The following is a 113,591-nucleotide window of genomic DNA, read 5'->3' as shown; positions in this document are numbered from 1 at the left end:
TGCTGATGGACGCGTACAACACCGACGTGCGGCCGCTGCTTGCCGAGGTGCGGGAAGAGATGGGGTTGGACGCCAATCCGATTGCCGCGTACAAGCGGTCCGGGTGGGCCGAGAAGATCGTGGCCGAGCGGGTTGGCGGGGAGCAGGCCGGGTGGGGGGCGTAAGCGTCTGCCGGGTTCCATTCGTTGCGGGGTGCGGGCCGGTTCGTGGCCGGTCGCGCCCACGCGGCGGAGCCGCACATTGATGCAGCCCCGCACCCCTAGGGAAGTAATCTCACCCTCTTTTCAGTAAGGACTGGAAGTTCATGGCAATCCATCCCGAAGCCGCCGCTCTCCTCGCTCGGTCCCACCGGCTCGGCTCCGACGCCCGCAACACCAACTACGCCGGCGGCAACGCGTCCGCCAAGGGCACCGACACCGACCCCGTCACCGGGGGTGATGTGGAGCTGATGTGGGTCAAGGGGTCCGGGGGTGACCTCGGGACGCTCACCGAAGGTGGGCTCGCCGTGCTGCGGCTCGATCGGATGCGGGCGCTCGTCGACGTGTACCCGGGTGTCGAGCGCGAGGACGAGATGGTCGCCGCGTTCGACTACTGCCTGCACGGCAAGGGCGGCGCGGCTCCGTCCATCGACACCGCCATGCACGGGCTGGTCGAGGCCGCCCATGTCGATCATCTGCACCCGGACTCCGGTATCGCGCTGGCCTGTGCCGCCGACGGGGAGAAGCTGACCGCCGAGTGTTTCGGCGACACCGTCGCGTGGGTGCCGTGGCGGCGCCCAGGGTTCCAGCTGGGGCTGGACATCGCCGCCATCAAGGCCGCCAACCCGCAGGCGATCGGTGTCGTCCTCGGCGGGCACGGGATCACCGCCTGGGGTGACACCGCCGAGGAGTGCGAGCGGAACTCGCTGCACATCATCCGGACCGCCGAGAAGTTCCTGGAGGAGCGCGGCAAGGCCGAACCCTTCGGGCCCGTCATCGAGGGCTACGGCGCCCTTGGCGAGGCCGACCGGCGGGAGCGGGCGGCCGCCCTCGCGCCGTACGTCCGCGCCGTCGCCTCCCAGGACAAGCCGCAGGTCGGGCACTTCAACGACTCCGAGGCCGTTCTGGAGTTCCTGGCCCGTGCCGAGCACCCCCGGCTCGCCGCGCTCGGAACCTCCTGCCCCGACCACTTCCTGCGGACCAAGGTGCGGCCGCTCGTCCTGGACCTGCCGCCGACGGCTCCGCTGGAGGAGGCCATCGCGCGGCTCGACGTCCTGCACGCCGAGTACCGCGAGGAGTACGCCGCCTACTACCAGCGGCACGCGCTGCCCGACTCCCCCGCCATGCGCGGCGCCGACCCGGCGATCGTGCTCGTCCCGGGTGTCGGCATGTTCTCCTTCGGCAAGGACAAGCAGACCGCCCGCGTCGCGGGTGAGTTCTATGTCAACGCGATCAACGTGATGCGGGGCGCCGAGGCCGTCTCGGCGTACGCGCCCATCGAGGAGTCCGAGAAGTTCCGCATCGAGTACTGGGCCCTCGAGGAGGCCAAGCTCCAGCGGATGCCGAAGCCCAAGCCGCTCGCGACACGCGTGGCGCTGGTGACCGGCGCCGGCAGCGGTATCGGGAAGGCCATCGCGCAGCGCCTGGTCGCCGAGGGGGCGTGCGTCGTCGTCGCGGACCTCAACGCCGAGAACGCCTCCGCCGTCGCCGAGGAGCTCGGCGGGCCCGACAAGGCCGTCGCCGTGACCGTCGACGTCACGTCCGAGGAGCAGATCGCCGAGTCGTTCCGCGCCGCGGTACTGGCCTTCGGTGGGGTGGACCTCGTCGTGAACAACGCCGGCATCTCGATCTCCAAGCCGCTCCTGGAGACCTCTGCCAAGGACTGGGACCTCCAGCACGACATCATGGCGCGCGGTTCCTTCCTGGTGTCGCGGGAGGCGGCCCGGGTGATGATCGCGCAGAAGCTGGGTGGCGACATCGTCTACATCGCCTCCAAGAACGCCGTCTTCGCCGGGCCCAACAACATCGCCTACTCCGCCACCAAGGCCGACCAGGCCCACCAGGTGCGGCTGCTGGCCGCCGAACTGGGCGAGCACGGCATCCGCGTCAACGGTGTCAACCCGGACGGCGTGGTGCGTGGATCCGGGATCTTCGCCGGCGGCTGGGGTGCCAAGCGCGCGGCCGTGTACGGCGTGGAGGAGGAGAAGCTGGGCGAGTTCTACGCACAGCGGACCATCCTCAAGCGCGAGGTGCTCCCCGAGCACGTGGCCAACGCCGTGTTCGCACTGACCGGCGGGGAGCTGACGCACACCACCGGGCTGCACATCCCGGTCGACGCCGGCGTCGCGGCCGCCTTCCTGCGATGAGCGCATCCGTGAAGTCGTACGCCGCGGTCGACCTCGGCGCGTCCAGCGGACGTGTCATGGTCGGCCGCGTCGGCCCCGACAGCCTGGAGCTGTCCGAGGCACACCGGTTCGTGAACCGTCCGGTCCGGGTCCCGGAGGGCCTGCGCTGGGACATCCTCTCGCTGTACGGCGGTGTCCTGGACGGGCTGCGGGCCGCCGGGCAGGTCGACTCCGTCGGTATCGACAGCTGGGCCGTGGACTACGGGCTGCTGGACACCGGCGGGGCGCTGCTCGGCAACCCGGTGCACTACCGGGACTCCCGTACCGAAGGGGTCGCGCAGAAGGTGTGGGCGACCGTGCCCGCGCCGGAGCTCTATGCGGCGACCGGGCTCCAGTACGCGCCGTTCAACACGCTGTACCAGCTCGTGGCGGACCGGCTCGTGGGCGCTCAGCGGCTGTTGCTCATTCCCGACCTGCTCACCTACTGGCTGACCGGCGAGCAGGGCACCGAGCTGACCAACGCCTCGACCACCCAGCTCATCGATCCCCGGACGCGGGCGTGGTCGTACGACATCGCCGGGCGGGTCGGGATCGACCTGGAGCTGTTCGCGCCGCTGCGGCAGCCGGGTGATCCCGCGGGTCTGCTGCGGCCCGAGGTTCTGGAGGAGACCGGACTCCGCGGGCCCGTGCCCGTGACGGCCGTCGGATCGCACGACACCGCCTCCGCGGTGGCCGCCGTGCCCGCGTCCGGCGAGCGGTTCGCCTACATCTGCACCGGCACCTGGTCTCTCGCGGGCCTCGAGCTCGACGCTCCGGTGCTGACCGAGGAGAGCCGGGCCGCGAACTTCACCAACGAGCTGGGGCTCGACGGCACGGTCCGGTATCTGCGGAACATCATGGGGCTGTGGCTGCTCCAGGAGTGCGTACGGGCCTGGGGCGACCCGGACCTGGGCGAACTGCTGCTGGACGCGGCGAAGGTGCCGGCGCTGCGGTCGGTGGTGGACGCCGGGGACGCGATGTTCCTCGCGCCGGGCCGGATGCCGGAGCGGATCGCCGAGGCGTGCCGTGCTTCGGGGCAGCCGGTGCCCGTCTCCCCCGCCGAGGTCACGCGGTGCATCCTCGACTCCCTCGCTCTGGCCCACCGCAAGGCGGTCGACGAGGCGCAGCGGCTGGCCGGACATCCCGTCGACGTCGTGCACGTCGTCGGGGGCGGTACGCGCAACGCCCTGCTGTGCCAGCTGACCGCCGACGCCTGCGGGCTGCCGGTGGTGGCGGGGCCGACCGAGGCGGCCGCGCTCGGCAACGTCCTGGTCCAGGCGCGGGCCCATGGGCTCGTGCGCGACCTCGCGGGCGGGCGCGAGCTGCTCACCCGGACCCAGCCGCTCACGCGGTACGAGCCGCGGGGCGACCGCGCGCGCTGGCGCGAGGCGCAGGCCCGCCTCGCCGGAGACTGACCGGGGGTCTCCCCCGGACTTGCACCTCCGACTACGCTTCACTCATCCGATGACCGACCACAAGGAGCCGCGATGCGTGTCGCCCTGTTCCTGACCTGTGTCAATGACACGCTCTATCCGGACACCGGGCGCGCCGTGGTGAAACTGCTGACCAGGCTGGGCGTCGACGTCGACTTCCCGATGTCCCAGACCTGCTGCGGGCAGGCGCACTACAACACCGGCTACCGGCATGAGGCGGAACCGCTGGCCCGCCATTTCTCCGATGTATTCCGGGACTATGAGGCGATCGTGACGCCGTCCGGATCGTGCGGGGCGATGGTGCGGGAGCTGTATCCGCGGATGGGTGAGCGGGCCCGGGCCGAGGGGCGCGGGGAAAGCCTCGCGACCACTCTCGCGCCGGTGGTGCCGAAGACCTACGAGCTGACGGAGTTCCTGGTGGACGTGATGGGGGTGACGGACGTCGGGGCGTACTACCCGCACACGGTGACGTACCACCCGACCTGTCACGGACTGCGGGGCCTCGGACTCGGTGACCGGCCCCGGCGGCTGCTCCAGGCGGTCAAGGGGCTTGAGCTCAAGGAGCTTCCGGGCGCCGACGAGTGCTGCGGCTTCGGTGGCACCTTCGCGCTGAAGAACGCCGATGTCTCGGCGGCGATGGGCGCGGACAAGGTGCGCAACGCCGAGTCGACGGGCGCGGAGGTGCTGTGCGCCGCCGACAACTCGTGCCTCATGCACATCGGGGGCACGATGAGCCGGCTGGAGTCGGGCATGCGGCCGGTGCACATCGCGGAGATCCTGGCGAGCACGGAGGAGGAACCGGCCGTATGAGCGGAACGTTCGTAGGGATGCCGGCCTTCCCCGAGGCCGCGCACGAGGCGGTGGGCAACCGGACGCTGCGCGCCAATCTGCGCCACGCCACGCACACGATCCGCGCCAAGCGGGAGAAGGCCGTCGCCGAGGTCTCCGACTGGGCGGAGCTGCGCGAGGCGGGCAAGCAGATCAAGGACCACACGCTGCGTCATCTCGACCGCTATCTCGTGCAGTTGGAGGAGTCGGTCGTGGCGGCGGGCGGTACCGTCCACTGGGCCGCCGACGCCGACGAGGCCAACGAGATCGTGACCAAGCTCGTCAAGATGACCGGTGAGTCGGAGGTCGTCAAGGTCAAGTCGATGGCCACGCAGGAGATCGGCCTCAACGAGGCTCTGGAGGCCGAGGGCATCCGGGCCTACGAGACCGATCTCGCCGAGCTGATCGTGCAGTTGGGCAAGGACCGGCCCTCGCACATCCTCGTACCGGCCATCCACCGCAACCGGGGCGAGATCCGGGACATCTTCGCGCGCGAGATGAGCGAGTGGGGCCGCCCGGCCCCCGAGGGCCTCACCGACACACCCGCCGAACTCGCCGAGGCCGCACGGCTGCACCTGCGGGAGAAGTTCCTGCGCGCCAAGGTCGGTATCTCCGGCGCGAACTTCATGGTCGCCGACACCGGCACCCTGGTGGTCGTGGAGTCCGAGGGCAACGGCCGGATGTGTCTGACCCTGCCCGAGACGCTGATCTCGGTCGTCGGCATCGAGAAGATCGTGCCGACCTGGCAGGACCTGGAGGTCTTCCTCCAGACGCTCCCCCGCTCCTCGACCGCCGAGCGCATGAACCCGTACACGTCCATGTGGACCGGCACCAGGGACGGCCGCGCCGGGGAAGGGGACGGCCCGCAGAACTTCCATCTGGTGCTGCTCGACAACGGGCGCTCCGACACCCTCGCCGACGAGGTCGGCCGCCAGGCCCTGCGCTGCATCCGCTGCTCGGCGTGCCTGAACGTCTGCCCGGTGTACGAGCGGGCCGGCGGCCACGCCTACGGCTCGGTCTACCCGGGCCCGATCGGCGCGATCCTCAGCCCCCAGCTCCGGGGCACGGCAAGCGAGATCGACGCCTCACTGCCGTATGCGTCGAGCCTCTGCGGCGCCTGCTACGAGGTCTGCCCGGTCGCCATCGACATCCCCGAGGTGCTGGTGCATCTGCGGGAGCGGATCGTGGAGGGCGGGCCGGTGGTCCGCGAGGGCAACAAGGTGGTGCTGAAGCCCGCCAAGGGACACGCGGCCGAGCGGGCGGCGATGCGGGCGGCCCGCTGGGCGTTCTCCCACCCGGGCGCACTGCGCACCGGCCAGCGGCTGGCCTCGCGCACCCGGCGCCTGCATCCGCGCAGTCTGCCGGGTCCCGGCAAGGCGTGGAGCGGCACCCGGGATCTGCCTGCCGTGCCCGCGGAACCCTTCCGCGACTGGTGGCAGCGCACCAACGGTGGCAAGGAGGGCGGCAAGTGAGCAGCAGGGAACGGATCCTGGGCCGGGTGCGGCGCGCGCTGGCCGATGCCCCGAGCGAGGACACCCCGATCGAGCGCGCGTACCTGCGCGAGCACGGCGACCGGAGCGTCGAGGAGACGGTGGAACTGCTGGCCGAGAACCTCGCGGACTACCGGGCGATCGTGCACCGCTGCACAGCGGCCGACCTGCCGGCGACGCTCGCCGGGATGCTGGCGGCGCGAGGTTCGAAGACGGTCCTCGTACCGCCGGGGCTGGAGCGGTCATGGCTGGCGGAGGCCGATTCCGAGCAGGTCCCGGACCGGGTCGAGAGCACCCCGCACGAACTGGACCGGATCGACAGCGTGGTCACGGCGTGCGCGGTGGCTGTCGCCGAGACCGGCACCATCGTGCTGGACGGGGGCCCCGACCAGGGCCGCCGCCGCATCACCCTCGTCCCGGACCATCACATCTGTGTCGTACGGGTCCCGGACCAGGTCGTCTCCTCGGTGCCGCAGGCGCTCGAACGCCTGGACCCGGCACGCCCGTTGACATGGATCTCGGGTCCCTCGGCGACCAGTGACATCGAACTGGACCGGGTCGAGGGGGTGCACGGTCCGCGCACCCTTGAGGTGGTGCTGGTGGACACTCAGGCGAGCCTGGAGGTCAACTCGTAACGCCCTGAGGGGAGTTCGAAGGAGGCGGTGCCGTCCTCGAAGCCCAGGTACTCCACTCCCTTGACGCGTGACAGGGGTGTGCGGCTCTCGCGCACTGAGTCGGGGTCGCTCGTGGGGACGCGCAGGGTCGCGGTGCTGTTGGCGGGCACCGCGACCCGGTGGCTGAACTCGCTCTCCCGCACCGCCCATTCGCTGACGATCTCGCCGTAAGGCGACCGGTGCGAGCCGGAGACCTGGGTGATCCTGCCGGTCGGGTCGAGGTGGGGCCGCAGGGAGAAGTGCTTGAAGCCCGGGTGGGCCGGGTCCTTGGCGATGCCGGCCATGCTCTCGTACATCCACTCCATGATCGCGCCGTAGGAGTAGTGGTTGAACGAGTTCATCTCGACCGGTCCGAAGCCCTCCTCCTTCGCGTACGAGTTCCAGCGCTCCCAGACCGTCGTCGCGCCGTTCTTCACCGAGTACAGCCAGGACGGCATCGCGTCCTGGTGCAACAGCTTGTAGGCCAGCTCCGCCTGGCCCTCCTCGGTGAGGACGGGGGCCAGGACGTTCACGCCGAGGAAGCCGACGGAGAGGGTGTTCTCGGCGTGTCCGACACGGGTGCTGTCGGGGTGGGCGGCCTTGTGGGCGGCGTCGTTGCGGATGTTCTGGACGAGCAGCTCGAGGAGGGCGCGCCGCTGGACCTCGGTGTCGTACAGGCCGAGTTTGAGGACCCAGAGCAGCGCGGTCTGGCTGTCGTCCTCCGTCCGGGTGGGACTGCCTCCCGGGGTCCACGGCGGCGGGGAGCCGAGGCTGGAACGCACGGTGAGGCGGCCGCCCTCGGTACTGAGGTACTTGCTGATGAACGCCCGCTTGATGTGGGAGAAGAGCTCCTCGTAGACGTGGGCTTCGCTGGGACGGCCGGTGGCGCGTGCCATGTCCGCCATGAGCCGCGCGCTGTAGCCGTAGTAGACGTCGCTGATGAGCTGGGTGCTGGTCACCTGGAAGGCCAGCCAGTCGCCGAAGATCGCGCCCTGTCCGGCGTAGGTGTCCCCGGTACGCGCCCGTATCCAGTCCATGTAGGCCGTCATCGCCTCCCAGCTGCGGTCGACGATGGTGGTGTCACCGCTCATCTGCCACACGGTCCAGGGGACGACGACCCCGCAGTCCGCCCAACCGCTCGCCGGGACCGGCTCGTTGTAGCGGGCCCCGGGCGCGATCCAGGTGAACTGGGCGCCGTCCGCGCCATAGGTGCGCTGGGAATCGATCAGGATGTCCTGGAAGTGGCTCAGGAAGGCGACCGAATCGGTGTTGTAGAGGCCCGTGTGGGAGAAGAGCTGGGCGTCGCCGGTCCAGCCGCACCGTTCGTCGCGTTGCGGGCAGTCGGTGGGCACCCACAAGTAGTTGCCGCGCTGGCCCCAACGGACGTTGCTGATCAGCTGGTTGACGTCGGCGTCGTCCGTTTCGACGGTGCCGATGTCACGGAGGGCGGAAGTGGCGACCCTGCCGGTCAGTTCGGTGAGGGTGACGGTGGCGGTCGTGGTGACGGAGACGTAGCGGAAGCCGTAGAAGGTCAGGGAGTCCTGGTGCGTCTCGCCCTTCGGGTCGCCCTTGAGGATGTACGTGCTGGTGGCTTTGGCGGTACGGAGGTTGGCCCGGTAGACGGAACCCTCCGGGCCGTCCGCGCCCGCGCCGGCGTCGTTGAGCATCTCCCCCGGTGCGAAGGCCACTTCGGCGCCCGCGGGTCCCCGGAGGGTGTAGCGGGGGACGCCGACCAGGTTCTGGCCGAGGTCGATGACGGCGGTGTCGCCGGGGTGCAGGGTGATGGGGGTGGTGACGGCCCGGGTGGGGTCGGTGACCGTGCGGGCGGGGTCGGGGACGAAATCGCCGCCGCCGGTGTAGACGGTGATCGACCGCGGCCTGCGGTCCCATGCAGGCATCAGCCGGGCCGACTCGCCCGGGTAGGCGACCAGGCGGGACTCGGGGAACCGGGTGGTGAAGTCGTGCTCCTCGACGCCGGACCAGGCGGAGGCGTCGAAGCCGTTCGCGGTCCAGCCGGGCAGTTCCCTGCGGGCGTCGTAGGTCTGGCCGTCGTAGATGTCGTCGGCGCGGTAGGGGCCGGTGTCCGTGGCCCTCCAGTCGTCGCCGGGCGCGGTCACGACGGTCTGGGTCGAGCCGTCCTCGTAACGGATCAGGAGCTTGGCCTTGAGGGCGAGGCGGTTGCCGTCCTCGGAGCAATAGACGCTGTTGTCGGAGACGCGGCCGTTGAACCAGCCGTTGCCCAGCACCGCCGCGAGGGTGACCTGCGGCTTTCCCACCACCAGGCCCGTCACGTCGTAGGTGAAGTAGCTGACGGTGGTGTCGTAGTTGGTCCAGCCCGGGGTGAGGAGTTCGTGGGTGGTGGAGCCGTCCTGGGGCACGGTGACCCGGCGGCCGTTGACGTAGGCGTCGTACACGCCGAGCGCGGAGACGTAGAGCCGGGCCTCCCGCACACGGCCGGCTTTCAGGTCCGCCTGCCTTCTCAGGAGCGGCGAGCCCGCGCTGTTCGGCGCCTTGCCCGCCATGCTGATCCACTTCGCGCCGTCCCAGCCGGTCACGCCGTCGGTGCTGAGCAGGCCGGTCTCGAAGCGCGCGGTCGGGGCCTCGGGGAGCCTGCGGTCGTTCTCGTCCCACACCTGGACCGTCCAGTGGTAGCGGGTCGAGGCATGCAGCCCGGGGCCCGCGTACCGCACGGCCACCGAGTCCGCCGAGTCGACCCGGCCGCTGTCCCAGACGTCCGCGCGGCCGTCGGCCAGGCGGTCGGGGGTGGACGCGACCAGGAGACGGTACGCCGTCTGACGCCGGCCACGGACCCGGGACGCGGTGCGCCAGCCGAATCTCGGCCGGGCCGCGTCCACGCCCAGCGGATTGGTGCGGTGCTCCACCGTGAGGCCCTCTACGGCGGTACGGTCGGCGGCCGTGTTCGCGCTGTCGACTCCGTCGGTCATGCCGTTGTCCCTTCGGCTCGGAGTTGTATCGATTCAGCCCGGTCGCCGGTCGAAACTAGTGGCGAAGGCGGTGGGTGTCCACCGTCTGCCTCCCGTGTTGAAACCGTTCAAGACCGGAAGACCTCGGACCTCAGCTGTAGACGATCGGACACCCCCGCCGCAGTGAGTGCTGGGCGGCGCGCAGATACAGCGCCACATAGAACGCCGCGTCCAGGTCCTCGCCCCACGGTCCGGGCCGGGCGGCCGCCACCCGCTTCGCCTCGCCGTCGAGGAACCACGTGGTGAGGTCGAGGTTGTCGCAGGCTTCGGGTATCTCGTCGAGGGGCAGGCGCACGGCCTCGGCCAGCCGTCGCGCGAGGTCGAGGATCTGTGGGGCTCCGGCGATCACCGTGGTGTCCGAGTAGGAGGACTCGACGGGTAGTTCGACCTCCACGTCGAGCGACACCGGCACCAGCACCGACCAGTCGAGGAGAGCCTCCGGCTCGGAGGGCGCCAGATGGTCACGCGCCAGCCGCAGGAAGCCGTCCATGGACGGCACCAGCTTCTCCTCGAACCGCAGCCCCGACCCACGGACGAACTCCGTGTCTTCGGGCACGGACTCGTACGGCGGCAGCCCCCGGCGGCGCAGTTCCTCGTTCAGCCCCGCGGCGACGGCGCCCCGGCCCTCCTCCTCGTCCGCGTCGAACCACTCCCGCGCAGCCACGCTCACCAGATAGATCCCCATGCCCCGGAAACGTACAGCGCCCCACTGACAACGCCGACCGCCGCAGACGTTCGAGGGTCACGGTGCGGTCAGCAGGAGCGTCGGCAAGGTGTCCTCCAGGACCCGCTCGCGGGGCAGAGTGAGGCCGAAGTGCCGCTGGATGACCTCGAGGCAGGCCCGGTGCACGGCACGGCGGTCGAGGTCGTCGTCGGGCAGTCCGGCGGCGGTGAGCCGTTCCCGGACGGCGGCGACCACCTCGGCGTCACCCTCGGGACTGCCGTGCGCCCAGCTGCCGTCGAGGTGCAGGTTGAACGTGCACATCAGGTTCCCGTCGTGGCGGTAGGTGAAGCGCGGGGGCACCGGCTTGCCGTTCTCCTCCTCGTACTCCAGGTGGAAGACGTGCAGCCCGCCCCGGTCCACCGGTCGGCCGGCGGAGCCGAACTCGCCCTGCCAACCGCCGTACTTGATGACGTAGGACCATTCGTCGAGTTCGCCGTGGCGCAGGGCGATGCCCTCGCGGACTCCTCCGTAGAGGCCTTCCAGCAGGTCCTGCACCTGGCGGCTGGTCAGCTCCCCGATGGGGCGGGGCCGGTACGGTACCCGGGCGGTCTCGACGATCCTTCTCGCCAGCGATTCCGACTCGAGGTCGGGGGCGATCACCACGCTGTAGCCGCCGTAGGCGATGGACTGGGGCTCGGCGAGCCAGGCTGTTCCGTCGGTCATGGCGATCAACCCTGCCGTATCCGCGCGGGGGTGTCACTGAGTACACCCCGGAAGACGGGTTCTGCGCCCCATGTGCCCCGGCCCGCGGCTCCGTAGCTTCTTGAACGAGGCACACGGCGTGCCGGACGAAGGGGGACGACGATGTTTCGCACAGGCTCACGACGCAGGCACGACACGGGACCCGCCGCCGAGGCGCTGCGCCTGGTGAAGGTCAGCAGGACCTATGGCACCGACGACAGTGCCGTGACCGCCCTGGACGGAGTCACGCTGAGCCTCGACCGGGGCACCTTCACCGCGGTGATGGGGCCGTCGGGGTCCGGCAAGTCCACGCTGTTGCAGTGCGCGGCCGGTCTCGACCGGCCGGACAGCGGGATCGTGCGGGTGGACGGGACGGAGCTGACGGGCGGTGGCGAGGCGGAGCTGACGAGGTTCCGGCGCGGGCGGGTCGGGTTCGTGTTCCAGCAGTACAACCTGCTGGAGACGCTGACGGTCGCGCAGAACACGGTGCTGCCGCTGAAGCTCGCGGGCCGGAAGGTCGACCGGAGGAGGGCGGAGGAGGTCCTCACCTCTGTCGGGCTCGGCGACCGCCTCGGCCATCGCCCCGCCCAGCTCTCCGGCGGTCAGAAGCAGCGGGTCGCCATCGCCCGCGCGCTGGTCACGGACCCTCGGGTGATCTTCGCGGACGAGCCTACGGGTGCCCTGGACACCCGTAGTGCGCGGGATGTGCTGCGGCTGCTCCAAGAGGCGGTGCGGGTGCACGGCCGGACCGTGGTGATGGTGACCCACGACCCGGTCGCCGCCTCCTACGCCGATTCCGTGGTGTTCCTGGCGGACGGCCGGCTCGCGGGCCGGATGGACGCACCGACGCCGGACGCGGTGGCCGAGCGCCTCGCGCACCTGGGCGACGACGTGACGGCGGGGGTCTGAGCGATGTTCATGCTGGCAATGCGGTCGACAGGGCAACGGCCCGGACGGTTCTTCGCGACACTGCTGGCCGCCTTCCTGGGCGCGGGGATCATCATGACGTTCAACTCGTTGTACGACACGGCGGGTCAGCCGGGCGTGGACCCGGTGAGCTCGGAGACGCTGACGACGTCGGCGAGTGTCGTCGGCGGCTACGGCACCCTCCTGGTGTTCTTCGCCGTGGCCTCGACGCTGACGGTCAACGTCCGCCGGCGTGCGGGTGAGTTGGAGCTGTTGCGCTGCTCGGGGGCGACTCCGGGGCAGATCAGGCGGATGGTCGTGGGTGAGGCCGTGGCCGTCGCGCTGATCGGTGCGGTGCTGGCGATCGGTCCGGCGATGCTCGGGGGACAGGCCCTGCTGGACGTCTTCCAGGACAGCGGGCAGGTCGCCGGCTCGGTCGACCACTCCTTCGGCCCCGTCGCGCTGCTGTCGGGTGTCGACATCACGCTGGTCGCCGCGGCGGGCGCCGCCTTCCTCGCCGTACGGCGGGCGACGCGCACCCGTCGACGGCGCGGCCGGGCGCGGACGCTCCTCGCGTACGCGGCCCTCGGCGTCGGTGCCGTGTCGGCGACCTCCACCTTCGCCTTCTCGGCGACGGACGAGGCACTCATGGCGACACCGGCGTACGGGGCGATCCTGCTGTCCGTGGGGTTCGCACTGCTCTCGCCGCGGCTGCTGAAGGGTGTCCTGGACCGGTTGCCGCTGACCGGCTCGAGCGGCTGGCTGGCCGTGCGGAACCTGCGCCGGCAGGCGGACCACCTGTCCGGGATCCTGATGTCGCTGATCCTGTTCACGGCGGTGTCCGTCGCCACGCTGTACATGCAGGGTGTGGAGAGCGACGCCATGAGGGCCTCGGGCGCGGTCAGGACCGTCGACGCGAAGAACCTTCAGACACTGAACCTCACGGTCGTCGGCATCATCGTGGTGTTCGTCTGCGTGATGCTGGTCAACTCGCTGTACGCGGCGACGACTTACCGCGGACGGGAGTTCGGGCAGCAGCGCCTCGCCGGGGCGACCCCGGGACAGGTGCTGGGCACGGTGGGCGTGGAAGGGCTGGTCCTCACAGCCGTCGGACTGTGCTTCGGCACGGTGGCGGCGCTGGCCGGGATCATTCCGTTCACCGTCGTGCGCTCCGACTCGGTGCTGCCCCACCAGGGTCTCGGCATCTGGCTGGCGGTGGCGTCGATCGCGGCGGCCGCGACGATCGGGACGACTCTGGGCACGGCCCGCAGGGTGCTGCGCACTCCGGCGGTGGAGGCGGTGGGGCTCGCAGCGTGAGGCGCACCGGTCAGGGGGCGTCACTTCGGTGACGCCCCCTTCTCGCTGCTCCCCGGCGCGTCCACCTTCCCTCGGACCACGTGACAGAAGAGGTGAACAAGCGCTTAGATAGTTGGTGGAAACGAGTTCGCGCCGCGCAGGAGGCCCCGTTGCTGTTCACATCCGTCGACGACGTCTCCGCGCGCCTCGCCGAGACCGGCTACCTCGCCTCGCCCGCGGTCGCGACCACCGTCTTCCTCGCCGACCGCCTCGGCAAGCCGCTCCTGGTCGAGGGCCCCGCCGGGGTCGGCAAGACGGAGCTGGCCAAGGCGGTGGCGGAGGTCGCGCAGGCCCGGCTGGTCCGGTTGCAGTGCTACGAGGGTGTGGACGAGTCCCGGGCGTTGTACGAGTGGAACCACGCCAAGCAGCTCCTGCGGATCAGCGCGGGGCGCGACGAGACCTGGGACGAGGCGCGCACGGACATCTTCAGCGAGGAGTTCCTGCTCTCCCGGCCCCTGCTCACGGCGATCCGCGGCGACGAGCCCAAGGTGCTGCTGATCGACGAGACCGACAAGGCGGACGTCGAGGTCGAGGGCCTGCTCCTCGAGGTGCTCAGCGACTTCCAGGTCACGGTCCCGGAGCTGGGCACGATCACCGCGTCCCGGCGTCCCTTCGTCGTCCTCACCTCCAACGCCAGCCGCGAACTGTCGGAGGCCCTGCGCCGCCGCTGCCTGTTCCTGCACATCGGGTTCCCCGAGGAGGAGCTGGAGCGGCGGATCGTACGGCTGAGGGTGCCGGGCCTGGACGAGGCGCTGGCGAAGTCCGTGGTCCGGGTCGTGGGGGCGCTCAGGGCCATGGATCTGCGCAAGGTGCCCTCGGTCGCGGAGACCATCGACTGGGCGCGCACGCTGCTCGCGCTCGGCGCGGACCACCTCGACGAGACGGTCGTACGGGACAGTCTGGGCGTGCTGCTCAAGCACCAGGACGACATCCTCAAGGCGGGGGCCAAGCTCGACCTGGACGCGGTGTGAGCACCGCCGAGCGGCTGACCTCCCTGGTCGGCGCCCTGCGTGCGCACGGCGTCCGCATCGGGACCGGCGAGACCGTGGACGCGGCCCAGGCGGTCGAGGCGCTGGGGCTCGCGGACCGGGAGCGGCTGCGGGAGGGCCTGGCGGCGACCCTGCTGCACGGCACGGCCCAACGGCAGGTGTTCGACCCGGTCTTCGACCTGTACTTCCCACGGGGTGTCGGCGCGCCCGACGAGACCTCCGGGGACCGGGACGACTTGCGTGAGCGCCTCGCCAAGGCCCTCGCCGCGAACGACGAGACCCTGATGGCCCGGCTGGCGGTGGAGGCGGTCGACGGGTTCGGCGGATACGGCAACTCCCCCGGGTCGGACGGCTGGTCGTCGTACCAGACCCTCGACCGGCTGCGCCCGCAGACGCTGCTCGCGCGCGTCCGCGACGACGTCCGGGGTCAGCAGGGCATGTCCGGGTTCACGGACCGGCTGCTGGAGGACGAGCTCCGGCGGCGCATCGAGACGTTCCGCGCGCTGGTGGCGGCGGAAGCCCGGCGGCGGGTCGCCGAGCGACGGGGCAGGGACGAGATCGCACGGCGGGCGGTGGCCCCGACGACGGACCGGGTCGACTTCCTGTTCGCCGGTAAGGACCGGCTGGCCGAACTGCGGCGCACGGTGCAGCCGTTGGCCCGCAAGCTCGCCACCCGGCTCGCGGCCCGTCGTCGCCGTGCCGCGCGGGGCAGTATCGATCTACGGCGGACTCTGCGCGGTTCGTTGTCCACGGGCGGGGTGCCGATGAAACCGGTACTGCGGCGACGCAGGCCGGCCCGGCCCGAACTGGTGCTGCTGTGCGATGTGTCGGGCTCGGTGTCGGGGTTCTCGGACTTCACGATGCTGCTGGTGCAGGCGCTGCACGACCAGTTCAGCAAGGTGCGGGTGTTCGCCTTCGTCAACCGGCTCGACGAGATCACCCGGCTCCTCGAACACGGCGCGGCCGACCCTGAGGGGCTCGGCGCCCGCATCCGGGCCGAGGCCACGCTGACGGGGTGGCACGGCAGCAGCGACTACGGCGTGGCGCTCGGCGAGTTCGCGTCCCTGTACGGGGATGCGCTGAGCCCGCGCACGACGGTGTTCGTCCTCGGTGACGCCCGCACCAACATGAGCGATCCGAACCTGCCCGCCGTCCGGCAGATCGCCGAGCGGGCGCGCCGCGTCTACTGGTTGAACCCGGAGGCACGAGCGCAGTGGGGCACGGGCGACTCGGCCGCGTACGAGTACGCCGAGTCGGTGGAGATGCACGAGTGCCGTAATGTCCGGCAGCTCGGCGCGCTGGTGGGACGGCTGCTGCCGATCTGACCCGAGACCGTTACCGGCGAACTCAGACCCATGGCCGCCGCCCGCGACGCCCGCCTCAGGACCGCCGCGCTCCACGCACCGGGCAACATCTGCACGCCGGGCGCGGAAGCAGGTCCTGGCCCCCTGACCGGCGCCCCCGGCGCGAGTGATCGACGCCGGACTCCTCACAGGCTCGCCCACACCGAGGTCCATGCCGCGTCGAGGCGGTCGGTGCCCAGGTCAAAGGGCTGCATCCGGGCGACGAGGCGGACGGGACGTTCGCCGAGTTCGTGTGTGCCAAGGACAGCCGGACGGACCTCAAGCCCGTCGGCCTCTCCTTCGAGCAGGCCGCCGCGATGCCGCCGGCCGCGAACACCGCGCTCATCGGACTGCGGGACATGGCCGGGCTCCGGGCCGGGTGGTCCGTCCTGGTGAACGGTGCGTCGGGTGGCGTGGGCACCTTCGCCATACAGATCGCGAAGGCGTACGGCGCCGAGGTGACCGCTGTGCGCGGCGCGCGCAACGTCGAGCTCGTCGGGTCGCTCGGGGCGGACCAGGTCAACGTCGAGCTCGTCGGGTCGCTCGGGGCGGACCAGGTCAACGTCGAGCTCGTCGGGTCGCTCGGGGCGGACCAGGTCGTCGACTACACCAGGGGGACTTCGCCCGTGCCGGACGCCGCTACGACGTCGTAGCTGGATCTGGTGGGGCAATCTTCACTGGGCGATCTGCGGCGCGCGACGACTCCCGCCGGAACGGTCGTCCTGTCCGGCGGGGACGTCCATGGGGCGGCAGCGTCCTCGGTCCCGTGCACCTCACGCTGCGGGGACTGCTCCTCTCCCCCTTCGTCCGGTCACGGCTGCGCCAACTCATGGCGAAGGACCCCGCTGCCGGGCGGACGTGTCCACTCGACGAGGCGGCCGAGGCCATCCGGCATCCGGAGGTGGAGCACGCGCGCGCGAAGATCGTCGTCACGGTGTAAGAGGTGACGGTTGGGAACGGGTGTGCCTCACTTGCCCTTGGCGTAGTCCTTCGCCATGCCGCCCGCGAAGTCGTAGACCACGCACTGCTCGTCGCCGACGACCCAGGCGTCGTGCCCGGGTGACACCACGAAGATGTCGCCGGGGCCCACTTCGCCCTCGCCGCCTTCGTCCATGGTGATGTGCATGCGGCCCTGGACCACATAGCCGTTGTGGTGGACCTCGCAGCTCTTGGTGCCCGCGATGGGTGCCACGGACTCGGACCAGCGCCAGCCCGGTTCGAAGGTGCCCACGGCGAAGTCCAGTCCGCTCATGTGGACCGCTTCGAGGTGGCCACGCGGGAAATCGCGGCGCTCGTCCGGCTTGTCGAGCGTCTTCACCTCAAACATGACGGCTCTCCCTTCCGGCCGTATCGGTACGGCCGGGGCGGGTCTCCGTCTCCCGCCCTTCCTGGGCGGCACCGGCGGTGGCCCAGCCCCACCTCTCCATCGTCCGCCCGTCCAGTCCGGCCCGCCATTCGAGTGAGGGCGCCCCCCTCAGCCTCCCCGTCAGCCCCCTCTCAGACCCCCGCCCCCTCAGACCCCGCCCGCGCAGAGCCGCGCGAAGCGCTCCGCGTCGACATTGCCGCCGGAGACGATCACACCGATCCGGTCCGGGAGACCGCTCACCCGGCCGCTGAGCAGGGCGGCCAGCGGAGTCGCGCCGCTCGGCTCGACGACGATCTTCAGCCGCTCGAAGGCGAACCGCATGGCGTCGCGGATCTCGTCGTCGGAGACCAGCACGATCTCGTCGACCAGCCGCCGGTTCACCGAGAAGGTCAGCTCACCGGGCGTGTGCAGAGCCTGTCCGTCGGCGATGGTCTTCGGTACCGGGATACTGACGCGCCGCCCCGCCTCCAGGGACCGCTTGGTGTCATCGCCGGCCTCCGGTTCCACGCCGACCATGCGGATACCCGGGTGCAGCCCCTTGGCGGCGGTCGCGCTGCCCGCCATCAGACCGCCGCCACCGACCGGCGTGAGCAGTGCGCCCAACTCCCCCGTCTCCTCCAGGAGTTCGAGGGCGGCCGTGCCCTGCCCCGCCATCACGTGCGGGTGCTCGTACGGCGGAATGAGTGCCAGGCCCCGTTCGGCGGCCAGGGCCTCGGCGATGGCCTCACGGTCGCCGGTGTAGCGGTCGTACGTGACGATCTCGGCGCCGTAGCCCTCGGTGGCCGCCCGCTTGGAGGGTGGGGCGTCCTCGGGCATGACGATCACCGCGGTGGTGCCGAGCTCGCGGGCGGCCAGGGCGACGGCCTGGGCGTGGTTCCCCGAGGAGTAGGCGGCGATGCCGCGGGCCCGTTGCTCCGGGGTCAGCCGGGAGGCCGCGTTGTAGGCGCCGCGGAACTTGAAAGCGCCGACCCGCTGGAAGTTCTCGCACTTGAGGAAGACCTCGGCGCCGACCAGCGCGTCGAGGGTCCGTGAGCGCAGCACCGGTGTGCGGTGCGCGACGCCTTTGAGCCGGGTGGCCGCGTCCTGGACGTCGTCCAGGGTGACCGGCGGGGTGGTGGTCGTCACGAGTGCCCTCCAGTGTTCGCCTGTTTCCGGGACTGGGAGAGGTAGCTGTAGGCGGAGGCGCGCGAGATCCCGAGCCGTCCGGCCACCTGCTCGATCGCCCGCCGGACCGCGAACACGCCCCGTTCGTCCAGGCTGCGGAACAGGTCCAGGCGCCCGGCGCGGTCGAGCAGCGCCCACGACTGATGCCGGTGCGCGTCGAGCATGACGTCGACGACGGAGTCGATGTCGTCGCCGAAGGTGGTGACGGGCGGCTCCTCGGGAGCCGTGCCGGTCCCGGCCAGGGCGCCCAGCAAGGCGTGGACCTCGCTCGCCGCGGTGACGTCGACATTGACGCACAACGCGCCGAAGACCGCACTCGAGGAGTCCCGCAGCAGCATCGTCGACGACTTGACCAGCTTGCCGGCGTCGGTCCGGGTGACGTAGTTCAGCTCGTCGGCCGCCTCGTCGCCACGGGCGACCATCCGCATGCCGATCTCGCTCATCGCCCCGCCGACTCTGCGCCCTGTCACCGAGCCGGCGATGGCCACCACCGAGTTCTCCGGCCTGCGGTAGTCGTGCAGCACCACCTCGCACACCGGCCCGAAGGTCGCCGCGATCCCGTCGACGACCGATGTGAGCGCGGCGATGATCGCGTCCCGCTCGGCCTCCATCACGTCCTCCCATCTCCGGCAGTCCATCTAGACTAGCAGTCCAGACACTGGACTACCGGTCCAACCTTGCCTCCCCCTCCCTCTTTGTCCCGGGATCTTGACCGCCGGTATGTTACCGGTAACATCAACGTTCATGTCCTCCACACTGGCGCCCTCGCACACCCCGGTCTTCAGCCCGGCCGCCGTGGTCGCCTCCTGCGTCGGGTTCGTGCTCATCGGCGCGCTCCAGGCGCTGTACGGCCCGGCGATCCCCGCCTTCCGCGAGGACTTCGGGTTGTCTCCCTCGGGAGCCGGACTCGGTCTCAGCGCCCATTTCGTCGGCGGGGTCGCCGGGGTCCTGCTGTTCGACCGGCTCTTCGGCCGGATCGGCAACCGGCGGATCCTGGGCGCCTCGTACCTGCTGATGGCGCTCGGCGCGGCGGGCTTCGCACTCGCGCCGAACTGGCCCACCGCCCTGACCGCCGCGCTGCTCGCCGGTCTCGGCTTCGGCGGCATCGACTACGGCCTGAACCAGCTGTTCGCGGTCGGCTTCGGCCACCGTTCCACCGCGATGCTGAACATTCTCAACGCGCACTTCGGCGTGGGTGCGATCCTCGGCCCGGCGCTGATCGGCGTGGTGGGTGCCGGACACTATCCGGCGGTCTTCCTCGGTTTCGCGCTCGCCAACCTGCCGTTGCTGCTGTGCCTGAAGGGCGTACGGAACCGGGCGCCCCAGCCGTCCGGCACGGCTCCCGACTCCTCCGGCGCTCTCGGCCGCAGCCTGGCCTCGGTGCTCTGCGTGTTCGTCGCCCTCTACGTCCTGCACGTCGGCATCGAGGCGGGCGTCGGCGGCTGGGAACCCACCCATCTGGAGACCGTGGGATACGGCGCCGGGGTGGCCGCGACCGCCACCTCCGTCTACTGGCTGATGATGACGGTGGGCCGCTTCCTGGTCGCCCCGATCGCGCTGCGGTACTCGGCACAGGCCATCATCACCGTGTCCTGCGCGGGTATGACGGTCTGCCTTCTGCTGGCGTCCGTACGGGAGTTGGCGCCGTACGCGTATGCCGGTGTCGGTCTGTTCATCGCGCCGATCTTCCCCACCGGTCTGCCCTGGCTGCACCGGGCCGCCCCCGGCGCCCGACGCGCCGGCGCGCTGGTCATCGCCGCCTCGATGATCGGCGGTGTGGCGGCCGGCCCGGCGCTGGGCAAGGCCATCGAATGGTCCGGGATCCGGGCCGTTCCGCTGCTGCTGAGCGGTGTCTCCGCGCTGTGTCTCGGCGCCACGCTCTGGCTCGTCCGCCGTACCCGAACTCGCTGAATTCCCGCTGACTCGAAGGGATGCCCCGCATGCCCGCTCTGACGACGTCCTCCGACGGTTTCCTCCTGCACGGGAAGCCGTTCCGGATCATCTCCGGGGCCATGCACTACTTCCGGATCCATCCCGACCAGTGGACCGACCGGCTGCGCAAGGCCCGGCTGATGGGCCTCAACACGATCGAGACGTATCTGCCGTGGAACCTCCACGAGCCCGAACCCGGCACCCTGGTCCTGGACGGCTTCCTCGATCTGCCCCGCTGGCTGCGCCTCGCCCAGGAGGAGGGTCTGCATGTCCTGCTGCGCCCGGGGCCGTTCATCTGCGCCGAGTGGGACGACGGCGGTCTGCCCGCCTGGCTGCTCGCGGACCCCGACATCCGGCTGCGCAGCAGCGACCCGCGTTTCACGGCGGCGTTCGACGGCTACCTCGACCGACTCCTGCCCGCGCTGCGGCCGTTCATGGCCGCGCACGGCGGCCCGGTGATCGCCGTACAGGTGGAGAACGAGTACGGGGCGTACGGCGACGACACCGCGTATCTCAAGCACGTCCAGCAGGCGTTGCGGGACCGCGGCGTCGAGGAGCTGCTGTACACCTGCGATCAGGCCAACGCCGAGCACCTGGCGGCCGGCACCCTCCCGGGCACGCTCGCCACGGTCACCTTCGGCAGCCGGGTCGAGGAGAACCTCGCCGCGCTCCGCGCCCATCAGCCCCAAGGCCCGCTGATGTGCTCGGAGTTCTGGATCGGCTGGTTCGACCACTGGGGCGGCCCGCACCATGTACGGTCGGCCGCCGACGCCGCGGCCGACCTGGACCGGCTGCTGGCGGCCGGGGCCTCGGTCAACATCTACATGTTCCACGGCGGCACCAACTTCGGCTTCACCAACGGCGCCAACCACAAACACGCCTACGAGCCCACCGTCACGTCCTACGACTACGACGCCCCGCTCACCGAGAGCGGTGATCCCGGCCCCAAGTACCACGCGTTCCGCGAGGTGATCGCCCGCCACACCGCCACACCCGACGAACCCGCGCCCTCACCGGCCCCCAAACTCCCGCTCACCGACGTCGACCTGGATCACCGGGCGCCGCTGCTGCCGTACGTCCGCGGGCTGTCGTCGACGGACACCGAAGCCCCGGTGACGATGAACGAACTGGGCGTGCACACCGGTTACGTGCTCTACCGCACCACGCTTCCGGGCTCGGGCGACGGTCTGCTGCACTTCACGGGCGGGGTCGGCGACCGCGCGCAGGTCTTCGTGGACGGCGCCTCCGTCGGCGTACTGGAGCGGGAACGGCACGACGAGACCCTGTCCGTGCGGGTGCCGCACGCCGGTGCCGTCCTCGAAGTCCTCGTGGAGAACATGGGCGGCGTCAACTACGGGCCGCGCATCGGGGCACCCAAGGGGCTGCTCGGCCCGGTGTCCTTCCAGGGCGCCGAACTGCGCGGCTGGGAGTGCCGGGCCGTGCCCCTGGACCACCTGGCCGCCGTGCCGTTCGGCCCGTCCGAGGCGACCACGGACGCCGTACCCGCCTTCCACCGGGGCACCTTCGAGGTGGATGCCCCGGCCGACACCTTCCTCGCCCTGCCCGGCTGGACCAAGGGCCAGGCCTGGGTCAACGGTTTCCCTCTCGGCCGTTACTGGAACCGGGGTCCCCAGCACACCCTGTACGTCCCCGCGCCCGTCCTCCGCCCCGGCACCAACGAACTGGTCCTGCTGGAGCTGCACGCCACCACCGGCACGCGCGCCCAGCTCACCGACACGCCTGACCTCGGACCGGAGATCGACTGATGTCCCACCCGCACCACCTGCGCCTCCCCTCCCCCGCCGGGCCTCCGCTGACCGGGCACCTGCCCTTCGCGGACGCCCCGGGGGTGCCCGACCCGATCGGGGTGACCAGCCGTTGGCTCACCCGTGGCGGCCGGCCCTGGTTCCCGGTCTCCGGTGAGTTCCACTACTCCCGCTACCCCGCCGGGGAGTGGGAGGAGGAGCTGCTGAAGATGAAGGCGGGCGGTGTCACCGCCGTCGCCAGTTACCTCATCTGGATCCATCACGAGGAGATCGAGGGCCGCGTCCGCTTCGACGGCGACCGTGACCTGCGCCGCTTCGCCGAGCTGTGCGCCCGCCACGACCTGGACTTCATCCCCCGCGTCGGCCCCTGGTCGCACGCGGAGGTCCGGAACGGCGGCCTGCCCGACTGGGTCCTGGCCCGCGACTGCGCCCCCCGCACCGACGACCCGGTGTACCTGGACGCCGTACGCCCCTGGTTCGCGGCGATCGCCGAGCAGTTGAGCGGCCTCGACCGGGAACACGGCGGCCCGATCGTGGCGATCCAGATCGAGAACGAGCTCTACGACCAGCCCGGCCACCTGCTGACGCTGAAGCGGATGGCCCAGGAGGCCGGCCTGAGCGCGCCCCTGTGGACGTCGACCGCCTGGGGCGGTGTCCAACTACCGCCGGACGAACTGCTTCCGCTCTACGGCGGCTACACCGAGGCCTTCTGGACCGAGGCCGACGGCGGCTGGCCCGACACCTGCCGCAAGCACTTCTTCTTCACCCACCAGCGCGACGACGAAGGCATCGGATCCGACCTGCGCCCGGTCAGCGTGCGGGGCAGCGAGCCCGACGCCTTCGCGGACCGATTCCCCTGGGCCACCTGCGAGTTGGGCGGCGGCATGGCGGTGTCGTACCACCGTCGGCCCTATGTCGATCCCGACGACATCGGCGCGCTCGGCCTCACCAAGATCGGCTGCGGCTCGGTCTGGCAGGGCTTCTACATGTTCCACGGCGGCACCAACCCGGCGGGTGAGCTCAGCACCCTCCAGGAGTCGCACGCCACCGGCTATCCGAACGACCTGCCCGTCCTGACGTACGACTTCCAGGCACCGCTCGGCGAGTACGGCCAGTACCGGCGGACCTACCACGAACTCCGGCTCCAGCACCTGCTGTTGGCGGACTTCGGGCACCTGATCGCCCCCATGGAGTCGGCGCTGCCCGAGCGGCGGCCGGCCGGGCAGTTCGACCGGGACACCCTGCGCTGGGCGGTGCGCGGTGACGGTGCCTCGGGCTTCCTGTTCGTCAACAACCACCAGCCGCACGAACCGCTCCCGGAGCACCCGGAGACTTCGTTCACGGTCGAATTTCCTTTCAGTGGTGGCGAGTTGACCCTGCCCAGCGTTCCGGTCACGGTTCCGAGCGGCGCGTACTTCTGCTGGCCGCTGCGTCTCGAGGTGGCCGGTCTGCGGCTGGAGTGGGCCACCGCCCAGCCGGTGTGCACGGTCGACGTCGACGGCCGTACGGTCCTGGTGCTGGCCGCGACGGACGGCATCGCGCCCGAACTCGCCCTGGACACGGCCACGGTGTCGGCTCTGCACACGCCCACCGGCGACGTCACCCCGGTCGGCGGCCGGCTGCTGGTGACCGGGCTGCGTCCCGGCACCGACGCCCTGGTGGAGGTGGACACCGCCGACGGCGGGCGGGTGGGCCTGCTGGTGCTGGACGCGGCGACGGCCCGTACCGCCTACCGGGGCCATGCATGGGGTGCCGAGCGGCTGGTGCTGTGCGGTGACGGTGTGGTCTTCGACCGGGACGAGGTACGGCTGCACGGTTCGGGCACGGCCACGTCGTTCGCCGTGCTGCCCGCACCCGAGCGGGCGCCCGTGGTGGACGGGGTGACGGCGGAGGCGGTCGCCGACGGGGCGTTCACCCGTTACGCGGTCCCGAAGGCGCCGGCCGGCGAGGGCTCCACGGTGGAGGTGACCCTCGTGCGGGCCGCCGGGCCCGCCCCCGAGACCGTCACCGGCGTCCAGGGCCGGGCGAGCGCGCCGGCCGACAAGTACTTCGACACCGTGGCCGCCGAGTACCGCGTCGAGGTGCCGGACGCGCTGCCGCCCGGGACGCTGCTGCGGCTGCACTGGAACGGGGACGTGGGGCGGGCCTACGTGGGAGACACGCTCGTGGCCGACCAGTTCTGCTCCGGACGGGTCTGGGACATCGGACTGGACCGGCTGCCCGCCGACGCCCTGCAGGCCGGGGGTCTGCGGCTGCGGGTGCTGCCGCTGCACGCCGGTGCGCCGGTGCATCTGCCGGAGCAGGCGCGTGGCGAGCGGGAGACGGCCGCCGTCACCCACGCCGAGTGGATCACCAGGCACACCTGGTCGGTCCGGGCGGGCTGACCTGCCCCGGAGCCCGATGCCGCCCCCGGATCCCCGGGACCGGCCCGCCTATGCTGTGCTCCCGGGGCGGGCCGGGACCGCCGTACGACCGCCGCCACACGTCGAGGAAACCGCCACCATGACCCCAAGCGCCGCCGAGGGAGCCGTCCCGAAGGGGCGCAGCCGACGCAACTTCGCCGGCTCGCGCCCGGTGATGGACGACGTGGCCCGGCTGGCCGGTGTCTCCAAGCAGACCGTCTCCCGTGTGCTCAACGAGCATCCGTCCGTCCGCCCCGAGACCCGTGAGGCGGTCCTGACGGCCATGCGGACCCTCGGCTACCGGCCCAGCCGCAGCGCCCGGTCGCTGGCCAGCGGGCGGACCCGGATGCTCGGGGTCATCACCTTCGACGCGGCGCGCTACGGACCGTCCGCGATCCTGACCGCGATCAACACCGCCGCCCAGGAGGCCGGTTATCTGCTCAGCTCCATCTCCCTGGACACGGCCGAGCACGACACGGTCGTCGAGGCCGTCGACCGGCTCTCGGCCGAGGGCGCGGACGGGGTGATCGCCATCGCCCCGCAGCTGTGGGTGGGCCACGCCCTGGCGGACACCCGGTTCGACACCCCACTGGTGGTGCTGGAGAACGGCTTCGACCCGGAGACCGAGCGGCTCACCGGCGACTCCCGCAAGGGCGCCCGCAAGGCCACCGAGCATCTGCTGGAACTCGGCCACCCGACCGTCTGGCACATCGCGGGCCCGAGCGGCTGGACCTCCGCCGACCACCGGCTGGCGAGCTGGCGCGCCACGCTGGAGGCGGCCGGTGCGCGGATCCCCGAGCCGTTGTTCGGAGACTGGAGCGCCGACTCCGGCTATCACCTGGGGCGTCGGCTGGCCCGGCGTACGGACGTCACCGCGGTGTTCGTGTCCAACGACCAGATGGCCCTCGGCGTCCTGCACGCCTTCCACGAGGCGGGCCGCTCGGTACCGGGCGAGATCAGCGTGGTGGGCTACGACGACATCCCCGAGGCCGCGCATGTGCTGCCCCCGCTGACCACCGTGCGCACGGACTTCGCGGAGATCGGCACCCGGTCCCTGCGGCTCCTGCTGAGCCGGATCGACGACTCGGCGAAACCGCCGCACCCCGAGTCACTCGTCCCCGTCGACCTGGTGATCCGCGCGAGCAGCGGGGCGGCGCCAGGACACTGAGCCGCCGCGCCCTGTCGGTCCAGGTCGGCCTGCCCTATGGCCAATGGCGCAGGAACATGGCGACGGCATGGCGCGTGAGCCATGCGCCGGCCAGGCCGATGGCGGCACCTGCGGCGACATCGCTGGGGTAGTGGGCGCCCGACTGCACCCGTTCCACGGCCACCAGGGCGGTCGGCAGCGCGCACAGCGCGCCCACGGCCGGCCAGGTGGGGGCGACGGCGGTGGTGAAGGCGACCGCGGCCGCCGTGTGCCCGGAGGGGAAGGAGGACGAGTCGGGGCGGTCGGCGACCTCATCGTGCGGGATCCACTCCGCGGGCGGCCGGGGACGGTCGGCCAGTTGCTTGCACAGGCCGTTCGACACCAGCTGGGCCACGGCCAGGGCCGCCAGTCCGGCGGCCGCCGCCCTGCGGCCCCGCCACCCGCCCTTCCACGCCATCACGGCGGCGGCACCGCACCACAGCTTGGTGCTCTCCGCGGACTCCTCCACCGCCGACAGCGCCTTGGCCACGCCCGGCGGGATCCGGGAAGCCGCCCGCCGCGTCAGAGCCCCGTCGATCTCATACAAGTCCGTCAGCAACCTCATGACCTGCGGTTGTCCCAAGCTCTCCGAGATAAGCCGTCCGGATCCCGATCAATCCGTCACTCGTCGTGTGCTGTCCCTGAGTCGTCCAGCCTGCGAAGGTCCTGCTCGTCCCACGTCCTGGTGTCGCGCGGCTCCGTGTAGGGCTCCTTGTCGGGCGGCAGGCCGCCGGCGATGGCCCGCTGCCGGACGGTCTCGGCGTCGAACTCCAGGCCCAGAAGAATCGCCAGATTGCTGATCCACAGCCAGACCAGGAAGACGATGACACCGGCCATGGTGCCGTAGGTCTTGTTGTACGAGGCGAAGTGGGCGACGTAGAACGCGAAGCCCGCGGACGCCAGCAGCCAGATGACCAGGGCGAGGAAGCTGCCCGGTGTGATCCACCTGAACCCCTTCACCTTGGCGTTCGGCGTACCCCAGTACAGGAGCGCGATCATGATCGTGACCAGGACCACCAGGACGGGCCACTTGGCGATCGACCACACCGACAGGGCGGTGTCGCCGATCCCGATCGCCGTGCCCGCCTTGCGGGCCAGAGTGCCGGTGAAGACCACGATCAGGGCGCTGACGACGGCGAGCACCATCAGGACGACCGTCAGGCCGACCCGCACCGGAAGGATCTTCCAGATCGGGCGGCCCTCCGGCATGTCGTAGACCCGGTTGGCCGCGCGGATGAACGCGGCCACGTACCCGGATGCCGACCACACCGCCAGGACGATGCCGACGATCGCCATGAGCGATCCGACACCCGCGTTGTTCTGCAGCTGCTCGACGGCTCCGGTGATGATGTCGCGGGCGGAACCCGGAGTGAACTGCTTGAGATTGCGCAGCACGGTGTCCGTGGCGGACTTGCCGGTCAGGCCGAGCAGCGACACCAGGACCAGCAGGGCCGGGAAGAGCGACAACAGGCCGTAGTACGTGAGCGCGGCGGCCCGGTCGGTCAGCTCGTCGTCCTTGAACTCCCGCAGGCTGCCCCGCAGCACCGCCCCCCAGGCCGGCTTCGGCAGCTGCGTGGGCGTATCCGGAGCACGCCGCTCCACAGCCGGCCCGGGGCCCACCTCCTCAGCCCGCGGGACCTCGCGTTCCGGAGCCTCGTCGCTGTCGTGGTGCTCTTTGTGTCCAGGAAGATGCAGCTTCATGCCGGCCGAGTACCCCCGGACGGCCACCCATTCAACCGGCTTCCCTCAAACCTTACTTCATCTCTTGACGTAAGTGGTCCATACCTTTAGGTTCACGGGTCAGCCAGACACCTCGCGACACCCTCACCCCCCACGGAAGGGCTCTGCGCATGCACACCCTCACGCGCCTCCGCAGATCCGGCGCCGCCACCCTCGTCACGGTGGCCGCCGCGTCTGCCCTGACCTCCGTCTCCACACCCGCCGGTGCCGCCACCGCGCTGCCCACCGGCTTTTCTACTGTCATGAACGCGGCAAGTGGGCGGTGTCTGGACGCCAGGTCGGCCGGCACCGCCAACGGCACCGTCGTCCAGCAGTACGCGTGCAACAGCACCACGGCCCAGCAGTGGAGTTTCACCGCCACGAGTGACGGCTACGTCCGCATCGACAACCGCAACAGCACCGGCCAGGTCGTGGACGTGGCCGACGTCTCCACCTCCGACAACGCTCCTGTCCACCTCTGGGCCTACGGCGGTGGCGCCAACCAGCAGTGGCTGCCCGTGCACGAGGGCGGCGGCGCCTATCACTTCGTCAACCGCAACAGCGGCAAGTGCCTGGACGATCCGGGTGCCTCGACCGCCGACAGCGTGCAGTTCGTGCAGTACACGTGCAACGGCAGCGCGGCCCAGCGCTTCCAGGTGGTCCCCGTGGCCCAGTCGGCCACCAACCCGGACCTGGGGCCCAACGTGGTCGTCTTCGATCCGTCGATGTCGTCCTCGACGATCCAGTCGCGGCTGAACTCGATCTTCCAGCAGCAGGAGACCAACCAGTTCGGCACCCAGCACTACGCCGTCCTGTTCAAGCCGGGCTCCTACAGCGCGGACGCCAACGTCGGCTTCTACACGCAGGTCGCCGGGCTGGGCCTGACCCCGGACGCCGTCACGATCAACGGCGCGGTGCACGCCGAAGCGGACTGGTTCCAGGGCAACGCGACACAGAACTTCTGGCGCGGGGCCGAGAACCTGTCCGTCAACCCCACGACCGGCAGCGATCGTTGGGCGGTCTCGCAGGCGGCGGCGTACCGGCGGATGCACCTGCGCGGCGGCCTCGCCCTCGACGACAACGGCTGGTCCAGCGGCGGCCTGCTCGCCGACACGAAGGTCGACGGACAGGTCAACTCCGGTAGCCAGCAACAGTGGTTGACCCGCAACTCCCAGCTCGGCAGCTGGACCGGCGCCAACTGGAACATGGTCTTCGTCGGCAGCCAGGGCGTCCCCGGCACCAGCTTCCCCAACCCGCCCCACACCACCGTCGCGCAGTCCCCGGTGAGCCGGGAGAAGCCCTTCCTGTACGTCGACGGCGACGGCGCCTACAAGGTGTTCGTGCCGTCCGTACGGTCCAACTCCACCGGCACCAGCTGGGCGAACGGCTCCCCGTCCGGCAGCTCCCTGTCCCTGGACACCTTCTACGTCGTGAAGCCGGGCGCGAGTGCCGCGGACATCAACGCGGCGCTGGCGGCGGGGAAGAACCTCCTGGTCACCCCCGGCGTGTACCACCTGAACCAGACGCTCCAGGTGAACCGCGCCGACACCGTCGTACTCGGCCTCGGCCTCGCCACGTTCGTCCCGGACAACGGCGTCACCGCGATGAAGGTGGCCGACGTCGACGGCGTGAAGGTCGCGGGCGTCCTCTTCGACGCGGGCACCACCAACTCGCCGACTCTGATGGAGGTCGGGCCGGCCGGCTCCTCCGCCTCCCACGCCGCGAATCCGACCTCCCTGCACGACGTGTACTTCCGCGTCGGCGGCTCGGGCGTCGGCAAGGCGACCACCAGCCTCGTGATCAACAGCGACAACGTCGTCGGCGACCACATGTGGATCTGGCGCGCCGACCACGGCAGCGGTGTCGGCTGGACCACCAACACCGCGGACACGGGCCTGATCGTCAACGGCGACAACGTCACGGCGTACGGCCTGTTCGTCGAGCACTACCAGAAGTACCAGACGGTCTGGAACGGCAACGGCGGCCGCACGTACTTCTACCAGAACGAGATGCCGTACGACCCGCCCAACCAGGCGGCCTGGACGAACGGTTCCACCCAGGGCTACGCCGCCTACAAGGTCGCCGACTCGGTCACCAGCCACCAGGCCTACGGGCTCGGCAGCTACTGCTACTTCAACGTCAACCCGGGCGTGGCCGCGGAACGGGCCATCGAGGCGCCCAACACCGCGGGCGTGCGCTTCCAGAGCATGGTGACAGTCTCCCTCGGCGGCACCGGCACCATCCGGCACGTCGTCAACGGCACCGGTGGCCCGTCCAACTCCTCGACCAACGTGGCCAATCTGACCAGCTACCCGTAGAGAGCACGCAGGCATCGCCCCGGCCGCCCTGCTCGACGTCCTCGACGTGCTGCCGCCGGCCGGGGAAGCACCTCGATGTCAATGCCTGCGCCGTCCTCGTCCCGCGCGCGTCCCGTCTGCCTCGGGGGAGCAACTGATCCGTTCCCGTCAGCCGTTGTCACCCTGAGCAGCCTTGGAGAATCCGTCGTGCCAGGCGGCCTTCGCCCCGGAGTCCCCGATCCGGTACACGTCCACGACGGCACCCGCCGCCACCCCGACACACAGCACCGCCGCCGCGGCACGGACGGCCAGCGCGGACCCGGACGCGGCAGCCCGGGTGCGCTCCCCGGAAGCGGCCTCCGCCGCGGCCGACTTGCGGGTCGTCCACCAGATCGCCGTCGCCAGTAGCAGCAAGGCGCCAGTCCAGGGAAACAGTCCGTCGCCGAGTTCGGCGTGCCTGCGCACCAGGGCGTTACTGTCGACGTGCTCCTCCAGCCACTCGCCGGCCTGCGTGGCCACGGGCACGCTCGCCAGCGTCACCAATGCCGACAGTGGCAGGACAACGCCCATGCGCCGGGCGGCACTCGGCCATATCGCGCCGACCACGACCGCCAGTGCGCTCAGAGGAACGAGCACGACGACGAAGTGCACGATCAGAACGTGGGCGGGCAGGCCGTTGACAACGGTGAAGCTCATCAAGGGTTCCTCCGGATAACGACTGTGCGGGGTCGACGCGCACACGGTCTCCGCGTGCCGACCGATCGGGCGCGTCAGCCTGGCACAGGAAGTTCTCAGCTCCTTCTGAACCGGCGCTTTCGGAGACTGTTCGTCGTCGGCTCGCTCGACGCCCGGGAGCTGAGACTGAACCGGCCGGCCGCCGACTGGACGCACTCCGACCACAGGATCGCCGTGCTTGCACGGCGATCGTGACATCCACGGATCGGTGGTCGTCGCGTCGGACATCGGCCTCGCCTCCCGCCCGTCACCGCGCGACCGGACGGCGGCACGGTCCGGTCATGGGGCCGAAGGTCCTCCACGTCGGGCCCAAGGCGGGTCGCCTCCGCAGGCTCTGTCGCTCATGATGGAAAGAGAGTCACCCGGCTCTCCTGCCCCTACGACACCGGCTGCGAGGCCTGCTGGAGCGCGGGGCCTGCGAGACCGCCTGGCCGAGGGCGAACGACCCGGCCTCGAGCACGACGACAAGGCGCAGTCGCTCCGGGCGGAAGAGGGAGGAAGCCATGAAGGTCGCAGTGCTGACCGGTGGCGGTGACTGTCCCGGTCTCAACGCCGTGATCCGCAGCGCGGTCCGCAAGGGCATCCAGGAGTACGGCTTCGATTTCGTCGGACTGCGGGACGGCTGGCTCGGCGCGCTCCAGGGCCACGTGGTGCCGCTGGAGATCGCCGACGTGCGGGGGATCCTTCCGCGCGGCGGGACCATTCTCGGTTCCTCCCGCACCAACCCGTTCAAGCACGAGGACGGGGTGCGGCGCATCCGGGACACGCTTGCGGCGCACCAGGTGGACGCACTCGTCGTGATCGGCGGCGAGGACACGCTCGGGGCGGCCACCGAGCTGAGCCGTCAGGGCATCAATCTGGTCGGCGTACCCAAGACCATCGACAACGACGTGTCCGGCACCGACTACACCTTCGGCTTTGACACGGCCGTGGGCATCGCGACGGAGGCCATCGATCGTCTTCACACCACTGCCGAGTCGCACATGCGCACCCTGGTGGTGGAGGTGATGGGCCGGCACTCCGGGTGGATCGCCCTGCACGCCGGCGTCGCGGGCGGTGCCAATGTGATCCTCATCCCGGAGCAGCCGTTCGACATCGATCAGGTCTGTGAGCAGGTGAAGAACCGCTTCAAGATCAACTACGCCCCGATCGTCGTCGCCGCCGAGGGAGCCACCCCCAAGGAAGGGCAGATGATCCTCAAGGACCGGTCGCTGGACGAGTACGGCCATGTGCACCTGTCCGGCATCGGCGAATGGCTGACCCAGGAGATCTCGCAACGCACCGGCATGGACGCCCGCACCACGGTCCTCGGCCACGTCCAGCGTGGCGGCACGCCGAGCGCCTTCGACCGGTGGCTGGCCACGCGCTTCGGACTGCACGCCGTCGACGCCGTCAGGGACGGCGACTTCGGCACCATGGTCGCCCTGCGCGGCACCCGGATCATACGTATCGCCCTCGACGACACCCGGGGGAAGACCAAAGTGGTGGACCCCTCGCTGTACGACGAGTTCCAGGTGTTCTTCGGCTGACCGTGTCCACCGTCAGGCTGCTCATCCCGCAGGCCCCCGGTCCGGCAGTCGTACGCCGATCGACGAACCGTCGGGCGACGGCACCGCGATCTCCACAGCAGCCCACGCTCCAGCCTCAGCCGTACGCCTCAGTGGCCGTGGTAGCGCAGCGTGAACCCGTACGAGGACAGCTCCGGCAGCGGCACCGGGTCGAGGCACAGTGCCCCGCCCCGAGTCTCCAGGCCGGTCGGTCCGCGCTGGACGAGGGCGAGGGTGCCGACCATGGCGCCGAGGTGGATCCCCTCACCGGTGGTGCCGCCCTGGACGTCGACGTCGCCCCGGAGGGCCTCTAGACAGAACTTCCACGCCTCGGCCCGCCGGGCGACCGTGCACCGCCAGGTCCCCTCCTCCAGTCGCAGCCCCAACCGGCGGAAGGGGCTCTGCTGTTCGGCCGGTGCGAAAGGCGGCCGAGCATCAGGACGTCGGCATCACCGAGGGGGTGCGGCGCGAGGGCGCGGTGAAGCTCGCCGGGAGGATCGCCGACAGCACGCTCGGCGTCGTGGCCACCGGCTACGCCCCGCTGGTGACAGATCCGCGAGGGCTGGCCGCTGTCAGGAGCTGCTTGGCCCTGGGTGCAGCAGACGATGGACGACGCGGCCCGTATCCGGCCCGCCGGCAGCTGATCCGGGACCCGCGACCGGGACCGCGACCGGGACCGGGACCGATGGACCCAAGTCCACCCCAACGGCCCTCGCACGGGTCCGGCTTTCGCGACCACGCTGGACTGGGCCCCGGTCGCCACGGCGGTGCCACGGGCCAGAGGAGCTGATCGCGGTGACGAACCTGGCGAAGACGCCTGACCGGCCTGTGCGCGTGAACGCGGTGCTCGACACGCCACTGTCCCGGTGGCTGTGGCTGGTGAAGTGGATCCTGGTCATTCCCCACTACGTAGTGCTGTTCTTCCTCTGGATCGCCTTCATGCTGGTGAGCGTGGTCGCGTTCTTCGGCATCTTGTTCACCGAGCGCTACCCACGGTCCTTGTTCGACTTCAACCTGGGCGTGATGCGCTGGAGCTGGCGGGTGGCGTACTACTCGTACGGCGCCCTGGGCACCGACCGGTACCCGCCGTTCAGTCTGGGCGAGGAGCCCGACTACCCCGCGCGGCTGGACGTCGCGTACCCGGAGCGGCTCTCCCGGGGGCTGGTGCTGGTGAAGTGGTGGCTGCTGGCCATCCCGCACTACATCGTCATCGGGTTCTTCCTCGGCGGCTTCCACTTCGGCTGGTGGGACGGCGGACTGGTCGCCGTGCTGGTGCTGATCGCGGCCGTGGCCATGGCGTTCACCGAGCAGTACCCCAGGTCCCTGTTCGACCTGATCCTCGGGCTGAACCGGTGGGTGCTGCGGGTGGCCGCCTACGTCGCCCTGATGACGGACACCTATCCGCCCTTCCGGCTCGACATGGGCGGAACCGAACCCTACGCACCCGAGGACCGGCCGTGATCGCCCTGCTGTCGGGGCGTCCCTGAGCGTGCGCAGGCTGCTGCACCCCGTCGTGCGGACGGCGCCGCAGCAGCCCGGCGCGCCGGCCCCGTTCCCCCCCCTGGACACTCGTGGGTGCTGGCGGCCACGGGCGTCTCTCAGACCCCGGCTCGGGCCGCGGCCCTCGCGCTTGCCAGTGATCGAAGGGTGCGGGTCAGCGGGCCCTTCCCCGCGGCTTCAGCGGCGTCGGCGGTAGCTCGGGGGCAGGCAGCGGGTCACCGTCGTAGCCTTCGACCAGCCCGAATCTTGTCCCTTCCATCCAGTCCCGACGGGCCTGTTCGATCTCCTCCTGGGACCGTCCGAACATAGCTTGCTGTACGCGCATGTGTGCAGGTCAGCGGCGTCCGGGAGCCCCGGCGGTCAGCAAACTGTCAGCGTCGGTCGTTTGGGGTCAGCAAGTCATGGCTTCGGTTGTGTCGGTTCGTGGGAAGGGTTCGTTCTTCAAGGAGTGTGAGCATCCGCGGTCGCGGTGGTCGAAATGCCCTCATGGGTCCTTCGCGACGCCCCTGCCTCGCTCGGCAGGAGGTCTCCTCCCTGGCCACTGCGGAGAGCGGGCATGGATACACGCCCGCTCTCCACACCATCGGCAGCCACTCAGTTGATGCGGACGATCTTCCAGAACTGGTCGTCGATGTTCAGGTCGTTCCACTGCACAACTGCTGCGCCGTTGCTGGTGGAGGACTGGGCGACGGCCGCGTTGAAGCCGCTGCCCACGTTCTTGAGTTCGTAGTAGCCGTTGCCCGCGTCGGTGAGGGTCCACTTCTGTGAGTTCGCGGTGGACGGCGTGTTCTGGAGGACGGCGGCTCCGGCGGTGGTGGAGCCGTTACGGATGTCCAGGTTCAGGTTGCTGTTGACGTTCTTGATGGTCCAGGCTCCGCCGCCGGCGGACTGGAAGGTGAACAGCTGGCAGAAGCAGGCCGAGTTCTGCCACTGCTCGGTGGCCGTACCTGTGGCGGTCGAGCCCTGCGGGATGTCCAGGTACTTCCCGCTGTTCTTGTTGACGAGGACGTACTGCCCGGTGCCGAGCGCCGGCAGAGCGGTCTGGGAGAGGTTCCAGCGCTGGCAGGCGCAGCCGGTGCCGCTCCACTGACCGGCGGCGGTGCCGGTGGCGGTGGAGGCGTTCGGGATCTCCAGGTACTTGCCGGTGACCCGGTTGGTGAGGCTGTAGCCGCCGGCCGGGTTCGGCGCGACGGCCCACTCGTGGTCCAGGGTGCCGTTGTCGTCCCACTGGAGGATCTTGGCTCCGTCGGCGGTGGACTGGTTCTCCACGCCGAGGACCTTGCCGCTGGCGACGTTGAGGATCTTGAAGTAACCGGAGCTCTGCTGCACGAAGCGCCACTGCTGGTCGGTGGCGTTGTCGGCGTTCTGCTGGGTGGCGTTCGTGCCGTTGGCGGTGGAGCCGCCCGCGATGCTCAGCATGAGGTTGCTGCCCGCGTTCGACACGGTGTAGGTGGCACCGTCCGAGATGCCGCCGCCCAGGTCGATGGTGCTGTAGGTGACGGGGTTGGAGAGGTTGCTGCCTCCATTGCCGCCGCTGAGCACGAGCAGGCTGTGGCCGTCGGGCAGGGGCACCATGCCGCGGCTGTAGCCGTTGGCGACGTTGGAGTTGATGCGCGTCCAGGTGTTCGCGGCGCCGTTCTGGGTGTTGAGGAACAGGTCGCTGGTGCTGTAGGCGCCGACGACGAGCGTGCCGTTCGGACCGCCGGTAGGCAGCCATGTGATGTACGGGGTACTGGTGGGGACCACGCCGTCCGTCGACCGCAGGGGAATGCCCGTGACGGAGTCGAAGGCCTCCGGGTCGGCGGAGATCTTGTAGTAGACGGCGAAGTTGCCCGAGGGCGAGCCGCCGTACTCATACGTCATGACGTAGTTGCCGTTGGGCAGCTTCGCGACGGTGGGCATCCCCGGGCGCTGGCTGTAGGTGGGCATCGCCACGTCGTCCACGACCGGACCCCAGGTGCGGAGGTCGGTGGTGACCTGGTGCACGACCTTCTGGCCGTGGTCGGGGTCGCGCTGGTCGGAGTAGTAGACGATCAGCTTGCCGTTGGCGTAGAGGAAGAACGGCTCCCATACGGGGGTGTTGCCGTTCGTGTCGAACGCCGCGCCGCCGGTGGCGATGTTGCTGACGAAGGTCCAGGTCTGCCCGCGGTCGGTGCTGGCATAGACGTCGATCTTGATGGCCGAGCGGTCGGAGGGAACCGAGGCGCCGGCCGCCAGGATGGTGCCGGCCGGGAAGCCGCCTACCGCCGCGGGCAGTTCGAACAGCTCGGGCTCCCAGCGCATGCCCCAGCCGTTCTGCGTGTCGGCGACCTCGGAGATCTTCGACCAGGAGTTGCCGTTGTCCGTGCTGCGGTAGATCGGGAGGACCGGCGTACCGGTGGTGTACTGCTCGAACGTCGCGAGGAGGGTTCCGTTGGCGGAGCCGTTGTGCTGCATCCGCATCGCCCGCGGGTAGAGCGACCCGGGCGAGGGCGCACCCGACGGCGGGGTGTACATCGTCTGCGAGGGGCGGGCCAGGGCCTCTGCCCGGCCGGCGGGTATGACCATGGTCATCACCGAGACGAGCAGGATGAGGGCGAGGGACAGGAAGGAGACGGGACGGGAACGCGGAGCGGCGCCGGGTCTGGCGTCTGTCTGCGCAGGGGACATTGCGGCTCCCAGGGGGAAGGTGTGTTTCGGTGTCCGCCGGCTCGGAACGGCTCGGAGTGACGCGGCGGGGTTCGTTGGGCGCGTGGCCCGGGGGGCAGCCGGGCCACACTGCCGGGCGCGGCGCGCGCGCAGGGGGCGCGGCGCGACAAACGCGGAAACGGCGGAGGTGGAGCGCCCCGGCATGTGGGTGTGCCGGAGCAGTGGCACGAGGGGGTGGGGTGGGTCAGAGGGCGGGCGGGGGTGCGGTGGAGCCGCGGACGACGAGTTCGACGGGTGGGTCGTTCGCCGGCGGCAGTTCGGTGTCAGGCTTCTCGATGGCGTGGAGGAGAAGCCTGATTCCTTCGCTCGACGCGGCCTCGAAGGGCTGACGGACAGTGGTCAGAGGCGGGGTGACGTAGGCGAACACGGGGTTGCCGTCGAAACCGACGACGCTGACGTCTTCCGGCACCCGACGACCGCTTTCCCGCAGGCCGTGGATCAGTCCGATGGCCATCTCGTCGCCCGCGGCGAACACCGCGGTCACCAAGCGGTCCGAGGCCAGCCCCAGGCCCGCGGCATACCCGGAGGCCGCCGACCAGTCACCGTTCAGCACGGGCGGCTCGTGCGCGCCCCGGGCCGCCAGCGCCGCCTGCCATCCCTCGATACGGTCCTTGGTGGCGTACCACCGGCGAGGCCCCGCGAGGTGATGGACAGTCGAATGGCCCAGGTCCAGCAGATGTTCCGTGGCCGCGCGTGCCAGTTGATGGGCGCCCACGCCGACGGTCAGTGTCCGGGCGGCGGTGAAGGCGGGTGGCGCTCCGACGAAGAGGACCGGCACGTCGACGCCGAGCGGGACTTCCCCCTCGACGATGGGTACGGAGACGACGATGCCGTCCACGCCCTGCTCCAGGAGTGATTCCAGCGCGCCGGCGATGCTTCGCGGGTCGCCGTCCGGGGTGTTGACCACGCGTAGCGCGTAACCGGCGTCCCGTACGGCCTGTTCGATGCCCACGAGCAGGGAGGCGGTTCCGTACCCGGCTGTCGCCAGAGCGACCACACCGATGGACCGGGTACGGCCGGAGGCCAGTGCCCTGGCCGCATGGTTCAGCCGGTAGCCGAGTTCCTCGGCGGCCGCCAGGACACGTCGGCGGGACTCGTCGGAGACATACGGCTCGTTGTTGAGGACCCGGGAGACCGTCTTGCGTGAGACGCCGGCCAGCCTGGCCACGTCCTCACTACGCGGCGCGGAGGAGCCCGCACCACGCTCCAGCCCTGTTGTCATGAAGTCTCCCCATGGCCGTGTTCTCCATCGAACGAAGTCAAGTTACATGACCGCGCGGTCTGACCGCGCGGTCAATGTCTACGCATCCGCCGAGCGCACGTCAAGAGTTCCCGCAACGCCACTTGCCTCCGGCACGCCGGGCGTCGAGGCCTCGTGGCCCGCCGGAGCGATGTGCCGAGGCTGCAGAGGACCGCCCGACAGGCGCGCATTCCTGCAGCTCAAGCGGCATTTAATGGAACCAGGACGGTTCGATGACCCACCGCGTCGGTCCCGTCCGTCCGGTCCGGCTGTCGGCAATCGGGGCCTCTGGCCGGCCCTGGCCGGTCATCGATTTCCGGACGGAAAGTCTTGACAGCGAGTCCACGGAGCGTTCACGCTTCCTGGCGTCCGACGATCGTGTTTGTTTGGTCATGTTGGATTCTGGTTCTCGACTGACCCTCAAGTGGTCCCTCGACGACCCGCTCTTCGTCATACCCCCGTCCGGCTGACGTGCCATTCCTGGGCACCGCCAGCCCAGTAGGAGCCGAAATGCACCGTTTCTCCCCCGGTCAGTTCATGCCTGGAACCAGCCGCCGCACCGTGCTCCGCGGACTCGGCGGAGCCGCGGTACTGGGTGCCGGCATCCCTCTGCTGAGTGCCTGCGCCGGCGGTTCCGCCTCGTCGGACACCAAGACCGTCACCGTCGGCTCCAACGCGTCCGACGCCGTCCCGAAGAAGGCGTACGGCGACGTCTACGCGGCCTTCACGAAGCAGTCCGGGATCCAGGTCGCCCTCAACACCAAGGACCACAACACCTTCCAGGAGCAGATCAACTCCTACCTGCAGGGAACGCCGGACGACGTGTTCCAGTGGTTCGCCGGCTACCGGATGCAGTTCTTCGCGGCCAAGGGTCTGGCCTCCCCGATCGACGACGTGTGGAAGACGATCGGCGGCAACTTCCCTCCGGCGATGCACGACCTGAGCAAGGGCCAGGACGGCAAGTACTATCTGGTGCCCCTGACCACGTCGCCGTGGGCGGTCTTCTACCGCAAGAGCGTCTTCCAGCAGTACGGCTACGAGGTCCCCACCACGTGGGACGCGTACGTCGCCCTGTGCAAGCAGATGAAGAAGGACGGCCTCGTCCCGATCGCGTACGGCGACAAGGACGCCTGGCCGGCGATGGGCACCTTCGACCAGATCAACTTCCGCCTCAACGGATACGACTTCCACGTCGAACTGATGGCGGGCAAGGCCTCCTGGACCGACGCCAAGGTCCGCAAGGTCTTCGACACCTGGGCCGAGACCCTCCCCTACCACCAGGAGGGCGCGGTCGGCCGAACCTGGCAGGACGCGGCGCAGACGCTGGTGGCGAAGAAGGCCGGCATGTACATGCTCGGCATGTTCGTGGCCCAGCAGTTCACCAACAAGGCGGACCTGGACGACCTCGACTTCTTCGCCTTCCCCGAGATCGACCCGGCGTACGGGCAGGACACCGTCGAAGCGCCGACCGACGGCATCATGCTCAGCAAGAAGCCCAAGAACCACGCCGGTTCCGTCAAGCTGCTCGAATTCCTTGGCACGCCGCAGGCCGAGGAGACCTACCTGAAGGCCGACCCGAGCCTCATCGCCGCCTCCTCGAAGGCCGACACCTCCGCCTACAGCGCCCTCCAGAAGAAGGCGTACGAGATGATCAGCGGCGCGAAGCACCTCACGCAGTTCATGGACCGTGACAGCCGGCCGGACTTCACCTCGACGGTCATGCAGCCGGCGCTGCAGAAGTTCATCCGCGACCCCAAGGGGATCGACAGCCTGCTGTCCTCGATCGAGCGCCAGAAGAAGACGATCTTCGCGTCCGGCTGAGACCGACCCCCCTTCTGAAGCGGATGAACACCGACACCATGAGCTCCGAAACGACCACAACGATCCCGGAGGCGGCCGCCGTGCCGCCTCCGGGCCCCGCGCCGGTCAACAACAAGCGGGTCCCGCAGGGCCACCGGCGCCTGCTGACCCGCCGTGACCGCATCACGCTCGGCTTCATGGCCGGCGTGCCCACCGTCCTGCACGTGGCCCTGGTCTGGGTCACCGCGCTGGCCTCGATCGCCCTGGCATTCACCAGCTGGGACGGCATCGGCTTCGGCTCCATCAAGTGGGTCGGCCTGGACAACTTCAAGCAGCTGTTCAACGACAACCCGCAGTTCTGGCCGGCCGTCGAGCACAACGTCATCTGGTTCGTCGTGCTCATCCTGATCCCCACCCCGTTCGGCCTGTTCCTGGCCGTGCAGCTGGACAAGAAGATCCGTTTCTCCCGGGTCTACCAGACCGCGTTCTTCCTGCCGGTCGTGGTCTCGCTCGCGGTCACCGGGTTCGTCTGGCAGCTGGTCTACAACCCCGACACCGGCCTGATCAACAGCCTGATCGGGGCCAACAAGCCCGGCCACTACATCGACTGGATCGGCGACCCGCACCTGAACCTGTGGGCGGTGCTGATCGCCGCGTCCTGGCGGCACACCGGCTACATGATGATCCTCTACCTGGCCGGCCTCAAGGGCGTCGACCCCTCGCTGCGGGAAGCGTCCTCGCTGGACGGCGCCAACGAGTGGCAGACGTTCAAGAACGTCATCTTCCCCACCCTGCGCCCCACCAACACCGTCGTCCTGGTCGTCACCATCATCGAGGCGCTGCGCGCCTTCGACCTGGTCTTCGTCTTCAACAAGGGCGCCCAGGGCACCGAGCTGCTGTCCATCCTGATCACCAACAACATCATCGGCGAGTCCAGCCGCATCGGCTACGGCTCCGCGATCGCGGTGGTCCTGCTGGTCATCTCCCTCGTCGTGATCATCCCGTACCTGATCTCGACCTTCCGCAAGGAGCGCAGCGCATGAGCACCCCCACCGTCGCGCTCGGCGCCAAGCAGCGCACCCCCCTGCGCCCCGCCCGGATCCTGCTGCACGTCTTCCTGATCGGCACCTCGCTGGCCTGGCTCGCCCCGCTGCTCTGGGCCGTCTTCGCGGCCCTGCGCCCCTACAGCGAGACCAGCACCAAGGGCTACGTCTCCTGGCCGGACAAGCTGAACTTCGACAACTTCAAAAACGCGTTCGAGCAGTCCGACATGCTCCACTACTTCGGGAACACACTGCTCATCGCGGTCCCGGCGGTGCTGGTCACCCTGCTGGTGTCGTCGATGGTCGCGTTCTACGTCTCCCGCTTCGACTTCCGGCTGAACATCTTCCTGCTGCTGGTCTTCACCGCCGGCAACCTGCTGCCGCAGCAGGTCATCATCACCCCGCTGTACCGCATGTACCTGCTCATCGACCTGCCCGGCATCACCATGAGCGGCAAGCTGTACGACTCCGCACTCGGCCTGGTCCTGATCCACGTGGCGTTCCAGTCCGGGTTCTGCGCCTTCGTCCTGTCCAACTACATGCGCATGCTGCCCCACGAGCTCACCGAGGCCGCCCTGGTCGACGGCGCCTCCGTGTGGCGGATGTACTGGCAGATCGTGCTGCCGCTGTGCAAGCCCGCGATGGCGGCCCTGGGCACCCTGCTGTCCATCTGGATCTACAACGACTTCTTCTGGGCCATCGTGCTGATCTCCACCGGCGAGAACATGCCCATCACCTCCGCCCTGAACAACCTCTCCGGCCAGTACTTCACCGACCCCAACCTGGTAGCCGCCGGCGCCCTGCTCACCGCGATCCCCACCCTGATCGTGTACTTCGTGCTCCAGCGCCAGTTCGTCAGCGGACTGACCCTCGGCGCCAACAAGGGCTGACACACCCGCACTTGCCCCTCCCCTACACCTCTCCCGGAGCACCACCAGTGAGTAACGAACGCCGTCTCCGCCTTCCTGGCATCGCCTACGGAGGTGACTACAACCCCGAGCAATGGCCCGAGGAGGTATGGGCCGAGGACATGCGCCTGATGCGCGAGGCCGGGGTGACCATGGTCAGCGTCGGCATCTTCTCCTGGGCTCTGCTCGAACCGGCCGAGGGCGTCTACGACTTCGCCCGCATGGACAAGATCCTCGACCTGCTCCAGGAGAACGGCATCGCCGCCGACCTGGCGACACCGACGGCGGCGCCGCCGGCCTGGTTCTTCCACACGTACCCGGAAGCGCTGCCGGTCGACCGGGACGGCCGCAGACTGTCGTACGGCAGCCGCCAGACGTTCTGCCCGAGCAGCCCCGCCTACCGCCGAGCAGCACTGAGTATCGCCGGGGCGCTCGCCGAGCGCTACGCCGACCACCCGGCCGTCGCCATGTGGCACGTGCACAACGAGTACGGCTGCCACAACGACGCCTGCTACTGCGACACCAGCGCCACCGCCTTCCGCACCTGGCTGCGCGCCCGCTACGGCGACGACCTGGACGCCCTCAACCATGCCTGGGGGACCACGTTCTGGAGCCAGTGGTACTACACGTGGGACCAGATCCTGCCGCCCCGCACCACCGCAGCTCCCCCCAACCCCACCCACCAGCTCGACTGGCGCCGCTTCTGCTCCGACGAACTGCTCTCCCTGTGCACCGCCGAACGCGACGTACTGCGCCAGGCCGCTCCGGACACCCCCGCGACCACCAACTTCCTGGTCCTGCGCACCATCGACGCCCTCGACTACTGGCGCTGGGCACCGGAGCTGGACATCCTCTCCAACGACCACTACCTGCTGTCCGACGACCCGGAGGCCGAGGTCGACATCGCGCTTCACGGCGATCTGATGCGTTCGCTCGCGGGCGGACCGTGGTTCCTCATGGAGCACTCGACCGGCGCCGTCAACTGGCAGCCCGTCAACCGGGCCAAGGGACCCGGAGAGATGCGCCGCAACGCACTCGCGCACGTGGCCCACGGCGCCGACGGCATCGCGTTCTTCCAGTGGCGGGCGGCAAAGGCGGGCGCCGAGCAGTGGCACTCGGCGATGCTGCCGCACGCCGGAACCGACAGCCAGATCTGGCGGGACGTCGTCCAACTGGGCGCAGACCTGCGGGCGTTGGCCGAGGTACGGGACTCCACCAGCACGGCGCAGATGGCGATCGTTTGGGACTGGGACGCCCGCTGGGCACTGGAACTGCCCTCCCAGCCCAGCGGCGAACTGCGCTACCAGGACCTGGTACGGGACTGGTACACCCCCCTGTGGCGGGCAGGCGTCGCCGTCGACTTCGTACGCCCCGACGACCCCGAACTCGACCGCTACAAACTCGTCCTGGCGCCGTCGCTGTACCTGGTGACGGAGGCGGCCGCGGCGAACCTCGCCCGGTTCGCAGAGCGCGGGGGCACGCTGGCCGTCGGCTTCCACAGCGGCATGGTCGACGAGAACGCCCATGTGTACCTGGGCGGCTACCCTGGCGCGTTCCGCGACATCCTCGGCGTGGTCACCGACGAGCTCTTCCCCCTGCTGCCGGGCGAGACGAACGGCCTGACCGGCGACGTAGCGCCGGGCGCCACGGCCGACCTGTGGTCGGAACGCATACGGCTCACCGGCGCACAGGCCGTCGCCTCCCACTCCGACGGCCCACTGGCCGGCCACCCCGCCGTCACCCGCCACCGGTACGGTGACGGCACCGCCTGGTACGTGGCCACCCACCCTGACCAAGACACTCTCGCCGCCCTGCTCAACCGTATCCGCCAGGATGCCGACGTCACACCAGAGCACGAGGCACCCGCCGGTATCGAAGTCGTCAGGCGCCACGGCACGGTGGCCGACTACCTGTTCCTTATCGACCACACCGGAAAGGGCGCCGAAGCGCCCGCCGAAGGCGTCGAACTCCTCACCGGCAAGCCGATCTCCGGAACGGTCAGCATCCCACCAGGAGGCGTCGCCGTCATCCGAGAGCCACACTGACCAGAGCGCAGGTCGTGGGCGCCGACGCGTGGGACCCGCGCTGATCCGGATCGAGCGCAGGACAGTCGCCTGCCTCCGACCCATCGGAGGCTCTTCGCCGGCCGAAGTGACCGGTCCGCGGTACTCCACTCCTACCCGGACCGATCACCCCCTGTACCGGGATCCCCTGACATGCGGCCGGGCGGTCAGGCCGTACCGAACTACGCCTGGACAGCAAACGGGCCGTCACAGAAGGGGAACTAGTACTGGCTCTGAGCGCCTCGGACAGCAACGGCAGGACCGGCGTGGATCCGGCTGCGAGAAGGGGAGTCGCCGGACTCCGTGATCGCACTGGTCGACAGCCTGGTAAAGGTGACGCACTGCGCACGCTGCTGAACCGCGCGAACCCGGATGCACCACCCGCCACGCTCGACCTGAGCGCTGCCACCATCGTTGCCATCACCGATACCGCAGACTCATGGCCCTCACAGGTCGCGCTCACCGAACTCACTTACCAAGCTCTGCACCCGGTGATGCCCGCCGCCCAGCGTCTGCCATGGCTACAGCGCGGCACTGACTACCACCCTCAGCACTACGAAGAGTTGGCCGCCCACTACCGTCAACTCGGCCACGATGACGATGCGCGGACAGTGCTCTTGGCCCGACATCGACAACGGCGGCGTAACTTGCCAGGGCCTGCCCAACTCTGGGGTTACATCGAAGACGTCACTGTTGGATACGGCTACAGACCAGGGCGCGCGCTCATATGGCTGCTGGCACTTATCGCTACCGCTGCCATCGCCTTCTCAGCAGCACCGCCCCAGCCTTCCCAGTCCAACGGAGCATCCTTCCAACCGGTCGTCTTCGCACTCGACCTCATCCTGCCCGTCCTCGACCTCGGCCAGGAAAAGGCGTTCACCCCGGTTGACAGCACTGCCTGGATCGCCTGATTCAGCTCCCTCTCAGGCTGGCTAGTCGGCACCACCGTCGTCACTAGCCTCACCCGCTCCTAAACGCTCGCAACACAAACTTGTGCTGGCCGGGCGTGACCTGCGGAGCTCTTTCGCCATTGGTTGGACGCGGATAATCGGCTGTAGGTCGTTAGAGCCTGTCCGGCGGATCTTTCCGGGCCCGGCGCTCCTGGCACGGCTGCGTTACTGGGCCGTACTAAGGTTGGCCGGACAGTCACGCGAGCGATGGCCACCGATCGGCGGCCCACTCCAGCCATCCTGACCACCCAGGAGGCGGACCTCCCACCTCATGTCCATCGAGTTCCGTGGCGTCGGGCTCCTCGAACAGCGTCCTCCAGTGCACGAGGTCCGTCTCGCTCATCGCGAAAGTCAGATACGGGGTGGCCGACTGGCGATGGGCGATCCGGGCACGTTGGGTCTCATGGTCCACCGGCACGTACACAAGGCGACAGGACGCGCCCACAGACATCACCAACCAGCGGATCGCGGACCTCTCGTCACGAGACCAGCATCCGAAATCCAGGACCACGTTCGTTCCCAGCTTCAGCGCCTCCAGACCAAGCCAGAGCAGCCGACCTTCCAACACATCGCGCTTCCCTTCCGGCTGCGGATCACCGAACAGCGGGATCATCCACTCATCGGGCGTCAGCCGCAGCGCGCTGTGCTCCTTGGCCAGCTGCCGCGCTCTCGTGGTCTTTCCGGCCCCTGGCAGGCCGACCGTCAGGAACAGCGTCGTCACGCCCAGATCTTGTCACGAAGGCCAAGTGATCACGGCTTGAGCCAAAGGCGGATCGAAGCCCCGGTGGGGTGCCATGGAAGACGTAGGCGCGCTTGTCGAATCTCGTGGCCACGGCCCGGGAGCTCCTCAGCGCGTTGATCGTCCGCTCAACTTCGTTCCTGCGCTTGTAGATCGTCTCGTCGAAGCCGTCGGGCCGGCCGCCCTTGTTGCCACGCGGTGGCAGTTGCCCGCTGGTTCTTCGAGGATCGTGTGCTTGTTCTGGCGACGTCGCAGGTAGCGGCGGTCGCGTCGGCATTGGTCAGGACAGACGCGAAGAGCCTGGCCCATGCGCCATCCGCTGACCATCGCCGATGCCGCTCGTACACGGTCTTCCCCATGCCGAAACGCGTAGGCAGATCCCGCCACGGCACCCCGGTCCGGTTCCGGTACAGGATCCCGTTGATGTTCCTGCGGTGACTGCCCCAACATCCCCCACGGAACCCGAACTTCGACAGATGCGGCTTCAGCCGGACCCGTTCGCCGCTGGTGAGATCTTCCCGCCCCATGGGCATGCCACCGAACCGAGACCAAGACGGTCACAAGGTCCGTCGGACAGACCCTCGCGAACCGATGCGGCCAAGGAACCAAGATCCGGACCATTCGACACCTGGCCTTGTCGACTCTCCACAAGGTGACAGCGCGAGCCGTGTCGATCCGCACCACCGCCCACCTCAACCACGCGCCAAGTCAGCGTTCTCCCGGTCGCCGTCAAACCCGTGGAAGCCCTGCGTAGGCGACTGGGCCTCGAAAGAAACTTGGTAACCAGCCTGACGGGACGTCAGGAAAGTCAGCAAGGGCTCTGCCACAGCTGCCCACAGACGGCCACACCGTGGAGTCGCCGCCTGCCCCGGCCCGAGACGGAAACGCGGTCGACCGCCCTCCAGCAAGCGGTCGACCGCGGGAGGCGTTGCCCGGCCGCGCCGCACTCGACAGCTTCACCGACACGCAGGCATCTTCGCAGCTCAGCGCACTCTGCCCCGCGGCTTCAACGGCAGGGGCGGCAGTTCCGGAGCGGGCAGCGGGGCGCCCTCGTACCCCTTGACCTCACCGAACCGTGTGCCTTCCATCCAGTCCCGACGGGCCTGTTCGATCTCCTCCTGGGACCGCCCGATCCAGTTCCAGAACATGACGAGCTCCTCCTCGAACGGCTCGCCGCCCAGGAGCATCAGGCCCGCCTCCGACTCGGCGCGCAGCGGCAGTTCGGTGCGGCCGCAGCCGAGGTAGAGCATCGAGCCGGGCAGGAGCGGCACCCCGTCCACGTGGGCCTCGCCGGACATGGACAGGACGGCGTACTCGAAGTCCGGTACCAGCGGCAGGCGTACGTCCGCGCCGCGGGCGAGGGCCAGGTCGGCGCCGACGATGGGCGTGTAAGCCGTTCCGGGCGAGCGCGCGCCGTCGAGGTCTCCCAGGATGAGCGTGGCCGTCAGGCCCGGTGCCGTGATCTGCGGCAGCTCGGCGTGGTGCTCGAAGCGCGGGTCGGTGTGGCGGTGGCCGTCCGGCAGGGCGACCCAGAGCTGGGCGCCGTGCAGGAAGCGGGCGTGGGACTTCGGGCTCTCCTCGGAGTGGCTGATCGCGCGGCCGGAGGTCATCAGGCCCAGCTCACGGGGGCGGATGGTCTGGAGGCTGCCGGTGGAGTCGCGGTGCAGCACCTCGCCCTCGTGCAGCCAGCTCACCGTCTGCAGCCCCATGTGCGGGTGCGGGGGCACCTGCATGCCGGGCTCGTCGGCGATGTCGTCGGGGCCGTAGTGATCGACGAAACACCAGGCGCCGACCATGCGGCGGCCCAGGTTGGGAAGAAGCCGGCGCACCTCGCTGGACTCGCCCAGCTTGACGCGCCGAGGGCTGAGGAGTTCGCGCACGGGTTCCGCCACCACGAAGCCGCGGCCGCCGCACAGGGCGGGAACCGGCTCGCGATCAAGATTGCTCATGGCGCCCAACCTAGACCCGTGAGGCGATTTCCGTCAGGTCGTCCCTCCGGGCTCCGCGACGGTCGTTTCGCGGGCCGCCCGTCGTCCGGTCGGAAAATGGTAGCCATGGATATAGTAGCCATGTACTGTATCGGCATGAGTACGGCTTCCGAGGGCGCGACGCCCGGTTTCCTGGTCTGGCGACTGTCGATGAAGTGGCGGGTCGCGGTCGACCGCGCGGTGGCGCCGCTCGGCCTGACCCACGCCCAGTACTCGCTGGTGGCCTCGCTGTACGGCATGCAGCGCGGCGGTGAACGCCCGAGCCAGCGACGCCTCGCCGACCGGACCGGCCTCGAACCGCTCTACGTCTCCAAGCTGGCGCGCTCCCTGGAGAGCGCCGGGCTCCTGGAACGCACCCGAGACCCCCGCGACCCGCGCGCGGTGCAACTGGCGCTGACCGAGGAGGGCCGTGAGCGAACCCTGCGCGCCATCAAGGTCGTCCAGGGGCTCCTGGAGCAACTGCTGGCACCGCTCGGAGGCCTGGACAGCGCGCGCACGCGGGAGTTCAAGCGCGAGCTGTCGACCCTGCTCGACGCACCTCTCGACCCGACGAACGAGAACCTCGAGGAGCAGTCATGACCACCACCACTCCCGTCCTCAACCCCCGTGTCATAGCCCTGGCCCACTATGCCGCCCGCGCACTTCTCGAGAGCGTCCTGGCCCGCCACGGCGCGACCTTCCAGCAGTCCGTCACCCTGCGGCTCGCCGCCGTCGCCGAGGGCCCGGTCGAGCGTCACCGCATCGTCGAGGACCTCGTCGGCGCACTGAAGATCGACGCGACGGAGGCGCACTCCGTGGTCGACGAGCTGATCTCCGCGGGACTGCTGGCCCCCCACGAGCCGTCCCAGGTGCGGATCACCGGCACCGGACGGCAGTTGTTCGAGACGACGTCCGCCGAGACCGCCCCCATCACCGCCCGGGTCTACGCCGGCATCCCCGAGGAGGACCTCGCGGTCGCCGGACGCGTCCTGAGCCTCATCACCGAGCGGGCCGACAAGGAGCTCGCCGCCCTGAACACGTAGCGGGACAGCACGTACGTCTCAGCCCGCCGTCACGCCCTTCCTGCCCGCCGATGGGCGACCTCGCCGAGGATCACGTCGGCGACGATGAAGCCGGCCAGCGGTATGCCGAGCAGCGGCACGAAGTAGCCGAGGACGGCGACGACCACCACGCCGGGCACCAGGATCTGCGGGGGGACCTGCTGCCAGGCTCCGCGCGGGACCGGCCGCCCGAAGGCGGAGCCGCGGCCGCGCTGCCACCACATGCGGTAGCCCCACACGATCAGCAGGACCAGCGACAGCGCGAGAAGCATCAGGGCGATCTGGTTGACCAGCCCGAACAGGACGCCGGTGTGCAGATCGATGCCCCAGCGGGTCAGCTTGGCGAGCAGCGGGTGGTCGGCGAACCGCAGCACGTCGGTGACCTCGCCGGTGGCCGGGTCGACGGCGACCGCGTCCTGCTTCTCGGGCCAGCTGCGCTGCACCTGCCGTACGACATAGGTCGATGACGCGTCGGCGGGCGGGACGATCTCGACGGGGTCGCCGAGCCCTTCGGCACGGGCGGCGGCCAGCACCTTGTCGAGGCCCACGCCGTGCTCGGCGCCCCCGGCCGAGGCGGACGCGCCGTGGCCCGAGTGGTCGCCGCCCGCGGCCGCGGAGACCGACGGTGTGGACTGGCCCAGCGAGGTGCGGAGTTCGTCGATGTTGGCGCCTGCGTACGTCGACCAGGTCAGTCCGGTCGCCGACAGGAAGATGAAGCCGGCCGCGGCCCAGACGCCCACGCTGCCGTGCAGTCCGAGGGTGCGGCGCCGCCCGCTGGTACCGCGGACCTTGCGCAGGGCGCGGCGGCGGGAGAACCACAGCGCGATGCCGCCGCCCGCGATCACCCACAGCCAGCTGGCGGCGAACTCGCTGTAGAGGCGGCCGTTCTCGCCGAGGTGGAGGTCGCGGTGGAACTCGTCGATCCAGGTGCGCAGCGGCAGCGCGCCGGTGGAGCCGTACTGCTCGAGCGCGCCGCGGACCTTGCCGGTGTACGGGTCGACGAACACGGCGAGGGTGTGGTTCGGGTCGACTCCCTTCACCCCGGACAGCAGCACCCTGGTCGTCGCGTCGTCCTCGGGGGAAGGACGTACGGCGGAGACGGTGCCCTCGGGGTGGGCCTTGCGCGCGGCGGCCACCTGCTCGGTGATGGGCAGCTTGCTGTCGCCGACGGCGCCGACGGTCATCTGGTCCCGGTAGACGATCTTCTCGGCCTGGAAGGCACCGGCGTACAGGAAGCCGGTGGCCGCGGCGATGAGGAGGAAGGGCGCGACGAACACGCCGGCGTAGAAGTGCAGACGCAGCACGAGCGGGCGCAGCGGGGCCCATCTGCTGGGAACCGGCGCGGAGGCGGCCGGTTGCGGGGCCTCGTCGGATGAGGGTCCCCCCGCTGGAGCGGAGCCGGAAGTGGGGGACGTCGGGGGGACGATGGACATCGGCGGCTTCTCCGAGGGCTGGGGACGGTAGCGGTCCAGTAGTCGGAGGAAGGACGCATCGAGTTCCCGGGACGTGCAGTGACCTGCATCACACGAGAGGCCAACGTCCCGCCCGGTGTCATGGCATCCTGGCGCGATGGCAACTCCGAGTCATCGCGCGCCCCTTGCCGAGCTGGTCGAGGAACTCCTGGCCACGGACGGTCCGCTGCCGATCGTGACGGCCGGTGAACCGGTCCTGCGGCGCGTTTCCGAGCCGTACGACGGCCAGTTGGACGCCGCGCTCCTGTCCCGTTTCGTCGAGGCCCTGCGCGTCACCATGCACGCGGCGCCGGGCGTGGGCCTGGCCGCCCCGCAGGTGGGGGTGCCACTGCGCATCGCGGTCGTCGAGGACCCGGCGCCCGTACCCGAGGAGGTGCGGGAGGCGCGTGGACGGGTGCCGCAGCCGTTCCGCGTGCTGGTCAATCCGTCGTACGAGCCCGTCGGCGCGGAACGGGCCGCGTTCTTCGAGGGTTGTCTGAGCGTGCCGGGCTGGCAGGCCGTGGTGGCACGGCCTGCTCAGGTGCGGCTGACATGTGAGGACGAGAACGGCCGCCCGGTCGACGAGGTGTTCAGCGGCTGGCCCGCGCGGATCGTCCAGCACGAGACGGACCACCTCGACGGCATGCTGTACCTCGACCGCGCCGAGCTGCGCTCGCTGTCCTCGAACCAGGCGATGGCCGAGCGGTGGACGCAGCCGACACCACAGCAGGCGGCCGCGTCCCTCGGCTTCGAGCTGCCCTAGTTGTCCCGGTAGGCCTCAAGGAGCCGCAGCCACACCTCGCTGATCGTCGGGTACGACGGGACCGCGTGCCACAGCCTGCTGATCGGGACCTGGCCCGCGACGGCGATCGTCGCGGAGTGGATCAGTTCGCCGACGCCGGGGCCGACGAAGGTGACGCCGAGGAGGATCTCGCGTTCCAGGTCGACGACCATGCGGGCCCGCCCCCGGTAGCCGTCGCCGTAGAGGCCGGCGCCCGCCACCGAAGCGAGGTCGTAGTCGACCGCGCGGACCCGGTAACCCGCCTGTTCGGCCTCCGCCAGGGAGAGGCCCACCGCGGCGGCCTCCGGGTCGGTGAAGACGACCTGGGGTACGGCGCCGTGGTCGGCGGTCGCGGCGTGGGCGCCCCAGGGATCCGCCTGGACCGGGGCTCCGGAGGCCCGGGCGGAGATCGCCGCTCCCGCGATGCGCGCCTGGTACTTGCCCTGGTGGGTGAGGAGCGCGCGGTGATTGACGTCGCCGACCGCGTAGAGCCAGTCGCTGCCGGTCACACGGAGGGTGTCGTCGACCTCCAGCCAGGTGCCGGGCTCCCGGCCGATCGTGTCCAGGCCGATGTCGTCGGTGCGCGGGGCGCGACCGGTGGCGAAGAGGATCTCGTCGGCCTCGATGCGGTCGCCGGTGCCGGTGACGACCACGACCGTGCCGTTGTCGCGGCTGACCGACTCGACCGACGTACCGGTGCGGACGTTCACGCCCGCTTCGGTGAGCGCCTCGGCGACGAGTTCGCCCGCGAAGGGCTCCATGCGGTTGAGCAGTCCCTTCCCGCGCACGAGAAGGGTGACCTGCGAGCCGAGTGCCTGCCAGGCCGTGGCCATCTCGGTGGCGACCACTCCCCCGCCGACCACGACAAGCCGTCCGGGCGCCGCCTTGGCGCTCGTGGCCTCGCGGCTGGTCCACGGCTTGACCTCGTCGAGGCCCGGCAGGTCCGGCAGGACGGCCCGGGTGCCGGTGCAGAGGGCCACGGCGTGCCGGGCGGTCAGCACCTTCCGTATGCCGTCGGGACCGGTGACCGTGACCGTGCGCTCCCCGGTGAGACGGCCGTGGCCGCGGTGGAGGTCGGCGCCGATGCTCTCCAGCCAGCCGATCTGGCCGTCGTCCTTCCAGTTCGAGGTGAAGTAGTCCCGGCGTGCGAGAACCGCGGCCGTGTCGAGGGGGCCCTGCACCGAGGCGCTCAGGCCCGGCAGGCGGCGCGCGTCTCCCTGGGCGATCACCGGCCGCAGCAGGGCCTTGCTGGGCATGCAGGCCCAGTAGGAGCACTCTCCGCCGACCAGCTCGCTCTCCACGACCGCGGTGGAGAGGCCGGCCGCACGGGTGCGGTCGGCCACGTTCTCCCCCACGGGTCCGGCACCGAGCACCACTACATCGTAGGTGGAGCAGGCGATGTTTTCCGTTTCCGTCATGGGCCCAGTCTGGTGGGTGGTGTGCGCTCGGGCCACCAGGGGTACGCGCGCCGCAATACCGAGTGGTGACAGCTGTGGAATACCCGGCGGACAAGCCGTGTTGAGCCGACGGCTTCGCTCCGAGACCAGGAAGAGGGATCACGTCATGAGCAGCACCGTGGAGCTCACCAAGGAGAACTTCGACCAGACGGTCACGGACAACGAGTTCGTCCTGATCGACTTCTGGGCGTCGTGGTGCGGCCCGTGCCGCCAGTTCGCGCCGGTCTACGAGAAGGCCGCCGAGGACAACCCGGACCTGGTGTTCGGCAAGGTGGACACCGAGGCGCAGCCGGAGCTGGCCGCGGCCTTCGGTATCCAGTCGATCCCGACGCTGATGATCGTCCGCGACCAGGTCGCGGTGTTCGCCCAGCCGGGCGCGCTGCCCGAATCCGCCCTGACGGACGTCATCGGGCAGGCCCGCAAGCTGGACATGGCCGAGGTCCGCAAGGCCGTGGCCGAGCAGCAGGCCCAGGCCGAGCAGAACGGCGAGTAACCCCTAGAAGGGGTAGGCCGCCACGTCCGCGCGTACCGTCGTCCAGCGCACGTCGGTGAAGGCCTCCACATTGGCCTCACCGCCGAAGCGAGCGCCGGTGCCGGACGCGGCGATCCCGCCGAAGGGCGCGACCGCCTCGTCGTTCACGGTCTGGTCGTTGATGTGCACGATGCCGGTGGGAATCCGCTCCGCCAGGTCGAGACCGCGGGCCGCGTCCCCGGTGACGATGCCGAGCGAGAGGCCGTACGGCCCCGCGGCGGCCAGGGCGGCGGCCTCGTCGACCGTACTGAAGGACCGTACGGGTGCGACGGGGCCGAACACCTCCTCCGCGTAGGCCGGCGTGCTGTCGTCGAGGCCCGCGAGGACCGTCGGGCGGTAGAAGAGCTTCTCGTGCGTGCCACCGGCCGCCAGCTTGGCGCCCTGGGCGGTGCTGGCCTCGACCAGGCCGCGCACCTTGGCGAGCTGGTTGTCGTCGATGATCGGGCCCAGGTGGACCTGTTCCCGGTGGGGGTCGCCGACGGCGAGGGAGTCGGCCTTGGCGGCCAGGCGCTCGACGTACTCCTCGTACAGCGAGTCATGGACGAGGTGGCGGCCGGTCGTCATGCAGATCTGGCCCTGGTGGAAGAAGGATCCCCAGGCCGCCGTGGAGATGACGGCCTCGATGTCGGCGTCCTCCAGGACGATCAGCGCGGAGTTGCCGCCGAGTTCCAGGTGGGCGCGCTTGAGGTGTCGTCCCGCCGCCTCCCCCACCGCGCGGCCCGCCGCGGTCGATCCGGTGAAGGAGATGACGGGGACGCGCGGGTCGGCGACCAGGGCCTGGCCGACATCGGGGCCGCCGGGCAGGACGTGGAACAGCCCTTCGGGCAGCCCGGCCTCGGCGAAGACGGCGGCGAGCGAGAGGCCGCCGCAGACCGCGGTGCGCGGGTCCGGCTTCAGGATCACCGCGTTCCCCAGCGCCAGGGCCGGGGCGACGGAGCGGATCGAGAGGATCAGCGGAGCGTTGAAGGGCGCGATCACGCCCACGACGCCGACCGGGACCCGGCGCGTGTAGGACAGGCGGGGCGCCTCGGTGGGCAGGACCTGGCCTGCGGGGCGGGAGGCGAGGGCGGCGGCCTCGTAGCACTCCTGGGCGGCCACGTGCAGTTCGAAGTCGGCCTTGCCGGGGATGGACCCGGACTCGCGGACGAGCCACTCGCGCAGTTCGTCGGCGTGGGCGGAGAACAGGTCACCGGCCTTGCGCAGCACCCCGGCCCGCACGAAGTGCGGGAGCCGGGCCCATTCGGTCTGGGCGGCACGGGCGGCCGCCGCGGAGCGCTCCACGTCCTCGGCGCCGGCGAGGGTGACGGTGGCGAGCGTGTCGCCGGTGGCGGGCTCGGTGACTGCGTACGCAGGTCCCGAAAGGGGGTGGGGCTGCCAGCTCTTGGGGGCGAGCAATGACATGACGGCTCTCCGTTCGATCACCGGTGGGACTCACACCGGGAGCGGTAGTCCCGTGTAGTTCGCGGCCAGTTCGGCGGCCGCGTGGCGGGATGCGGTGATGCGGCGCAGCCGTGCGAGCTGCATCCGACTCTCGAACGCATCCCCATTTGGTTGAGCGTGCAACATCCTAGTCATGTCGTACGAGAACCGCGTGGCCTGCCACACACGAGAAAGACACAACTTCGAATATCGGTCGATCAGTTGTGTCGATCCCGTGCGGAGCAGTTCGATCAGGGCCCGGGCGAGTACGGATACGTCGGACACGGCGAGGTTGAGGCCCTTGGCCCCGGTCGGCGGCACGATGTGCGCGGCGTCGCCGGCCAGCAGGAGTCGGCCGTGGCGCATCGGTTCGTGGACGTAACTGCGCATGGACGTCACCGACTTGGCGGCGATGGGGCCGCGCTTCAGTGTCCATTCGGCGTCGATCGCGAAGCGGTCCGCGAGCTCGTCCCAGATCCGCTCGTCGGACCAGTCGTCGGGATCGGTACCGTTCGGGACCTGGAGGTAGAGCCGGGAGACGGCGGGCGAGCGCATGCTGTGCAGGGCGAAACCGCGCTCGCCACGAGCGTAGATCAACTCCTCGCAGGACGGCGGGACATCGGCGAGGATCCCGAGCCAGGAGTACGGATAGTCATGCTCGTACGTCCGGCTCGTCGCCGCCGGGAAGGCCTCCCGGGAGATGCCGTGGAAGCCGTCGCAGCCCGCGATCCAGTCGCAGGTCAGCGTCTGTTCGCGGCCCTCGTGCAGGAACCGCACGACAGGGGCGTCGCTCTCCGGCTTCTCGACCGCCAGAGCCTCCGCCTCGAACAACAGCGGTGGCCCCTCGTCCAGCTGGAGCGCGACGAGATCCTTCACGATCTCGGTCTGGGCGTAGACCGTGACCGTGCGGCCACCGGTGAGGACGGGGAAGTCGATGTGGTGCCGCTCCCCCGCGAACCGCAGCTCGATGCCCTGGTGGACCAGTCCCTCGGTCTCCAGACGCTCGGCGGCGCCGCACGCGCGCAGGGCGTCGACCGTGCCCTGCTCCAGCATCCCGGCACGCTGACGGTGCTCGACGTACTCCCGCGTCCTGCTCTCCAGCACCACACAGTCGATCCCCGCCCGGTGCAGCACGCGGGCGAGGAGCAGTCCGGCGGGGCCGCCGCCGATGATCCCGACCGTGGTGCGCATGGCAGGCCTCCCTGCGTCAGCTGGAGTCGCGGTGCACGACCGTGGCTCCCAGCACCGTGTGCGTCTCGGTCGCGGCGCCCGGTTCGCGCACCGCGCGGTCGACCAGTTCGGCGAGGTCGCGGCCGGACGGCAGCTCGAGATGGACCGTGCTCAGCCGGGGCCGCAGCAGCCGGCCGAGGAGCAGGTCGTCGGCGCCGATCACCGCGGTGTCCTCCGGGATGCGGATGCCCTCGTCCTGGAGGGCACGCATTAACAGCATCGCGTACTCGTCGTTGTACGCAAACACGGCGTCGAGGCCGAGGTCGCGCCAGCGGACGGCGAGCTTGGCCGCGGCCTGCTCCTCGTAGGCGAGGGGCAGCTCGGTCAGCGTGGCGTCGGTACCGTGCAGGGCCCTGCGCACACCTGCCAGCCGGGGCAGTGAGAAGGCCTCCAGACCGGCCTCCTCGGGCACCACCACGCCGATGCGGCGCCGGCCGCGGGCGTACAGGTGGGTGGCGGCGCTGTGGCCGACGCCCGCGTGGTCCATGAGCAGGGCGTGGGCCCCCTCGACCGCCTCGGGACCGAGGGTGACCACCACCCGGGCACCGGAGCGCCGGAGCAGGGCCACGCCCTGCGGGCCGAGTCCCGCGCCGGGCACCAGGACCGCGACCGGGCGCAGCTCGGCCCAGGCACGGGCGGCCTCGTCGCCCTGCAGGCCGACGCTGCCGTACTGCACGACGGTGTAGTCCAACCGGCCCAGGGCCCACTGGAGTTCACTGATGAACTGGCTGTAGAGCGGGCCGACCGGGATGGACGGGGCGGGCATCAGGACCATCCGGCTGTGGCCGGCGCGCAGGCTGCGGGCGGCCGCGTGCGGCACGTACCCGAGTTCCTTCGCGGCCTCGTGGACGCGGCGGCGCGTGGGCTCGCTGATCCGGACGGCGCTGGTGTTGTTGAGGACGTAGGAGACGGTCGCTCGTGAGACGCCGGCCAGGCGGGCCACATCGGCGCTCGTGGGAACCGAGCGCGTCGCCGGGGAAACGGGCGCGGGCGTTTTCGGTATCTGCACCATGACGGTCGTCATCTTTGCAGAAGCTGTGACGGTGTACCTGACCGGGGCGCGGCCCGACCTCACCGCGGCGGATCGGTGCAGGTGAGCCGGGCGACGAGGTCGTCCCAGCCCTTTCCCAGGCGCTCCAGTGGCATGCCGCGCCTCCGGGTGAGGTGATGGATGGTGGCGGGATCGAGGTAGCCCATCAGGGCCTGGGCGAGCACTTCGCAGTCCGCTTCCGGGCGTGCCTGGCGCAGCAGCAGGGTCACGTGGCTGTGGTGCACCTGGCGGGGCGCGGGGGTGAAGCGGCGCTCCGGGCTCGGCTCGGCGGCCAGCATCAGGTCCATCTGGTCGCCGGACCGGCGCAGGAGGGCGTGGCCGAACGCGCGCAGCCGGTCGACGGGCGGTGCGCCGGGCCCGAGCGGGGCGGGGCCGCTGAGGAAGGCCGCCTGGAAGTTGCGCTCGGAGTGGTCGAGCAGTGCCGTCAGCAGGCCGGTGCGGTCGCCGAACCGGCGGAAGACGGTGCCCTTGCCGACCGATGCGGCCGCGGCCACCGCCTCCATCGTGACTCCGGCCGCTCCGTGTTCCGCGACCAGGCGGGTGGCCGCCTCCAGGAGACGGGCCCGGTTGCGCGCGGCGTCGGCGCGCAGGCAGGACTCGTCGTCGCGGAGGCCGAGCTGGAGCAGCTCGGGTTCCCCACTGGGATCCGGGGGAGTCGGCAGCGGTGGCAGGGGCGGCAGGACGGCGGACATGAAATAAGCGTAAAGCAGCGGGAAGAAAACTGGACCAGGGTCCGGTTAAAGGAGTACAACTACTAAGCGGACCCCGGTCCGCATTATTACGGCAACGTTTCACCTCTCTTGGAGTTCGCATGTCTGTTCGCATTCTCGCGCTCGTCGGAAGCCTCCGCGCCGGTTCGCACAACCGTCAGCTCGCCGAGGCGGCCGTCAAGCACGCCCCCGAGGGCGCGGAGGTCGTGCTCTTCGAGGGCCTGGCCGACATCCCCTTCTACAACGAGGACATCGACGTGGAGGGCGCCGTCCCCGCGGCCGCCGCCAAGCTGCGTGAGGCCGCGCAGGCCTCCGACGCGTTCCTGTTGTTCTCCCCCGAGTACAACGGCACCATCCCGGCCGTGCTGAAGAACGCCATCGACTGGCTGTCGCGTCCCTTTGGCGCCGGCGCCTTCGGCGGCAAGCCGGTCGCCGTGGTCGGTACCGCGTACGGCCAGTTCGGCGGTGTGTGGGCGCACGACGAGACCCGCAAGTCCGTGGGTATCGCCGGCGGCAAGGTGCTCGAGGACGTCAAGCTGTCCATCCCGGGTTCGTTGGAGCGCTTCGCCGAGACGCACCCGGCCGACGACGCCGAGGTCGCCGCGCAGCTGGCCGAGATCGTCGCACAGCTGCACAGCAACGCGGGTGAGGTCGCCGCCGCCTGACCTGCGGCGCGAAACGGGGTCAGGGTCTTGTACCCCGGCCCCTTTTTCGTTTGTCTGCGGGTCTGTGGGGGCTGGTCGCGCCCACGCGGCGGAGCCGCATATCGACCCAGCCCCGCCTCACACCACTGCCGAGGGCGCCAGTTCCCGTAGAGCTCCCAGCGCCGCCGCGATCGCCGGGCGTTCGTGCGCTCCGCCGCGGGTGCAGGTGAGGAGCTTTCGATGGGGATTGCCTTCGCAGCGCACCCTTGCGATCGGCAGGTGGGGGGTCAGGTGGGCCAGGCGGGGGATCAGGGCGACGCCCAGGCCGTGGGCCACCAGGTGCGCCGTGACGTTCCAGTCCAGGGCGTGGTGGACCACGCTCGGGGTGAAGCCGGCCGCGCCGCAGGCCGAGAGCACGTGGGGGCGGCAGGGACTGTCGGGGACCGGGGCGATCCAGTCCTCGTGCGCCGCGTCCGCGAGGTCGGCGCGCTCGCGTCCGGCGAGGGGGTGGTCCGCGGGGACGACCAGGTCGAACGGATCGTCCAGCAAGGGCTGTTGGTGGTAGCGGACGTCACTCATGGGCGGGTTGTACGGGGTCGCCTCCACGACCGCCAGATCGATCTCGCCCTCGAAGAGCAGGTCGAAGCTCTCCGTCACGCCCAGCTCCTGGATGCCGACGGTCAGCCGGGGATGCCGCTCGCGCAGTCGGACCGCCATCGGGGCCAGCAGCACGGACACGGCCACCGGGAAACCGCTCACCCTGAGCGGTCCGGCGGGCTCGCTGTGGTCGGCGCGCAGATCGAGTTCGGCCTGGTCCCAGCGGGCCTGGATGGCGTCGGCGTGCGCGAGCAGGCTCTCGGCGGCGGGGGTGAGACGGATCCCGCGACCCTGAGGTTCGAGGAGGTCGACACCCAGGTCGCGGGCGAGCTGACGGATCTGCTGGGAGGCGGCTGACGGGGTGAAGTGCAGGGCGCGGGCGGCCGCGGTGACCGTGCCGTAGTGGGCGACCGCCCTCAGGACGTGGAGTCGGCGCAGGTCAATCATGAAGCCCACGCTTCAAGGTCGGATCCAGGAAGTCAACCTGGACGTGAACGAAGACTCCGCTGCACCCTGGGCTGTGTCGCGACGGCCGTCACAGCCACGAGGTACGAGGAGTCACCATGACCAGCACGATCCGCGCCGTCTGCCCGCACTGCGGCTGGCCGGACGGTGCCGAGCCCTTCCAGGTCGTGTCCCGGCACGGCACGGCGACGGGCGGGACGGTGTGGACCCGCTGCGCGTGCGGCTCGCTGCAGGTCCGCGTGACCGACGGCCGCGGGACGCGCGTCGTCTCCCGCAGCCGGCCCTCCGCCGCGCGGGCGGGTTAGGGCCGATCCGGTGTCGCGGGGTCCGGCGCACATCTGCACTGATCCGGCACCATTTCCTGAAGCCGGCCCGATCCGCCGGACAGGCCGCTAGTCCAGTTCCGCGAGCCGCTCCACGGCCGGTGCGACGAAGCGTTCGATCCACTCCGCGGGGGCGCCGATGCGCGGGGCGAGGATGACTGTGTCGATGCCGAGCTTGCCGTAGCCGGTGATGTCCCGGGTGAAGGCCTCCAGGTCGCCCTCGGTGGCCGGTTCGCCCGTGTAGGCGACGGTCTTGCGGATGTCGTCGTAGTCCCGCCCCTCGGTGTCGCAGTGGCCGCGCAGCACGTCGAGCTTGTGCGTGACCTCCTCCGGCGAGGTGGCGAAGAGGTTGCAGGCGTCGCCGTAGCGGGCGACCAGGCGCAGGGTCTTCTTCTCGCCGCCGCCGCCGATCATGATCTCCGGGTGCGGGCGGCTGACCGGGGCCGGTACGCACAGGGTCTCGGCGAGCCGGTAGTGGGTGCCTTCGAAGGCGCCGTTCGCCGCCGGGTCCCACATCCGCAGACAGATCCGCAGGGTCTCCTCCAGCCGTTCGAAGCGCTCCGCGAGGGGCGGGAACGGCACGCCGAGCCCTTCGTGCTCCCGGTCGTACCAGGCGGCTCCGATGCCCAGTGTGGCCCGGCCGCCGGAGAGCACGTCGAGCGTGGTCGCGATCTTGGCGAGCAGTCCGGGGTGGCGGTACGTCACTCCGGTCACGAGCGCGCCGAGCTGGACCGTCTCGGTGTGGGCCGCGAGGAAGCTCAGGGTCGTGTAGGCCTCCAGCATGGGGTCCTCGGCGCCGCCGTTGAACTCCATCTGGAAGTAGTGGTCCATCACCGACAGCCAGCTCACACCGGCCGCCTCCGCCGCGGCACCCGCAGCGGCGAGCTCGGCACCGAGAGCGGGTGCGCCCGCGGGGTGGTCGAACCGGTTGATGTGCACGCCCACGCGCATGTCCGTCTCCGTTCACAGGGCTTTCGCCGACGTCGACGACGCTAGAACCTGGAGCGCTCTCGAAGTCAAGGGGACGCCACCGGAACCAGGCGGCCACCGCGCCTCTCACGCCACCCGTTCCGCCTCCGTCTCCCCCTGCTTCTTCGCGGCCCGCAGGCTCGTCAGTGTGGTGATGGTCAGGACGAGGACGATGAAGCCGAGGGAGAAGGGGATGCTGATCTCGGGGACGTGGACGCCGGACTCGTGGAGGGCGTGCAGGACGAGTTTGACGCCGATGAAGCCGAGGATGATCGACAGGCCGTAGCTGAGGTGGACCAGCTTCTTCAGCAGGCCGCCGATGAGGAAGTACAGCTGGCGCAGGCCCATCAGGGCGAACGCGTTGGCGGTGAAGACGATGTACGGGTCCTGGGTGAGCCCGTAGATGGCGGGGATGGAGTCCAGGGCGAACAGCACGTCGGTGGAGCCGATGGCGAGCATCACGACCAGCATCGGGGTCATGACCCGCTTGCCGTTCTCCTCGATCCACAGCTTCGTGCCGTGGTAGCGGTCGGCCACGCCGAAACGCTTCTCCACCATCCTCAGCAGCTTGTTCTCCTCGTACTCCTCGTCGTGTCCGTCCTTGCGAGCGTCCTGGACGAGCTTCCAGGCGGTCCAGATCAGGAAGGCGCCGAAGAGGTAGAACACCCAGGAGAACGCGGAGATGATCGCCGCTCCGGCCGCGATGAACCCGGCGCGCAGCACGAGCGCCATCACGACGCCGACCATCAGCACCCGCTGCTGGTACTGCGAAGGCACCGCGAACTTCCCCATGATCAGAACGAACACGAAGAGGTTGTCGACGCTGAGCGACTTCTCGGTGATGTATCCGGCGAAGAACTCGCCCGTGGGCTTCCCACCGCCGAAGAGGAGCAGCCCGAGTCCGAAGAGACAGGCCAGCACGACCCAGACGACGGTCCAGATGCCGGCCTCCTTGACCGACACGTCATGGGGTTTGCGACCGATGAAGAAGTCGGCGCCGACCAGGACGCACAGGGCGACGACGGTCAGCAGCCAGACGGTGAAAGAGACGTGCACTGGTTCTCCTGATGCGTGGGGGCATCGACAGCGTTGCCACCACCGGGGATCACTTCCACCTACAAAAGGTGAACAACAGGTCACGCCATGGCAAGGAACCGCAGGTCGCACGGGAACATGGCGGAATCTCACCGCTCACCACCCGCCGTACGGCGGGCAGTTTCCGCCGTACGGCGGCGTCCCGGACGGACCTCGCTGCCCCGATCACGACGCCACGAGCCGCCGCGCCCCGCGTGGGCCGGCTGTCCCACGCGCAGCATCTGCTGGGCTGGCCCTTGCTCACACCTCAGGGCCGACTGCGGTTGCAACTGGCCCTGACGATGCGGCACTTGGCACGGTCGTAGCGGGAACGCAGAGGGTCAGCGGAACTCGTGCACGACCTCGATCACGCCGACGACGTGCGCGTTGAACTCGTCGAGCTCCTCGGCCGGGACCCACAGTTCGAGGATCGTGCGGCCACCCGCCTGCTGGACGGGATAGCGGCTCAGGAAGTCCGACTCGACCTCGAAGCGGGTCACGAACCCGGCGCCGTCGTGCTTGACGTTCCAGTCCCTGGCGATCCTGATCGCGTAGTCCTCGTTGAGGACCGGGTAGAAGATCGGCTGTTCGGGCAGCCTCGGCGGCCAGGCACGCCCGTCGAGTTCCCGGACCAGCTCCAGCTCCTTGGGGCCGGTCGGGCGCCAGAGGGTCGTGGTGGAGGGCCGGGTCGTCATCGGAGTCGCTCTCTGCGGGTGCGGGTCCTGATAGTTGCGCGCGCACTATAGAAGCAGACGCTGAAAGTTTCAGCGATGCAATATCCTGGGCTTGTCCGTATCGGGACGGAGGAAGCAGGCCCCATGACCGCCACAGACCCCGCGTTGACCGCCCTCGCCCAGGGCTGGTGCGCGCTCTCCCTGCTGCACGGACGGATCGAGGCCCACATCGAGCGCGCCCTGCAGGCCGGACACGACCTCAGTGTGCGCGAGTACTCCCTGCTCGACGTCCTGGGCCGCCAGCACGCCGGCGAGGGCGGGCATCTACAGATGAAGCAGGTCGCCGACGCCGTCGTCCTCAGCCAGAGCGCGACCACCCGCCTCGTCACCCGCCTCGAGGACCGCGGCCTGCTCTCCCGCTACCTCTGCCCCACCGACCGCCGTGGCATCTACACCGACGTCACCGAGGCCGGCCGCACCCTCCTCGAACAAGCCCGACCCACCAACGAGAAAGCCCTCCGCGAAGCCCTCGACCAGGCAGCCACGAACCCCGAACTCGTCCCCCTCGTACGAGCCCTCGAAGCCCACGGCGTGCCGGCCTGACGCGAACGCCGTTCATCAAGGTGACGGGCACGTCTGTCGGCAGGCGGACACCCTTGCGCGGCAACGCCCCTACGTGGGCGGCGAGGCGCAGTCCACCGCGGAAGTCGCTGAACGCGACCGACCGCTGCGAGACGCCGACGCGGTCGCCCACGGCCCCCTGCGCCTCACCTGCTGCCGGGCGGGCGAGGCATATCCGGGAGGAATTGCCGCTGACCGCCACGGGCAAGGTCTTGAGGGACCAGCGGTGAAGGAAAGCGCCGCGTTTCGCGCAGACGAACGGAGATCCAGCGTGACGACGAACCAGGCCACCGCCTCGGGCGAGGACATCTCACTCACTCGGCTGGAGCGTCTCGACGAGGAGATCATCGCGCTGCTCGCGCGCCGACGCGAGATGGCTCAGGAGCTCCCCGCCCCGGCCCGGGCCCGCGCCGTCGACCCCGGCTTCGTGGAGGCCGTGCGGGACATCACGGGCCGCTACCGACAGGAGCTCGGCGGGGCGGGTGAGCTCGTCGCCCGCGCGGTCATGGTCCTGTGCCATCCGGGCCGTCAGAGCTGAGCCGTGCTCGGCCGAAGGGCCGTACAAAGTGGCTGGGGTGATCTCACCGACAGTCCTGAGGTGGCGAAGAGCACAGGTCGTGGGGGTGCGGCGGCCGTTGACACCCTCTTTGATTTGGCCGTACAAAAGGCCCCATGAGCGTGCCGCAGCTTCCCCTGTCCGGGGTCACGGTGGTCAGCCTGGAGCAGGCCGTGGCCGCGCCCTACGCCACCCGGCAGCTCGCCGACCTCGGCGCCAGGGTGATCAAGGTGGAGCGGCCGGGCGAGGGTGACTTCGCCCGCCGCTACGACACGACCGTGCACGGCCACTCCAGCTACTTCGTGTGGCTCAACCGGTCCAAGGAGTCGCTCACGCTGGACCTCAAGGACCCGCGCGGCCTCAAGATCCTGCACCAACTCCTCGACAGCGCCGACGTGTTCGTACAGAACCTGGCTCCGGGCGCGGCCGACCGGCTGGGCCTGGGCGTGGACGTCCTCGCCGAGCGCTGGCCGCGGCTGATCCCGTGCACGATCTCCGGATACGGCACCGACGGGCCGTGGGCGGACCGCAAGTCGTACGACCTGCTCGTACAGTGCCAGACAGGCCTGGTGTCGCTGACCGGGACCGCCGAGGAGACCGCGCGGGTCGGGATCTCGGTCGCCGACATCGCGGCCGGGATGTACGCCTACAGCGGCGTCCTCACCGCCCTGTACACCCGGGCCACCACCAGCAGGGTCCACCCGGTGGAGGTGTCGCTGTTCGAGGCACTGGCCGAGTGGATGGGCCAGCCGGCCAATTACACGCGCTACGGCGGAAGCCAGCCGCCGCGTCTGGGCACCCAGCACGCCACCATCGCCCCGTACGGCGCCTTCACGGCCGCCGACGGCAAGGACGTGCTCTTCTCCATCCAGAACGAACGCGAGTGGCTCGCCCTCTGTGCGCATTTCCTACGACGGCCCGAGCTGGCCGAGGATCCGCGCTTCGCCACCGGCTCCGCCCGGGTCGCCCACCGCGAGGAACTCAACGCCGTGGTCGCCGAGCGGATCGCGTGCTCCGACGCCGCGGAGGTCCTGAAGGACCTGGAGGACATCGGCATCGCCTGCGCCGGGGTGAATGACGTCGCCGCGTTCCTCGACCACCCGGTCCTGGCCGCCCGCGGTCGCTGGCACGAGGTCGCCGTCCCCGGCGGGGCCACGGTGGAGGCGTTGCTGCCCCCGGCCGACCTCGCGGGACTGCCCGCCCGCATGGACCCGGTGCCGGCGGTGGGCGAGCACACCGAGGCGATCCTCAGGGAGCTCGGCCGTACCGGCGACGACATCGCGGCCCTGCGTGCCGACGCGGTCGTCTGAGGCCCTGGACCGGAGGAGACACGTGCGATGAGCGTCCTGGACATCCTCTCCGACGACGAGCGTCTCGTCGTACGGACCGTGCGCGAGTTCGTCGACAAGGACGTCCGGCCCGTCGTCCGGGAGCTGGAGCACAGCGACACCTACCCCGAGCACCTCATCGAGAGGATGAAGGAACTCGGCGTCTACGGCCTGGCGATCCCCGAGGAGTACGGCGGCACCCCGGTCTCCACGCCCTGCTTCGTCCTGGTCACCGAGGAGCTCGCGCGCGGCTGGATGAGCCTGGCGGGGGCGATGGGCGGACACACCGTCGTCGCCAGGCTGCTCCTCCACTTCGGCACCGAGGAGCAGAAGAACCGCTGTCTGCCGAGGATGGCCACCGGAGAGCTCCGCGCCACCATGGCGCTGACCGAGCCGGGCGGCGGCAGCGATCTCCAGTCGATCACCACCGTCGCCCGCCGCGAGGGCGACGAGTACGTCGTCGACGGGGCGAAGACCTGGATCACCAACTCCCGCCGCTCCGGGCGGATCGCCCTCCTCTGCAAGACGGACCCGACCGCCGAACCGCGCCACACGGGCATCTCCGTGCTGCTCGCCGAACACGGTCCCGGCCTTGTCGTCTCCCGTGACCTGCCCAAGCTCGGCTACAAGGGCGTGGAGAGCTGCGAGTTGAGCTTCGAGGGCTACCGGGTGCCCGTCGAAGCCCTGTTGGGCGAAACAGAGGGGCACGGTTTCGCCCAGATGATGAAGGGGCTGGAGACCGGACGGCTCCAAGTCGCCGCCCGTGCCCTGGGCGTGGGGCGGGCCGCGCTGGAGGACTCGCTGCGCTACGCCCAGGAGCGCGAGAGCTTCGGCAAGCCGATCTGGCGCCACCAGGCGATCGGCACCTACCTCGCCGACATGGCGACCAAGCTGACGGCCGCCCGCCAACTCGTGCTGTACGCGGCCCGGGAGGCCGACGCCGGACGCCGGATCGACATGGAGGCCGGCATGGCCAAGCTGTTCGCGTCCGAGACGGCCATGGAGCTCGCGCTCAACGCCGTCCGGATCCACGGCGGTTACGGATACTCCACCGAGTTCGACGTCGAACGGTACTTCCGGGACGCACCGCTGATGATCGTCGGCGAGGGCACCAACGAGATCCAACGCAACGTGATCGCGGCCCAGTTGCTGGCGCGGGGTGGTCTGGATGGCTGAGCAGACCCAGCGCGACAGCATCTACCTGCGGCTCGCACGGGAGTTGCGGACGGCGATCCTGCGGCACGACTACCCGGAGGGCGTACGACTGCCCACGGAGGCCGAGCTGGCCGACCGGTTCGGGATCAGCCGCCAGACCGTACGGCGGGCATTCCAGGACCTCGTCGCCGAAGGGCTGGTGCACCGGGTGCCGGGCCGGGGCACCTTCGCCACTCCCCGCGAGGAGCAGTACCTGCGTCAGTTCGGCTCGGTGGACGACCTGATGGGCCTGTCCATCGACACCCGCATGCAGGTCGTCACACCCCTGCACCGACGGGTGGACGTCGACGCGGCGGGACGGCTGGGCCTGCACAGCGACACGGTGCACAAGGTCGCCTTCCTACGGCTGCACGAGGACACCGCCTTCTGCCACACCTCCGTGTTCCTGCCGCCGGAGGTCGGCCGACTGCTGGAATCGGTTCGGGAACTGGCCGAGCCCGGCACCGCCGGAGCCACCACCGTCATCGGACTGCTCGACGAGCGGCTGCCCGAGCCGATCGCCGAGGCCGAGCAGAGCATCACGGTCGCGGCGGCCGACGCCCAGATCGCCGGACACCTCGGGTGCGAACCGGGCCGTGCGCTGCTGCGCATCGACCGGGTCTACCAGTCGGCGGCCGGACGGCTCGTGGAGCTGGCCGTCAGTCACTTCCTGCCCGAGCACTACTCGTATCGCGTACGGCTGCGGCGCAGCGGACGCTGATGCTTCCCCACCCGCAAGAACCAGGAGAAGACCTTGAGCTTGAGGATCGTTGTCACTGTGAAGTACGTGCCCGACGCCACCGGCGACCGGCACTTCGCCGATGACCTGACCGTCGACCGGGACGACGTGGACGGTCTGCTCTCCGAGCTCGATGAGTACGCGGTCGAGCAGGCGCTGCAGATCTCGGAGAACTCCGACGACGACGTCGAGGTCACGGTCCTGATCGTGGGCCCCGAGGACGCCAAGGACGCGCTGCGCAAGGCGCTGTCGATGGGTGCCGACAAGGCCGTCCACGTCGAGGACGACGACCTGCACGGCACCGACGCCCTGGGCACCTCGCTGGTGCTGGCCAAGGCGATCGAGAAGGCCGGCTACGACCTGGTGATCTCCGGTATGGCCTCCACCGACGGCACGATGGGCGTGGTCCCGGCGCTGCTGGCCGAACGCCTTGGTGTGCCGCAGGTGACCCTGCTGTCCGAGGTCTCGGTCGAGGACGGCACGGTCAGGGGCCGCCGCGACGGGGATGCCGCCTCGGAGCAGCTGGAGGCCTCGCTGCCGGCGGTGGTGTCGGTGACCGACCAGTCGGGCGAGGCGCGCTACCCCTCCTTCAAGGGCATCATGGCGGCCAAGAAGAAGCCGGTGCAGGCCTGGGACCTGTCCGACCTGGACCTGGAGGCCGGGCAGGTCGGCCTGGAGGGCGCCTACACGGTCGTCGACTCCGCGACCGAGCGCCCGGCCCGCACCGCGGGCACGATCGTCAAGGACGAGGGCGAGGGCGGCAAGCAGCTCGCCGAGTTCCTCGCGAGCCAGAAGTTCATCTAAGGGTCACTGGCCCGCTGAGGCTCAGCTCAACCCCGTACCGCCCCCTCAGACTTCGCAATCCGCAGGAGAGCATCCCCATGGCTGAAGTTCTCGTCTATGTCGACCACGTGGACGGTGCCGTCCGCAAGCCCACCCTCGAGCTGCTGACCCTGGCCCGCCGCATCGGTGAGCCGGTCGCCGTCGCGCTGGGTGCCGGTGGCGCCGACACCGCCGCCGTCCTGGGTGAGCACGGTGCCGTCAAGGTCCTGACCCACGACGCCTCCGAGTACGCCGACTACCTGGTCGTACCCAAGGTCGACGCGCTGCAGGCCGCGGTCGCCGAAGTGTCCCCGGCCGCCGTGCTGGTGCCGTCCTCCGCCGAGGGCAAGGAGATCGCCGCGCGTCTGGCGCTGCGCATCGGTTCCGGCATCATCACCGACGCCGTCGACCTGGAAGCCGGCGACGCCGGTCCGGTGGCCACCCAGTCGGTGTTCGCCGCTTCCTTCACCACCAAGTCCCGTATCTCCAAGGGCACCCCGGTCATCACCGTCAAGCCCAACTCCGCCGCCGTCGAGGCCGCCCCGGCCGCCGGCGCGGTCGAGGCCCTGTCCGTGACCTTCTCCGCGCAGGCCACCGGCACCAAGGTCACCGGCCGTACCCCGCGTGAGTCGACCGGGCGTCCGGAGCTGACCGAGGCCGCGATCGTGGTCTCCGGCGGCCGCGGCGTCAACGGCTCCGAGAACTTCGCCATCATCGAGGCCCTCGCCGACTCCCTCGGCGCGGCCGTCGGCGCCTCCCGCGCCGCGGTGGACGCGGGCTGGTACCCGCACACCAACCAGGTCGGCCAGACCGGCAAGAGCGTCTCGCCGCAGCTGTACATCGCCAACGGCATCTCCGGCGCGATCCAGCACCGCGCGGGCATGCAGACCTCCAAGACCATCGTGGCGGTCAACAAGGACGCCGAGGCCCCCATCTTCGACCTCGTCGACTACGGCGTCGTCGGCGACCTCTTCGACGTCGTCCCCGCCCTCACCGAGGAGATCAACACCCGCAAGGGCTGAGTCCGTTGAACGGCTGCCCGGGTCACCAGGGCAGCAGCCCCTTGGCGTCGAAGTAGCCGCCGGTCGGGCCGTCCGGGGCGACCTGTGCCATGCGGACGATGATCTCGGCGCCCTCGGCCACGGTCTGCGTGCCCGTGTTGCCGTTCAGGTCGGTCTTGGTGAATCCCGGCTCCACGGAGTTGATCCGCATGGCCGGGAACGCCTTCGCGAACTGCACGGTGAGCATGTTGACCGCGGTCTTGGACGTCGGGTAGGCGATGCCCGGGTAGAAGTGCGCGGGGTGGTCCGGGTCGGAGAGATGGGTCAGGGAGCCCAGGCCGCTGCTGACGTTGACCACGACGGGCGCGGCCGAGCGCTGGAGCAGCGGAAGGAAGGCGTGCAGGACGCGGACGACACCGAAGACGTTCGTCTCGAAGGTGGTGCGCATCTGGTCGGCGGTCACCGTCGCCGCGACCGGCACACTGTTGTCCTCGGTGCGGGTCTCGATACCGGCGTTGTTGATCAGGACGTCGAGGCCGCCCGCGGCCTCGACGGTCTTGGCCGCGGCCTCGACGGAGGCGTCGTCGGTGACGTCGAGCTGGACGAACCGCGCGCCGAGCTCGTCGGCGGCGCGGCGGCCGCGCTCGGCGTCACGGGCGCCGACGTAGACAGTGTGGCCTGCGGCGATGAGTTGGCGGGCGGTCTCGAAGCCGAGGCCCTTGTTCGCTCCGGTGATGAGTGTTGTCGTCATGCCGCCCAGCTTGCTGCGCCGAGGCCCGGTCAGCCAGAAGACCCTTCTTCCTGGGACTGGCGGTACCAGGCACATCCGCGGCCGACGGTGTTCACTGAGGAGCATGGCGGTGACAGAACTGGGACAGGCGCTGCGGCGCTGGCGCGACCGAGTGCCTCCGGACGCGGCCGGGCTGCCCTCCGGTGGTCATCGGCGGGCTGCCGGGCTGCGGCGCGAGGAGCTGGCTCTGCTGGCCGACATCTCGGTCGACTATGTGACGCGTCTCGAACAGGGCCGGGCGGTCAACCCGTCCGTGCAGGTCGTCGAGGCGTTGGCCCGGGCGCTGCGGCTCTCGGGGGACGAGCGGAGGTACCTCTTCGGCCTCGCGGAACTGGTGCCGCCGGGACCGGATGTCGTGCCCGGGTTCATCACGCCCAGCGTGCAGCGGCTGCTGGACCGGCTGGTCGACACCGCCGTCGCGGTCTCCGACGCGGCCATGACGCTGCTGTTGGCCAACCCGATGTACGCGGCTCTGATGGGCGATCCGTCGGTCCTGCGGGGCTTCGAACGCAACGGTGTGTGGCGCAACTTCACGGGCATGCCGAGCCGGGTGCGGCACACCCCGGAGGAACGGCGTGTCTTCGAGGCGGGCATGGTCGCCGAACTGCGCGCGACCGCCGCCCGCTATCCCGCCGACCGCCAACTCCAGGCCCTCGTGGCGGAGTTGCGTACGAGGAGCGAGCGGTTCGCCGAACTGTGGAACGCGGGTGTGGTGGGCCGTCTCGCCGGCTCGCGCAAGACGATCGAGCATCCACAGGCCGGGACGCTCACGCTCGACTGCGACCTGCTCCGGGTGGAGGAGAACGACCTGCACATCCTCGTGTACTCGGCCGAGCCGGGCACCGATGCCGCCGAGAAGCTGCGGCTGATCTCGGTGCTGGGCACGCAGAGCCTGGCCGAGAGAGGCTAGCGGAGCTACTTCTCCATCCCGTCCTCCGTGAGGATCTTCACGTCCCAGGGCCCCAGGGGCACGGACTCCGCGTACACCTCGTCCGTCAGAGCGTCCCTCAGGGACATCGGCACGGCGACCGACACCGCCTCCCACGACCAGTTGTGCAGGAAGCGGACCCGGCGGCCGTCGCGGGCGGTGGCCGAGGTCGCGGTGACGCTCGGGTGGGCCGGGCGCCAGGAGGCCGGGGCTGCCCACTCGAACACGGCCCGGGCGAAGGCGGGGTCCGGGACCGTACCCACGTAGGTGATGCGGCCCGCGCCATGGCGGTGTGTCGTGGCCGCCGGCCAGCGCCCGAAGTGGGGGTGGTCGTAGGTCGCCAACTCCTCGGCTCCCTGCGGCTGGAGACCGTCGGCCCAGTGCAGGGCGCACGCTTCGGGCGGCAGCGGGAGACTCTCCGTGCCGGTGACCGGCAACGGTGCGCCCAGGTTGCTGAACTCGTCGTACGTCACCCCGGCCGCCTCCGCCAGCTTTCCGGGCTGCGCCTCGGTGCGGGCCCTCGCCTCGGTGTCGCCGTACCCGGTGCGGGGACCCACGATCAGGTGCCCGCCCGCCTCGGCGTAGGCCTTGAGGCGCTCGAGGGCCTCGTCGTCGGCGGCGTAGAAGGCGGGGGCGACGAGGACCTCGGGCAGGGCGGCCGTCGAGATCTGCCCGGGGTGGAGGACGCGGGTCTGGAGTCCCGCGTCGAAGGCGCCCCGGTAGAAGGCGTCGAAGACCGTCTCGTACGACCGCCCGTTCGCACCCCCGTCCGCCAGGGCGAGTGGCGGCTGCGCCTGGAGCGCCCACTTGCTGGGGCCGTCGTACAGGAAGGCGACGTCGGCGTCCGGAGTGAGGGTCGCGGCGAGGTCACCCGCCTTCTCCAACTCCGCTCCCAGCGCGGCGAGTTCCCGGTAGACGCGGCCAGGGCGGCCGTTGTGCGGGAGGATGCCGCCCCAGTAGGTCTCGGTGCCGAAGTGCAGGGTGTGCCAGTGCCAGTACTCGATCATCGAGGCACCGCGGGAGATCAACGCCCAGGCGGCCTGGCGCCATTGGCCGTCATAGGCGGGGCGGTTGTTCCACGGGTAGCTGATGGCCTGGGCGTTGGTCTCCGTGACCAGGAACGGTTCCTGGCGGGAGGAGTACATGCGGTCGGCGCTGCGGTACAGCGCCCAGGTGCCGTTGGTCGTCCAGTCCTGTCCGTCGACTCCTCGGTCGGGCAGCTCGAGGGCGTCCTGCATCGTGTAGTACGGGTTGCCCGCGGTGACGTCGAGCCGTTCGGTGAGCTTGTCGTCCTCGACGCCGAGGCGGTCGTAGGAGATGCAGGTGGTGACGAACTGGCCGGGGCGGGCGTACTCGCGGACGATGTCCGCCTGCCAGGCGATGAACTCGGTGACGAGCCGGGCCTGGAAGCGCCGCCAGGCCAGGTCGTACTGGGGCTGGGCGTTGCCGTCGGGGGTCCACAGGTCGGCCCAGGTGGAGAGCCGGTGCGACCAGTAGACCAGGCCCCATTCCCGGTTGAGGGTCTCCACATCGCCGTACTGCGCGCGGAGTTCGTCGATGAAGCGCTGGAACACGCCGTGGTTGTGCAGGAGATGGGGGCCGGGTTCGTTGTCGACCTGGTAGCCGATCACGGCGGGGTGGTCGGCGTACCGGGCGACGATCTTCCGGACGATCCGTTCGGCGTGGAAGCGGAACGCCGGGTGGGTGAAGTCGACCTCCTGCCGGGCACCCCAGCCGATGCGCTCGCCCGTGTGTGACTCCCCCGCGATCTCCGGGTACTGGCGGGCCAGCCAGGGCGGTGCGGCGTAGGTCGGTGTCCCGAGGATCACCGAGATGCCCCGCTCGTGGGCGCCGTCCAGGACGGGCTGGAGCCAGTCGAGGTCGAAGCGGCCGTTCTCCGGTTCCCAGGTGGACCACACGGACTCGCCGGCCCGGATCACCGTGAAGCGTGCCTCGGCCATCAGATCGAGGTCGTCCTTCAACCGCTCGTACGGCTGGTACTCGTGGTAGTAGGCGGCGCCGAACAGAACGCGGGGCGGAAGCTCGAACATCCTTCTCCCATACGGTTGTTGATGGGTCAGCCTTTGACGGCACCCGTGGACAGGCCTTCGAGGAGCTGCTTGCGCAGCGGATGCGTCCGGCGCCGTCCAGAGCGGCCGCCTCCTCGGCCTCCGGGGAGTCCGAGTCGAGGGCGTAGAGCCTGCCGTCCTTGCTGTAGGGGGCGAGGCGGGCGGGGAGCAGGTCGTCCTTGAGGCCGGGGACGGCGGCGATGTCGGGGCTCAGGTCGTGCAGCAGCCGCGGGGCGATGTCACCACGCAGCATGCGCGGGAAGCTGCCGATCTCGAAGCCGATCGCGTCGGGGGTGCCGCGGCCTGCGACGGCCTGGGCGAGCAGCTTGGTGACCAGGTCGCCGGGTCCGGCGCGGGTGACGTCGAGGCGGTAGCGGAAGTCGGTGAGCCGGTCGGCCTCCGGTATGCCCTTGCGGAAGAAGTCCTCGTATCCGGGGTCGTGGGTCCACAGGGAGAGGGTCACGTCTCCGGAGGTGCGGGCGGTGGTGCTGCCGCCTCCGCAGGCGGTGAGGGCGGTGGCGGCGCCGAGGCCGAGGGCGCCACGCAGCAGGGTACGGCGGGTCGGGGATGCTGGGAACACACGTGACTCCTCACGTGGTGCGGCTACGGGGGGCGCGGGTGCGGCCGTCCCGGGCGGCACTCGCGGGCAGGGCGGAGCGGGCCTGCGGCGGGGTGTGCCGCGGGCCGTCGCGCCGACGGTTCAGCGCAGGGGTGATGCGCGTTCGCGTACCGGGCCGCTGGAGGCCCGTACGGTCAACTCGACGGGGATGTCGGTGCGTTCGGCGGGTGCCGGGTCGCCTTCGATCATGCGGATGAGCACGTCGACGGCCCGGTCGGCGACCGCGGTGAAGTCCTGGCGGATGGTGGTCAGGGGCGGGGCGAGATAGGCGGCCGCGGGGATGTCGTCGAAGCCGACGACGCTGACGTCGCCGGGGACGGACAGACCCGCCTCGGCGAACGCCCGTAGCGCCCCGATCGCCATGTCGTCGTTGGCGGCGAACACGGCGGTGACGTCGGAGAGCTCCGCCAGTCGGCGTCCCGCCGCGTACCCGGAGGCCGGGCTCCAGTCGCCCTCGACCGGCAGCGGGGGCTCGGGGGCACCGGCGGCGGCGAGGGCCTCCCGCCAGCCGCGCACGCGGTCACGCGCGGCCCACCAGTCGTGCGGTCCCGGGATGTGCCAGACCGTACGGTGGCCCAGGGACAGCAGGTGCTCGGTGGCGGTCCGGGCGGCCACGAGGCCGTCGGCGCCGACGACGGCACTTTTGCCCTGGCCGACCTCGACGCCTTCGCCGAGGCTGACCACCGGCACGTCCGCGCTGAGCCGGAGCGGGGCGCCGTCGTCGATCGGCTCGGACAGGACGATCCCGTCCACCCCCTGTTCCAGCAGCGCCTCCACGGCGACCTGGACCGGCTGTCCCTCCAGGGTTCCGGCCAGGGCGAAGGAGTAGCCCGCCCGGTGCATGGCTCGTTCCAGGGCGAGGAGCAGGGTGGCGGGGCCGTAGAGCGCGCTGCCGAGCGAGACGACGCCGATCCGCCGGTAGCGGCCGAGCAGCAGGGCGCGCGCCGCGTTGTTCGGGCGGTACCCCAGCTCCTGTACGGCCCGGAGCACGCGGTCGCGTACCTCCGGGCTGACGTGCGGTTCGCCGTTGACGACCCGCGACACGGTCTTCTGCGAGACACCGGCGGCTCGTGCGACCTCGGTCATGCCGGGGCCCCGCCGCGGGCGTCCGGGTCCGGTGGCCGCCATGTGCGCGCTCCTCGCCGTCGTGCCGTCGAGCCTTTGACTACGTAGTCATCGTGTCGGCGCAAGGCGCTCGAAGATCGATGACTACGTAGTCAAAACTGTGACAGCCCCACCGGGCCGCGTCAATCCCTCCGCTCAGTAGCCGTACCGGCTCTTCAGGTGGCGCCAGAAGTCACGCAGCATCCACTTGTCGAAGTCGGTGATCTGGGTCGCGCTGCCCGCCTTCATCAGGAAGCAGCACTGACCGGTCGGGGTCCAGTCGTAGAAGTCGTCGAGACCGAAGGTGTGGCCGACTTCGTGGAGATAGATGTGGATGTTCTCCTGGGCGAGGGCGCCGGTGAAGTACTCCTGTCCGACGCGCTGACCCCAGTCCCCGCCGGCGCCGCCCTGGAAACCCTTGGTGAGCCAGAGCGACTGGTCATAGTGGCGGGCCACACCGCCGGGGCACTTCGAGTAGTTGCCGTCCTGATGGAAGAAGCGGCCGCAGTCGGGAGCGCACTGCGGGGCGCCGCCGGAGTCCAGGTTTCCGGCGTAGATGTCGACCGAGTTGTCCGTCCACTGGAGGGTGGAGCGGTTCTTCACCGCCCAGCCGACGATGTTGACGGGCACGGTGGTGTACGGCCAGGCGTTGGTGCCGGTGCCGTTGTCGAGCATGGCCGCCGTCCACTTGCCGAACTGCTTCTTCAGCGCGGCGTGGACCTGGCCCCGCAGGGCGGCGCTGACGGGGGCGTCGGACTCCCAGCGGACGCAGTAGTTGACGCTTCCCTTGTTGGCGACGACCTGGTCCCAGCCGTAGTTGCGGAAGCCGTAGAGGTCGGGGTAGGTCGACTCGACGTGATTCCACACCTCGCCCAGCGGTTGCACGAGGCCTGCGGGCGGGTTCCAGGTGTCCGCCGCCTGTGCCGGGGTCGCCGTGACGGCGGGGGCGGCGAGTACCGCGAGCAGCGCGGCGAGGACGGTGACGAGACGCGCGATGCGGGTGCGCATGAAGTGAACTCCCTTCGTGGGGGCCGGGATTCACTGTTGGGTCGCCGCCGGTCCGGCCCGGGTTGCCCCCCAAGACACACATGCGGATCGGGGCCTCTATCGCCTGACGGAGAGTGCCGGCTGGCCCCGTTCGCCTCGGCACCCGAGACGGCCGGGCCGACACTGCGACCCGCGCGCGTTACGCGCTCCCGCCTCCTCACCGAGCGGTGGGACCCGGCTGCCGGAGACCACTTCACCCCCGGCGGTCGCGGGCACCTCCTGGCCCCCGCCCTCACCATCGACGACGGCTCCCTGAGGGCCCAAACGCAACCGGGATGTGACCCACCCCACAACCGATACGCACCCGTTTCGATAACTCTGGAGCTACTCTGAACTCGCGAGAACGAAACCGTTTCGTTCAGCAGGTAGTCCGCTGGACGAGGATGGAGCACGCACCCCATGACCAGCGTCCTCATCGCCACCGGCCAGTCACTTCAGCGTGTCGGCCTTCGAATGCTCCTCGAGTCCCAGCCCGACCTGAGCGTGGTCGGCGAGGCGGCGCACGGGCCGGAGGCGGTCCGGCTGAGCGCCCTCCTCCGGCCGGACGTCGTCCTGCTGGAGGGCCGTGCCACCGACACGGACACCGCCGAGACCGTCCGCCGTATCGCCCACGCTCCGGACGGGCACGCCCCGCACGTCCTGCTCCTCACCACGGCCGACGACACCTACCCCTACGGCGCCCTGCGCGCAGGAGCCGCCGGACACCTCCCCGAGGACGCCACCGCCGACGAACTGGTGGCAGCCGTGCGGGTCGTGGCGGCCGGTGACGTGGTCGTCTCCCCCGGACTGACCCGTGCGCTCATCGATGCCGTCCGCGACCGGCGCGCCGTCGAGACCAACGCACCGGGCAACCGATTGGGCACCCTCACCGGACGTGAGCGGGACGTCCTCACCGCCGTCGCCTCCGGCGACTCCAACGCCGAGATCGCCGACCGGCTCTCCATCGCCCCCACCACCGTGAAGTCCCACGTCAGCAACATCCTCACCAAGATCGGTGCTCGCGGCCGGGTCCAGGCGGTGGTCTTCGCCTACGAGTCGGGACTGGTCCGGCCCACCCAGCACGTCCTGCACGCGTGAGAAGGGCGACGGCGACTCCAGCCGGACCCGGTCCTGCTCATGCTGGAGCCGCCCCGGCCGGCGGCCGGGCGTGGCGTCACCTCGCCACGCACCGGAGGCCCCGGCGCGCCTCCGCCGATGTCACCTTCACCGATCAGGCCGCCGTGTAGCCGAGCTGGCGCCTCATGTAGGGCGTCATGAGGGTCTTCGCCTTGGCGACGGCGCTGGTGCGGCTGCCGAGCACCGCCGTCTCGCCACCCGGCACGGGCAGCATGGTCACCCCGTCGGCAGGGCCGAAGGGCACGATCAGCGGGGTGCGGTGGACGGGCCGGTAGAAGCGGGGTTCCTTGCGGTGCCGGCCCGAACTGTTCAGGTGGGCGCGGATGTTCCAGGCGGCGAGGTCGGCCTGGGCGAGCGCCGCCGGGGTGATCTTGAGCTCGGTGGCGTCGTTGACGTCACCGACCGCGAAGACGTCCAGGTGTCCCTCGGCCCGCAGCGAGCGGTCGACCTTCACATGCCCGGAGGGGGTCAGCAGGTCGCCGTGGCCGCCCAGGCGCAGCCAGAGCGTGTTGGGGGTGGTGCCGGTCGCCCAGAAGGAGAGGTCCGCGGTGATGACGTCGCCGCGGGCGTCGCGGTAGGTGGCGAAGTCGTTGCCCGGGGCCATGAAGGAGTCGAGCCGTACCTCCACGTCGTGCGCCTCCAGCCACTCGCGCGCCTTGCGTCCGGCCCGTTCGCTGCCCGTTCTGTCGAGCAGCGCGGGGCCGGAGTGCGCGAGCGTGACCCGGGCGTCCGGGCGGGCCAGCCGGATCTCGGCGCTGAGTTCGACGCCGGAGGGCCCGCCGCCGACGACGAGGACGTGCTCGGCGAGGGCGATCTTCTGCTGGTGCTCGGCGAAGGACTTCATCGCCTCCTCGGTGGTGGTCCCGGCGAAGCGGGCCGGCTCCGGGTAGTCGGCGCCGGTGGCGATCACCACGACGTCGTAGGGCAGCCGCGTGCCGTTGGCCAGCACCACTCGTCGCTCGGCGGTGTCGATGCGAACCACCTTGCCCACGACCATCTGGCCGCGGCGCAGCAGCCGGTCGTACGGGATGAAGGGGGTGGCGCTCCACTCCCTGCGCACACCCGCCCGGAGGGAGGAGATACGGTGGAAGAAGACCTCCTTGCGATCCACGAGCGTGACCCGTGCCGTCGCGTCCAGCCGTTTCGCCAGCCGGACGCCCGCATAGCCGCCGCCGATCACCACTACGTCGCCGTCACTCACGCCGAGTCTCCTGAAACCGTGGGGGGAGGGAGTGCCATGACGGACGAGCCGCTCCCCCGAGCACTCGGATGCCGGTGAGCGTAACGCTTGAAACCTAAAGTTTCGGTTTGGTTGTGTGAGCTTTCCGTGAAGCTGTGGCCTCTGGGGACGTGCGATGTGCCCTCCGGTGACGGCGAGTTGGACCGGGACGTCAGCCGAGCTCGTAGTCGAGCCGGATCCGGTGGGTGCCGTCGGCGTCGACCGCGAGGCCGCCGGTGCCGGAGATCCCCGCCAGGTCCCCGGTGCCACTGGAGGGGACGATCGTGAAGAACTCCGCGGTGCGGTCGCTGCCGGAGGTCGTCGCCGAGTGCACGAAGTTGAAGGCGCCCGACCTGCCGTGCAGCGAACCCTCGAAGGACTCCATGGCCACGTAGGTGCCGACGCCGGACTGCTGGTCGTACGCGGCGGTGAACAAGGTCGCCGAGCGGCCGGCGATCTCGCCCTCGAAGTGCTTCTCCATCGTCGCGACACCGACCGGAAGCCCGGTGGTCACGGCCGGCTCGGGCTTCAGCTCGGTCGGGACGAACGCCTTCACGCTAAATGTTCCGTTGGCTCTCATGGGCCCGACCGTACCGACCGGGTCTGACAATGCCCGGCTGTCCGCTCGCGCCTACTCCGGCGGGGTGGGCGTGTCGTGGGTGCGGTACATCGCCTGGACGTCCAGTTCCAGCTGGACCGTGGGGCCGACGACCGCAATGCCCCGGGCCAGCATCGACCGCCAGTTCAGCGTGTAGTCCTCCCGGTGGAGTTCCGCCGTCGCCAGGGCCGCACAGCGGAGTTCCTCGCCGTAGCCGCCGTTCACCGTGCCGAGGTAGGTCGTGTCCAGGGCGACCGAGCGGCTCACGCCGTGCATGGTCAGGCTGCCCTGGAGGGTCCACTTGCTCCCGCCGCGATAGGCGAAGCGGGTGCTGACGAAGTCGATGTGGGGGAAGCGTTCGACGTCGAGGAAGTCGGCGGACCGCAGATGGTTGTCGCGCGTGGTGTTGCCGGTGGTGATGCTCGAGGCGTCGATACGGACCTGGACCCGGGTCTGCGACATGTCCTGCGCGACCTGGATGCCGCCCTCGAAGCGCTCGAAGCGGCCGTGGACGTTGGCCATGCCGACGTGCTTGGCGATGAAGCGGATCGCGGTGTGCGGCGGATCGAACAGCCAGACGCCGGGCGTGGGAAGTTGCAGCGCCTGGGCGGGCTGGAGCCACACCTGCTCGGTGGGCGTCATCCCGTACGGCCCCACGTCGACCGTCTCGCGGTGCGGCTGGAGGCCCTCGGCGGCGGCCATCAGGCTGTAGCGGCCGGGCGGCAGAACGGCGAGGAAGTAGCCGTAGGGGTCGGTCGTCCCGCGGACCGCGACCCGGTGCGTGTCCAGGGCGGTGACGGTGACGTCCGCGCCCGCCATGGGCGAGCCCATCGGGTCGACGATCTCACGGGCCACCGCGCCCGCGCCTTCCGGGAGCGGGACGGAGAGGCCCGACGCCTCGGCAAGGGCAGCCTTGGACCGCCGACGCCGGAGCAGTGCGAGGGCCATGATGTTCACCTTTCTTCGGGGACTTGCTGTGGTGCTGCGGGACTCATGGTCGACGTCCCTCATAGGCCGCCTGGAGTACCTCCCGCACGCCCTCCGCCGTCACAGGACGCGGATTGGCGTACGGCTGTCCCGCCACCTGTACGGCCGCCTCCGCCAAGTCGGTCTCCTTGAGACCGAGTTCGGCGAGGGAGCGCGGCGCGCCCAGGCGCCCGGCCAGATCCCACAGGGCTCGTGCCGGGTCGTCGGCCTCGAGTGCCCGGCCCAGTAGGGTCAACGCACCGGGAACGGCGGGGGCGTTGTACGCGAGGGCGTACGGCAGGACGACCGTGTGCGTTTCGGCGTGCGGCAGGCCGAAGGTACCGCCCAGGACATGGCACAGCTTGTGGTGCAGCCCCATGGTGGTCGCCCCCAGACACGCTCCGCACAGCCACGCGCCGTACAGGGCCCGGCCGCGCGCGTCCAGGTCGTCGGGCCGCGCGGCGAGCAGGGGTAGCGCCTTGGCCATCGCCCGTACGCCGTCCTGGGCCATCAGTGCGATCAGCGGCGAGGTGTCCGGGGCGTAGAGCGCCTCGACCGCGTGGGCGAGGGCGTTGATGCCGCTGGTCACGGTGAGCGGCACCGGCAGGGAGACGGTCAGCTCGGGGTCGTAGACGACACTGCGGGGCTGGACCTTCGGGTCGCGGCCGGTGCGCTTGACGCCGCCCTCGGTCAGGCCCCACACGGGGGTCATCTCGGAGCCCGAGTAGGTCGACGGCACGGCGATCAGCGGCAGCCCGGTGCGCAGGGCGATCGCCTTGCCGAGGCCGATGGACGAGCCGCCGCCGACCGCGACGACCCCGTCGGCCCCGGCCGCGCGGGCCACCGCCACGGCCCGGTCGGCGACCTCGACGGGTACATGCATACGGGCCTCGGCGTGCAGCCCCGCGCACGCGTCGCCGAGCGCGTCCGCCACCGCCCGGGCCACGGCCTCGCCCCGGCTGCCGCACACCACCAACAGGCGGCGCAGTCCCAGGTGTTCGGCCTCACCGGGAGTCGCGGTCACGGCGGCGCCGGACCGCAGGACGACCCGCACGGGACGGCTCTCGTAGGTGAAGTCGGCCGAGAACGTCATGCGTTCGGCTCCAGGACCAGGTCGAAGCGGGCGAGCCGGAAGGGGTTCGGGATGCCGAACTCCGCGGCCAGGGACGGGTCGTCGGTCGTCGCGAAGTCCTGCACCAGGCTCTGTTTCACGGCGAAGACGGCGTCGGAGTCGAGGTGGTCGCTGCCCGCGACGAAGATGTGGGTGGTGACGGGGGTGTGGCCTTCGGCTCCCACGATGAAGTGGATGTGGGCGGGCCGGAACGGGTGGCGTCCGGTCGCGTCGAGCAGGTCGCCGACCGGGCCGTCGGTGGGGATCGGGTACGGCGCCGGGACGCAGGTGCGGAACCAGAAGCGGCCCTCGGCGTCGGCGGTGAACAGTCCGCGCCCGTTGCCCGTGGGCTGTACGTCGGGCTGCTGGACGTCGTAGAAGCCCTGGTCGTCGGCCTGCCAGACGTCGAGGACGGCACCGGGCAGCGGGGTGCCGTCCGCCGACAGCACCCGGCCGCTGACCACGCACGGCTCGGCACCGCCCACCAGGTCGATGTCGTCCCCGAGTTCCCGCACGGGCGACTCGGTCATATGGAAGGGGCCGAGCACGGTGGACTCGGTGGCGCCCTGTACGCGCTCGCCGTTGAGTGTCTCCACGAGCATGGAGACGCCGAGGACGTCCGAGAGCAGGATGAACTCCTGCCGGGTGTCGGTGCACTTCTGCCCGGTCGCCGTCAGGAAGGCGATCGCCTTCTCCCACTCCTCCTGGGTGAGCCGGCTCTCGCGCACGAAGTCGTGCAGGTGGCCGATCAGACCGGCGAGCAGTTCGCGCAGGCGGGGATCGGCGGTCGCGTGGAGGCTGGCGACGGCCTCCTCGGTGACGCCGGCTCCGATCGCGTCGGTGGTCATCCCGGCTCCTCCTCGTCGACGTGTCGCTTCTTCCATGATTGCGCGCCCGGTGTGTGGGGGCCTGTGTCGGGGTTGGCCTCAGGCGTGGCCGAGAATCTGCCGCAGCGCGTCCGTCAGGAGCGTTTCGGCGTCCGGCGCGGCGGTCGCGTGCCGGAAGGCGACGAACCCGTCGGGCCGTACGAGCAGCGCGCCCGCCTCGGAGATCTCGCTCAGGCGCGCCCAGTCGCCGTACGGGTCCTCGTACTCCTGCCCGGGACCGATGACCACGGTGGCGATCTCGACGCCCTGTGCCGCGGCGGCCCGGATCCAGCCCTCGCCGCCGATACCGGTCAGCAGGGTGAAACGGCCCTTTCCGACGGTGTCGAGGGTGGAGAGGGTGCGAGTGCCGGAAGTGATCCAGGCGTGCGGGATGCGGGCGCCGGGGCGGGAGGTGGCCTGGTGGTGGAGCTCGGGATCGCGCGCGAAGGTCTCCGCGGGGGTGCCGTCGGGGACGATGGCGTCCGAGGTGTAGCGCTGGTTGAGGTCGACGCCGTGCGCGTTGAACTCGTACACCTTGAAGGCGATGGCCTCGCGGAGCCGGGCCCGCTGCTTCTCGGCGGCCTCGGTGGTGTCCTTGCGGGCGGCGATGTTGGCCCACAGCTGTTCGGGGGTCTGCGGGGAGAGTCCGTCGAGGGCGTCGAAGATCGGGGCGGTCTCGCCGATCGACTGGTTGGCGCGGGTGACGACCTGCTTGCCGATGGGGGCGCGTTCGGCGGTGTAGGTGTCGAGGAGCTTCGGGGCGGCGGTGCCGTCGAGGACGAGCTTGAGCTTCCAGGCGAGGTTGTAGGAGTCCTGGATGGAGGTGTTGGAGCCGAGGCCGTTGGACGGCGGGTGGCGGTGGGTGGCGTCACCGGCGCAGAAGACGCGACCGTTGGAGTAGGTCTCGGCGTACATCTCGTTGACGGTCCAGGCCGAGGACGACTTGATCGTCACGGGGATCTCGTCGTCGCCGACCAGCTGGCGCACGACCGACTCGGCGTACTCGGTGGTCAGGTCGGGGGCGCCCGCCGTGACGTCGTACCCCCACACGATCATCCACTCGTTCCACGGCCGCACACAGCGCACCAGGCCGGCACCGATGCCGCCGACGGTGGCGCCCGGGGCGAGGACCCAGTAGAGGGTGGAGGGCCGGTGGGCGGTGTACTTGGCCAGGTCCGCCTCGAAGACGATGTTGATGCTGCCGGCCACGCCCATCTGGCCGCCCATGGGCAGCCCGGCGTCCTCGGCGACCTTGGAGCGGCCGCCGTCCGCGCCGATCAGGTACCTGGCGCGGATCTCGTACGTGTCTCCGCGCAGCCGGTCTCGCACGGTGACCGTCACGCCGTCGGCGTCCTGGGTGTGGGAGAGGTACTCGGTCTGAAAGCGCAGGCTGGTGCCGCGGGCGACGGCCGCGTCGACGAGGACCGGCTCCATGAGGTGCTGCGGCATGTCGCACATGCGGGTCGGACTGGCGAGGTCGTGAGCGGCCTGGACGAGCGGGTCGTTGCCCCACGAGCGCACCCGGCCCAGCTCCTCGCCGGCCAGGCTCGTACAGAAGGTGGTGTTGCCCATCAGATGCTGCGGGGTCGCCTGAGCGATGACGTCCTGTTCCACGCCGAGGTCGCGCAGCACCTCCATCGTGCGCTGGTTGGTGATGTGCGCGCGGGGGGTGTCGGCGAGGCTCGCGTAGCGGGTGACGACGATGTTGGGGACGCCGTAGGTGCTCAGGGCGAGCGCGGCCGAGGCTCCGGCCGGGCCGCTGCCTACGATCAGGACGTCGGTCTCGACGACGGGGGACACGGGGCGCTCCTGACGTGGGCTCACGGACGACGGACAGTCTTGATCATGGTGCGGTACGACGGTGTGCGGGTGTCTCAATACGAGACATCGGCAGCGGGTGCCGGGCGGGCGGTGGGTGGAGGGGACAGCGGGTGCCGGGACGCGGGCGGTCGGTGGAGGAGACAGCGGGTGCCAGGACGCGGGCGGTCAGGAGAGGAGGCAGCGGGTGCCGGGGCCAGACTCAGCACGCAACCCGGCCGTCGTGCGGGCAGCCGCCACACGGGCATCGGTTACTGCGCGCGACTGGCCCCTCATCTGACACCGCCGCCCTGCGCGGCAACCGCCGCACCACCCACCACCCGACGCACGGCAACCGCCACACCACCCACCACCCGACGCGCGGCAATCGCCACGTCACGCCCCCCGGCACGACCGCAGCCGTCACTCCGGGCGCCGCCTCCGCATGAGCCAGTCGTTGCCCGTTCAACGTGGCAACCGCCACGTCACACCCCCCGGCACGCCCGCAGCCGTCACGCCGGACGCCGCCTGCACGCGAGCCAGTCGTTGCCCGTTCAACGTAACCCGCTACGGTGGGTACGTCGTGACCACCACAGAGCCCTCCCCCGCCGTCCACGCCCTCCCACCGCTGCGAGTGGCGCGTGAGCGCTTCCTGTCCGGCCGCCCGCTGCCCGACGGTGTGCCGGAGGAGGTCCTCGCGGCGTGGCGGCGGGCCCGGTTCTTCGGCGTACCGCACGACCTGAAGGAGCCGGCCGCCTCTCCGCCCCGGCCGGTCGAGTCGCCGCTCCTCGGCGCCGCCCGTCCGGTGCTCGAACGGATCGCCCCCGCCCTGGACACCGGCCGCTCGGTCCTCCTCCTCACCGACGCGCGACTGCGCGTGCTGTGGACGTCCGGGAGCGCGCCCGAGCTCACCCCGCTCCCGGGGCTGTCGGAGCAGGAGGTCGGCCACAACAGCGCGGCCCTCGCCCTGCGCAGTCGGCGCCGGGCCGAGGTGCACGGACCCGAGCACTTCCTCGACGTGTGGCAGGACGTGTCGGCGGTCAGCGTCCCGGTGCTCGCGCCGAAGAGCGGACAGGCACTCGGCACGCTCACCGTCGCCTCCCACCTGTGCGGCGGATGCCCGCCGCACCCGCAGGCAGCCCTCGCCGAGGCCGCTGCCGCTGCCGTGGAGGCCGAACTTCTCGCCCGGGCGGGACGTGCCGAACAGGTTCTTCTGGACGCCTACTTGCGAGCCGCGTGTGAAGAGGACCGCGCGGTGGTCGCACTGGACGGCCGCAACCGCCTGATCAGCGCGGCGGCGGAGCGGCTGATGACTGAGGAGGTCCTTCGGGTTCTGGAGCGTACGGCGACGACGGCACGGCACACGGACGCGCCGGCCGGCGCCGAGCTGCCCGAGGGAGCGGGCTGCGGCGCTCGGATCGACCTGGTGCGGCAGGCGGGCGTGGTCATGGGGATCGTGGCCGTCCTGGAGCCGCAGGACCAAGGCACGCCGCGGCCCAGGCCACGCCCGCTCCCCCGTCTGACGGGGTCCTCCCTTCCGTGGCGGTACGCCGTGGAACGCGCCGCCGAACTGGTCCGCTCCCCCGAGCCCGTGCTGCTGACCGGTGAACGAGGAACGGGGAAGACCGCCCTGGCCCGGGAGTTGCTGGGTCCGGCCGACATCGAGACCGTCGACGCGGCCGAAGGCGGCGCGCTCGAGGGGGTCTTGACGGCATGGGCCGCGGTGAGCCCCCTCATCCTCCGGCACGCCGAGCGGCTGACGCAGCCCGCCGTGGCCACGCTCAACTCCCTGCTCGACGCGCACCCGGACGCCCGGCTGCTGGTCACCCACACCCCCGGCACTGCGCCCGGCCCCTGCCTTCAACGGCTCCTCGACAAACTGGCCGCCCGCACGGTCGTCCTCCCGCCACTGCGTGAACGCACCGAGGACATCCGGGAGTTGCTGTCGGCCCTCACGCCGCGCCCCGCACCGGGGAATCCTCCGCTGACCTGGACCCTGGACGCCCTGCGCGCGCTCGAACAGCATCCGTGGCCCGGAAACGTCACCGAACTCGCCCATGTCGTCCAGGCGCTGGCGGAACACCGCCGGGCCTCCGGGCCGGTGCGCCGGGCCGAACTGCCGGGCACCGTGCGGGAAGGGCCCGCCGTCCGTCCGCTCAGCCCGATGGAACACGCCGAACGCGCCACGATCCTGGAGACGCTGCACCGTCACGGCGGCAACAAGTCCCGCGCGGCGGCGGTACTCGGCATCGGGCGGGCCACGCTGTACCGCAAACTGCGGGAGTACGAGGGCTGAGGCGGGGGCTCGGCACCCGGGCAGCCGGCCGACGGACACGTCCACGCGGCGGCGGCCGTCTCGAGCATCGACGCCGCCCTGACCGCAGCCGTGGCCCGCGGCGAAACCTTCCGGACGCTTCCCGCGGCGGTGGCCCACTTAGTGCCGCGCACGACGAGCTTCGGGTCCCACACGGCCTCGTGCGGCTCCAGTTGCGGATTCTCCAGCCGCTCCACGGCGAACCGCACCGCGCGCTCGGCCATCAGCACCGCGTCCTGGCGCACAGTGGTGAGGCCGATCGGCATGGGATGGGAGAGGTGGCTGTCGTCGTAACCGACGACGGACATGTCCCGCGGAACCTCGACACCGGCCCGGGCCGGCGGCATCAACAGGTCCATTGCGCACCGGTCGTTGCCCGCGAGCACCGCGGTCGGCAGCGGCAGCCCGCGGTCCCGCTCCGCCAGGAGCGGCCTGCCGGTCTCGATACCGGACTGCTCGGTGTGCTCACCGGGATGACCCGGGTCTCCGACTCGAGGCCGTGCCGGCGCATCGCGGCCCGGTAGGAGCGCCGCCGTTCGGCGGACCGGGGGCCCCGGCCGCCGTCGATGTGCACGATCCTGCGGTGGCCGAGTTCGATCAGGTGGTCCGTGGCCTGCCGGACACCCTTGCTCTCGGCGCTGTGCACGACGTCCACGCGGGCCGGCGGGGCTCGACGGCTGACCGATACGGTCACCCGCTGACCGAGCGCGTCGAGACAGCCGGCGTCCGCGTCGCAGCCGAGCAGGATCAGCGCCTCGCAGTGGTGCCCGAGGAGGGCCTCGACCGCCTTGGCCTCGCTGCGCCCCTGGACCGCCGCCGAGAGCAGGACGTCGTATCCGAGCCGCTCGGCCGGTCGGATCGGCGGGGCGTGTCACCGGGCCTGAGCGGGCCTGCATACCGTAGGGGGAGATCACCACCTGCCCGGGAGCACGCATGACAGGTAGCCGCCGCAAGAGACCTGGCGACACCTTCGACGCCATCGAGCCTCCGGGCAACGTCCAGCTGGTCGCCGGGGTGGTGACCGTGACGGGCCTGGTCGAGGTCCTCGGCACGCTGTCCGGCTCCGAGGTGTGGCTCCTGGGGCTCCTGGTGTTCCTGCCGGGCGCCGCCTCGGCGCTGGGCACGGTCCGGCAGACGACGTTCGTCGCCGTGTGGACGGCGATGGTCGTCACCGCCAGTGTGCTGCTGCGGGACCGCGACGGGGGCCACTGGTTCGACCGGCTCCTGCTGATCCTGTTCACCCTGGCCCTGGCGGCCACCTCCGTCTACGCCTGCCACCGGCGGATCCGACGCGAGCACGCGATGCTGCGTCTGCGCTCGACCGCCGCGGCCATGCAACGGCACATCCTGCACCCTCTCCCCCTGCTCACCGACGACGTCCTGGTCAACGGCGTGTACGAGCCGCTCCAGGAGGAACGGCTGGTCGGCGGCGACATCTACGACGTCGTCGACTCGCCCTTCGGGACCCGGGTGCTGATCGGGGACGTGCAGGGCAAGGGGCTCGCCGCCGTGGGCTCCGCGTTCGCCGTCATCGGCGCCTTCCGGGAGGTGGCCAACCGCGAGCCCACCCTCACCGGGCTCGTGGACGCCCTGGACGCCGCCGTCGTGCGGCACAACTCCTATGCCCTGCACACCGGTGACGACGAACGCTTCGTCACCGCCCTCGTCGTCTGCGTGGACGCGGAGACCGAGGTACAGGCCGTCAACTGCGGACACGTCCTGCCTCATGTGCTGCACGAGGGGACGATCAGCACTCCCGAACTGGATCCCGGCGTCCCGCTCGGCCTGGCCGAACTCGCCCACGAGCCCACGACCGTGGGCTGGTTCGAGTTCCCCGAGGGCGCGACGCTGCTGCTGAGCACCGACGGCCTGACGGAGACCCGCTCCGCGGACGGCACGTTCTACCCGGTCGACGAGCGCCTGATGAAGTACGTCGGCCTCTCCCCCACCGAGCTGCCGCAGGCCCTGCACGACGACGCCCGCGCGTTCGCCGGCCGCGGTGGCCCGCACGACGACGTCGCCGTCCTGACGGTCCGCCGCGCCCCGCGCCGCTGAGAGCGGCTCCCTGTCCGCGGGCGTCCCGCGCGGCTTCCGTCGCGCTGCCAGGGGACCCGGCGGGACCGCCGTAGCATCGGCTTTCTGTCCAGCCTGCCCAGCCTGCTCATCCGTAAGGACGGGGAGACCGTCGGCCTGGTGAGCCTCACGGTGGGCGCGGTAGGCATCGACGGGCTCCACTGGGTGCGGAGCGTGCCGGTGTCACGGGGGCCGAGGTTCGGGGTTTCCTTCAGCAGGCCAGGACGGCGACGGGATCTGTGACACCGGGGCAACACCCACTTCGGCGAAAGGCCGGTCGACAGTGATGACGTGGTGCTAGGAATGGGCCACAACCGCTCATCCTGCGCACCCCTCCTCGAATCGCCCGATGCGCCGATCTGAACAACCACCCCTGTGCACCGCGTTATTAGGAGTGCAGGACGCGAGGCGAACCAGAACCGTGAGGCCATCTTGTCGAACACACCGTCCGCCCCCCGCAGGGGATGGGGGACCCGCAACTGGCGCGTGGCCAGAAAGCTCCAGGCCATCCTCCTCATCCCGGTGATCGTGGCCCTCGTCCTCGGCGGCATCCGCGTCAAACGTTCCGTGGACACCTGGCAGGACGCCGACGACGCGGTCCGCGTGGCCGAACTGGTCCAGGCGGCGAACAAGTACGCCAGCGACGCCATCGACGAACGGGATGTGTCGGTCATTCCCCTGGTCAAGGGCGACCGGACGTCGAACGTGGTCGCCAAGGCCCGGGCCGTCACCGACGCGGACGCGAGGGCGTTCGACGAGGCGGTGGAGCGGATGCCGCAGACCGCCGGGCTGCAGCGCCGGGTCCAGCTGGTCCGCACCGGCGAGAAGCAGCTCGCGTCGGTGCGTGCGAACGCCTTCACCTCCCGGCTGACCGGTGTGCAGACCGAGGAGAGCTACCACGCCGTCCAGCATCCGCTGATGGAGATCTCCAACGAGCTCGGCTTCGGCAGCAGCAACCAGGCCAGCTTCGGCCGCACCCTCTACGCCGCCTCCCTCACCCAGGCCGCCGAATCCCTGATCCGGGCGATCGGCACGCACCTCCTCGTCGAGGACCGCGGCAAGCTCGCCGAGGGCGAACTCCAGGTCCAGCTCGGCTCGTTCAGCTCCTACGTCTATCTCGAACAGGTCGCGCTCCAGGAGTACGCCGGAGCCGGCACCGCCGGGGACATGACGCGGCTGCGCAAGGCCCTGTCCGACGCGGAGAAGCGGGGCAAGGAGCAGGCCGAGCAGGACCGGACGCAGGCCGAGGCGGCGGGGAAGACCTTCGTGGCCCCGCCGAGCCTGGAGAAGATGGCCGCCGAGATCGCCTCGGGCAAGTCGGCCGCGCAGCTCGCCGCGCAGGGCATCACGCCCGAGACGTTCTTCGCCGCCTCGACCCTCAGCTTCGACGCGTACCGCAGCGTCGAGGTGTACCTCACCGACAGCGCGCTGGCGGACGCCCACAGCATCGCCGACGACGCCCGCAACGACGCCGTCATCAACGCGGCGCTGGTACTCACCGCCGTCCTCGCCGCCTTCCTGCTCGCCGCCTGGGTGGCCCGGACGATGAGCACCAGCATGCGCCGGCTGAGCGCCTCGGCCCTCGAGATCGCCGAGCAGCGTCTTCCCGCGCTGCTCACCCAGCTCACCCGGGCCATCCCGGGCCGGGTCGACGCCCAGGTGGCGCCGATCCCGATCACCACCACGGACGAGATCGGCGAGGTCGCCCGCGCCTTCGACCACGTGCACCGCGAGGCCATCAGGCTCGCCGCCGAACAGGCCCTGCTGCGCGCCAACATCAACACCATCTTCAGCAACCTGGCCCGCCGCAACCAGTCGCTGATCGAGCGTCAACTCGCCCTGATCACCGGTCTCGAGGGCAAGGAGGCCGACCCCGACCAGCTGGAGAACCTCTTCAAGCTGGACCATCTGGCCACGCGTGTGCGCCGCAACGGCGAGAACCTCCTCGTGCTCGGCGGCGAGACCCCCGCCCAGCAGTGGGACCAGCCGCTGCCCCTGGTCGACGTGATCCGCGCCGCCGCCTCGGAGGTGGAGCAGTACGAGCGGGTCGAGTTGTCGGGTGTCCCGGAGGCCCGGATCCACGGGCGTGCGGTGACCGACCTGGTGCACCTGCTCGCGGAACTGCTGGAGAACGCGACGACGTTCTCGTCGCCGCACTCCAGTGTCCTGGTCACCGCGGCGCGACTGCCCGACGGCCGGATCATGGTCGAGATCCACGACCGGGGCATCGGGCTGCCGCCCGAGGAACTGGCCGACATCAACCACCGCCTGGCCGACCCGCCCACCGTGGACGTCGCGATCTCCCAGCGTATGGGTCTGTACGTGGTCAGCCGGCTGGCGGACCGGCACGGCATCCGCGTCCAGCTGCGCCCGCACGAGGAGGGACAGGGCACGACGGCGCTGGCGATGCTCCCGGACACGATCACCTATCGGGGGACGGGATCCGAGCCCGACATCGACACCATGGCCCTGGCCGCCTTCAGGGACAACGGTTTCCCCGAGGGCACCGCCCGCGGTTACGAGGCCTGGAACGACAGGTAGGCGGGCCGCGCCGACGAGCCGGTGGAGAGCACGGCTGGCGGACGCCGTGGGGTACGCGTGCAAGTCGGCGTACGAGTAAGGGTGTTGTGCCCGTGGGAGAGCCACGCGCCGGTAAATCGCCTTGGCCGTGGGGCGCTCGCCACGGCAGGATGATCGCGCGATGTCGGACCGATGAGGGGAACGGTGGATGAGGCGGAACCGGCTCGGGAAGACCGATGTGCACGTCACGGAGCTGGGCTTCGGTGGCGGTCCGCTCGGCGGACTCTTCGCACCGCTGGACGACGAGACGGCCGCGGGCGCCCTGGAGGCGGCCTGGGACAGCGGTATCCGCTACTTCGACACCTCCCCGCACTACGGCATCGGCCACTCCGAGCGCCGCATCGGCGCTCTGCTCCGGGACAGGCCGCGCGACGAGTTCACCCTGTCGACGAAGGTGGGCCGTCTGCTGGTCCCGCAGGACCCGGCGGGCCGTACGGACGAGAGCTTCGCGGTGCCCGCCACCCACCGCAGGGTGTGGGACTTCACGCGGGACGGTGTGCTGCGCAGCGTGGAGGACTCGCTGGAGCGGATGGGCGTGGACCGTATCGACGTGCTGTTCCTGCACGACGCGGAGGAGCGTTTCGAGGACGCGTTGCGTGACGGATACCCGGCCCTCGCCGAACTCCGCGCCCAGGGCGTGGTGGGGGCGATCGGCGCGGGGATGTACCACCCCGGCAAACTGACCCGGCTGGTCAGGGAGTCGGACGTCGACGTCGTGATGCTGTCCGGCCGCTACACGCTCCTGGACCACAGTGCCCTGGACGAACTCCTGCCCGCCTGCACGGACCGCGGGGTGTCGGTCCTGGCGGCGTCGGTCTTCAACTCCGGTCTGCTCGCCACGGCCCGCCCCACCGAGGGCAGCACCTTCGACTACGCCCCCGCCGCGCCGCGCGTGCTGCACCGTGCACACCGCATCGCCGACGTCTGCGAGGCGCACGGCGTGACCCTCCCGGAGCTGGCGATGGCGTTCCCGCTGCGCCACCCGGCGGTCGCGGGCATCGTCGTCGGCATGCGCACGGCGGAGGAAGTACGGGGCAACACGGCAGCGTTCGGCGCGCAGATCCCGGCACAGCTGTGGGACGACCTGCGGGGCGAAGGACTCCTGGACGAGCGGGCACCGGTGCACGGCTGCTGAGCTCCGGAGCCGCGCGGGACACGTCCGGCGCATCGACCTGCCGCCGCCGGGGGCGGCACACCGAGCCGCCCCCACCCGGTCGACCGCGATAGGTTCCGCCTCTAGGAACACATGGGAGGTGCCGTGGGCGAGCAGGACGCACAGAGGGAGATCACGACCGCCAGGGAGGCGGCCGACGACGCGCTGGTCCTGGCGTTCGGAAGGCTGCAGGGCGCCGCGAACCGGCTGGAGTACATCCTGGGCCGGCGGATGGAGGAGGAGTGCGGGATCAGCCACCTGATGTACGAGGTGCTGCTGATCCTGGGACGGGCGGGCGAGCCGGGGCTGTCGATGCGGGCGATCAGCCAGGAGCAGGTCCTCAGCACGGGCGGGGCGACACGGCTGGTGGACCGGATGGAGGCGGCGGGCCTGGTGCTGCGGGTCACGGACCCGGACGACCGGCGAGGACGTCTGGTGCGCCTGACCCCGCTGGGCGAGGAGACCGCCGTACGCGCTTCCCGGCTGCACGTGGAGAACATCAAGCGGTACTTCCTTGAGCCCCTGCCCGCCGCCCACCGGGACCGCTTCGCGGAGGACCTGCGCATTCTCAGTCACGCCGCCCGGGACTCTCTGCCACTGCTGCCCTGAGCGGCCCGCTGAGACGCGCGTCACCCGACCGGACCCCCTCGCGTTGAAATATCTGACGAGTCAGATAATGTTGCCAGGGGTGAGCGCCCGCACCAGGCGGGCGCCACGTCCCCCGAGGTCCCCCGATGAAGCTCGTCTACGTCTTCGATGCCTATTGCGGCTGGTCGCACGGTTTCTCGGCAACGCTGCGCGAGATCGTCTCGCTCCGTCCCGACCTGCCGGTCGAGGTCGTCTCCGGCGGTCTGTTCACCGGCGGCCGCCGGGTACCGATCCGCGAGTTCGGCCACGTCCAGGGGGCCAACGCCCAGATCGCCGAGCAGACCGGCGCCCTGTTCGGCGAGGCCTACGAGCGGCTGATCGCCGGCGGCTCGTTCGTCATGGACTCCGAGGCCGCCGCCCGCGGCGTGGCCGCGCTGCGCCGGGTCGCTCCCTACCGTGCCGTGGAACTGGCCACGACCCTCCAGGCGGCCTTCTACGTCGACGGGCGGAGCCTGTCCGACGCCGCCACCTACCGGGACCTCGCCGCTGCCGCCGGGCTGGACGGCGACGCCGTCGTCGCCGCCTTCGAGGGATCCGAGGTGCGGGCGGACGCCCGAGCGGACTTCCGTCGCGCCGCCGAGCTCGGCGTCTCCGGCTTCCCCACCCTTCTCGCCGTCGACGGCGAGCACGTCGTCCCTCTGGCCCGCGGACACGCCACCGCCGACGAGGTGGACCGGCGTCTGGCAAGCCTCTCCTGACCCCGCATTCCTCCACCCCTCCAAGGAGCCCCGAGCATGAGCACCCTCGACTTCAAGATCCTCGACCTCGACTTCCCCGCCGGATCCAAGAACAAGACCGCCACCCTCGTCACCGGCGAGACCGATGCCCTGCTGGTGGACGCCGCGTTCACCCGTGCCGACGGCCACCGCCTGGCCGCCGCGGTCCTCGACTCCGGCAAGAGGCTCACCACCGTCTTCGTCAGCCACGCCGACCCCGACTTCTACTTCGGAGCCGAGGTGATCGCCGACGCGTTCCCCGACGCGACGTTCCTCGCCACCCCGATCGTCATCGAGCACATCCAGCACTCCTACGAGGGCAAGCTGAAGGCCTGGGAGGCGCTCGGCCCCAACCTCCCGACCCGCCTGGTCGACCTCGAACCGCTCACCGGCGACCTCACCCTGGAGGGCCACCGCTTCGAGCTCAAGGGCGGCCCCGCGGGTCTGCCCGACCGCCACTACCTCTGGCAGGCGGAGTCCCGCGCCCTGCTCGGCGGCGTCCTGCTGTTCCAGCAGGAGCACGTCTGGGTCGCCGACACCCCCACCCCCACCGACCGCGCGGCCTGGATCGACCTGCTCGACGAGATGGCCGCCCTCGACCCGCAGCTCGTCGTTCCCGGCCACCGCCTGCCCGGGACCGCCGCCGACGCCTCCGCCATCACCGCCACCCGCGACTACCTGCTCGCCTTCGAGGAGGAACTCGGCAAGGCGGCCGACGGCGCCGCGCTGACCGAGGCGCTGACCAAGCGTTACCCGGACAACGGCATGCTGATCGCCGCCCAGATCGGCGCGAAGGTCGCCAAGGGCGAGATGAAGTGGGGCTGACCATGAGCGAGTTCGCCACCTCCACCGCACCCGCCGACGTCGTACGGCGCCAGTACCTGGCCTCCGCCGCCGGGGACCTCGAGGCCCTGCGGGCCACCCTCGCGCCCGACGTGGAGTGGACCGAGATGGCCGGCTTCCCGCTGGCCGGCACCTACCGCACCCCCGACGGCGTCACGTCCAACGTCATGGAGAAGCTGGGCAAGGACTGGGAGAACTGGACCGCTCACGACGACACCTACGTCGCCGAGGGCGAGAACGTCGTCGTCCTGGCCCGCTACACCGCCGTCAACAAGGCCACCGGCAAGGCGATCGACGTACGCGTCGCGCACCACTTCGTCGTACGCGGCGGACTCATCGTCCGCTTCGAGCAGTTCGTCGACACCGCCCTCGTCCGCGACGCCATGACGGCCTGAGCTACGGGCGGCGCGTCACCGGTGCGGACATCGGTGACGCGCCGCTCCGGGTCCCAGCGGGCATCCGGCCCGCCCGGCGATGCCGCGCTGCCGGCCTCCCCTGCCGGCAAGATGGCCGGCATGGAACGTGTGCTTGGAATCGGCGGATATTTCCTCAGGGCCGCCGACCCGGCTGCCCTGAGCGCGTGGTACCGCGACCGCCTGGGCCTGGACGCCGATGAGAACGGCTTGTGGCGTCAGGAAGCCGGGCCCACGGTGTTCACGACGTTCGAGTCCGGGACCGACTACTTCGGGTCCCGCACCCAGCGGACCATGCTCAACTTCCGGGTTCGCGACCTGGACGCGATGCTCGCGCAATTGCGCGCCCGCGGAGCGGACGTGGCCGAGGAGACGCAGGACATGGAGGGTGTCGGTCGATTCGGCTGGGTCACCGACCCGGAGGGCAACCGCATCGAGCTGTGGCAGCCCGCCTGACCGGCCGAAGCCCGGCTCTCAGCCGGCGTACCGGATCCGGAAGCGGCTGGGTTCCGCCGGGTCCCGGTCAACGACCTGGACCGGCGTCCGAGCCCCTTGCCAGACGCTGCTGCCGGGCGCGCGGGAGAACCGGATCTGCCCGCGGGTGCCCTCCACTGCCACCTGCGGCCACGATGCGGCGATGCGCGCCCGGTCCGTGCCGTGAGTACGCAGCACGTCGGCGAGGACGGTGATCGTGTCGTAGCCCTCGAAGGCCACGAAAGAGGGCGCTTCGGACAGCCGCTCACGCAGGGCCGTTGCGACTCGTGCGCCGAGCGGGCCGAGACGCCCGGGCAGATAGCGCAGGAACGGGATCGCGGCGCTGTCGCCGCCCAGCGATGTCGCCCATTCGGCGAACTCCGGTTGCCCGGCCGGAGCACCGATCACGGTCTCGGCGAGGCGCTGGTCACGGCGGACGGACCTGACGAGCGACACCGCCGGCTCGGGGAAGCCGACCAGCAGAAGGAGGGCTGTCGCGCGATGGTCGACGAGTGCGTCGCACACGGCCGCGGGGGTGAGCGCCCGCGCATCGAGCTCGACGACGGTGCCGCCGCGCGGAGCGAGGTGGTCCCGCAGGATGCGGACCCCCGAGGCCCAGTAGACGCTCGGTTCGGTCGCCACGGCGATGCGGCGGTGGCCCGCGTCGAGGAGGAAGTCCGCGTAGATCCGCCAGCCGTGGGACTGCGGCGGGGAGAGGCGCGCGACCCATTGCGTCGGCTCTTCGGTCAGCGCGTCGAGAACCGCTGACGAGCAGAGGAACGGCAGTTCGAGGGCATCGGCCCTGGCGGCAGCGGCGCGGGCGACGACGCTGTGATACTCCCCCGCCATGGCGGCCACGCCCAGCTGAGCCAGTTCGTCCACGGCTGCCGCGGCCCGCCGCGGATCGGCCGCGGTGTCCCGGACCATCAGCTCGAGCGGTCTTCCGCCGATCCCGCCGGCGTCATTGACCTCGCCGACGGCCAGTTCGAGTCCGGCGAGCAGATGTCGGCCCGCCTCGACCCAGCCGGGCCTGGTCAGCGGAACGAGAGCGCCGATCCTGACCGGCCGTGGCGGACGCACCTGGGTGATCATGCCGGACATTGCATCCTCATCCAGGTCGGCGGGCAACCGGTCAAGCACCCTCCGGCAGACCGGGCCGTCAGGACGGGTCCTCGTCCAGTTTGCCGATGACGCGCTCGGAGACCTCGGCCAGGACCCGCAGTTCGGCCGGGGTGACATGGTCCATGAACAGTTCACGTACCGCCTCGACATGACGCGGGGCAGCCGCCTCGACCGCCGCCCGGCCGGCGTCCGTGATCACTACGAAGGCGCCCCGAGCGTCCTCGAGGCAGTCCTCCCGGACCACCATCCCCCGCCCCGCCATCCGCGCGATGTGGTGGGACATCCGGCTCTTCTCCCACTCCAGCGCCCGGCCCAGATCCTGGTACCGCTGTCGTCCCTCCGGGGTGTCCGTCAGATGGACCAGCACCGCGAAGTCGGCCGGCGACACATGGGACTCCGACTGCAGCAGGCGTCCGAGGCGCCCGCCGAGCCGCTCATGCAACCGGACGAAGGCACGCCACGCGCGCTGTTCCTCCGGTGTCAGCCATCGCACCGTCTCTGCCATGGAGAAAGTGTAAACGTAGTTGACACTTCACCCAATGGTCCGGGTCCCGTGTCGGGTCAGCCCAGCTGGGTCCCCGGCAGCGGAATGCTTCCCGTCGTCGCCAGTTCCCGGTACCACAGGGCGCTGTCCTTGAGCGTGCGCCGCTGGGTGTCGTAGTCGACGTGGACGATGCCGAAGCGCTTCGAGTAGCCGTATCCCCACTCGAAGTTGTCCATCAGGGACCACACGAAGTACCCGCGCAGATCGACGCCGGCGGTGAGGGCTCGATGAGCGGCGACGAAGTGGCGGTGGAGGTAGTCGATGCGCTGCGGGTCGTGGACGGCGTGGCTGCCGTCGGGGCCGGTGGAGAGGTGGTCCTCGAAGGCCGCTCCGTTCTCGGTGATGACCAGAGGCTGGTCCGGGAACCGGGCGTGCAGGTCCAGGAGGAGTTCCTCGAGCCCGTCGGGGTCGATGTTCCAGCCCATGGCGGTGTGCGGGCCCTCCTGTGCGACGAACTCGACGTGGGTCGAGCCGGGCCAGGGGGACCCGCCCATGTCCTTGTGCCCGTCGTTGTTCTGACGTGGAGTCACGCCCTCCCAGAGGCGGACGGTGGTGGTGGCGTAGTAGTTGACGCCGAGCAGGTCCAGGGGCTGGTGGATCCGGTCGAGGTCACCGTCCCGCACGAACGCCCAATCGGTGACGGCCGCGGTGTCCTCGATGAGGTCCTGCGGGTAGTGGCCGCGCAACAGGGGTTCGGTGAAAGCCCGGTTGGCCAGCGCGTCGATGCGCCGTACGGCCTCGTCGGCACCCTCGCCCTCGCCCCTCAGGACATGGAAGTTGAGCGTGACCGAGTACTGCGGGTCATTGGTGGTGACCGCCCTGAGCTGCTGAACGGCCAGCCCGTGGGCGAGGTTGAGGTGGTGGACCGCGGTCAGCGCCGCGGCGCCGTCGCTGCGGCCGGGAGCGTGGGCTCCGGCGCCGTAGCCGAGGTAGGCGGAGCACCACGGTTCGTTCAGCGTGGTCCAGATCGCGACGCGGTCGCCGAGCGCTTCACCGACCACACGGGCGTAGTCGGCGAAAGCGTACGCGGTCTCACGGTTCGTCCAGCCGCCCTCGTCCTCCAGGGCTTGGGGCAGGTCCCAGTGGTAGAGGGTCGCGACCGGCGTGATGTCCCTCTGGAGCAGGCCGTCGACCAGGCGGCTGTAGAAGTCCAGCCCCTTGGGATGGGCCGGGCCGCGGCCCGTGGGCTGGATGCGCGGCCAGGCTATGGAGAACCGGTAGGCCTTCAGGCCCAGGGACGCCATGAGGTCGAGGTCTTCGTCGAGGCGGTGGTAGTGATCGGCGGCCACGTCACCGGTGTCGCCGTTCCACGTCTTGCCCGGCGTGTGGGAGTAGGTGTCCCAGATGGAGGGGCCGCGCCCGTCCTCGTCGGCGGCACCCTCGATCTGGTAGGCGGCGGTCGCGGAGCCGAGGAGGAAGTCGGCGGGGAACGTCAGCTGCTGGGTGTTCGCGGCAGTGGGCATGCACGTCTCTCCGTTGTCGTGGCTGATGGCCCGGGCTCCGGCGGATCAGACGGGTCGGCGTCCCGCGGCGGCCGTCGGTCACCCTGGCGATGTTAACGTTAACAAGCAGCCCGGGCCCCTGTCCCGCCCCCGTTCATTCCCTTCCCGTCCGACTCGGAGTGCGCCCCGTGCCGACCTTCTCCAACCCCGTTCTCGCCGGTAGTCACCCCGACCCCTCGATCTGCCGGGTCGGGGAGGACTTCTACCTGGTCACGTCGTCGTTCGCGTACTACCCCGGGATCCCGGTCCTCCACAGCCGCGACCTGGTGGACTGGCAGCCGCTCGGACACGTGGTGGACCGCCCGTCCCAGGTGTCGCTGACCGGGCTCGACGTCTCGGACGGCCTCTGGGCCGCGACCATCCGCCATCACGAAGGCACCTTCTACGTGGTCGTGGCCCTGGCGAGGGGCCGCCAGGGCAGCACCACCTACCTCTTCACGGCGTCCGACCCCGCCGGTCCCTGGTCCGACCCCGTCGTCCTGGAGGCGGAGGGCATCGACCCGTCACTGTTCTTCGACGACGACGGCCGTTGCTGGTTCACCGCCTGCCGCGACGCCGCCGAGCCGGAGGTGACGGGCCCCGGCGAGCTGTGGATGCGCGAACTCGACCTGGACAGGCTGGCGTTGACCGGGCCGACCCATGCGCTGTGGTACGGCGCGATGCGCGGCGCCTGGGTGGAGGCACCCCATCTGTACAAGCGCGACGGGGTCTATCACCTGATCGGCGCGGAGGGCGGAACCGGGCGTCATCACGCCGTGACCGCAGCCCGCGCCGACGCCGTCACCGGCCCCTACTCCACCGACCCCAGGAGCCCGCTGCTCACTCACCGCCACCGCGGGGCGGCAGAGCCGATCCACCACGTCGGCCACGTCGACCTCGTCGACACGCCCGCCGGGGAGACCTGGGCCGTCGCTCTCGGGGTACGGCTGCTCGACGGCACGCACACGCTCGGCCGCGAGGTGTTCCTCGTCCCGGTCGAATGGACCGCCGACGGGCCGGTGTTCGCGCCGGACACGGGGCGGGTGAGGCTGTCGGAGCGGTTGCCGGCGGGGGTCGGCGCGGGGGCCGTGGCTCCGGTCGGGCCGGTGCGGGACGACTTCGGCGGCACAGCGCTCGGCCCGCAGTGGAGCAGCCTGCGCGGACCGGTCGGCCATCTCGTCTCGCCCGGACCCGGGGAGGCAGGCCTGACCATCCGCCTCTCCCCCGAGCCCCTCACCGGTACGGGCACCCCTGCGTTCGTCGCATGCCGTCAGCAGCATCTCCGTGTGCGCGCCAGGGCCCGGGTCCGCTTCACCGCCACCGCTCCGACCCAGGAAGCTGGGCTGGTCGTCTTCCAGCACTCGCATCACGCCACCCTCGCGCTGACCGCCGACTCCTCCGGTACCCCGCACGTCGTACTCACCGCCCACGAGTCGGGCTCCCCCAACCGGGTCGGGGCCGTCGCCGTGGCATCCGACGAGGTGGTCCTCGTGGTCGACAGCGACGAGTCCGGCTACACCTTCCACGTCGAGGACGGCGCCCGGACGACTCTGGGCAGCATCGAGCGGCCCTTCTTCAGCACCGAACGCGCCGGCGGGTTCGTCGGGGTCCACCTCGGCCTGTACGGCGTCGGCGGCGCCGATGCGGGCGAGGCGCACGTGTACTGGTTCGAGTACGCCCCGGTCCGCTGACGCCGCTCGCGGGGATCAGCCGTAGAAGTTCTTCGCCCAGCGGTGCTTGGTCAGCACGGCGAGTTCCCGTTCGCTCAGCGGTGGCGCGTCGGCGATCGCCGCGTTGCGTTCCACGTTCCCGAGGGAACGCATTCCGACGATGACCGTGGAGACCGCCCGCCCTGCGAGAGCGAACCGCAGGGCGGTGGACGGGAGTTCCTCGGCGGCGCTGCCCAGGTCGGCGAGGATCGCGTCGACATGCTGCTCGACCTGGGCGGGCCGATCGTCCCTGAAGTACCAGTTGCGCCAGTCGCCTTCGGGGAAGGTGACTCCCGTGCGGATCGCTCCGGTGAGGGCGCCTTCGTCGAGGGCGACACGGACGATCACGCCGACGCCGTACTCCTCGCAGGCCGGCAACAGTGCGTCGCGCGGGGCCTGTTCGAAGACGTTGTAGATGACCTGGACGGTGTCCAGAACTCCGGTACGCAGCACCGTGAGCACGTTCTCGGGCTGGTGGTCCTTGACGGAGATCCCGAAGTACCTGATCTTGCCCTCCCGCTTGAGGGCGTCCACCGTCTCCAGCCAGTCACCGCGGCCGGTCCACTCGTCCTCCCAGGTGTGCAGCTGGAGGAGGTCGACGTGATCGCGGCCGAGTTCGCGCAGGCTGGTCTCCAGGCTCTCCCGCAGGTGCGCGCCCGGGAACGCCTCCATGGGGTCGAGTCCGCTCGGCGACAAGGAGACGGGCACCTTCGGCCCGACCTTCGTCGCCACGTGTACGCCCTCCCCGCCGCCGGGGAGCTCCTTGAGCGCACGGCCGATGACGCGCTCACTGCGGTCGTAGGCCCGGGCGGTGTCGATGAAGGTGACACCCAGATCGAGGGCGCGGCGCAGGGCGCGGACGCCGGAGTCGTCGTCGGCGCCGACCCAGGCGCCCTGGCCCAGTCCCCAGGCGCCGTAGCCGATCTCGGACACGGTCAGGCCGGTGCGGCCCAGTTCCCGATAACGCATGTGCTGTTCGTACTCCCCTGATGAGGCCCCCGGGTGAGGGCTGTCGAAACGGTGGCGGGCTTCAGGACCCGGAGCGAGGCGCGGCGGTGCTTCGCCGTACGACGAGTTCCGGCGTGATCTTCTGCCGTTCCGCCCGCTCCCCGCCCAGCATCCGCACCAGCTGCTCGATGGCGGTCCTGCCGAGGTGGGCGAAGTCCTGCCGGACCGTGGTCAGAGCGGGGACCAGGTATCCGGCGCCCTTCATGTCGTCGAAGCCGACGAGGGAGACGTCCTGCGGTACCTTCACGCCCCGCTCGGCGAAGGCGGCCAGCGCTCCCATCGCCATCTGGTCGTTCCCGGCGAAGACCGCGGTGGGCAGGCCGGTGTCGGCGTCGCAGAGCTCGTGGGCCAGGCGGAATCCGCTCTCCGCACTGAAGTCGCCTTCCAGCAGGGCTCCTTCGGCTTCCGCCGCGGCGAGTTCGGCCTCCCAGCCGTCGACACGTGCCCGGGCGTCGAAGGTACGCAGCGCACCGGTCAGATGGGCGATGTCCCGGTGTCCGAGGCCCAGGAGGTGGCGAACCGCGAGACGGGCGCCGAGTTCCTGGTCGACCTCGACGAAGCCCAGATCGGGGTTGGAGGCGCTGCCGGACATCACCACCGTCACCGGCACCCCGGAGGAAAGGCCGGACAACGCCTCCACCACGACGGGCCGGTCCGCCACGACCGCGATCGCCTCCACCGACTGGTCGGTGAGCCGTCGCAGTGTCTCCATGAGGTCGGCGGAGGTGCTCTCGCCCTGTCTGCTGGCCAGGCTCACCCAGTAACCGGCCTGCTTGGCGGCCGTCTCGACGCCCAGGAGGATACGCGGCAGCTCGAACAGTTCCGACCCGACGATCACCACGCCGATCGTCGAGGAACGCCGGCTCTTGAGGGCCCTGGCGACACTGTTGCGGCGGTAGCCCAGCTTCTGGATCGCGGCCTCGACCCGGGTGCGGGTCTCCGGACGGACCGAAGGATGGCCGTTGATGACACGGGAGACGGTGATGTGTGAGACGCCGGCCTCCCGGGCCACGTCCATCATGCCTGGCGGCCGGTCCATGTCACTCGTCCTCTGCCTTCAACCCCAGCAGGCCTCGCGCCCACCGCAGATCCTGTCACAGGCCCGGAGGGCTGCCAGGTCCGCGGCCGCGCGGCCCGATGCGGCAGCGGCATGTCAGGACGCGTACTGCGGTGCCCACTGTGTCGTCGCGATCGTTTCGCGCAGCTGGTCCTCCGTGGCGTCGGGGGCCACGCCGTCCTCGACTGCGGCCAGCGCGACGGCCAGGGCGATCTCGCGGGCCGCCTCCCGCATGCTCGCCAGGGGAGGCAGCAGCGGGGTCGCCCCGTCCACCCCCGCCCGTACCGCGCACTCCCCCACCGCGCGCGCCGCCGCCACCATCATGCGGTCGGTCACGCGGGTGGCCCGGCAGGCGGTGACCGCCAGGCCCACTGCGGGGAAGACGTAGACGTTGTTGGCCTGCGCCACCGGCACCTCGCGCCCGTCCAGCTTCAGCGGCGGGAAGGGCGAGCCGGCCGCGATCAGGGCCCTGCCGTCGGTCCAGCGGGCGAGGTCGGCGGGCTCGGCCTCGGCGTTCGAGGTCGGGTTGGACAGCGGCAGGATCACCGGCCGGTCACAGCCGTCGGCCATCGTCCGCACGATCTGTTCGGTGAACGCGCCGTGCGCCGTGGACAGCCCGATCAGCACCGTCGGCTGCACCTCGGCGACGACCCCCGCCAGGTCGCGCGCACCCCACTGCCGTACCTCCGCGTCATCGCGCGCGTAGATGCGCTGCTCGGCTGTGAGGTCGGTGCGGGAGCGCACCAGCAGGCCGTCGATGTCGACGAACCAGAAGCGGTCGGCCGCCTGCTGTGGGGACAGTCCTTCCTCCACGAGTGCGGTGCGGATCATGTCGGCGACCCCGATCGCCGCCGAGCCGGCGCCCAGGACCACGATGCGGTGGTCGGTCAGGGACGTTGTGGCGACCTTCGTGGCGGTGGACAGCGCGCCCAGCGCCACGGCCGCGGTGCCCTGGATGTCGTCGTTGAAGGTCAGCAGCCGGTCCTGGTAGCGGCCCAGGATCGGACGGGCGTGGGCGGTCGCGAAGTCCTCCCACTGCAGCAGGGTCCCGGGCAGTTCGGCCTCCACGGCCGAGACGAACGCCTCGATCATCTCGTCGTAGGCGTCCCCGGTGACGCGGTGGCGCCGGCGGCCCAGGTAGTGCTCGCCGGCCAGCAGCTGCTCGTTGTCGGTGCCGGCATCCAGGAAGACCGGCAGGGTGCGCGCCGGGTGGATGCCGCCGATGGCGGTGTACAGGCTGAGCTTGCCGATCGGGATGCCCATGCCGCCCACCCCCTGGTCGCCCAGGCCCAGGATGCGCTGACCGTCGGTGACGACGATGACGTCGACCTCCCCACCGGGCCGGTTGCGCAGGATCTCCCGGAAGCGGTGGCGGTCCTCGTACGTCAGGAACAGACCACGCGGCCTGCGGTAGATCTCACTGAAACGCCGGCACGCCTCGCCGACCGTCGGCGTGTAGACGACCGGCAGCATCTCCTCCAGATGCCGCGTGAGCAGGCTGTAGAACAGCACCTCGTTGGTGTCCTGCAACTGCCGAAGGTAGATGTGCCGGTTGAGCGGCTTGTCGTAGCCGAGGAAAGCCTCGTACGCCCGGTCCGCCTGCTCATCGAGGGTCTCCAGCGCCGGTGGCAGCAGCCCGTCCAGGCCGAGTTCGGCACGCTCCTCGGGGCTGAAGGCGGTGCCCTTGTTCCGCAGTGGATCGGCGAGCAGGGCCGCTCCATGGGCACGGGCCAGGCTGTGCGCTGTCATGACGTTCCTCAGATCGACGGGCTTCAGGGGCGGGGAGGTTACGGAGGTTGGCGCGCGCCAGATCCAGCATCTTGCCGACGCCTCCGTTCCCATCAGGGTCCCGCCTTCCCCGTCCCCGGACATCGAAATCACCTGTGGGTCGGCCGAGCCGGCACATATCGTCGGCGTATCCAAAACCGCATACGGGTCGGCAACACCCCGCTGCCTTGACTGGAGACATGTCCTACAGCGAAACAGGCACAGGAACCGAGATCGCCCGGTGAGGCTGACCGTCGGGCCGATCAGCGCAGCCGAACATCTGGCGTTCGTGCGGACACAGCGGTCGGTCAGCTTCCTGCAGACCCCGGCATGGGGCCGGGTGAAGACCGAGTGGCGCAGTGAGTCCCTCGGCTGGTTCGACGGCGTGCGGCTGGTCGGTGCCGGGCTCGTCCTGCACCGACCGGTGCCGCGGCTGGAGCGCTTCACGCTGGCCTATCTGCCCGAGGGGCCGGTCATCGACTGGAGTGGTGAGATCGACGCGTGGCTCGACCCACTGGCGTCCTATCTCAAGGCACACGGCGCGTTCGCCATCCGGCTCGGCCCGCCGGTGCGCACGAACACCTGGAGCGCCGACCAGGTCAAGGAGGGCATCGCCGACCCGGGCATCAAGCGGCTCACCGAGTTGTCCGCCCAGTGGACCGACCCCGTCGGTGCCCGCGTGACCAGCCGGCTGACGGACGCCGGCTGGCTTCCGCAGAGCCCCGAGGACGGCTTCGGAGTCGGGCATCCGCAGTTCAGGTACGAGATCCCGCTGGCCGGCAGAACTGAGGACGAGGTGCTCAGGGGCATGAACCAGCTCTGGCGCCGCAACATCAAGAAGGCGGCCAAGGAAGGAGTCGAGGTCACGGTCGCAGCGGACGTGAAGGCGTTCCATGATCTCTACGTCCACACCGCCCAGCGGGACCGCTTCACACCCCGGCCGCTGCGCTACTTCGAAACGATGTTCGCGGTGCTGAGCGCGGAGGATCCCGAGCGGATCAGGCTCTACCTCGCCCGTCACCAAGGCGACCTGGTCGCCGCGACCGTCCTGGTCCGCGTCGGCGGGCATGCGTGGTACTCCTACGGCGCCTCCTCCACCGAGAAGCGCGAGGTGCGCGGCTCCAACGCCTGCCAGTGGGCGATGATCCGCGACTCGCTGGCGGCCGGCTGTGACGTCTATGACCTGCGCGGCATCACCCCCACCCTGGACGCCGACGACCCGCATGTCGGACTGATCCAGTTCAAGGTGGGCACCGGCGGTCGGGCGGTGAGGTACGTCGGTGAGTGGGACCTGCCACTGCGGCCGCTGGTCCACCGGGCCTTCGACCTCTACATGAAGCGGCGCGGGCGATGAGTCCGGATCCGGTAGCGGTCACTGGGGGCGCGGCTACGAGCTCGGCTCGGTGTCGGCGTACGAGTGACCTGGGCGAGCACGGGCCCCGGGGCCGGCTCGGCCTTGGGTCGGCACGCCGAACGCCCGACGGCCCGACGCCCGGCACGCTCGCGGTCGGCGATCGGCCTGATCAGCGCGCACAGGGCGAGCGAGGCGGTGGCGCGGCCCAGCGGGATGCCCTGCCCCTGGAGCGCAGGGCCGGTGACGGCGTGTGCGCCGAGGCTCGCCGGTAGCACGTGGTTGGCCGCGCCGGCGGCGAACGGCGGCCACGACCGGCGGTCGCGCGGCAGGTGCTCCACGCCGTCTCCCGCCACTACGCGAGCGCGGCGGCGACCTCGTCGAGGCGCGCTCCGCGGGAGGCCTTGACGAGGACCACATCGCCGGCGGCGATGTGACCGCGCAGCCAGTCGACCGCCGCGGCGTTGTCGGCCAGCACCACCGCCCGCTCCCCCGCGCCGTCGGCGATCGACCGGGCGGACTCGCCGACCACGACGACCACTTCGGCCCGGGAGGCGGCGTACTCCCCGACGGCGCGGTGCTGGGCCGCACTGTCGTCGCCGAGTTCGAGCATCTCGCCGAGAACGGCGATGCGGCGCCCGCCCTCGATCGCCGCCAGCGCGTCCAGTGCTGCGCGGGTCGAGTCGGGGTTGGCGTTGTAGGAGTCGTTGAGCAGGCTTGCGCCACCGGCGAGGTCGCGCAGTTCCAGGCGCCACGGTGACAGCGAGGCGGTCGCCAGTGCCGCCGTGGCCACGTCGAGGGGTACGCCGGCCGCCAGCCCCGCGGCCGCGGCAGCCGACGCGTTGAGCGCCTGGTGGGTGCCCACGAGTGGCAGCGCGACGGGTGCCGAGGCGTCGGCGGTCCGCAGCGTGAAGGACGGCCGGCCGAGCCGGTCCAGCGTCAGGTCGGTCACGCGCAGGTCGGCGTGCTCCGCCCGGCCGAAGGTGACTACCGGGCCGTCCGTGAGCGAGCGCATCGCCGCCACCCGGGGGTCGTCTGCGTTGAGGACGGCGGTGCCGCCCGGTGCCAGCCCCTGGATCAGCTCGCCCTTGGTCCGGGCGATGGCCGCGCGGGACCCGAACTCGCCGAGGTGGGCCTGGCCGACGTTGAGAACGACGGCGATGTCGGGTGCGACCAGGCCCGTGAGCGCGGCGATGTCTCCGATGTGGCGGGCTCCCATCTCGAGGACGAGGAACCTGGTGGCCGCGTCGGCGCGCAGCATGGTGAGCGGCACGCCGAGCTCGTTGTTGAGCGAGCCGATCGTGGCGGTCGTCGGCGAGGTGCTCGAAAGCAGGGCCGCCAGCAGGTCCTTGGTGCCGGTCTTGCCCTGGGAGCCGGTCAGTCCGACAACGGTCAGCCCGTCGCGCAGCCGGGCCACGACGTGGGCGGCGAGTGCCTGCAGCGCGGCTCGGGCGTCGTCGACGACGACGGTGGGCAGCGACGTGGGCCGGGAGCCGAGCACGGCCACCGCGCCTGTCCGGCCGGCTTGGCCGACGTAGTCGTGACCGTCGGCATGTTCGCCGGCGAAGGCGACGAAGAGGCCGCCCGGCTCGGCCTGTCTGCCATCGAGCACGGCCGGCGCGGTCACCGTCACGGAGCCGTCGCCCTCGACCCTGCCGCCGACGACCGCGGCTATCTCGCTGACGCCGAGCGGGATCACGGCAGGGCGCCGCGGGGGCTGACGGAGGCTGGTTCGCTATAGGTCATGCCTCCAGTCAAGGTGGCGCGGTGTTGCCGGCGCGTATGTGGTTTTCGATACGGCGACGATACGTTACCTGTGAGTATTGGTCCGGTCCCATCGGGGACATATCTTCGGCATATCAAGAACCGCATACGCGCCGGCAACACCCCACTGCCTTGACTTGAGGCATGACCTACAGCGAACCGGCAACGGGGATCACCATCTATGGATGCGGCCAGGACGAGGCTCTTTTGTTCCGCGAGATGGCGCCCCGTTTCGGTGTCGTACCGATCATCACGGAGGACGCGATATCCGAAGCCAATGTTTCACTGGCCTTCGGAAACCAGTGCATCAGCGTAGGCCATAAAACCCGGATCACCCCTCCCACTCTTCTTGCACTCGGGCAAGCCGGCGTGACGTACATCTCCACACGGAGTATCGGCTGCAACCACATCGACGTGCACTACGCGGCCAGCATCGGCATTTCAGTCGAAAACGTCACCTATTCGCCCGACAGCGTCGCTGACTACACGCTCATGCTGATGCTGATGGCGATACGGAACGCGAAATCAACTGTCCTCCGCGCGAACGAGCACGATTACCGGTTGAACGATGTGCGCGGAAAGGAACTGCGCGACCTCACCGTCGGGGTTGTCGGAACAGGACGCATCGGCACAGCAGTCGTGGACAGGCTGCGGGGTTTCGGCTGTCGAACACTGGCGCACGACAGACGCCCGAAGACTGCTGCCGACCATGTTCCTCTCGATGAGTTGCTGCAGCTGAGTGACATCGTCACGCTCCATGCTCCGCTCACCCCGGACACGTACCACCTCCTCGATCAACAGCGTATAGAGCGGCTGAAGCACGGGGCGTTCGTCATCAATACCGGACGCGGCCCACTGCTCGACACCGAGGCCCTGGTACTCGCACTGGAAAGCGGCCGGTTGGGCGGTGCGGCGTTGGATGTCATCGAAGGAGAGGAAGGCATATTCTACGCCGACTGCAGAAACAAGCCCCTCGAAAGCAAGCTGCTGCTGCGTCTGCAAAACCTTCCGAATGTACTCATCAGTCCGCACACCGCCTACTACACGGATCACGCCCTGCGTGACACGGTCGAAACCTCGATCACCAACTGCCTGAAATTCGAGAACAGGAGTCAGCATGGCTAAGTTGAAGGTCGGAATCATATTCGGGGGTCGCTCCGAAGAGCACAGTGTCTCCGTCAAGTCGGCGCAGGAGGTCGCACGGAACCTCGATCCCGAGAAGTATGAACCGTTCTATGTCGGGATCACGAAGAGCGGCGCTTGGCAGCTCTGTTACGGCCCTGACCCGCAGTGGGAGAACGGCGGGTGCCGTTCCGTCGCCCTGTCACCGGACAGAAGCGTGCACGGACTGCTCATTCTGGAGCAGGGGCGATACGAAACGATCCGCTTGGACGTCGTGTTTCCCGTGCTGCACGGCAGGCTCGGTGAGGACGGTGCGATACAGGGCCTGCTGGAAATCTCCGGCATCCCCTACGTGGGCTGCGATGTCCGAAGCTCCGCCCTGTGCATGGACAAATCCCTTGCCTACCTCGTCGCCAGAAACGCGGGTATCGCCACGCCGAAATTCTGGACCGTCACGGCGGACGAGAGCGTTGACCCCGACCAGCTTGTCTATCCTGTTTTCGTGAAGCCGGCCCGTTCAGGGTCGTCCTTCGGCGTCAGCAAGGTATCCCGAAAAGAGGAGCTGCTGAGCGCTGTCGAAAGCGCAGGACGGTACGATTCGAAGGTCCTGATCGAAGAGGCTGTCGTCGGCAGCGAGATCGGATGCGCCGTCCTGGGGGACGATCTGGATCTGGTCGTGGGCGAGGTGGACCGGATCGCTCTCTCGCACGGCTTCTTCAGAATCCATCAGGAGTCAGAGCCTGAAAGCGGCTCCGAAAACTCGACACCGATCGTTCCCGCCGATATTCCGGCAGAGTCGCGATCACTTGTTCAGGAGAGCGCAAAAGCCGTGTACCGCGCCTTGGGGTGCAGGGGGCTCTCTCGGGTGGACATGTTCCTCAAGGAGGATGGCGAAGTGATCCTCAACGAGGTCAACACCCTGCCCGGTATGACCTCGTACAGCCGTTATCCCAGAATGATGGCCGCCGCGGGGTTGCCGCTCGCCGAAGTGATCGACCGGGTGGTGTCGCTGGCATTGGCGGGGAAAAGCGGATGAAGGATGATTTCGTCTTCGTCGACGAATTCGTACCCGGAATACGCTGGGATGCGAAGTACGCCACCTGGGACAACTTCACCGGCAAACCGGTGGACGGCTACCTGGCAAATCGAATAGTCGGCACGAGGACCATGTGTGCGACCCTGGAAAGGGCGCAGGAAAAGGCCGAGTCCCTCGGTTTCGGTCTGCTCCTGTGGGACGGTTACCGCCCGCAACGCGCCGTGGACTGCTTTCTGCGCTGGTCACAGCAGCCGGAGGACGGCCGGACAAAGCCACGGCACTATCCGAACATCGACAGAGCCGAGATGTTCGACATGGGGTACGTGGCCGTCAAATCCGGCCACAGCCGGGGAAGTACCGTTGACTTGACGCTGTATCACCTGGCGACCGGCGAACTCGTCCCCATGGGCGGTGGCCATGATCTGATGGATTCCATCTCGCATCATGGGGCAAGAGGGATCACGCCGGACGAAGCGACAAACCGTCACCGGCTGCGCTCCCTCATGGACGCCTGCGGTTTCAGCTCGTACGCCTGCGAGTGGTGGCACTACACACTGAAGGACGAGCCCTATCCGGACACCTATTTCGACTTTCCCGTCGGATAGCGGCTCAGGCGTCCCGCGCCGCGTGAACGCGTTGCCCGTCGACGAAGGTCTCCAGGACTCGGGTGGCGGCGATCTCCTCGGGCGGCCCCGCGAACGGATCGCGGTCGAGGACGACGAGATCGGCCGACTTGCCCACGGTGATGCTGCCGGCGATGTCGTCGAGGTGGTTCACATGGGCGCTGCCCGCCGTGTACGCGGCGAGGGCGGTGCCCAGATCGAGGCGCTGCTCCGGAAGGAACTGCGGGGTGCCCTCGGGGGCGCCGGGGGCGATCCGGTTGACGGCGACATGAATGGCCTGGAGGGGGTCGGGGCTGCTGACCGGCCAGTCGCTGCCCGCGGCCAGGGTCGCGCCTGCGCGTAGCAGATCACCGAACGGATACTGCCGTGTGCCGCGTTCCGCGCCGAGGAAGGGCAGGGTCAGTTCGTCCATCTGCGGTTCGTGGGCGGCCCACAGCATCTGGAGGTTGGCGCTCGCGCCCAGGGCGCGGAACCGGGGGATGTCGTGCGGGTGCACGACCTGCAGATGTGCGAGGTGGTGCCGTGTGTCGCGCCACCCGTTGGCCGCGCGGGCGGACTCCACGGCATCGAGGGCCTCACGCACCGCGCGGTCGCCGAGGGCGTGGAAGTGGACCTGGAAGCCGGACGCGTCGAGTTCGGTGACGTACTTCCTCAGCTCGCCCGGCTCGACGAAGCTGATGCCGCTGTTGTCCGAGGAGCAGCCGCAGCCGGTCAGATACGGGTCGAGCATCGCGGCGGTGTGGTTCTCCGCGATGCCGTCCTGCATGACCTTCACCGTGGTGGCACGGAACCGGCCGCGGTTCAACTCCTCGCGTCGGGCGACGAGTTCGGGAATCTGCTCGGCCCCCCGCTCACGGTCCCACCACAGGGCGCCGACCACGCGGGCGGTGAGCAGGCCCCGGTCGAGGGCCGCGTGATAGGTGGGCGCCGGGTCGGTCATGTTGGCGTACGCGCCGACGATGGCGTCCTGCCAGGCGGTGACGCCGTACGAGTGCAGCACGGCCTGGGCCCGCAGCAGGGCCGCGAGTTGCTGCTGCGGCGTCGGATCCGGAACCAGCCTTCCCACGAGGTGGACCGCGCCCTCCTGGAGCATGCCGGTGGGGTTGCCGTCGGCGTCGCGTTCGATCCGGCCGTCGACCGGGTCCGGGGTACGGGAGTCGATGCCCGCGCGCTCCAGCGCCCTGCTGTTGACCCAGGCGCCGTGGTGGTCGCGGTTGGGCAGGAAGACCGGTCGGTCCGGCACGATCGCGTCGAGGGCCACAGCGGTGGGAGCACCGCCCGGGAACGCCTCCAGGGACCAGCCGCCGCCGGTGATCCACTCGGCGTCCGGGTGCTGGTCGGCGTACGCCTTGATCCTGCGCAGGTACTCGGCCGGGTCGACGGTGTCGGCGAGATGGCACAGGCCGAGTTCGAGACCCGCGCCCTGCGGGTGGACGTGGGCGTCCTGGAAGCCGGGGAGCAGCAACTTCCCGGCCAGGTCGACGACTTCGGTGCGCGGGCCGATCAGCTCGCGCACCTCGTCGTGGCCGACGGCGGCGATCCGCCCGTCGCGCACGGCCACGGCGGTGGCGCGGCTGCGGGCGGGATCGACGGTGTGCACGGGACCGCCGGTGAGAACGAGGTCCGCAGTGTGTGACATGTGAGTGAGCTCCAGAGAAGGTCAGACCGCCGTACGGTCCATCGGCAGGGTCAGGGACTCGGCGTCGGTGCCGCGTCCCGTGCTGAAGTACGGCGAGTGCCTCACGTACTTGGCCACGGCTGCCATGCCGAGCCCGGCGAGGACGATCACGGCGGGCAGCGAGAACATGAACCAGCCGTTGTCCGGGCTGAGTTCGAAGTGGTCGCTCATGGTCAGGTACGAGTATCCGAGGTAGCCGCCGAGGCCGAGCAGGATCAGTCCGGACACGGCGGGCACGCCGATGGCGAGCAGCGCCTCCCGTGCTCCTTCGTGCCGCGCGGAGCGGAAGCGCACGGCGCAGGCCAGCGCGGTGAGGCCGTAGTAGAGGGCGACGATCAGACCGATGGCGTTGACGGCGGCCAGCAGCATGTCGCTCAGCTTGGGGATCGCGACGGCGAGCAGGGCGATCACTCCGGCGATGGACATCACGAGGACGGTGCCGGCGGCGGGGGTGCCGTGGCGCGGGTGGATCCGGGTCCACACCGGTCCCATCGTGCGGTCACGGCTCATGGCGAACAGGCCGCGTGCCGTGGGGATCAGGGTGGCCTGCACGGAGGCGACGGCGGAGAACATCAGTGCGACCAGGGGCAGGGTGGCCCAGGGTTCGGCGGCCAGTTTCTCGCCGAGGTACGGGAGGGCCTGGGGGCCGTTCCTGACGAGTTCGGCCAGGCTCATCTCCCGCTGGAAGGCGACCGAGGCGAAGAGGAACAGACCGAGCATGGCGAAGAGGGCGATGAGGCCGCCGCGGGCCGCGTCGCCCGGGCTCTTCGTCTCCTCGTTGACGCTGAAGGCCGCGTCCCAGCCCCAGAAGAAGAAGACCGCGAGCACCATGCCCTGGGCGAAGGTGGTGCCGCTGGAGATCTCGAAGGGGTTGAACCAGGACAGCGAGACGGCGTGGTCCCCGGTGACCAGGGCCCAGCCGCAGAAGGCCAGCAGCACGGCGTACTCGAAGATCAGCAGGGCGAACTGGAAGCGGGTGGCCGATCGCACGCCGGTGACGGCCAGGGCGGTGAGGCCGAGGAGGATCACCAGCCCGACGGCCGTGGTGACACCGGTGGACGTCGGGTCGAGGGCGATGCCACCGAGGCTGTGCAGTCCGGCCTTGTTGGCGAAGGCCAGGACGACCGAGCCCATGATCGCGCTGGTGTAGGCGCAGAAGATGACCGAGCCGACCAGGGTGACCCAGCCGGTCAGGAAGCCGGGCCAGGGGCCGAGAGCCCTGCCGACCCAGACGTAGCCGTTGCCGCAGTTCGGCTCCGAGCGGTTCAGGCGGGCGTAGGCGGTGGCGATGCCGAGCACCGGCAGGAAGGCCAGCAGCAGCAGCGCCGGGGCCTGGAGGCCCACGATGGTCGCGATCGTGCCCATGCCGATGGCGATGCTGGTGGTGGCCGCGGTGCTGGACGCGGCGATGGCCACGCCGTCGACTACGCCGAGGGAACGGCGCAGGGCCGAGCCCGGCGCGGAGGGCGGAGGCGGGGGCGGGGGTGCTGACGACATGAAGGGCTCCTCGGGGACGGGAGACGGGGAAGAGCCGCGCGGTGAGGAGATGGAACAGCCGACGTCCACATTGGGTCAACCCTGTTGACGTAAGGCGGGCGGGGGTCGTTCACTGAGTGCGCCCGGACGAGAGGAACGTGCCCATGTCCAGCCGTGTCCCGCAGGAGCGCCGACGCCGGCGGCCCACCCGCTCCGGAGTCCTGCTGTCCGAGGACCTCATCGTGCAGACGGCCCTGCGGCTGATCGGCGAGCACGGTCCGGAAGCGCTGAGCGTGCGTCGGCTCGGCGCGGCGCTGGGCTGCGACCCGACCGCCCTCTACCGCTATTTCCACGACACCGACGACCTGGTGCTCGCCATCGCGGACCGGATCATCAGTGACGCGATGGCGGGGTTCGTCCCTGGGGAGGACTGGGTGGCCTCGCTGCGCGAGATGGCCCTGCGGGTCCGTGCCGGCTACCTCGCCCATCCGCGGGCGGCCGCCATGGCCGCGCACCGGGTGACCCGGCGCAGGAGCGAGATCCAGGCGGTGGACACGGGGATCGGCCTGCTGCTCTCCGCGGGCTTCGAGCCGGCCGCCGCCGCGCGCCTGTACCTGGCCTTCATCGACACCGTGCTCAGCCACGCGGCCACCGACGCGGCGTTCCGGGCACTCCCCCGGCAGCAGCGCGAGGCCGACCAGCGGGCGTGGCGGGACGTCTACCAGGACCTGGACCCGGTGGCGTACCCGGCGCTCACCACGGTACGGCGCGAGTTGCCGGGCATGGCGGACAGCTCGTTCGAGGAGGCGGTGGACCTGCTGCTGGAGGCGTTGGCGGCGCGCGCACCGGCGCGCCGAACGTCCACAGAGGGTTCGTCACCCGGATGAGTTTTCCGTACGTTCCGTGGGGTGGCGGTTGGCGGGAGGGGCCGGACGGTAACAACGCCAAGATCGCACACCAGTCCACAAGGGGACGCCATGAGACACAGACATTAGGTGCCCGCGCCACGGTCGCGGCGCTCGCACACGCCTACGACCTCCGTACCAAGACGCTGTCGGCCTTCGGCCCCGGACCCGGCCGGACCTATGTCAACGGCGTGGCCGGAAAGTTCGCCGCCGGCGACACCAATCCCGGCGCCTTCGGCTACGTCTACCGGGTCGACACCGGCGAGTTCACGCTCCTGCCCGCCGTCGGCGGCGTCCACTCCACGGCATCCGACGTCGACGGGCACGGGGCCGCGGTCGGCAACAGCGCGACGGCCTCGGCCGAACCCCCCACTCCCGACGGCGTCCACCACGCCACCCTCTGGACCGTCCGGCGCGGCTGACGCGACCACGACGGCGTACGGACACCGCGTCAGCTGGTGTCTCCCGGTCCGCCCTCGTGCTCCGCGCGCACCCGCTCGTCGGTTCCGAGAGCGGGTGCGCCCTGCCACAAGAGGCCGCCCAGGCAGTGCCATGGCCGCAGTCCGCCGGAACGCAGCGCCGGGAACAGTGCGGCGAACGCCGGCCGCAGTCCGGCCAGGAAGAACGCGGCCAGCGGCCAGGCCCTGTTGGGCGCACGCGCTCGGGACCCGACAGATGCCGCTCAGCCGAGGAACAAGGGGCACGAATACGACGTATGACCCTCCTGCCCACCTCACCTCTCGGACATCTACGCAGGAGCATCACACAGGCTGCACATCGCCTTTCGAAAGGCTCGCTACTTTTGCCTCGGCTCGATCCTCCGTGCGAACGAGACCGGCCACGGCCACTGGGCCGATGGTGCAGTCGACTCAGGAAGACCAGATGGACTACTGCTCCTCGTGCCGTCGGCATCTCAACGGGGCCCTGGCGTGTCCCGGATGCGGCGCCTACGCCCCGGACATCGCTCCCCCCGCCCACATCTACGCGACGACGGGCGTGGCGGCAGCGGCATGGGACGAAGCACCCACGTGGCACGACACGGGACTCCACGAGGAGCCGGTGGCCGGATCCGACCCGGCCGAAGTGCCGTCCGACGACGTGACGGACGCGCCGGTGGCGGCGGAGGGCCGGGCGGCGCGCCGACGTCAGCGGGACCGCTGGCGGAAGAACCAGCGCAAGGCGGTGGTCGCGACCGCCGTCGCCCTCGTCGGTGGTGGCCTGACCGTCTCCGCGATGAGCCAGCAGTCCAACGTCCGGACGCAGGCGGCCACTTCGCCGGACAACCGGTCCATGGGCGTGGCGGAGTTGCCGACCTCGGACGACGCACTCCCGGGATCGACGCCCGCCAAGGCACAGCAGGCGTCCTCGAACACGCCCTCCAAGTCGGTCACCTCGCACCGGCGGACGGGCGACGCGGCGTCCACGACGACCCGGTCGTCGGTCCGCACGGACTCCGCCACCTCCTCCACGCCCACGGCGACGACCGCCTCGCAGTCGCATGCGCATACCACGGTCTCCACGTCGGTCGCGGCGGGCGTCGACACCGGCGGCACGACGGGCTCGACCGGCACCACCGGCACCACCGGCACGACGACGGAGCAGACCCCTTCGTCCACGGCCACGGACACCACGACGACCACGAACACGGGCACGAGCAGCAACAACTCGCAGACTTCACAGACGACTTCCTCGTCCTCCGCGACCGATCCGTCGGGGCTGTGCGTGCTCAACCTGCTCTGCATCAACTGAGCACCGGACCGGTATGAGGGGGAGCTGACGCCGTCGGCCCCCAGCGCAGCGGAAGCGCGGCAAGGTGGTCGTCGAGAAGGCCGGAGATGATCCGGTGGTCCCGCGCGGAGGGATGCCAGTCGCAGCCCAGGTGGTCCAGGCCGGGGTCGTCGTAGTACCAGTGGCCGACCCGTTCGTCGCCCTGCGCTGTGCGCGTGCGGACGATGCGCTGGGTGGTCTCGGCGAACGGGCTGGAGCCCAGGTTGGTGGCGCTGACGACGAGGAACGTCCTGGGGCCGTAGCGGGCACGCAGTTT

General features: G+C 70.4%; 98 protein-coding genes and 6 pseudogenes (2 of these 104 running past the window's edge). 56 read left to right on the top strand and 48 right to left on the bottom strand.

The annotated features are described in order from the left end of the window. The 6 genes from rhaI to QF027_RS44205 form a co-directional block, all read left to right on the top strand. A protein-coding gene (gene rhaI, locus QF027_RS44230; RefSeq protein WP_306973225.1) for an L-rhamnose isomerase crosses the window boundary here: on the top strand, positions 1–164 show its 3' end. The gene continues 997 nt to the left of window position 1, outside the view; 164 of the gene's 1,161 nt are visible here — the last part of the coding sequence; its start codon lies beyond the left edge, outside the window; the stop codon is at positions 162–164. Between the two features lie 140 nt (positions 165–304). Then, entirely contained in the window at positions 305–2,344 is a 2,040-nt protein-coding gene (locus tag QF027_RS44225; protein WP_306973226.1) for a bifunctional aldolase/short-chain dehydrogenase, read from the top strand. Further along, a complete protein-coding gene (locus QF027_RS44220) occupies positions 2,341–3,777 on the top strand; it encodes a rhamnulokinase (protein ID WP_307081127.1) in 1,437 nt (478 codons plus the stop codon). Before QF027_RS44225 ends, QF027_RS44220 begins: the two co-directional genes overlap by 4 nt. Before the next feature lie 72 nt (positions 3,778–3,849). Further along, on the top strand, positions 3,850–4,605 hold the full coding sequence (locus QF027_RS44215) for a (Fe-S)-binding protein (RefSeq protein WP_307081125.1): 756 nt from the start codon (positions 3,850–3,852) through the stop codon (positions 4,603–4,605). Beyond that, positions 4,602–6,095: a LutB/LldF family L-lactate oxidation iron-sulfur protein gene (locus QF027_RS44210; protein ID WP_307081123.1), complete on the top strand. Its 1,494-nt coding sequence runs from the start codon at positions 4,602–4,604 to the stop codon at positions 6,093–6,095. The genes QF027_RS44215 and QF027_RS44210 overlap by 4 nt, the downstream gene beginning before the upstream one ends. Continuing rightward, positions 6,092–6,748, top strand: a complete 657-nt coding sequence (locus tag QF027_RS44205; RefSeq protein WP_307081121.1) for a LutC/YkgG family protein — start codon at positions 6,092–6,094, stop codon at positions 6,746–6,748. Before QF027_RS44210 ends, QF027_RS44205 begins: the two co-directional genes overlap by 4 nt. On the opposite strand, the gene QF027_RS44200 is transcribed toward QF027_RS44205, so the two are convergent. From QF027_RS44200 to QF027_RS44190, 3 genes are all read right to left on the bottom strand, one after another. Continuing rightward, on the bottom strand, positions 6,721–9,711 hold the full coding sequence (locus tag QF027_RS44200) for an alpha-L-rhamnosidase (RefSeq protein ID WP_307081118.1): 2,991 nt from the start codon (positions 9,709–9,711) through the stop codon (positions 6,721–6,723). The genes QF027_RS44205 and QF027_RS44200 overlap by 28 nt on opposite strands. A gap of 130 nt (positions 9,712–9,841) precedes the next feature. Continuing rightward, positions 9,842–10,435, bottom strand: a complete 594-nt coding sequence (locus tag QF027_RS44195) for a hypothetical protein (protein WP_307081116.1) — start codon at positions 10,433–10,435, stop codon at positions 9,842–9,844. Positions 10,436–10,492: 57 nt separating this feature from the next. Beyond that, positions 10,493–11,137, bottom strand: a complete 645-nt coding sequence (locus tag QF027_RS44190) for a hypothetical protein (protein ID WP_307081114.1) — start codon at positions 11,135–11,137, stop codon at positions 10,493–10,495. A 141-nt stretch (positions 11,138–11,278) separates the two neighbouring features. Between QF027_RS44190 and QF027_RS44185 the strand changes: the two genes are divergently transcribed. From QF027_RS44185 to QF027_RS49860, 5 genes and pseudogenes are all read left to right on the top strand, one after another. Continuing rightward, the gene (locus QF027_RS44185) at positions 11,279–12,064 is read left to right on the top strand and encodes an ABC transporter ATP-binding protein (protein WP_307081112.1); all 786 of its coding nucleotides are present in this window, start codon (positions 11,279–11,281) and stop codon (positions 12,062–12,064) included. A gap of 3 nt (positions 12,065–12,067) precedes the next feature. Then, positions 12,068–13,378: an ABC transporter permease gene (locus tag QF027_RS44180; RefSeq protein WP_307081110.1), complete on the top strand. Its 1,311-nt coding sequence runs from the start codon at positions 12,068–12,070 to the stop codon at positions 13,376–13,378. Positions 13,379–13,530: 152 nt separating this feature from the next. Further along, positions 13,531–14,388, top strand: coding sequence for an AAA family ATPase (locus QF027_RS44175; RefSeq protein ID WP_306986440.1), 858 nt, complete (start codon positions 13,531–13,533; stop codon positions 14,386–14,388). Continuing rightward, a complete protein-coding gene (locus QF027_RS44170; protein WP_307081108.1) occupies positions 14,385–15,731 on the top strand; it encodes a vWA domain-containing protein in 1,347 nt (448 codons plus the stop codon). Before QF027_RS44175 ends, QF027_RS44170 begins: the two co-directional genes overlap by 4 nt. A gap of 194 nt (positions 15,732–15,925) precedes the next feature. Beyond that, positions 15,926–16,689, top strand: a pseudogene (locus QF027_RS49860) (NAD(P)-dependent alcohol dehydrogenase); the annotation flags it as partial. Between the two features lie 27 nt (positions 16,690–16,716). Here QF027_RS49860 and QF027_RS44155 read toward each other — a convergent pair. From QF027_RS44155 to QF027_RS44145, 3 genes are all read right to left on the bottom strand, one after another. Then, entirely contained in the window at positions 16,717–17,076 is a 360-nt protein-coding gene (locus QF027_RS44155) for a cupin domain-containing protein (protein ID WP_306973239.1), read from the bottom strand. A 186-nt stretch (positions 17,077–17,262) separates the two neighbouring features. Continuing rightward, positions 17,263–18,240: a threo-3-hydroxy-L-aspartate ammonia-lyase gene (locus QF027_RS44150; protein WP_307081102.1), complete on the bottom strand. Its 978-nt coding sequence runs from the start codon at positions 18,238–18,240 to the stop codon at positions 17,263–17,265. Continuing rightward, entirely contained in the window at positions 18,237–18,917 is a 681-nt protein-coding gene (locus tag QF027_RS44145) for a helix-turn-helix transcriptional regulator (RefSeq protein ID WP_307081101.1), read from the bottom strand. The genes QF027_RS44150 and QF027_RS44145 overlap by 4 nt, the downstream gene beginning before the upstream one ends. 106 nt (positions 18,918–19,023) lie before the next feature. Between QF027_RS44145 and QF027_RS44140 the strand changes: the two genes are divergently transcribed. From QF027_RS44140 to QF027_RS44125, 4 genes are all read left to right on the top strand, one after another. Next, positions 19,024–20,190, top strand: coding sequence for an MFS transporter (locus QF027_RS44140; RefSeq protein WP_307081099.1), 1,167 nt, complete (start codon positions 19,024–19,026; stop codon positions 20,188–20,190). A gap of 29 nt (positions 20,191–20,219) precedes the next feature. Continuing rightward, positions 20,220–21,977, top strand: coding sequence for a beta-galactosidase (locus tag QF027_RS44135; RefSeq protein ID WP_307081097.1), 1,758 nt, complete (start codon positions 20,220–20,222; stop codon positions 21,975–21,977). After that, the gene (locus QF027_RS44130; protein WP_307081096.1) at positions 21,977–24,361 is read left to right on the top strand and encodes a beta-galactosidase; all 2,385 of its coding nucleotides are present in this window, start codon (positions 21,977–21,979) and stop codon (positions 24,359–24,361) included. The genes QF027_RS44135 and QF027_RS44130 overlap by 1 nt, the downstream gene beginning before the upstream one ends. Positions 24,362–24,479: 118 nt before the next feature. Then, positions 24,480–25,547 (top strand): LacI family DNA-binding transcriptional regulator, encoded by a 1,068-nt coding sequence (locus QF027_RS44125; RefSeq protein ID WP_307081094.1) that lies wholly within the window; start codon positions 24,480–24,482, stop codon positions 25,545–25,547. Positions 25,548–25,581: 34 nt separating this feature from the next. Here the strand turns inward: QF027_RS44125 and QF027_RS44120 are convergent, their stop codons facing one another. Both QF027_RS44120 and QF027_RS44115 read right to left on the bottom strand, forming a co-directional pair. Beyond that, positions 25,582–26,130 (bottom strand): phosphatase PAP2 family protein, encoded by a 549-nt coding sequence (locus QF027_RS44120; RefSeq protein WP_307081092.1) that lies wholly within the window; start codon positions 26,128–26,130, stop codon positions 25,582–25,584. Between the two features lie 56 nt (positions 26,131–26,186). Then, positions 26,187–27,266, bottom strand: a complete 1,080-nt coding sequence (locus tag QF027_RS44115) for a YihY/virulence factor BrkB family protein (RefSeq protein ID WP_306973247.1) — start codon at positions 27,264–27,266, stop codon at positions 26,187–26,189. Between the two features lie 149 nt (positions 27,267–27,415). On the opposite strand from QF027_RS44115, the gene QF027_RS44110 reads away from it, so the two are divergent. Beyond that, positions 27,416–29,602, top strand: a complete 2,187-nt coding sequence (locus QF027_RS44110; RefSeq protein ID WP_307081090.1) for an RICIN domain-containing protein — start codon at positions 27,416–27,418, stop codon at positions 29,600–29,602. Between the two features lie 147 nt (positions 29,603–29,749). Here QF027_RS44110 and QF027_RS44105 read toward each other — a convergent pair whose 3' ends face one another. Beyond that, positions 29,750–30,277: a DUF2231 domain-containing protein gene (locus tag QF027_RS44105; protein WP_307081089.1), complete on the bottom strand. Its 528-nt coding sequence runs from the start codon at positions 30,275–30,277 to the stop codon at positions 29,750–29,752. A gap of 542 nt (positions 30,278–30,819) precedes the next feature. On the opposite strand from QF027_RS44105, the gene QF027_RS44100 reads away from it, so the two are divergent. After that, on the top strand, positions 30,820–31,845 hold the full coding sequence (locus QF027_RS44100; protein ID WP_307081087.1) for a 6-phosphofructokinase: 1,026 nt from the start codon (positions 30,820–30,822) through the stop codon (positions 31,843–31,845). A 21-nt stretch (positions 31,846–31,866) separates the two neighbouring features. On the opposite strand, the pseudogene QF027_RS44095 reads toward QF027_RS44100, so the two are convergent. Next, positions 31,867–32,311: pseudogene (locus QF027_RS44095) on the bottom strand (glycosyl hydrolase family 65 protein); the annotation flags it as partial. Between the two features lie 347 nt (positions 32,312–32,658). On the opposite strand from QF027_RS44095, the gene QF027_RS44090 reads away from it, so the two are divergent. Continuing rightward, a complete protein-coding gene (locus tag QF027_RS44090) occupies positions 32,659–33,324 on the top strand; it encodes a DUF4389 domain-containing protein (protein ID WP_307081085.1) in 666 nt (221 codons plus the stop codon). Positions 33,325–33,517: 193 nt separating this feature from the next. Here the strand turns inward: QF027_RS44090 and QF027_RS44085 are convergent. From QF027_RS44085 to QF027_RS44075, 3 genes and pseudogenes are all read right to left on the bottom strand, one after another. Continuing rightward, a pseudogene (locus QF027_RS44085) lies at positions 33,518–33,664 on the bottom strand (pirin family protein); the annotation flags it as partial. 293 nt (positions 33,665–33,957) lie between these two features. Then, positions 33,958–36,012, bottom strand: a complete 2,055-nt coding sequence (locus tag QF027_RS44080; RefSeq protein ID WP_307081083.1) for an RICIN domain-containing protein — start codon at positions 36,010–36,012, stop codon at positions 33,958–33,960. A 223-nt stretch (positions 36,013–36,235) separates the two neighbouring features. Continuing rightward, a complete protein-coding gene (locus QF027_RS44075) occupies positions 36,236–37,273 on the bottom strand; it encodes a LacI family DNA-binding transcriptional regulator (RefSeq protein ID WP_307081082.1) in 1,038 nt (345 codons plus the stop codon). A 528-nt stretch (positions 37,274–37,801) separates the two neighbouring features. On the opposite strand from QF027_RS44075, the gene QF027_RS44070 reads away from it, so the two are divergent. The 5 genes from QF027_RS44070 (at position 37,802) to QF027_RS44050 (ending at position 44,016) form a co-directional block, all read left to right on the top strand. Then, on the top strand, positions 37,802–39,112 hold the full coding sequence (locus QF027_RS44070; protein WP_307081080.1) for an ABC transporter substrate-binding protein: 1,311 nt from the start codon (positions 37,802–37,804) through the stop codon (positions 39,110–39,112). Positions 39,113–39,150: 38 nt separating this feature from the next. Beyond that, complete coding sequence (locus QF027_RS44065) at positions 39,151–40,134, top strand: carbohydrate ABC transporter permease (protein ID WP_307081078.1); 984 nt, start codon at positions 39,151–39,153, stop codon at positions 40,132–40,134. Next, the gene (locus tag QF027_RS44060) at positions 40,131–41,024 is read left to right on the top strand and encodes a carbohydrate ABC transporter permease (RefSeq protein WP_306980871.1); all 894 of its coding nucleotides are present in this window, start codon (positions 40,131–40,133) and stop codon (positions 41,022–41,024) included. Before QF027_RS44065 ends, QF027_RS44060 begins: the two co-directional genes overlap by 4 nt. A 47-nt stretch (positions 41,025–41,071) precedes the next feature. After that, positions 41,072–43,087, top strand: coding sequence for a beta-galactosidase (locus QF027_RS44055; RefSeq protein ID WP_307081075.1), 2,016 nt, complete (start codon positions 41,072–41,074; stop codon positions 43,085–43,087). Between the two features lie 284 nt (positions 43,088–43,371). Further along, positions 43,372–44,016 (top strand): hypothetical protein, encoded by a 645-nt coding sequence (locus QF027_RS44050; RefSeq protein ID WP_307081073.1) that lies wholly within the window; start codon positions 43,372–43,374, stop codon positions 44,014–44,016. Between the two features lie 235 nt (positions 44,017–44,251). On the opposite strand, the gene QF027_RS44045 is transcribed toward QF027_RS44050, so the two are convergent. The 3 genes and pseudogenes from QF027_RS44045 to QF027_RS44035 all read right to left on the bottom strand — a co-directional run bounded on the left by QF027_RS44045 (position 44,252) and on the right by QF027_RS44035 (position 46,743). Next, positions 44,252–44,776, bottom strand: coding sequence for an AAA family ATPase (locus QF027_RS44045; RefSeq protein ID WP_307081071.1), 525 nt, complete (start codon positions 44,774–44,776; stop codon positions 44,252–44,254). 29 nt (positions 44,777–44,805) lie between these two features. Continuing rightward, positions 44,806–45,321, bottom strand: a pseudogene (locus tag QF027_RS49855) (transposase). A 456-nt stretch (positions 45,322–45,777) separates the two neighbouring features. Further along, the gene (locus QF027_RS44035) at positions 45,778–46,743 is read right to left on the bottom strand and encodes a pirin family protein (protein WP_307081069.1); all 966 of its coding nucleotides are present in this window, start codon (positions 46,741–46,743) and stop codon (positions 45,778–45,780) included. A 135-nt stretch (positions 46,744–46,878) separates the two neighbouring features. On the opposite strand from QF027_RS44035, the gene QF027_RS44030 reads away from it, so the two are divergent. Both QF027_RS44030 and QF027_RS44025 read left to right on the top strand, forming a co-directional pair. After that, a complete protein-coding gene (locus QF027_RS44030) occupies positions 46,879–47,361 on the top strand; it encodes a MarR family winged helix-turn-helix transcriptional regulator (protein WP_306973260.1) in 483 nt (160 codons plus the stop codon). Next, entirely contained in the window at positions 47,358–47,804 is a 447-nt protein-coding gene (locus tag QF027_RS44025) for a MarR family transcriptional regulator (protein ID WP_307081068.1), read from the top strand. The genes QF027_RS44030 and QF027_RS44025 overlap by 4 nt, the downstream gene beginning before the upstream one ends. Before the next feature lie 29 nt (positions 47,805–47,833). Here QF027_RS44025 and QF027_RS44020 read toward each other — a convergent pair whose 3' ends face one another. Continuing rightward, positions 47,834–49,255 (bottom strand): PepSY-associated TM helix domain-containing protein, encoded by a 1,422-nt coding sequence (locus QF027_RS44020; RefSeq protein WP_307081065.1) that lies wholly within the window; start codon positions 49,253–49,255, stop codon positions 47,834–47,836. Positions 49,256–49,391: 136 nt separating this feature from the next. Here QF027_RS44020 and QF027_RS44015 point away from each other — a divergent pair, with 136 nt between their 5' ends. Then, positions 49,392–50,036, top strand: coding sequence for a peptide deformylase (locus QF027_RS44015; protein WP_306973263.1), 645 nt, complete (start codon positions 49,392–49,394; stop codon positions 50,034–50,036). Here QF027_RS44015 and QF027_RS44010 read toward each other — a convergent pair. After that, positions 50,033–51,472, bottom strand: a complete 1,440-nt coding sequence (locus tag QF027_RS44010; protein WP_306973264.1) for a dihydrolipoyl dehydrogenase family protein — start codon at positions 51,470–51,472, stop codon at positions 50,033–50,035. The two genes, QF027_RS44015 and QF027_RS44010, sit on opposite strands and share 4 nt — an antisense overlap. Positions 51,473–51,617: 145 nt before the next feature. On the opposite strand from QF027_RS44010, the gene trxA reads away from it, so the two are divergent. Next, on the top strand, positions 51,618–52,004 hold the full coding sequence (gene trxA, locus QF027_RS44005) for a thioredoxin (protein ID WP_266556282.1): 387 nt from the start codon (positions 51,618–51,620) through the stop codon (positions 52,002–52,004). Between the two features lie 3 nt (positions 52,005–52,007). On the opposite strand, the gene QF027_RS44000 is transcribed toward trxA, so the two are convergent. The 4 genes from QF027_RS44000 to QF027_RS43985 are packed head-to-tail and all read right to left on the bottom strand — an operon-like array spanning position 52,008 to position 56,453. After that, on the bottom strand, positions 52,008–53,444 hold the full coding sequence (locus QF027_RS44000; protein ID WP_307081063.1) for a benzaldehyde dehydrogenase: 1,437 nt from the start codon (positions 53,442–53,444) through the stop codon (positions 52,008–52,010). A 30-nt stretch (positions 53,445–53,474) separates the two neighbouring features. After that, entirely contained in the window at positions 53,475–54,653 is a 1,179-nt protein-coding gene (locus tag QF027_RS43995; protein WP_306973266.1) for a 4-hydroxybenzoate 3-monooxygenase, read from the bottom strand. A gap of 16 nt (positions 54,654–54,669) precedes the next feature. Then, positions 54,670–55,716, bottom strand: coding sequence for a LacI family DNA-binding transcriptional regulator (locus QF027_RS43990; RefSeq protein WP_306973267.1), 1,047 nt, complete (start codon positions 55,714–55,716; stop codon positions 54,670–54,672). 47 nt (positions 55,717–55,763) lie between these two features. Next, positions 55,764–56,453: a TetR/AcrR family transcriptional regulator gene (locus tag QF027_RS43985; RefSeq protein WP_307082707.1), complete on the bottom strand. Its 690-nt coding sequence runs from the start codon at positions 56,451–56,453 to the stop codon at positions 55,764–55,766. Positions 56,454–56,554: 101 nt separating this feature from the next. On the opposite strand from QF027_RS43985, the gene QF027_RS43980 reads away from it, so the two are divergent. Further along, complete coding sequence (locus tag QF027_RS43980; protein ID WP_306973268.1) at positions 56,555–57,118, top strand: NADPH-dependent FMN reductase; 564 nt, start codon at positions 56,555–56,557, stop codon at positions 57,116–57,118. 117 nt (positions 57,119–57,235) lie between these two features. Here QF027_RS43980 and QF027_RS43975 read toward each other — a convergent pair whose 3' ends face one another. Beyond that, the gene (locus QF027_RS43975) at positions 57,236–58,141 is read right to left on the bottom strand and encodes a LysR family transcriptional regulator (protein ID WP_307081062.1); all 906 of its coding nucleotides are present in this window, start codon (positions 58,139–58,141) and stop codon (positions 57,236–57,238) included. A 116-nt stretch (positions 58,142–58,257) separates the two neighbouring features. Here QF027_RS43975 and QF027_RS43970 point away from each other — a divergent pair, with 116 nt between their 5' ends. Next, a complete protein-coding gene (locus QF027_RS43970) occupies positions 58,258–58,464 on the top strand; it encodes a hypothetical protein (protein WP_306973269.1) in 207 nt (68 codons plus the stop codon). An 87-nt stretch (positions 58,465–58,551) separates the two neighbouring features. On the opposite strand, the gene QF027_RS43965 is transcribed toward QF027_RS43970, so the two are convergent. Then, positions 58,552–59,433, bottom strand: coding sequence for an LLM class F420-dependent oxidoreductase (locus tag QF027_RS43965; protein ID WP_306973270.1), 882 nt, complete (start codon positions 59,431–59,433; stop codon positions 58,552–58,554). 105 nt (positions 59,434–59,538) lie between these two features. Then, on the bottom strand, positions 59,539–60,507 hold the full coding sequence (locus QF027_RS43960; RefSeq protein ID WP_307081060.1) for a TerC family protein: 969 nt from the start codon (positions 60,505–60,507) through the stop codon (positions 59,539–59,541). A 68-nt stretch (positions 60,508–60,575) separates the two neighbouring features. Between QF027_RS43960 and QF027_RS49850 the strand changes: the two genes are divergently transcribed. Beyond that, on the top strand, positions 60,576–60,851 hold the full coding sequence (locus QF027_RS49850; protein ID WP_373432007.1) for a hypothetical protein: 276 nt from the start codon (positions 60,576–60,578) through the stop codon (positions 60,849–60,851). A 15-nt stretch (positions 60,852–60,866) separates the two neighbouring features. Here the strand turns inward: QF027_RS49850 and QF027_RS43950 are convergent, their stop codons facing one another. Beyond that, complete coding sequence (locus tag QF027_RS43950) at positions 60,867–61,220, bottom strand: hypothetical protein (RefSeq protein ID WP_307081058.1); 354 nt, start codon at positions 61,218–61,220, stop codon at positions 60,867–60,869. A gap of 123 nt (positions 61,221–61,343) precedes the next feature. Between QF027_RS43950 and QF027_RS43945 the strand changes: the two genes are divergently transcribed. The 7 genes from QF027_RS43945 (at position 61,344) to QF027_RS43915 (ending at position 67,481) form a co-directional block, all read left to right on the top strand. Continuing rightward, the gene (locus tag QF027_RS43945) at positions 61,344–61,802 is read left to right on the top strand and encodes a MarR family winged helix-turn-helix transcriptional regulator (RefSeq protein ID WP_306973273.1); all 459 of its coding nucleotides are present in this window, start codon (positions 61,344–61,346) and stop codon (positions 61,800–61,802) included. A gap of 289 nt (positions 61,803–62,091) precedes the next feature. Next, complete coding sequence (locus QF027_RS43940) at positions 62,092–62,358, top strand: hypothetical protein (RefSeq protein ID WP_306973274.1); 267 nt, start codon at positions 62,092–62,094, stop codon at positions 62,356–62,358. Positions 62,359–62,492: 134 nt separating this feature from the next. After that, positions 62,493–63,686: a CaiB/BaiF CoA transferase family protein gene (locus QF027_RS43935; RefSeq protein ID WP_306973275.1), complete on the top strand. Its 1,194-nt coding sequence runs from the start codon at positions 62,493–62,495 to the stop codon at positions 63,684–63,686. Between the two features lie 27 nt (positions 63,687–63,713). Beyond that, on the top strand, positions 63,714–64,880 hold the full coding sequence (locus QF027_RS43930; protein WP_307081056.1) for an acyl-CoA dehydrogenase family protein: 1,167 nt from the start codon (positions 63,714–63,716) through the stop codon (positions 64,878–64,880). After that, the gene (locus QF027_RS43925; protein WP_306973277.1) at positions 64,873–65,619 is read left to right on the top strand and encodes a GntR family transcriptional regulator; all 747 of its coding nucleotides are present in this window, start codon (positions 64,873–64,875) and stop codon (positions 65,617–65,619) included. The genes QF027_RS43930 and QF027_RS43925 overlap by 8 nt, the downstream gene beginning before the upstream one ends. Positions 65,620–65,652: 33 nt before the next feature. Beyond that, the gene (locus tag QF027_RS43920; protein ID WP_307081054.1) at positions 65,653–66,441 is read left to right on the top strand and encodes an electron transfer flavoprotein subunit beta/FixA family protein; all 789 of its coding nucleotides are present in this window, start codon (positions 65,653–65,655) and stop codon (positions 66,439–66,441) included. A 77-nt stretch (positions 66,442–66,518) separates the two neighbouring features. Beyond that, complete coding sequence (locus QF027_RS43915) at positions 66,519–67,481, top strand: electron transfer flavoprotein subunit alpha/FixB family protein (protein WP_307081053.1); 963 nt, start codon at positions 66,519–66,521, stop codon at positions 67,479–67,481. Between the two features lie 22 nt (positions 67,482–67,503). Here QF027_RS43915 and QF027_RS43910 read toward each other — a convergent pair whose 3' ends face one another. Continuing rightward, entirely contained in the window at positions 67,504–68,211 is a 708-nt protein-coding gene (locus QF027_RS43910; RefSeq protein ID WP_306973280.1) for an SDR family oxidoreductase, read from the bottom strand. 103 nt (positions 68,212–68,314) lie between these two features. On the opposite strand from QF027_RS43910, the gene QF027_RS43905 reads away from it, so the two are divergent. Next, entirely contained in the window at positions 68,315–69,160 is an 846-nt protein-coding gene (locus tag QF027_RS43905; RefSeq protein ID WP_307081051.1) for a helix-turn-helix transcriptional regulator, read from the top strand. 5 nt (positions 69,161–69,165) lie between these two features. On the opposite strand, the gene QF027_RS43900 is transcribed toward QF027_RS43905, so the two are convergent. The 3 genes from QF027_RS43900 to QF027_RS43890 form a co-directional block, all read right to left on the bottom strand. Then, a complete protein-coding gene (locus QF027_RS43900) occupies positions 69,166–71,229 on the bottom strand; it encodes a beta-galactosidase (RefSeq protein WP_307081050.1) in 2,064 nt (687 codons plus the stop codon). Positions 71,230–71,947: 718 nt separating this feature from the next. Next, on the bottom strand, positions 71,948–72,994 hold the full coding sequence (locus tag QF027_RS43895; protein WP_307081048.1) for a LacI family DNA-binding transcriptional regulator: 1,047 nt from the start codon (positions 72,992–72,994) through the stop codon (positions 71,948–71,950). A 132-nt stretch (positions 72,995–73,126) separates the two neighbouring features. Beyond that, on the bottom strand, positions 73,127–73,978 hold the full coding sequence (locus QF027_RS43890; RefSeq protein ID WP_307081046.1) for a hypothetical protein: 852 nt from the start codon (positions 73,976–73,978) through the stop codon (positions 73,127–73,129). Positions 73,979–74,416: 438 nt separating this feature from the next. On the opposite strand from QF027_RS43890, the gene QF027_RS43885 reads away from it, so the two are divergent. Beyond that, positions 74,417–75,094, top strand: a complete 678-nt coding sequence (locus QF027_RS43885; protein WP_307081044.1) for a LuxR C-terminal-related transcriptional regulator — start codon at positions 74,417–74,419, stop codon at positions 75,092–75,094. Positions 75,095–75,227: 133 nt separating this feature from the next. Here the strand turns inward: QF027_RS43885 and QF027_RS43880 are convergent, their stop codons facing one another. The 6 genes from QF027_RS43880 to QF027_RS43855 form a co-directional block, all read right to left on the bottom strand. Then, positions 75,228–76,334: an NAD(P)/FAD-dependent oxidoreductase gene (locus QF027_RS43880; protein ID WP_307081042.1), complete on the bottom strand. Its 1,107-nt coding sequence runs from the start codon at positions 76,332–76,334 to the stop codon at positions 75,228–75,230. Between the two features lie 190 nt (positions 76,335–76,524). Continuing rightward, complete coding sequence (locus tag QF027_RS43875) at positions 76,525–76,932, bottom strand: DUF3224 domain-containing protein (protein WP_307081040.1); 408 nt, start codon at positions 76,930–76,932, stop codon at positions 76,525–76,527. Positions 76,933–76,983: 51 nt separating this feature from the next. Beyond that, the gene (locus QF027_RS43870; RefSeq protein WP_306973288.1) at positions 76,984–77,898 is read right to left on the bottom strand and encodes a YceI family protein; all 915 of its coding nucleotides are present in this window, start codon (positions 77,896–77,898) and stop codon (positions 76,984–76,986) included. Positions 77,899–77,941: 43 nt separating this feature from the next. Then, positions 77,942–79,009, bottom strand: a complete 1,068-nt coding sequence (locus QF027_RS43865) for a maleylacetate reductase (protein ID WP_306973289.1) — start codon at positions 79,007–79,009, stop codon at positions 77,942–77,944. Beyond that, complete coding sequence (locus QF027_RS43860) at positions 79,006–79,875, bottom strand: intradiol ring-cleavage dioxygenase (RefSeq protein ID WP_306973290.1); 870 nt, start codon at positions 79,873–79,875, stop codon at positions 79,006–79,008. The genes QF027_RS43865 and QF027_RS43860 overlap by 4 nt, the downstream gene beginning before the upstream one ends. 78 nt (positions 79,876–79,953) lie before the next feature. Then, a complete protein-coding gene (locus tag QF027_RS43855) occupies positions 79,954–81,693 on the bottom strand; it encodes an FAD-dependent oxidoreductase (protein WP_307081038.1) in 1,740 nt (579 codons plus the stop codon). Between the two features lie 580 nt (positions 81,694–82,273). On the opposite strand from QF027_RS43855, the gene QF027_RS43850 reads away from it, so the two are divergent. Beyond that, positions 82,274–83,986, top strand: a complete 1,713-nt coding sequence (locus QF027_RS43850) for a helix-turn-helix domain-containing protein (RefSeq protein WP_307081036.1) — start codon at positions 82,274–82,276, stop codon at positions 83,984–83,986. 121 nt (positions 83,987–84,107) lie between these two features. On the opposite strand, the pseudogene QF027_RS43845 reads toward QF027_RS43850, so the two are convergent. Next, positions 84,108–84,854 (bottom strand): annotated as a pseudogene (locus QF027_RS43845) (LacI family DNA-binding transcriptional regulator); the annotation flags it as partial. Between the two features lie 83 nt (positions 84,855–84,937). Between QF027_RS43845 and QF027_RS43840 the strand changes: the two are divergent. The 8 genes from QF027_RS43840 (at position 84,938) to QF027_RS43805 (ending at position 92,886) form a co-directional block, all read left to right on the top strand. Then, the gene (locus QF027_RS43840; RefSeq protein ID WP_307081034.1) at positions 84,938–86,059 is read left to right on the top strand and encodes a PP2C family protein-serine/threonine phosphatase; all 1,122 of its coding nucleotides are present in this window, start codon (positions 84,938–84,940) and stop codon (positions 86,057–86,059) included. 504 nt (positions 86,060–86,563) lie between these two features. After that, a complete protein-coding gene (locus tag QF027_RS43835; protein WP_373432475.1) occupies positions 86,564–88,618 on the top strand; it encodes a sensor histidine kinase in 2,055 nt (684 codons plus the stop codon). Between the two features lie 187 nt (positions 88,619–88,805). Then, entirely contained in the window at positions 88,806–89,792 is a 987-nt protein-coding gene (locus tag QF027_RS43830; protein WP_307081030.1) for an aldo/keto reductase, read from the top strand. Positions 89,793–89,915: 123 nt separating this feature from the next. Beyond that, entirely contained in the window at positions 89,916–90,419 is a 504-nt protein-coding gene (locus QF027_RS43825) for a MarR family winged helix-turn-helix transcriptional regulator (protein WP_307081028.1), read from the top strand. Between the two features lie 125 nt (positions 90,420–90,544). After that, complete coding sequence (locus QF027_RS43820) at positions 90,545–91,156, top strand: DsbA family protein (RefSeq protein WP_307081026.1); 612 nt, start codon at positions 90,545–90,547, stop codon at positions 91,154–91,156. 36 nt (positions 91,157–91,192) lie between these two features. After that, positions 91,193–91,999, top strand: coding sequence for an MBL fold metallo-hydrolase (locus QF027_RS43815; RefSeq protein ID WP_307081024.1), 807 nt, complete (start codon positions 91,193–91,195; stop codon positions 91,997–91,999). A gap of 2 nt (positions 92,000–92,001) precedes the next feature. Beyond that, positions 92,002–92,412: a nuclear transport factor 2 family protein gene (locus QF027_RS43810; protein ID WP_306973299.1), complete on the top strand. Its 411-nt coding sequence runs from the start codon at positions 92,002–92,004 to the stop codon at positions 92,410–92,412. 120 nt (positions 92,413–92,532) lie between these two features. After that, positions 92,533–92,886, top strand: coding sequence for a VOC family protein (locus QF027_RS43805; protein ID WP_307081021.1), 354 nt, complete (start codon positions 92,533–92,535; stop codon positions 92,884–92,886). Between the two features lie 18 nt (positions 92,887–92,904). Here QF027_RS43805 and QF027_RS43800 read toward each other — a convergent pair whose 3' ends face one another. Genes QF027_RS43800 through QF027_RS43790 form a run of 3 tightly spaced genes read right to left on the bottom strand, consistent with a single transcriptional unit; the run spans position 92,905 to position 96,033 of the window. Then, entirely contained in the window at positions 92,905–94,005 is a 1,101-nt protein-coding gene (locus tag QF027_RS43800) for an ABC transporter substrate-binding protein (RefSeq protein WP_307081019.1), read from the bottom strand. Positions 94,006–94,063: 58 nt separating this feature from the next. After that, positions 94,064–94,531, bottom strand: a complete 468-nt coding sequence (locus QF027_RS43795; protein ID WP_306973302.1) for a MarR family winged helix-turn-helix transcriptional regulator — start codon at positions 94,529–94,531, stop codon at positions 94,064–94,066. 56 nt (positions 94,532–94,587) lie between these two features. Continuing rightward, a complete protein-coding gene (locus QF027_RS43790; RefSeq protein WP_307081017.1) occupies positions 94,588–96,033 on the bottom strand; it encodes a GH1 family beta-glucosidase in 1,446 nt (481 codons plus the stop codon). Positions 96,034–96,200: 167 nt separating this feature from the next. Between QF027_RS43790 and QF027_RS43785 the strand changes: the two genes are divergently transcribed. Further along, on the top strand, positions 96,201–97,742 hold the full coding sequence (locus QF027_RS43785; protein ID WP_307081015.1) for a glycoside hydrolase family 43 protein: 1,542 nt from the start codon (positions 96,201–96,203) through the stop codon (positions 97,740–97,742). Between the two features lie 15 nt (positions 97,743–97,757). On the opposite strand, the gene QF027_RS43780 is transcribed toward QF027_RS43785, so the two are convergent. The 3 genes from QF027_RS43780 to QF027_RS43770 all read right to left on the bottom strand — a co-directional run bounded on the left by QF027_RS43780 (position 97,758) and on the right by QF027_RS43770 (position 101,574). After that, the gene (locus QF027_RS43780) at positions 97,758–98,729 is read right to left on the bottom strand and encodes an aldo/keto reductase (protein ID WP_307081013.1); all 972 of its coding nucleotides are present in this window, start codon (positions 98,727–98,729) and stop codon (positions 97,758–97,760) included. A gap of 61 nt (positions 98,730–98,790) precedes the next feature. Beyond that, complete coding sequence (locus QF027_RS43775; RefSeq protein ID WP_306973306.1) at positions 98,791–99,807, bottom strand: LacI family DNA-binding transcriptional regulator; 1,017 nt, start codon at positions 99,805–99,807, stop codon at positions 98,791–98,793. Positions 99,808–99,921: 114 nt separating this feature from the next. Continuing rightward, a complete protein-coding gene (locus tag QF027_RS43770) occupies positions 99,922–101,574 on the bottom strand; it encodes an NAD-dependent malic enzyme (RefSeq protein ID WP_307081011.1) in 1,653 nt (550 codons plus the stop codon). A 259-nt stretch (positions 101,575–101,833) separates the two neighbouring features. On the opposite strand from QF027_RS43770, the gene QF027_RS43765 reads away from it, so the two are divergent. Continuing rightward, positions 101,834–102,946 carry a lipid II:glycine glycyltransferase FemX gene (locus tag QF027_RS43765; protein ID WP_307081009.1) on the top strand — a complete coding sequence of 371 codons (1,113 nt, stop codon included), beginning with the start codon at positions 101,834–101,836 and terminating at the stop codon, positions 102,944–102,946. Between the two features lie 155 nt (positions 102,947–103,101). Here QF027_RS43765 and QF027_RS50060 read toward each other — a convergent pair. Further along, a pseudogene (locus tag QF027_RS50060) lies at positions 103,102–103,248 on the bottom strand (UPF0104 family protein); the annotation flags it as partial. 50 nt (positions 103,249–103,298) lie between these two features. Beyond that, on the bottom strand, positions 103,299–104,642 hold the full coding sequence (locus QF027_RS43755; RefSeq protein ID WP_307081005.1) for a UDP-N-acetylmuramoyl-tripeptide--D-alanyl-D-alanine ligase: 1,344 nt from the start codon (positions 104,640–104,642) through the stop codon (positions 103,299–103,301). Positions 104,643–104,851: 209 nt separating this feature from the next. Between QF027_RS43755 and vanH the strand changes: the two genes are divergently transcribed. From vanH to vanX, 3 genes are read left to right on the top strand one after another with little or no spacing between them, the layout of a single operon-like run. Continuing rightward, complete coding sequence (gene vanH, locus QF027_RS43750; RefSeq protein WP_307081003.1) at positions 104,852–105,832, top strand: D-lactate dehydrogenase VanH; 981 nt, start codon at positions 104,852–104,854, stop codon at positions 105,830–105,832. Beyond that, positions 105,825–106,865 (top strand): D-alanine--(R)-lactate ligase VanA-Sc, encoded by a 1,041-nt coding sequence (vanA-Sc, locus tag QF027_RS43745; protein ID WP_307081001.1) that lies wholly within the window; start codon positions 105,825–105,827, stop codon positions 106,863–106,865. The genes vanH and vanA-Sc overlap by 8 nt, the downstream gene beginning before the upstream one ends. Then, the gene (gene vanX, locus QF027_RS43740) at positions 106,862–107,470 is read left to right on the top strand and encodes a D-Ala-D-Ala dipeptidase VanX (protein WP_307080999.1); all 609 of its coding nucleotides are present in this window, start codon (positions 106,862–106,864) and stop codon (positions 107,468–107,470) included. Before vanA-Sc ends, vanX begins: the two co-directional genes overlap by 4 nt. A 4-nt stretch (positions 107,471–107,474) precedes the next feature. On the opposite strand, the gene QF027_RS43735 is transcribed toward vanX, so the two are convergent. Both QF027_RS43735 and QF027_RS43730 read right to left on the bottom strand, forming a co-directional pair. Continuing rightward, a complete protein-coding gene (locus tag QF027_RS43735; RefSeq protein WP_306973313.1) occupies positions 107,475–109,127 on the bottom strand; it encodes an amidohydrolase in 1,653 nt (550 codons plus the stop codon). A 21-nt stretch (positions 109,128–109,148) separates the two neighbouring features. Then, positions 109,149–110,663, bottom strand: coding sequence for an APC family permease (locus QF027_RS43730; RefSeq protein WP_306973314.1), 1,515 nt, complete (start codon positions 110,661–110,663; stop codon positions 109,149–109,151). Between the two features lie 143 nt (positions 110,664–110,806). On the opposite strand from QF027_RS43730, the gene QF027_RS43725 reads away from it, so the two are divergent. The 3 genes from QF027_RS43725 (at position 110,807) to QF027_RS43715 (ending at position 113,296) form a co-directional block, all read left to right on the top strand. After that, positions 110,807–111,529, top strand: a complete 723-nt coding sequence (locus QF027_RS43725; RefSeq protein ID WP_306973315.1) for a TetR/AcrR family transcriptional regulator — start codon at positions 110,807–110,809, stop codon at positions 111,527–111,529. After that, entirely contained in the window at positions 111,526–111,969 is a 444-nt protein-coding gene (locus QF027_RS43720) for a hypothetical protein (protein ID WP_307080997.1), read from the top strand. Before QF027_RS43725 ends, QF027_RS43720 begins: the two co-directional genes overlap by 4 nt. Positions 111,970–112,402: 433 nt before the next feature. Beyond that, positions 112,403–113,296 carry an SCO2400 family protein gene (locus tag QF027_RS43715; RefSeq protein ID WP_307080995.1) on the top strand — a complete coding sequence of 298 codons (894 nt, stop codon included), beginning with the start codon at positions 112,403–112,405 and terminating at the stop codon, positions 113,294–113,296. On the opposite strand, the gene QF027_RS43710 is transcribed toward QF027_RS43715, so the two are convergent. Next, positions 113,289–113,591, bottom strand: the 3' end of a protein-coding gene (locus tag QF027_RS43710) for an SGNH/GDSL hydrolase family protein (RefSeq protein WP_307080993.1). 864 nt of this gene lie beyond the right edge of the window; the window shows 303 of its 1,167 coding nt (coding positions 865–1,167); its start codon lies beyond the right edge, outside the window; it ends in the stop codon at positions 113,289–113,291. The two genes, QF027_RS43715 and QF027_RS43710, sit on opposite strands and share 8 nt — an antisense overlap.

Source organism: Streptomyces canus, assembly GCF_030816965.1.
In the GTDB taxonomy this organism is placed as follows: domain Bacteria; phylum Actinomycetota; class Actinomycetes; order Streptomycetales; family Streptomycetaceae; genus Streptomyces; species Streptomyces canus_E.
This window is presented reverse-complemented; position numbering and strand designations above follow the sequence as displayed.

Bases quoted from the DNA above. Each gene is read 5' to 3' on its own strand.
- QF027_RS43780 (WP_307081013.1), bottom strand. From the start codon at position 98,729: ATGCGTTATCGGGAACTGGGCCGCACCGGCCTGACCGTGTCCGAGATC.
- QF027_RS44105 (WP_307081089.1), bottom strand. From the start codon at position 30,277: ATGAGCTTCACCGTTGTCAACGGCCTGCCCGCCCACGTTCTGATCGTG.
- QF027_RS43945 (WP_306973273.1), top strand. From the start codon at position 61,344: ATGACCGCCACAGACCCCGCGTTGACCGCCCTCGCCCAGGGCTGGTGC.
- QF027_RS43980 (WP_306973268.1), top strand. From the start codon at position 56,555: ATGTCTGTTCGCATTCTCGCGCTCGTCGGAAGCCTCCGCGCCGGTTCG.
- QF027_RS44180 (WP_307081110.1), top strand. From the start codon at position 12,068: ATGTTCATGCTGGCAATGCGGTCGACAGGGCAACGGCCCGGACGGTTC.
- QF027_RS43815 (WP_307081024.1), top strand. From the start codon at position 91,193: ATGAGCACCCTCGACTTCAAGATCCTCGACCTCGACTTCCCCGCCGGA.
- QF027_RS43990 (WP_306973267.1), bottom strand. From the start codon at position 55,716: ATGACGACCGTCATGGTGCAGATACCGAAAACGCCCGCGCCCGTTTCC.
- QF027_RS44075 (WP_307081082.1), bottom strand. From the start codon at position 37,273: ATGACAACAGGGCTGGAGCGTGGTGCGGGCTCCTCCGCGCCGCGTAGT.
- QF027_RS43925 (WP_306973277.1), top strand. From the start codon at position 64,873: ATGGCTGAGCAGACCCAGCGCGACAGCATCTACCTGCGGCTCGCACGG.
- QF027_RS43830 (WP_307081030.1), top strand. From the start codon at position 88,806: ATGAGGCGGAACCGGCTCGGGAAGACCGATGTGCACGTCACGGAGCTG.
- QF027_RS44100 (WP_307081087.1), top strand. From the start codon at position 30,820: ATGAAGGTCGCAGTGCTGACCGGTGGCGGTGACTGTCCCGGTCTCAAC.
- QF027_RS43875 (WP_307081040.1), bottom strand. From the start codon at position 76,932: ATGAGAGCCAACGGAACATTTAGCGTGAAGGCGTTCGTCCCGACCGAG.
- QF027_RS43970 (WP_306973269.1), top strand. From the start codon at position 58,258: ATGACCAGCACGATCCGCGCCGTCTGCCCGCACTGCGGCTGGCCGGAC.
- QF027_RS43770 (WP_307081011.1), bottom strand. From the start codon at position 101,574: ATGACAGCGCACAGCCTGGCCCGTGCCCATGGAGCGGCCCTGCTCGCC.
- QF027_RS43900 (WP_307081050.1), bottom strand. From the start codon at position 71,229: ATGTTCGAGCTTCCGCCCCGCGTTCTGTTCGGCGCCGCCTACTACCAC.
- QF027_RS43865 (WP_306973289.1), bottom strand. From the start codon at position 79,009: ATGACGTTCTCGGCCGACTTCACCTACGAGAGCCGTCCCGTGCGGGTC.
- QF027_RS44035 (WP_307081069.1), bottom strand. From the start codon at position 46,743: ATGAGCAATCTTGATCGCGAGCCGGTTCCCGCCCTGTGCGGCGGCCGC.
- QF027_RS44190 (WP_307081114.1), bottom strand. From the start codon at position 11,137: ATGACCGACGGAACAGCCTGGCTCGCCGAGCCCCAGTCCATCGCCTAC.
- QF027_RS43725 (WP_306973315.1), top strand. From the start codon at position 110,807: ATGTCCAGCCGTGTCCCGCAGGAGCGCCGACGCCGGCGGCCCACCCGC.
- QF027_RS43975 (WP_307081062.1), bottom strand. From the start codon at position 58,141: ATGATTGACCTGCGCCGACTCCACGTCCTGAGGGCGGTCGCCCACTAC.
- QF027_RS44065 (WP_307081078.1), top strand. From the start codon at position 39,151: ATGAGCTCCGAAACGACCACAACGATCCCGGAGGCGGCCGCCGTGCCG.
- QF027_RS44145 (WP_307081101.1), bottom strand. From the start codon at position 18,917: ATGGACTGCCGGAGATGGGAGGACGTGATGGAGGCCGAGCGGGACGCG.
- QF027_RS43790 (WP_307081017.1), bottom strand. From the start codon at position 96,033: ATGCCCACTGCCGCGAACACCCAGCAGCTGACGTTCCCCGCCGACTTC.
- QF027_RS44210 (WP_307081123.1), top strand. From the start codon at position 4,602: ATGAGCGGAACGTTCGTAGGGATGCCGGCCTTCCCCGAGGCCGCGCAC.
- QF027_RS43950 (WP_307081058.1), bottom strand. From the start codon at position 61,220: ATGACGACCCGGCCCTCCACCACGACCCTCTGGCGCCCGACCGGCCCC.
- QF027_RS44025 (WP_307081068.1), top strand. From the start codon at position 47,358: ATGACCACCACCACTCCCGTCCTCAACCCCCGTGTCATAGCCCTGGCC.
- QF027_RS44130 (WP_307081096.1), top strand. From the start codon at position 21,977: ATGTCCCACCCGCACCACCTGCGCCTCCCCTCCCCCGCCGGGCCTCCG.
- QF027_RS44185 (WP_307081112.1), top strand. From the start codon at position 11,279: ATGTTTCGCACAGGCTCACGACGCAGGCACGACACGGGACCCGCCGCC.
- QF027_RS43820 (WP_307081026.1), top strand. From the start codon at position 90,545: ATGAAGCTCGTCTACGTCTTCGATGCCTATTGCGGCTGGTCGCACGGT.
- QF027_RS43930 (WP_307081056.1), top strand. From the start codon at position 63,714: ATGAGCGTCCTGGACATCCTCTCCGACGACGAGCGTCTCGTCGTACGG.
- QF027_RS43910 (WP_306973280.1), bottom strand. From the start codon at position 68,211: ATGACGACAACACTCATCACCGGAGCGAACAAGGGCCTCGGCTTCGAG.
- QF027_RS43885 (WP_307081044.1), top strand. From the start codon at position 74,417: ATGACCAGCGTCCTCATCGCCACCGGCCAGTCACTTCAGCGTGTCGGC.
- QF027_RS43935 (WP_306973275.1), top strand. From the start codon at position 62,493: ATGAGCGTGCCGCAGCTTCCCCTGTCCGGGGTCACGGTGGTCAGCCTG.
- QF027_RS44080 (WP_307081083.1), bottom strand. From the start codon at position 36,012: ATGTCCCCTGCGCAGACAGACGCCAGACCCGGCGCCGCTCCGCGTTCC.
- QF027_RS43890 (WP_307081046.1), bottom strand. From the start codon at position 73,978: ATGCGCACCCGCATCGCGCGTCTCGTCACCGTCCTCGCCGCGCTGCTC.
- QF027_RS43730 (WP_306973314.1), bottom strand. From the start codon at position 110,663: ATGTCGTCAGCACCCCCGCCCCCGCCTCCGCCCTCCGCGCCGGGCTCG.
- QF027_RS44200 (WP_307081118.1), bottom strand. From the start codon at position 9,711: ATGACCGACGGAGTCGACAGCGCGAACACGGCCGCCGACCGTACCGCC.
- QF027_RS44060 (WP_306980871.1), top strand. From the start codon at position 40,131: ATGAGCACCCCCACCGTCGCGCTCGGCGCCAAGCAGCGCACCCCCCTG.
- QF027_RS44020 (WP_307081065.1), bottom strand. From the start codon at position 49,255: ATGTCCATCGTCCCCCCGACGTCCCCCACTTCCGGCTCCGCTCCAGCG.
- QF027_RS43715 (WP_307080995.1), top strand. From the start codon at position 112,403: ATGGTGCAGTCGACTCAGGAAGACCAGATGGACTACTGCTCCTCGTGC.
- vanA-Sc (WP_307081001.1), top strand. From the start codon at position 105,825: ATGGCTAAGTTGAAGGTCGGAATCATATTCGGGGGTCGCTCCGAAGAG.
- QF027_RS44135 (WP_307081097.1), top strand. From the start codon at position 20,220: ATGCCCGCTCTGACGACGTCCTCCGACGGTTTCCTCCTGCACGGGAAG.
- QF027_RS43860 (WP_306973290.1), bottom strand. From the start codon at position 79,875: ATGACCACCGACGCGATCGGAGCCGGCGTCACCGAGGAGGCCGTCGCC.
- QF027_RS44125 (WP_307081094.1), top strand. From the start codon at position 24,480: ATGACCCCAAGCGCCGCCGAGGGAGCCGTCCCGAAGGGGCGCAGCCGA.
- QF027_RS43965 (WP_306973270.1), bottom strand. From the start codon at position 59,433: ATGCGCGTGGGCGTGCACATCAACCGGTTCGACCACCCCGCGGGCGCA.
- QF027_RS44155 (WP_306973239.1), bottom strand. From the start codon at position 17,076: ATGTTTGAGGTGAAGACGCTCGACAAGCCGGACGAGCGCCGCGATTTC.
- QF027_RS44120 (WP_307081092.1), bottom strand. From the start codon at position 26,130: ATGAGGTTGCTGACGGACTTGTATGAGATCGACGGGGCTCTGACGCGG.
- QF027_RS44010 (WP_306973264.1), bottom strand. From the start codon at position 51,472: ATGACGGAAACGGAAAACATCGCCTGCTCCACCTACGATGTAGTGGTG.
- QF027_RS44215 (WP_307081125.1), top strand. From the start codon at position 3,850: ATGCGTGTCGCCCTGTTCCTGACCTGTGTCAATGACACGCTCTATCCG.
- QF027_RS43995 (WP_306973266.1), bottom strand. From the start codon at position 54,653: ATGCGCACCACGGTCGGGATCATCGGCGGCGGCCCCGCCGGACTGCTC.
- QF027_RS44070 (WP_307081080.1), top strand. From the start codon at position 37,802: ATGCACCGTTTCTCCCCCGGTCAGTTCATGCCTGGAACCAGCCGCCGC.
- vanX (WP_307080999.1), top strand. From the start codon at position 106,862: ATGAAGGATGATTTCGTCTTCGTCGACGAATTCGTACCCGGAATACGC.
- QF027_RS43870 (WP_306973288.1), bottom strand. From the start codon at position 77,898: ATGGCCCTCGCACTGCTCCGGCGTCGGCGGTCCAAGGCTGCCCTTGCC.
- QF027_RS44115 (WP_306973247.1), bottom strand. From the start codon at position 27,266: ATGAAGCTGCATCTTCCTGGACACAAAGAGCACCACGACAGCGACGAG.
- QF027_RS44220 (WP_307081127.1), top strand. From the start codon at position 2,341: ATGAGCGCATCCGTGAAGTCGTACGCCGCGGTCGACCTCGGCGCGTCC.
- QF027_RS44000 (WP_307081063.1), bottom strand. From the start codon at position 53,444: ATGTCATTGCTCGCCCCCAAGAGCTGGCAGCCCCACCCCCTTTCGGGA.
- QF027_RS43810 (WP_306973299.1), top strand. From the start codon at position 92,002: ATGAGCGAGTTCGCCACCTCCACCGCACCCGCCGACGTCGTACGGCGC.
- QF027_RS43800 (WP_307081019.1), bottom strand. From the start codon at position 94,005: ATGTCCGGCATGATCACCCAGGTGCGTCCGCCACGGCCGGTCAGGATC.
- QF027_RS43795 (WP_306973302.1), bottom strand. From the start codon at position 94,531: ATGGCAGAGACGGTGCGATGGCTGACACCGGAGGAACAGCGCGCGTGG.
- QF027_RS43720 (WP_307080997.1), top strand. From the start codon at position 111,526: ATGAGTTTTCCGTACGTTCCGTGGGGTGGCGGTTGGCGGGAGGGGCCG.
- QF027_RS43735 (WP_306973313.1), bottom strand. From the start codon at position 109,127: ATGTCACACACTGCGGACCTCGTTCTCACCGGCGGTCCCGTGCACACC.
- QF027_RS44225 (WP_306973226.1), top strand. From the start codon at position 305: ATGGCAATCCATCCCGAAGCCGCCGCTCTCCTCGCTCGGTCCCACCGG.
- QF027_RS43905 (WP_307081051.1), top strand. From the start codon at position 68,315: ATGGCGGTGACAGAACTGGGACAGGCGCTGCGGCGCTGGCGCGACCGA.
- QF027_RS43805 (WP_307081021.1), top strand. From the start codon at position 92,533: ATGGAACGTGTGCTTGGAATCGGCGGATATTTCCTCAGGGCCGCCGAC.
- QF027_RS44110 (WP_307081090.1), top strand. From the start codon at position 27,416: ATGCACACCCTCACGCGCCTCCGCAGATCCGGCGCCGCCACCCTCGTC.
- QF027_RS43775 (WP_306973306.1), bottom strand. From the start codon at position 99,807: ATGGACCGGCCGCCAGGCATGATGGACGTGGCCCGGGAGGCCGGCGTC.
- QF027_RS44015 (WP_306973263.1), top strand. From the start codon at position 49,392: ATGGCAACTCCGAGTCATCGCGCGCCCCTTGCCGAGCTGGTCGAGGAA.
- trxA (WP_266556282.1), top strand. From the start codon at position 51,618: ATGAGCAGCACCGTGGAGCTCACCAAGGAGAACTTCGACCAGACGGTC.
- QF027_RS43895 (WP_307081048.1), bottom strand. From the start codon at position 72,994: ATGGCGGCCACCGGACCCGGACGCCCGCGGCGGGGCCCCGGCATGACC.
- QF027_RS43915 (WP_307081053.1), top strand. From the start codon at position 66,519: ATGGCTGAAGTTCTCGTCTATGTCGACCACGTGGACGGTGCCGTCCGC.
- QF027_RS44195 (WP_307081116.1), bottom strand. From the start codon at position 10,435: ATGGGGATCTATCTGGTGAGCGTGGCTGCGCGGGAGTGGTTCGACGCG.
- vanH (WP_307081003.1), top strand. From the start codon at position 104,852: ATGACCTACAGCGAACCGGCAACGGGGATCACCATCTATGGATGCGGC.
- QF027_RS44140 (WP_307081099.1), top strand. From the start codon at position 19,024: ATGTCCTCCACACTGGCGCCCTCGCACACCCCGGTCTTCAGCCCGGCC.
- QF027_RS44030 (WP_306973260.1), top strand. From the start codon at position 46,879: ATGAGTACGGCTTCCGAGGGCGCGACGCCCGGTTTCCTGGTCTGGCGA.
- QF027_RS43840 (WP_307081034.1), top strand. From the start codon at position 84,938: ATGACAGGTAGCCGCCGCAAGAGACCTGGCGACACCTTCGACGCCATC.